This is a genomic window from Streptomyces sp. NPDC055239, from assembly GCF_053606205.1.
In genome coordinates, this window is the sequence record NZ_JBSGRD010000004.1 from 111762 (window position 1) to 225853 (window position 114092).

Here is a 114092-nt window from a genome sequence, read left to right on the forward strand (position 1 = left end):
GACTGTTCAATTCAAGCAACTGTTGTTAACGCATTCACACGCATACGCATTCACACCCACTGGTGCGGCTTCCACACCCATTGATGCGGCTTCGCGCACATTGCAACGGCTTCACGCGCATTGCCGCAGCACAACTTGGGTTCGCCGTTCATCCTTGCAGATCCGACGTACTTGATCAGCCCCGGAGGACCGCGTTCATGTTCTTGTGGCTCAGTGGCCGCATGCCCATGCCGCGGCGGCCGTCGCCTCCGCCGCTTGGGTGCGCAGTGCACGTACCGCAGCCGCCGGGTCTTCAGCGCCGTACACGGCGGAGCCCGCCACGAAGACGTCGGCGCCCGCCTCGGCGCAGCGCTCGATGGTCGCGGCGGAGACCCCGCCGTCGACCTGGAGCCAGAGTTCGAGGCCGTGCTTGCTGATCAGCTCACGGGTGCGGCGAATCTTCGGCAGCATGATGTCGAGGAACGACTGCCCTCCGAAGCCCGGCTCGACCGTCATGATCAACAGCATGTCGAGCTCGGGAAGAAGATCCTCGTACGGCTCGATGGGCGTCGCGGGCTTCAGGGCCATGGAGGCGCGGGCACCCTTGGCGCGGATCTCGCGGGCCAGGCGGACGGGTGCGGCGGCGGCCTCCGCGTGGAAGGTGACCGATCCGGCGCCCGCTTCGACGTACTGCGGAGCCCAGCGATCGACGTCCTCGATCATCAGATGGCAGTCCAGCGGCGTGTCCGTCGCCCGCGCCAGGGACTCTACGACCGGTACCCCCAGGGTGAGGTTCGGGACGAAGTGGTTGTCCATGACGTCGACATGGAGCCAGTCGGCACCTTCGACCGCTGTTGCCTCCTCGGCAAGACGGGCGAAATCCGCGGACAGGATGCTGGGGTTGATCTGCACGGCCATGCCCCAAGACTGCCATGCCCGGCGCCGGTTGCCCTCCGCGGTCCGAAGCGTGAACCCACGGACTCCTCTGACCATGGACCGCGTGCCATGCTGGGCGGTCCACCGGCACCACGTGGGGCAGCGGGGGTAGCCATGCCAGACGAACGGTCGGACGGACAGCGCCAGGCGGGGCGTGGCGTGGCCCGGCTGGTGTGCGGGCGGCGCACCAAGTGGCTCGTGGTGCTCTTCTGGCTGGTGGTGATCGTCGCCGCCGCACCGCTCGCCCAGAAGCTCAACGACGCCCAGGACAACCAGGCGTCGTCCTGGCTGCCCGGTTCCGCGGAGTCCACGCAGGTCCTCAAGATGTCCGACGAGTTCCGGCCCGAACAGATCCCCGCGATCGTCGTGTACGCCCGCGAGAGCGGGCTCACCGTCAAGGACCGGGTGCAGATCGCCAAGGATGTCCGCCAGCTCGAGGAACTGCGCGCCCACGGCATCCGCGGCGCGGAGACGCGCGGCCCCCTCTTCGACACGAAGAAGATCGTGGGCGCCGACAAGGCCAGGGCGGCGCAGGTCTTCGTGCCCATCACCATGGGCACGAAGGGCTGGGAGCGGATCGCGCCCGCCGTCGACTCCATACGAGAGCGTGTGGGCACGACCGGCGAGAACGCCGACGGCCTCGAGGTGCACGTCACCGGGCCGGGCGGTACGTCCGCGGACTTCTCCGAGGCGTTCGACGGCCTCGACTCGACGCTGCTCCTCGCGGCGGGCGGCGTCGTCGTCGTGATCCTCCTGATCACCTACCGCAGTCCGGTACTCCTGATCGTCCCGCTGATCTCGGTGATCGTCTCTCTCTTCACCGCACAGGCCCTGATCTACCTGCTCGCGGAGCACGCGGGCCTGACGGTCAACGGCCAGAGCGCGGGCATCCTGACGGTCCTCGTCTTCGGGGCGGGGACGGACTATGCCCTGCTCCTTGTCGCCCGCTACCGCGAAGAACTGCGCCGCCACGACGACCGGCACGAAGCGATGCAGTTGGCCCTGCACCGGGCGGGCCCCGCGGTCATCGCGTCGGGCGCCACGGTCGTCGTCAGCATGCTGATGCTGCTCGCCGCCGAAATGAACTCGACGCGGGGCCTCGGCCCCGTCGCCGCCATCGGTGTCGCGGTCGCCCTGATCGCGATGCTGTCGCTGTTCCCCGCTCTCCTGGTGGTCTGCGGCCGGTGGCTGTTCTGGCCGCTGATCCCGCACAACGGCTCGGCCGAGCCCACCGAGCGCGGCGTGTGGGCCCGCACGGGCGGCCGCATCGCCCGCCGTCCCCGCCTGACCTGGACCATCACGGCCCTGGCGCTCGGCGCCCTGGCGCTCGGCCTGACGCAGCTGCGGGCCGAGGGGATCAGCAACGCGGACTCGTTCACGGACAAGCCCGACTCGATCGTGGGCCAGGAGGTGCAGGCCGAGTACTTCGACGCGGGCAGCGGTGACCCGCTGGTGATCGTGGCCAACGCCGATCAGGGCGACGAGGTCCGCGCCGTGGTCGCCAGGACGAGCGGGGTGGTCCCGTCGAGCATCGTCGTACCGCCGGGGACGAAACCGGAGTACGAGGGCAGGGTCCTGTTCGAGGCGACGACGACCGACGCCTCCGACAGCGGGGCGGCCAAGCGGACCGTGGAGCGGGTGCGCGACGCGGTGCACGCGGTGCCCGACGCGGACGCGCAGGTGGGCGGCAACACGGCGGCCATCCTCGACATGGACCGCGCCACGACCCACGACAACAAGCTGGTGATCCCGCTCGTCCTCGCGGTCGTCCTGCTGATCCTCGCCCTGCTGCTGCGCGCCCTGGTCGCGCCGCTGCTCCTGATCGCGACGGTCGTCCTCTCCTTCGCCGCCGCGCTCGGGATCAGTGCGCTCGTCTTCCGCCACGTCTTCGACTACGCGGGCGAGTCCACGGACTTCCCGCTCTTCGTCTTCGTGTTCCTGGTGGCGCTCGGCATCGACTACAACATCTTCCTGTCGACCCGCATCCGTGAGGAGGCGGGCCGACAGGGCACCCGTGCGGGCGTCCTGACCGGCCTCGCCGCGACCGGCGCGGTCATCACGTCGGCGGGCCTTGTCCTCGCGGGCACGTTCGCCGCGCTCGGCACGCTCCCGATGGTGGCATTCGCCGAGATCGGCTTCGCGGTCGCGATCGGCGTCCTGCTCGACACCTTCGTCGTACGGTCCGTCCTTGTCACGGCGTTGTTCCTGGACGTGGGGCCGAAGGTGTGGTGGCCGAACGCCTTGAGCAAGGACCCGGCGGTCGTCCGTACTCCGACGGCGACCTCGGGCAGCCCGAACTCGCACAGCCCGAACTCAGGCGGTCCGAACTCGGGCGGTGCCGCGAACTCAGGCAGTGCGCCGGATCAGCGCTAGGTACATCGCGTCCGTGCCGTGCAGGTGCGGCCACAGCTGGAGGTCGGGCCCGTCGCCCAGGGCCGGGACGCCGGGCAGCAGCGGGCGCGCGTCGATCAGTTCGGCGGCGCCCTCGTGCTGCTTGAGCACGTCGTCGACGACGGCCCGCGTCTCCGCGAGATGCGGTGAGCAGGTGGCGTAACCGACGGCGCCCCCGACGCGCACGGACTCCAACGCGGTACGCAGCAGAGCCCGTTGGAGCGGCGCGAAGCTCTCCAGGTCCTCCGGGCGGCGGCGCCAGCGGGCCTCGGGGCGGCGGCGCAGGGCACCGAGCCCCGTACAGGGCACGTCCATCAGGACGCGGTCGAAGGTGCCTGGCTGCCAGGGCGGCCGGGTGCCGTCGGCGGCGATGACCTCGTACGGGCCAGGGTTGCCGCGCAGGGCCTGCGCCACGAGACGGGCCCGGTGCGGCTGCTTCTCGGCGGCGAGCAGGGCCGCGCCGCGCTGGGCGGCCAGACCGGCGAGCATGGCGGCCTTGCCGCCGGGGCCCGCGCATCCGTCGAGCCACCTCTCGTCGCGCCCCTCGACCGGGGCGTTCGCGAGTGCGATCGCGACGAGCTGACTGCCCTCGTCCTGGACCCCGGCACGGCCCTCGCGCACGGCGCCGATCGATCCGGGCTCGCCGCCTTCGCTGAGCCGCACGGCGTACGGCGACCAGCGCCCCGGCAGCGCGTTCTCCTCGCCGACCGCGTCGAGGAGTTCATCGGCGGTGGTACGGCCCGGGCGTGCCACGAGAGTCACCTCGGGCCGCTCGTTGTCGGCTTCCAGAAGATCCTCGATGCCCGCACGGCCGCCGCCGAGCGCGTCCCAGAGCGCGGAGACGACCCAGCGGGGGTGCGAGTGGACGACGGCGAGGTGGTCCTCGGCGTCCTCGTCGTAGGGCGGCGCTACCTTCTCCACCCAGCCTTCGAGATCGTCGGCGGCGACCTTGCGCAGGACCGCGTTGACGAACTTGGCCCGCCCGTCACCGAGCACCACGCGCGCCAGTTCCACGGAGGCGGAGACGGCGGCGTGCGTCGGGATGCGCGTCCCGAGCAACTGGTGCACGCCCATGTTCAGGACGTCGAGGACCGGCGGGTCGACCTCGCGCAGCGGCCGGTCGATGCAGGCGGCCACGATCGCGTCGTACGTTCCCTGCCTGCGCAGCGTCCCGTAGACGAGCTCGGTGGCGAGGGCAGCGTCACGCGCGTCGAAATCGCCCTTGTCACGGGCCTTGCGCAGGAGCGGCGGCAGGACGAGGTTCGCGTACGCGTCGCGCTCGTCCACGGCCCGCAGCGCCTCGAAGGCGAGGAAACGGACGGGGTCCTTCTGGGGACGGCGGTGCGGCTTGCCGGGCTTGCCCTGGTTCTGGGGACGCCGGCCGGGCTGGTCGTTCAAAGGTGCTCCGCTATTGGATGGGTCGAACTGATTCAGCGTACGTCGGTGGGTACGTCGGTGGCGCCGAGGCGCTCGTCCGGGGCGATCCGCACCCCGCGCGCCCAGTCGGCGCCGCGCATCGGCTTCTTGCCCTGGGGCTGGACCCAGAGCAGCTCAATGGCGTGCGAGCCGGTGCCCACGTACACATTGTTCTTGGCCGCGGCGAGCGCACCGGGCGCGAGGTCGGTGCGGTCGGCGACGAGAGCGGCCTGGATGATCTTCAGCCGCTCCCCGCGGAACACGGACCAGGCTCCGGGCGCGGGGGTGCAGCCGCGCACGACGCGGTCGACGCGGAGGGCCGGGGCGGCCCAGTCCACCTGGGCGTCCTCGACGGTGATCTTCGGGGCGAGGGTGATGCCGTCGGCGGGCTGCGCCACGGCCTTCAGGGAGCCGTCCTCGATGCCGTCCATGGTGGCGGCGAGGAGTCCGGAGCCCGCGAAGGCGAGGCGGGTGAGCAGGTCACCGCTGGTGTCGGTGGGTCGGACGACCTCGGTGACGGTGCCGTACACCGGCCCGGAGTCGAGCCCCTGCTCGATCAGGAAGGTGGAGGCACCCGTGATCTCGTCCCCCGCCATCACGGCGTGCTGGACGGGCGCGGCACCGCGCCAGGCGGGCAGCAGCGAGAAGTGCAGGTTGACCCAGCCGCGGGCCGGGACGTCCAGGGCGACCTTGGGCAGCAGCGCGCCGTAGGCGACGACCGGGCAGCAGTCGGGCGCGATCTCGCGCAGCCGCGCCAGGAACTCCTCGTCGCGCGGCTTCGCGGGCTTGAGGACCTCGATGCCGGCTTCCTCCGCGCGCTGGGCGACGGGGCTCGCGATGAGCCTGCGGCCACGGCCCGCGGGGGCGTCGGGCCGGGTGACGACGGCGGCCACCTCGTGCCGGTCGGAGGCGATCAGGGCGTCCAGGGCGGGGACGGCGACCTCGGGGGTGCCTGCGAAGACGAGCTTCATCGGTGGCTGTCGGCCTCTCGGACGGAAACGTGCGGGCAGCGCACCAGTCTATGAGCCGCTCCGCCGGGCCGCTCCCCGCGGGGCCGCCCGGTGCTGGACCGCTCCTCACCGGTGCCGCTCACCTGGGGGCGTACGCGCGTACACGCGCCCCGTGCATATGCGCATACGCCCCTGCACCGTGACCCCACACGAACTAGCGCGTTGGTCAAGAAAGAGTTGACCACAACGGGCCGCTGACGCGGCCCGATCCTTTTCAACGCCGGTTCGAGAGGCTTGTTCATGGCCGACCACGCAACCCACGACGCCCAGGCACGGGCCAGCCTGCATCTCCTGGTTCGGGACATCGAGCGGGTCCGCCGGCAGGTGGACGCATTGCGTACGCTCACCGCCCAGCTCGGCAACGTCTACCGCCCGCGCCGCTCCAGCCCCTCAGCGGGCTTCGTCGTGTACGGGCGCGCCCCCGCCCCGACCGTCCGCCTCGCCCAGGAACTGCGGGACAGCGTCGAGACGCTGGTGACCGCCGCGGTGGACTTCGACCGCTCGCTGGGCTTCTCGTGGGACGCGGTGGGCTCGGCCCTCGGGGTCACCAAGCAGGCGGTGCACCGCCGTTACGGCGCCCGCAGGGCCACGACCCAGGCGGCGGCGGACGCGGAGCGCGCCACGGAGGTGGTGCCCTCTCCCACGACCGCCCGGCCCCCCGTCCCTGTCGGCGCCCCGCTCCCCTCGGTCCCCGCGGCCCGCGCGATGCCGACCCAGCCCACGGCAGGCAGCCCCGCCCTCCGCGAGGACCCCCGCCCCAACGCGTTCCCGGGCCCACGCAACGGCTGACCACACGACCGGCGACGGCTGCCTCCACCGGGTCCCCCACTCGGCGCAGGCAGCCGTCGCCGTTACGGGCCTACGCCACCCAACCCGCAGCTGAAGCCGACCACGTTGTGCCCACCGCCGGGACGACAAGGCCTATCCAATGTCCAGGGGATCCACCCGAATCCGAACGGGCTCAACGGCCCCCCGGGCCATCCGCGCGGCCTGCGCCACCTTCAGCGAAGCGGCAAGCGCGGCCCCGCTCCCCGGCGGCACTCGAATCAGCACCCGCTCCCACTGCTCCCCGACCGGCGCGGAACCGGCCCGCCGCGCGGGCCCGGGCCCCGCGTCCGGCACGGGAACGGGCCCCAACACCACCGCGTCCCCCGGAAGTTCGGCCCCGGCGAGAAACCCAGAGAGCGTCTCCGACGTACCCGCCACCGAGGCCATCCGCGACACGGGCGGAAACCCGAGCTCGGCCCGCTCGGAAAGCTCGCGCACCGCATGCCCCACGGGATCCCACCGCACAAGCGCCTGCACGGGCCGCAGAGTCGGCTCGGCGACGACCACCACGGTCCCGCCGACGCCCTGCGGCCGCACCAGCGAGGCCGCGCCGATCCACCGCCGCAACGCCTCCTCCCCGGCCCGCAGATCGGGCCGCCCCAGCATGGCCCACCCGTCGAGCAGCAGGGCGGCGGCGTACCCGCCCTCGGCGACAGGCTCCGCCCCCGGCGTACTCACCACCAGCGCGGGCGTCCCCGGCACGGTGTCGAGCACCTGCTCGCGCCCCGAGGTCCGCACCGGCACCGCGGGAAACGCCCGCCCCAACTCCTCGGCGGTACGCCGCGCCCCCACCACCTGCGCCCGCAGCCGAAACCCCCCGCACTCCCCGCAGTGCCAGGCGCCTTCCTCGACCCCGCACCAGCCGCACCACAGCCCACCGCCGTCCCGCGCCTCCAAAGGCCCCGCACAGCGCCGGCACCGCGCGGGCTCCCGGCACCTGTCGCACGCGAGCCGGGGCACGTAACCCCGCCGAGGCACCTGCACGAGGACGGGCCCGTGCTTCAGTCCCTCCCGCACCACGTTCCAGGCAAGGGTCGGAAGCCGCGCGGCCCTGGCTGCCTCGTCCCGGGCGAGGTCTCCGTCCCCCACGGTCCGCACGAGCGGCGCCGCCCCCCGCACCTGCTCACGATCGGCGACAAGGGGCGCCGCCCATCCGCTCTCCACAAGCTGCGCGGCCTCCACCGTGCAACTCCAACTCCCCAACAAGAAACCGCACTTGTCCCGCGAGGCCCGCAGCTCAAGCACCTCACGGACATGCGGAAAGGGCGCGTTGTCGTCACTGTGACTGGCATCGCCGTCGTCCCACACGGCGACAAGCCCAAGATTCCGTACGGGGGCGAACATGGCGGCCCGGGTGCCCACCACGGCCCGCACCGCGCCGCGCCGCACGGAGAGCCACTCCCGATACCGCCGCTCCTGCCCCACATCAGCGGTGAGCAGAGCGTGCTGTCCCGCCCCCATCAGCTGGGTCAGCGCCGCATCGACCCTCGCGGCGGGCCGCCCGGCAGGCACCACAACCAGGGCACCCCGCCCCGAGGCAAGAGTCGCCTGCACGGCCCTGGCGATCTCCTCGGCCCACTCCGGCCCGGGAAGCGCGGTCCACACAGCCCGAGGCGCACCCCCCGAGGCAAGCGCCCCGAGGAACTCCGCCCCATGCCCGTACCGCCGCCAGGACCCCACTTCAGGCGCGGCCGGAGGAGCCGGAACCTCCGCAGCCGCCCGCGCCTCAGCCCGCGCATGCCGGGGCGGAACGGCCAGCTGCAGCACATCGGCGAGGCTGCCCGCGTACCGATCGGCCACAGCCCGAGCAAGCCCGAGCAACTCCCCCTCGAGCACGGGCTCGGGCGAAACGACCTGCGCCAGAGCGGCCAGAGGCCCGGAGTAATCCGACTCGGCGACCCTCTCCACGAGGAACCCGTCGATCAACCCCCCACCCTCACGCCGCCCACCCCGCACATTCCGGGCCCCGGCCCCGAACCGCACCCGAACCCGCACCCCGGGCTGCGCCTGCTCGTCCAACTCCTCGGGCACCGCATAGTCGAAGTACCGATCAAGATGCAGCACCCCCTTGTCGACCAGCACCCGAGCCACCGGCAGACTCTTCGCCAACGCGGCTCCCCGCCACGTACGCGGTTTGGCCCGGGGCACCTTGGCCTTGCGGACACTGTCCCGAATCAGCGCAAGCTGCTCAGGCGCTCCGCTCCCGGGCCCTTCGGCGTCACCCGCCCCGTTCTCCCTGCTCACAGCTGCATTCCTACCAGACCCCACTGACACCCGGCCGGTCTCGGGCACGGATGCGGACGGCACGGGCCAGCCATCCCTGTGGCCGATTAAGCCCTCTCGACAGAGATCCAGCCGTCGGGTTGCCTTCCACCCCGGAAGCGGAAGCCCAGGTCAAAGAGGAAACGGGAAACACCACCCACAGCCTTGCTCGTGTCACCGAGTGGCACGACGCTGGCATCGGCCGACACACGCCCACGGCATCGCGAGGCACGGGTCAGAAGGGGGTTCATGTGCAAGAACAGTTAGCGGGGTTCGGACCCGAACTGCGCCGCAGCCGCATCGCAGCCGGTCTCACGCTCACGGAACTGGCCGCGGCGGTTCACTACAGCAAGGGCCACATCAGCAAGGTCGAGACCGGCTGGAAACGGCCCACCCCGGAATTGGCCAGGCTCTGCGACGTTGCCCTGCACGCCCACGGAGCCCTCGCCGCACTCGTCCCGGCACTTCCGCTGCCCCAGGGGGATGTACCGAACGAAGCGAAGAAGGACAGCGTCATGCCTCTGAGCAGGCGTCGCGTCATGGCCACCGGTGCGGCATCCCTCCTGGGCGTCTCGGATGTCTCCGGCCTCTCCAAACAGCCCGACGCACTGGGGTCGAACCTTTTGGAGATCTCCTACGCCTTGTTCGACCAGTACCGCCGTCTGGGCCAGATGTCCCCGGCAAGCAGTGTCCTGCCCACTCTCACCGAGCAGACGCACTCACTGTGCGCACTAGCCACCCGCACAGGCCCGCGCACGGCTCGGAAGTTACGGGGTCTCGCCGCCCGTTACGCGGAGTACGCGGGGTGGATGGCGGAGGAGTCCGGAGACGACGAGGCCGCCCTGCGCTGGACGGACCACGCCGTCGAGCTCGCCGAAGTCGCCGGCGATCACGACCTTGCCTCCTACGCACTCGTACGTCGCGCCTTGATCACGTACTACGAGGGAAACGCCGCGGACACGATCGCCCTCGCCGCGCGAGCACGATCGCAGCGTCTCCCTGACCGGATCCGCGGACTCGCCGCCCAGCGTGAAGCACAGGGCCATGCCCTGGCCGGTGACTACGACGCCTGCATGCGTGCGCTCGACTCCGCCCGCGATCTCCTGTCATCGGGCAAGCGCGACACCGAAGCCCCGGCCCTGGGAACCACCCATCTCGGGGACCCCGCTGCCATGATCACTGGCTGGTGTCTCGTGGACCTCGGCAGGCCACGGGAGGCGGCAGAGCACCTGGACCGGGAATGCGCTCATATTCCCGGGCATGCCCTGCGTACGCAGGCGAGGTACGGCGTTCGGCGCGCCCTCGCACACGCCGTCGCCGGCGAGTTCGACCTCTCCTGCGAGTTGACCGGCCGTCTCCTGCGGACCACGGACTGCGTGGGCTCCGCGACCATCGCCACCGACCTGCGGCGGCTGGCACGCACTCTGGCACGACATCCCCGCCGTCCGGCCTTCCTGGCCATCTCCCCCCAGCTCAACGCCGCGCTCACACCTGCCGGGCACTGAGCGGCACCTTCACCCGCCCACTGAGACACCCACTGAGACACCCGCTGAGACGGAAAGGTCATTTCGCCATGCCCGATGTCTTCGTCAACTACCGCACAGGGGACGGCGACCAGACCGCCACCACCCTCCACAACGCGCTCACCGCGCGGTTCGGCACAGGCCGGATCTTCCGTGCCAACAAGTCCATCCCGCCCGGTGCGTTCTTCGACGAGGAGCTGACGCGCGGCGTGCGCCGCAGTGGCGTTCTCCTGGCCGTCATCGGCCCCGACTGGATCGATCACCCCGCTCTGCGCCGCCAGGAGGACTGGGTGCGCAAGGAACTTCTGGAAGCGTTCCGGTGCGGCATTCCCGTCGTACCCGTCCTTGCCGGACGGCGCACCGAACGCCCCACGAGAAGCCAGTTGCCAAGGCCCCTGGCCCGCCTCGCCGACTGCCAGACGCTGCGCTACGACAACCAGAACGACGCGTACGACATCCAGCGCATCGGTGACGCGCTCATCGACCTGATCCCGGAACTCGCAAGGGCCGAACAGGCCGGGACAGCCAGTACCGCCGGGACGGACACGACGCAGAACAACGTGGGTACGGTGCAAGGCGGCACCGTCGTCCAGGCGGGCACCGTGAACGGCGACGCAGGCACTGTCATCAAGGGAGCCCCGGGGCCGGTCCACACCGGCACCGGCAATCTGTACAGCAACTCGGCCCACGTCACCGGTGACAACGCGATCTCGACGTTTGTCGCTGGCGACAACCACGGCGGCATCCGACAGGACTTCGACGCGTCTCACCGACGGAACAAGGACGACGAACGGTGAGCGGCGACTCCCGTACGGATTTCTCCGGTCCGGCACATGCCGTCAACAGCGGTTCCGGGAACATGAACATCACGTTCACGAACCCGGCGGAAAGTCCAGCGGAGAACCTACTCGAATCCCAGCCCACCGCCCGTCGGCGTGTGGCCGAGAGCCAACTACGGCACCTGCAGCAGCAGTTCTCCCGTCCCGCGCACATCAACTCCGCGTACGACGTCCTGGAGTCCAGGAACATTCTCTTCCTGGACGGGGAGCCGGGCAGCGGCAGGAGCTCCACCGCTCGCGTCCTGCTGTGCGAACTCCCCCGCGGGACAGGGACGTACCACGAACTCACCACCGAGCCCGACGAGGGAAAGGCCCCGCGCCTCTCGGTGGACTTGATCGGCGAGCAGGATCGGATGCTCCTCGACCTCTCCGCCGCGAACGAGCGATTGTGGAACACCGTCCAGGCACAGCTGTGGGATTTCTACCACGTCCTCCAGAGCAAGCACGCCCATCTGGCTGTGGTGCTCCCGAAACTGCGGCCGGACCAACTGGCCCCCGAGTTTCTGACGTTCCGCAGGAGAATCGCGCCACCCGACCAGCTGGATGTCATCGTCCGCCACCTGCGCTGCGGCGGCCTCGACACCAGGATCTGCGACCCGCCTCCCTCGGCTCTGCTCTCCTTCATGGAGACGAAGCCCTCCATGCGGGAACTGGCCCGGCTGGCGGTCCGGATCCTGGAGATGCACGCGGCCGAGCACGAAGCGGGCGCCTTCGGTGCCTGGTGCGAACAGGCCGTCGCAGAGCAGACCGATCGCGGCCCGGAGGTCGCCGAGCTCGTTCCTCATGTGCGCAGAGGACCGCAGCGCGCCCTGCTCCTTTCCTCAGCGCTGCTGCATGGAGCGCGGGCCGAGGCCGTGCACGTGGCTACAGCGGCCCTGCTCTCGGCCACCAAGTCCCCGGTGGAGGTCCGCCCCCTCCTCGAGCATCCCGGACTCGACGAACGTCTGGAGAAGATCGACGCCGTCTCGGACGGTGCCTTCCGAGTCCGTTTCGAGAGGCGCGGCTTCGCCCGAGCCGTCCGGCGACACTTCTGGACCACCAGGCCGGACCTCAGAGAGCCGCTGCGTTCCTGGGTCTGCCAGATGGTCGGCCTGCCGGAACTCACCGACGCCGACCGCGAGCATCTCGTCCGCCGCTTCACCGAACTGTGTCTGTCGACCGAAGACACCGGGGAGTTGATCCACCTCGTCAACGATTGGACCGATGCCCCGGCACGGAACCACTGGTTGCGAGCCGCAGCGCACCTGCTCGAACAGAGCGTCCTCAGCGAAGCTTGCGGCGGGGAATTCCGACACCGGATCTACGAATGGTCCACGCAACGGCAGCTCTCCGCCAGTCTGCGCCACGTACTCGTCGAAGTCTGCGAGAAGGTCATGTCGGTACGCCACCCGGAGGCCGCGCTGGTCCGGTTGCACCACTTGGCCCGTAACGAGCAGTCCCCGGGGATCGCTCGTGAAAGCCTTCTGCGCTACGTCACCAACGACCCTGAGGACCTGCGGCTCCACCTGCGTCTGTTGGACCGCCTCACTGTCCGGTCCTCCGACGCCCACCGGCGGCCGGACACCGATCTGTTCCTCGATCTCACGGCTCCGACAAGGCTCCCGAAGCCCTTCCTTCGCTCCTCGACAACCCGAAGCTGGCTCACGGCGGGGTGGGCCGCCGCCTTCGTTCACGCCGAGCCGGAGCGCTGGACCGCTTGCGCCGCGACATGGATCTCCGCAGCCGACGCCACGAGTGACCACGCCATAGCAAACCGGCTCTTCGATGTCCTGGTGGCTGCGGCAGAGACCCGGTACGCGCTTCTCAGTCGCCTCTACGCGTCGGCCCGGCAGCACGCCCGGCCCGAGCTTTCGGCGCTGCTCCTGCGAAAGATCAACGAGGCCCAGACCCGACGCGTGTCACGAGACTCGACCATGCCGCGACAACAGGAGGCAGCCCCCTCATGAGCACCGGACAGAAGACGGTTTCGACCTTCCTCACCCTCATCTGCGCACTGCTCGTCCTCATCCTCGGTCTCTGCCTCGACTGGCCGTTCTGGGTGTGGCCCACAGCCGTCGCCTTGCTGCTGTCCGCCCTGGCGGTGGCCGCAACGGCCGCAGCACGGGCACGCAGGCGGGACCCGTTCCCACCCGGCACAGTGCCCGAGCGGCCCGTCCCCCCGGTCGAGCGCCGCGAGGTGTACGTGGACCGGATCTCCCTGCCCAGCCGGTTCGCGGACTACGACTTCTTGTTCTCGGCCACCGTCCGTTGGTGCCCGGCGGACGCGTCGGCCGACGTCTCGCTCATCAATGCGGGCGCCCTGGCGATGGACGCCGTCATCGAACGTGCCCGCGCCGTGACCTCGTGCCGCAAGCCCTTCAGAAGCTCCCTCGTCCAGCACGAGCTCAGCGGTGCGCTGGGAGTGATGGAACCGGCCCCCGGCGGACACATTCGTGCCATGGCCCTGGACGTCGTCCTCGTGCTCCCGGACGAGGACCAGCAGCGCCTGGACCGTCTCGCGGCCATTCGGAAGAACGAGGATCTCTGGGAACACGAGCGCAACTACGAGCGCAACAAACGCGAGTACCTCGGCGGTGACGTCCTGCGGGACACCGGCAGCGCGGTCGTGTGGTGGCTCGCGAAGAACGACGACCATGTGGAGAAGGCCGTCAACGACATCGGCATGCTGGCCCGCCTCACCTCCGCCGCCAACAACGAAGAGGTCGCCGAGCCGTTCCGGCATCTCGTGCCGGAGGCATTCCCACCGATCACGCTCCCGGAGCCGGAATCTGACGTCTTCGGGAAGTCCTCTGCGTTCGAAGAGTCCCTCGCTCAGGAGGCCCCCACGGAGCCGAGCGCCGCGGAGGCTTTCACCGACTTCATACGACGGTTGGGACGCACTCCGGGCGACGAGGAATGCCTGATGCTGGCCGAGCAGGTGGCCATGAACATAGAGGACTGGGACGAAGACACCGCCCAGGAGATACGTCGCCGCTTCGCCGCGCAGCCAGCTGCCGCGGCAGCGTCCCCGAACGGATCCGACCCGGCTGCGCCCTCGATCGAATCCTGACCACGCTGCCCCGCCGCCTCAACGGATCGGGGCCCGGCCCTCCCGTAGGAGAGCCGGGCCCCGAAGCCTGGAAGGGCGAGCCTTAAAGCCCCGCAGCCTTCCGCAGAGCATCCACCCGATCCGTCCGCTCCCACGTGAAGTCGGGAATCGCCCGGCCGAAGTGGCCGTACGCGGCGGTCTGCGCGTAGATCGGGCGCAGCAGGTCCAGGTCGCGGATGATCGCGGCCGGGCGCAGGTCGAAGACCTCGGCGATGGCGGCCTCGATCTTGTCGGTGTCGACCGTGGCCGTGCCGAAGGTCTCCACGAACAGGCCCACCGGCTCGGCCTTGCCGATCGCGTAGGCGACCTGGACCTCGCAGCGAGCTGCGAGACCCGCGGCGACCACGTTCTTGGCGACCCAGCGCATCGCGTAGGCGGCGCTGCGGTCGACCTTGGACGGGTCCTTGCCGGAGAAGGCGCCGCCGCCGTGGCGGGCCATGCCGCCGTACGTGTCGATGATGATCTTGCGGCCGGTCAGGCCCGCGTCGCCCATCGGGCCGCCGATCTCGAAGCGGCCTGTCGGGTTGACCAGGAGGCGGTAGCCCTCGGTCTCCAGCTTGATGCCGTCATCGAGGAGCGCCCGCAGCTCGGCCTCGACCACGAACTCCCGGATGTCGGGGGCGAGGAGCGAGTCCAGGTCGATGTCCGACGCGTGCTGCGAGGAGACGACGACCGTGTCGAGGCGGACGGCCTTGTCGCCGTCGTACTCGATGGTGACCTGGGTCTTGCCGTCGGGGCGCAGGTACGGGATGGTCCCGTTCTTGCGGACCTCGGAGAGGCGGCGCGAGAGGCGGTGCGCGAGGTGGATCGGGAGCGGCATCAGCTCCGGCGTCTCGTCGCACGCGTAGCCGAACATCAGGCCCTGGTCGCCCGCGCCCTGCTTGTCGAGCTCGTCCTCGTCGCCCTCGACACGCTTCTCGTACGCCGTGTCGACGCCCTGCGCGATGTCGGGGGACTGCGAGCCGATGGACACCGAGACGCCACAGGAGGCGCCGTCGAAGCCCTTCTTGGAGGAGTCGTAACCGATCTCGAGGATCTTGTCGCGCACCAGCTGCGCGATCGGCGCGTACGCCTTGGTCGTCACCTCACCGGCCACGTGCACCAGGCCGGTGGTGATCAACGTCTCCACGGCGACCCGGGATTTCGGGTCCTCACGCAGAAGGGCGTCGAGAATGGTGTCGCTGATCTGGTCAGCGATCTTGTCGGGGTGACCCTCGGTCACAGACTCCGAGGTGAAGAGACGGCGGGACACATCGCTCCCTGTGGTTGCAGCGGCTGCTGGCTGATCATTGGTGGACGGCCGGGAGCTGCGCCCGGCGTCGTCCGAGACCAGTTTATCGGTCGCACTCGGCCGCCGGAGCACGTGTCTCGCCACTTGGGAGGGCTGTGACCTGCGGCACTGCATTGTGCGGTACGACGATCGTTCTCCACCAGAGGGCCTCACGCCCGAATTTCATGGGTTTGAGGCCCCCAGTGGGGCGATTGTGACACTCGGGCCCAGGTTTTCGTGCCTGTTCCGGTGAGGCTTGGGCAGGCGACTTTTTCTGGCGGCCTCCGGCTTTTTCCGGAGGTCACCTTATTTTTTTCAGGAATTCTTCGGCAGGCGTTCAGCCACCAGATCCCAGACCGTGTCCGCGAGCGCTTCCTTGGGTCCGTACGGCACGGGGGTCTCGCTGCCGTCCGCGCCGAGCACGACCGCCTCGTTCTCCTCGGAGCCGAACGTCTTGCGCTCGCCCACCTCGTTGATGACGAGCAGGTCGCAGCCCTTGCGTTCCAGCTTGGCGCGGCCGTTGGCGAGCACGTCGTCCGTCTCGGCGGCGAAGCCGACGACGACCTGGCCGGGGCGCGGCCTCTCGCCCGCGATCTCGGCGAGGATGTCGGGGTTGCGGACCAGGGCGATGGGCGCCGGTTCCTGGCCGTCCTTCTTCTTGATCTTTCCTGCCGCGTACGTCTGCGGGCGGAAATCGGCCACGGCCGCCGCCATCACCACGGCATCGGCGTCCGCCGCGGCCTTGATGACCGCTTCACGGAGCTGGACTGCGGTGCCTACGGGCAGTATGTCGACGCCCGCGGGCGCGGGGAGGGCCGCGTTCGCCGACACCAGCGTGACCCGGGCGCCGCGTGCCGCCGCGCTGCGGGCGAGGGCGTACCCCTGCTTGCCGGAGGATCGGTTGCCCAGGAAGCGGACCGGGTCGAGCGGCTCGCGCGTGCCGCCCGCGCTGACGACGACATGCCGGCCCGTGAGGTCCTGGGCCAGATCTCCGCGCGCCAGGACACGACGTACGACGTCGAAGAGCTCCACCGGATCCGGGAAACGGCCCTTGCCCGTGTCCACGCCCGTGAGGCGGCCGACGGCGGGCTCGACGACGAGGGCGCCTCGGCGGCGCAGCGTGGCGACGTTCTCCTGCGTGGCCGGGTGTTCCCACATCTCCGTGTGCATGGCGGGCGCGAAGATCACCGGACAGCGGGCGGTGAGGAGCGTGTTCGTCAGGAGGTCGTCGGCGAGGCCGTGGGCCGCCTTCGCCATCATGTCGGCCGTCGCCGGGGCGACGATCACGACGTCCGCGGACTGGCCGATCCGTACGTGCGGCACTTCGTGGACGTCGGACCAGACCTCGGTCGAGACCGGGTTGCCGGACAGGGCCGACCATGTGGCCGCCCCCACGAAGTGCAGTGCCGACTCGGTCGGCACGACGCGTACGTCATGGCCCGACTCGGTCAGCCGCCGCAGCAGCTCACAGGCCTTGTACGCGGCGATACCGCCGCTGACCCCCAGAACGACCTTGGGCTTGCCCACGGTGCCTCCCCGCACTCCTGATCCCCGTAATCGGGAACGTACGACTCCATCACACACCACAGGCCCGGCAGTCGCTCTGCCGGGCCTGTGGTGAATAAAACTGCGAGAAAAGAACTGTGACTACTGCGCCGGGCCCTCGATGGCCTCGGACGTCAGCAGGCCCGCGTTGATCTCACGGAGCGCGATGGAGAGCGGCTTCTCGTGGACGTGGGTGTCCACCAGCGGGCCGACGTACTCCAGCAGGCCCTCACCGAGCTGCGAGTAGTACGCGTTGATCTGGCGCGCGCGCTTGGCGGCGTAGATCACGAGGCTGTACTTCGAGTCGGTCGCTTCGAGGAGCTCATCAATCGGCGGGTTGATGATGCCCTCGGGCGCAGTGATGGAAGAGGACACTCTCTGCCTTCCGATGGGGATTGATCTTCGAATGGAGATGTGGAGATCAATCCGGGATTACTGAGGATGAAGAAGATCAAACAACTTTCATCAAGGCTAGCAGCTCGCGCGCCACGTCCTCGACGGAGGTATTGACCAGGGTGGTGTCGAACTCGGCCTCGGCGGCGAGTTCGATCTTTGCCGCGGCGAGCCTGCGCTCGATCACCACGGGCTCCTCGGTGCCCCGGCCGGTGAGCCGGCGCACCAGCTCCTCCCAGCTCGGTGGGGCGAGGAAGACCAGCTGCGCCTCGGACATCGACTCGCGGACCAGGCGTGCGCCCTGCAGGTCGATCTCCAGGAGGACGGGCTCGCCCGCCTCCAGGCGCTCGAGGACGGCACCCCGGGGGGTGCCGTAGCGGTTGCCCGCGAACTCGGCCCACTCGAGCAGCTCGCTGTTGGCGATCAGTTTGTCCATCTCTTCGTCGGAGACGAAGAAGTAGTGGACACCGTGCTTCTCGCCGGGGCGCGGCTTCCGCGTGGTGGCGGAGACCGAGAGCCAGACCTCGGGGTGTTCTTTGCGCATATGAGCGACGACCGTGCTCTTGCCGACCCCGGAGGGGCCGGAGAGCACGGTCAGCCGCGGACGTACGTCCGGGGGTACGGGGGTCGTCCCCCGGGATGTTGCAGCCATGCAGCGATTATCCAGGTTCTCAGGAGTGCCTGAGAACGTCAGGCAGCGCCACCGCCGAACTCACGCTCCAAGGAGGCGATCTGATTGGAGCCGAGACCGCGCACACGGCGGCTTTCGGAGATGCCAAGACGCTCCATGATCTGCTTGGCGCGGACCTTGCCCACGCCCGGCAGGGACTCCAGGAGAGCGGAGACCTTCATCTTGCCGATGACATCGTTCTCCTGACCCTGCTTGATGACCTCGTGAAGGGAGGCGCCGGAGTGCTTGAGTCGATTCTTGACCTCGGCCCGCTCCCGGCGAGCCGCGGCGGCCTTTTCGAGCGCGGCTGCGCGCTGTTCAGGGGTAAGGGGCGGAAGAGCCACGCCTACGTCACCTCGGATGTCGAACTGTCGGATACGGACCGGTGAGGAACCTAGTCGCCCCACACCTGGTGAGCAACGTGCAACGCGCTTGCCCGTTCGCTCTCGTCGGAGACTAGCGGGCATGGCCGCCAGAGTCAGCGAGAACAGACGAAAAGTCCTGGTCAGCCTCTACCGAGGTGTGCATTTCGGGCATTTCACCCCGGATTTGGCCTGGTGAGCCATCAGCGAGACGTGAGGACGTGGCCGGACACGTCCTTCGAAGGCGGAAAATCACCCTCGGGGCACCCTCACGCCGACGCGACGGCCTCACGGATCTCGTCCGCGAACCGGCTCGCCGCGACCCGAAGGCCCGCGACATCGGGACCCTCGCGCAGGACGCCACGGCTGACGCTCGGCACCACATTGCGTACGACGTCTCCGAAGACGCCCGGCAGATCCGCCGGGGTGGCACCCTGCGCACCGATGCCGGGGGCGAGCAGCGGGCCGTTGACCGCGAGGTCGTACGAGGAGAGGTCCCCCAGCGTCGCCCCGACGACGGCCCCGAAGGACCCCAGGGGCTCCGCGCCCGCGTTCTCGGCCGCCAGGTGCCCGAGCATCGTCGCGCCGATCGTGCGGCCGTCCTCGCGCACCGCGTGCTGCACCTCGGCGCCCTCGGGGTTGGAGGTGAGGGCGAGCACGAAGAGCCCGGTGCCGTTCTCGCGCGCGAGGTCGACGGCCGGCTTCAGCGAGCCGTAGCCGAGGTAGGGCGAGACCGTGAGGGCGTCGCTGAACAGCGGCGAGTCCTTGTGCAGGAAGGTCTCCGCGTACGCGGCCATCGTCGAGCCGATGTCACCACGCTTGGCGTCCATGACCACCAGGGCGCCGGCCGCGCGCAGCTCCTGGACGGCCTTCTCCAGGACGGCGATGCCGCGCGAGCCGAAGCGCTCGAAGAACGCGCTCTGCGGCTTGAAGACCGCGACACTTTCCGCGAGTGCCTCGACGACCGTCGCCGTGAACCGCTCCAGGCCCGCCACGTCGTCGTTCAGGCACCAGGCGGACAGCAGGGACGCGTGCGGGTCGATGCCGACGCAGAGCGGCCCACGCTCGTCCATGGCGGCGCGCAGGCGCGTACCGAAGGGTTCAAGAGCACTCATGCGGGCTTCCTCACGTCGGCGCCGACTGCCTCGGCGAGCGTGGCGTACGGCGAGTTGTTCAGACGGGCGGCGAGGCCCTTGTGGATCGCGCGGCCCCAGAAGGGCCCTTCGTAGATGAACGCGCTGTAGCCCTGCACCAGGGTGGCGCCCGCGAGGATCCGCTGCCAGGCGTCCTCGGCGTTCTCGACGCCGCCGACGCCCACCAGGGTGATGCGGTCGCCCACGCGCGCGTAGAGGCGGCGCAGGACCTCCAGGGAGCGCTCCTTGAGGGGCGCTCCGGACAGTCCGCCGGTCTCTCCGTAGAGCGAAGGGTCGGACCGCAGACCGAGGCTCTCTCGCGCGATGGTCGTGTTCGTGGCGATGATGCCGTCGAGGCCCAGCTCTACGGCCAGGTCGGCGACCGCGTCGATGTCCTCGTCCGCGAGGTCGGGGGCGATCTTCACCAGGAGCGGCACGCGCCGCCCGGTGACGCTGCGGTCGGCCGCCTCGCGTACGGCGGTGAGCAGCGGGCGAAGCGACTCCGTGGCCTGGAGGTTGCGCAGGCCCGGGGTGTTCGGGGACGACACGTTCACCACGAGGTAGTCGGCGTGGGCGGCGAGCCGCTCGGTCGACTTCACGTAGTCGGCGGCGGCCTCCTCCTCGGGCACGACCTTGGTCTTGCCGATGTTGACGCCCACGACCGTCTTGAAGACGGCCCTGCGGGCGTCCAGGCGCTCGGCCACGGCCGCCGAGCCCTCGTTGTTGAAGCCCATGCGGTTGATCAGCGCACGGTCCTGCACGAGGCGGAAGAGACGCTTCTTGGGGTTGCCGGGCTGCGGCTCCCCCGTGACGGTGCCGATCTCGATGTGGTCGAAGCCCAGCATCGACATGCCGTCGATCGCGACGGCGTTCTTGTCGAAGCCCGCCGCGAGGCCGAAGGGCCCGTGCATCCGCAGACCGAAGGCCTCGGTGCGCAGTTCCTTGTGGCGCGGCGCGAGCACGGCCGCGACGAAGGTGCGAAGCACGGGGACGCGGGCCGCGAGCCGGATCCAGCGGAAGGCCATGTGGTGGGCCTGCTCCGGGTCCATGCGCTTGAAGACGAGGTTGAAGAAGAACTTGTACATGGTCGAGTCCTCGGTGTTCTCACCAGAAGGGGGACACCGGATCGGTGTCCCCCTGGTGGGCTGCTAGTCGCGGGCCGCGGTCAGATGCTCCGCGTGTTCCTGGAGTGAACGGACGCCCACGTCCCCGTGGTTGAGCGCGTCGATGCCCTGGACGGCGGCGGCAAGCGCCTGGACCGTCGTCAGGCAGGGCACGGAGCGGGACACGGCCGCCGTACGGATGTCGTAGCCGTCGAGGCGGCCACCCGTGCCGTACGGGGTGTTGATGATGAGGTCGACCGCGCCGTCGTGGATGAGCTGGACGATGGTCTTCTCACCGTTCGGGCCCTCGCCCTCGCTCTGCTTGCGCACGACCGTGGCGTTGATGCCGTTGCGCTTGAGCACCTCGGCCGTGCCGGAGGTGGCGAGCAACTCGAAGCCGTGCGCGACCAGTTCACGCGCCGGGAAGATCATCGAGCGCTTGTCGCGGTTGGCGACGGAGATGAAGGCACGGCCCTTGGTCGGCAGCGGACCGTACGCGCCCGCCTGCGACTTGGCGTACGCCGTGCCGAACACCGAGTCGATGCCCATGACTTCACCGGTGGAGCGCATCTCCGGGCCGAGGATGGTGTCGACGCCACGTCCGTGGATGTCGCGGAAGCGCGACCACGGCATGACGGCCTCCTTCACCGAGATCGGCGCGTCCATCGGCAGCGTGCCGCCGTCACCGGTCGCCGGGAGCATGCCCTCGGCGCGCAGTTCGGCGACGGTCGCGCCGAGCGAGATGCGCGCGGCGGCCTTGGCGAGCGGCACCGCGGTCGCCTTCGAGGTGAAGGGGACGGTGCGCGAGGCACGCGGGTTGGCCTCCAGGACGTAGAGGATGTCCCCGGCCATCGCGAACTGGATGTTGATGAGGCCGCGTACGCCGACGCCCTTGGCGATGCCCTCCGTGGAGGCCCGCAGGCGCTTGATGTCGTGGCCGCCGAGCGTGATGGGGGGCAGTGCGCACGCCGAGTCGCCGGAGTGGATGCCGGCCTCCTCGATGTGCTCCATGACGCCGCCGAGGTAGAGCTCGTGGCCGTCGTAGAGCGCGTCCACGTCGATCTCGATCGCGTCGTCGAGGAAGCGGTCGACGAGGACAGGCCGCGAGGGGCTGATCTCGGTCGACTCCTCGATGTACGCGGAGAGGCGGGTCTCGTCGTACACGATCTCCATGCCGCGGCCGCCGAGCACGTACGACGGGCGGACCAGGACGGGGTAGCCGATCTCGTCGGCGATGGCCTTGGCCTCGTCGAAGGTGGTGGCGGTGCCGTGCTTGGGCGCGGGGAGACCGGCCTCGGCGAGCACCCGGCCGAAGGCGCCGCGGTCCTCGGCGGCGTGGATGGCCTCGGGCGGGGTGCCCACGACCGGGACGCCGTTGTCCTTGAGCGCCTGCGCCAGACCGAGCGGGGTCTGGCCGCCGAGCTGGACGACGACGCCCGCGATCGGCCCCGCCTGCGCCTCGGCGTTGACGATCTCCAGGACGTCCTCGAGCGTCAGCGGCTCGAAGTACAGACGGTCGGAGGTGTCGTAGTCCGTGGAGACGGTCTCCGGGTTGCAGTTGACCATCACGGTCTCGTAGCCCGCGTCGCTCAGCGCGAAGGAGGCGTGGACGCAGGAGTAGTCGAACTCGATGCCCTGGCCGATGCGGTTGGGGCCCGAGCCCAGGATGATGACCGCGGGCTTCTCGCGCTTGGCGACCTCGTTCTCCTCGTCGTACGAGGAGTAGAAGTACGGCGTGTTGGCGGCGAACTCGGCGGCGCAGGTGTCGACCGTCTTGTAGACCGGGCGGACCCCGAGCGCGTGCCGGACCTCGCGGACGACGTCCTCGCGCAGGCCGCGGATCTCGGCGATCTGGGCGTCGGAGAAGCCGTGCCGCTTGGCCTCGGCGAGCAGGTCGGCGTCCAGGCGCTCGGCGGCGGCGAGCTCGTCCGCGATCTCCTTGATCAGGAAGAGCTGGTCGACGAACCAGGGGTCGATCTTGGTGTACTCGAAGACCTCTTCCGGCGTCGCGCCCGCGCGGATGGCCTGCATGACGGAGTTGATGCGCCCGTCGGTCGGCCGGACGGCCTCTTCCAAAAGAAGGGCCTTGTCACCGGGCTCGCCCACGAAGGTGAACTGCGAGCCCTTCTTCTCCAGGGACCGCAGCGCCTTCTGCAGCGCCTCGGTGAAGTTGCGGCCGATCGCCATGGCCTCGCCGACCGACTTCATGGTGGTCGTCAGGGTCGAGTCCGCCGAGGGGAACTTCTCGAAGGCGAAACGCGGGGCCTTGACCACTACGTAGTCGAGCGTCGGCTCGAAGGAGGCCGGGGTCTTCTCGGTGATGTCGTTCGGGATCTCGTCAAGCGTGTACCCGACGGCGAGCTTCGCGGCGATCTTCGCGATCGGGAAGCCGGTGGCCTTCGACGCGAGCGCCGATGACCGCGAGACACGCGGGTTCATCTCGATGACGATGACCCGCCCGTCCGTCGGGTCGATGGCGAACTGGATGTTGCAGCCGCCGGTGTCGACGCCGACCTCGCGGATGATCGCGATGCCGACGTCACGCAGGTCCTGGTACTCGCGGTCGGTCAGCGTCATCGCGGGCGCGACGGTGATCGAGTCGCCGGTGTGCACGCCCATCGGGTCGAAGTTCTCGATGGAGCAGACGACCACTACGTTGTCGTGCTTGTCGCGCATCAGCTCGAGCTCGTACTCCTTCCAGCCGAGGATGGACTCCTCGAGGAGCACCTCGGTGGTCGGCGAGAGCGTGAGGCCCTGTCCGGCGATGCGGCGCAGTTCCTCCTCGTCGTGCGCGAAGCCGGAACCGGCGCCACCCATGGTGAAGGAGGGGCGGACGACGACGGGGTAGCCGCCCAGCTCGTCGACGCCCTTGAGGACGTCGTCCATGGAGTGGCAGATGTACGAGCGGGCGGACTCGCCGAGCCCGATCTTCTTGTTGACCTCTTCGACGACGCCCTTGAAGAGCTCGCGGTCCTCGCCCTTGTTGATCGCCTCGACGTTGGCGCCGATGAGCTCGACGCCGTACTTCTCCAGGACGCCCTGCTCGTGCATGGAGATCGCGGTGTTGAGCGCGGTCTGGCCGCCGAGGGTCGGGAGCAGCGCGTCGGGGCGCTCCTTGGCGATGATCTTCTCGACGAACTCGGGGGTGATCGGCTCGACGTACGTGGCGTCGGCGATCTCCGGGTCGGTCATGATCGTCGCCGGGTTGGAGTTGACCAGGATGACGCGCAGGCCCTCGGCCTTCAGGACGCGGCAGGCCTGGGTGCCGGAGTAGTCGAACTCCGCTGCCTGGCCGATCACGATCGGGCCGGAGCCGATGACCAGGACGGACTGGATATCGGTGCGCTTAGGCACGCTGGGCTCCTTCTGCGGTCATCAAAGATACGAAGCGGTCGAAGAGGTACGCGGCGTCGTGCGGGCCCGCGGCCGCCTCGGGGTGGTACTGGACGCTGAAGGCCGGCTGGTCGAGCAGCTGAAGCCCCTCCACCACCTGGTCGTTGAGGCATACGTGGGAGACCTCGGCCCGCCCGAAGGGGGTGTCCGAGACCTTGTCGAGGGGCGCGTCGACGGCGAAGCCGTGGTTGTGCGCGGTGACCTCGACCTTGCCGGTCGTACGGTCCTGCACCGGCTGGTTGATGCCGCGGTGGCCGTACTTCAGCTTGAAGGTGCCGAAGCCGAGGGCGCGGCCGAGGATCTGGTTGCCGAAGCAGATGCCGAAGAGCGGCGTCCTGCGTTCGAGCACGCCCCGCATGACGGAGACGGGGTGGTCCGCGGTGGCCGGGTCGCCGGGGCCGTTGGAGAAGAACACGCCGTCGGGGTTGACCGCGTACACGTCTTCCACCGTGGCGGTGGCGGGCAGGACGTGCACCTCGATGCCGCGTTCGGCCATGCGCTGCGGGGTCATGCCCTTGATGCCGAGGTCCACGGCGGCGACCGTGAACTTCTTGGTGCCGATCGCGGGGACGACGTACGTCTCCTTGGTGGCGACCTCGGCGGAGAGGTCGGCGCCCTTCATCTGCGGCGATGCCTGCACCTTGGCGAGCAGGGCCTCGTCGCGGACGCCGGTCCAGGCCTCGCCGGAGAAGATGCCGACGCGCATCGCGCCGCGCTCGCGCAGGTGGCGGGTGAGGGCGCGGGTGTCGATGCCGGAGATGCCGACGACGCCCTGGTTGGCGAGCTGCTCGTCGAGCGAGCGCTTGGCGCGCCAGTTCGACGGCACGCGCGCGGGGTCGCGCACGACGTAGCCGGAGACCCAGATGCGGGCGGACTCGTCGTCCTCGTCGTTCACGCCCGTGTTGCCGACGTGCGGGGCCGTCATGACGACGACCTGGCGGTGGTAGGAGGGGTCGGTGAGGGTCTCCTGGTAGCCGGTCATGCCGGTGGAGAACACCGCTTCGCCGAAGGTCTCCCCCACGGCCCCGTAGGCACGGCCGCGGAAGATGCGGCCGTCCTCCAGGACGAGTACGGCGGGAGTCTTGGCGGCTCCCCTTGTGGAGGTCGTCATCGTGCGGTGCCTTCCGTCGTGCTGGTCGTATGGATCATGTTGTTGATGGCCTCGACCCACTCGGCCTGTTCGGCCGCGTGGTCCGAGCGGAAGCCCGAGTCGAGTCGTTTCTCGCCGTGCTCCCAGGTGACGATCAGCAGACCGCCCTCCGCGAGGACCTTTCCGGCGATGCCCTTGTCGAGGCGGGCCTCGCGAAGCTGGGCGGCCGGGACGAAGAAGTCGGCCGCCCCGGGGCGTACGACGTCGAGGCCCGCGTCCGTGAGGGTCAGCTCCACGCGGCTGCGGGTACCGAGGCCGTGCGCCACGATGCGGTCGAGCCACTGCCCAGCCGTGGTCGAGCCGTGGTAGCGGCCGCTCAGCTCAAGTTTCGCCGGGCCCGGCTCGCTCGGCGCGCTGGGCAGCTCCGGCAGGTCGCCCTGGAGCGTGCCTCGCCATTTCCAGCCCTCGCGCATCAGCCAGTAGACGAGTGCGATGAAAAGCAGGAGGCCGACGACCCAGCCCGCGCGGGCGGCCCAGTCCGTCACGTCGGCCGACTTCTTCTCGGCGGCGATTGTGGCGGCGTTTGCGGCGGCATTTCCTGCGGCCGCAGAGATCAGAGATGTCACGCGAGCTTCCCGTCGACGACCGTGGCGCGGCCCCGCAGCCACGTGTGCGTCACGCGGCCCGGCAGCTCACGGCCCTCGTAGGGGGTGTTGCCGCTGCGCGAGGCGAAGCCCGCGGGGTCCACGACTCCACGGTAAGCCGGATCGAGAAGCGTGAGGTTCGCGGGCTCACCTGCCGAGACGGGGCGTCCGTGGCCCTTCGCCCGGCCGATCTCGGCGGGCTTGACGGACATCCGGTCGGCGACCGCGGCCCAGGTCAGCAGGCCCGTCTCGACCATCGTCTGCTGGACCACCGAGAGCGCGGTCTCCAGGCCCACCATGCCCATGGCGGCCGCGGCCCACTCGCAGTCCTTGTCCTCGTGCGGGTGCGGGGCGTGGTCGGTGGCGACGATGTCGATCGTGCCGTCGGCCAGGGCCTCGCGCAGCGCCATGACGTCGCGCTCGGTGCGCAGCGGCGGGTTGACCTTGTAGACAGGGTTGTACGAGCGGACCATCTCGTCCGTCAGGAGCAGGTGGTGCGGGGTGACCTCGGCGGTGACGTCGATGCCGCGCGACTTGGCCCAGCGCACGATCTCGACGGAGCCCGCGGTCGACAGGTGGCAGATGTGCACCCGCGAACCGACGTGCTCGGCGAGCAGCACGTCACGCGCGATGATCGACTCCTCGGCGACGGCGGGCCAGCCGCCGAGGCCGAGCTCGGCGGAGACGATGCCCTCGTTCATCTGGGCGCCCTCGGTGAGGCGCGGCTCCTGCGCGTGCTGGGCGACGACGCCGCCGAAGGCCTTCACGTACTCCAGGGCGCGGCGCATCATCACGGCGTCGTCGACGCACTTGCCGTCGTCGGAGAAGACGGTGACACCGGCCGCGGACTCGTGCATGGCGCCGAGCTCGGCGAGCTTCTTGCCCTCGAGGCCGACGGTGACGGCGCCGATCGGCTGGACGTCCGCGTAGCCGCCCTCCTGGCCGAGGCGGTAGACCTGCTCGACGACTCCGGCGGTGTCGGCGACGGGGAAGGTGTTGGCCATGGCGAACACGGCGGTGTAGCCACCGGACGCGGCGGCGCGCGTACCGGTCAGGACGGTCTCGGAGTCCTCGCGGCCGGGCTCGCGCAGGTGGGTGTGGAGGTCGACGAGGCCGGGCAGCAGGATCTTGCCCTCGGCCTGGACGACGGTCACGTCGTCGCCCGCTTCGATGCCGGTGCCTACCTCGAGGATGGTCTCGCCGTCGATCAGGACGTCCTGGGGCTCGCCGCCAAGGACCTTCGCACCACGGATCAGGGTCTTGCTCATGTTGTTACTTCTCCTCGGAACCGGTGGGGCGGGTGTGGGTGACGGCGGGTTCGTTGCCGCCCAGGAGCAGGTAGAGCACCGCCATGCGGGTGTGGACGCCGTTGGCGACCTGCTCGATGACCGTGCAGCGGTCGGAGTCGGCGACCTCGGCGGTGATCTCCATGCCGCGGACCATCGGGCCGGGGTGCATCACGATGGCGTGCTCGGGCATCTTCGCCATGCGCTCGCCGTCGAGGCCGTAGCGGCGCGAGTACTCGCGCTCGGTCGGGAAGAACGCGGCGTTCATGCGCTCGCGCTGCACGCGCAGCATCATCACGGCGTCGGACTTGGGGAGCACGCGGTCCAGGTCGTACGAGACGTCGCAGGGCCAGGTGTCCACGCCGACCGGCACGAGCGTGGGCGGGGCGACGAGGGTGACCTCGGCGCCCAGGGTGTGCAGGAGGTCCACGTTCGAGCGCGCGACCCGGCTGTGCAGGACGTCGCCGACGAGCGTGATGCGCTTGCCGTTGAGGTCCTTGCCAAGGCCCGCGTCCCTGCCGACGAGGCGGCGTCGCATGGTGAACGCGTCGAGCAGGGCCTGCGTGGGGTGCTGGTGGGTGCCGTCGCCCGCGTTGATCACCGGGGCGTCGATCCAGCCGGAGGTGGCGAGGCGGTAGGGGGCGCCGGACGCGCCGTGCCTGATGACGACGGCGTCGACGCCCATCGCCTCCAGGGTCTGGGCGGTGTCCTTGAGGGACTCGCCCTTGGAGACGCTGGATCCCTTGGCGGCGAAGTTGATGACGTCGGCGGAGAGGCGCTTCTCCGCGGCCTCGAAGGAGATCCGGGTCCGGGTCGAGTCCTCGAAGAACAGGTTGCAGATCGTGCGGCCGCGCAGCGCGGGCAGTTTCTTGATCGGCCGGTCGGCGACCCGGGCCATCTCCTCGGCGGTGTCGAGGATGAGAACGGCGTCGTCGCGGGTGAGGTCGGCGGCCGAGATGAGGTGTCGCATCATCTGGGTGTACTCCGTCATGTGGAGGTGTGCGGGCACGCGGGCGCGCAGGGGTGTGCCCCGGTGCCCCGTGGGGGAAGCCGGGCCTACGCGGAAGCGGGCTTGGCGCCGAGCAGCACGGCGTCGCGGCCGTCCTCCTCGGCGAGCTGGACCTTGACCGTCTCCCGCAGCGACGTGGGGAGGTTCTTGCCGACGTAATCGGCGCGGATCGGCAGTTCGCGGTGGCCGCGGTCGACGAGGACGGCGAGCTGCACGGCGCGCGGACGGCCGATGTCGTTCAGGCCGTCGAGGGCCGCGCGGATGGTGCGGCCGGAGAAGAGCACGTCGTCGACGAGGACGACGAGGCGGCCGTCGATGCCGTCACCGGGGATCTCGGTGCGGGCGAGTGCGCGCGGCGGATGCATGCGCAGATCGTCGCGGTACATCGTGATGTCGAGTGAGCCAACCGGGATCGTGCGTCCGGTGATTTCTTCGAGCTTCTCGGCGAGTCGCCGGGCGAGGAAGACGCCGCGGGTGGGAATGCCGAGCAGCACCACGTCTTCGGCGCCTTTGGCGCGCTCGACGATCTCGTGTGCGATTCGGGTCAACACCCGTGCGATGTCCGGGCCTTCGAGCACGGGCCGGGCGACATCGGGTTCGTTCGTGTCGTGCGAGTCCATATGAAACGGACCTCCTTCTCCGCCTCACGGGACGGACCTTAAAGGACGTCGAAATTGCGCCATCCACGATACCAGCACCGGCAACACCCCCGGTCACCGCCCCCTCGGAGGGGGCGGTACGGACCATTCGGCTTGACGCACCCAAGTAACGCTGCGTAACCTCACAGTGAGTTACCGTTCTTCGTCCGGGGAGCTATATGTCCAGCGAATACGCCAAACAGCTCGGGGCCAAGCTCCGCGCCATCCGTACCCAGCAGGGCCTTTCCCTCCACGGTGTCGAGGAAAAGTCCCAGGGACGCTGGAAGGCGGTCGTGGTCGGTTCGTACGAACGCGGCGACCGCGCCGTGACCGTACAGCGCCTCGCCGAGCTGGCGGACTTCTACGGGGTCCCGGTCCAGGAGCTGCTGCCAGGCACCGCTCCGGGCGGTGCCGCCGAGCCGCCGCCCAAGCTCGTGCTCGACCTCGAGCGCCTGGCGCACGTCCCGGCCGAGAAGGCGGGACCGCTGCAGCGTTACGCGGCCACGATCCAGTCGCAGCGCGGTGACTACAACGGCAAGGTGCTCTCGATCCGCCAGGACGACCTGCGCACTCTCGCCGTGATCTATGACCAGTCGCCCTCGGTTCTCACCGAGCAGCTGATCAGCTGGGGCGTCCTTGACGCGGACGCGCGCCGCGCCGTCGCCCACGACGACGTCTGATCCTTCAAGGGGCAGCTGAGCAGAAACGTAACGCCGGGGTGGCTGGAACCGATCGGGTTCCAGCCACCCCGGCGTTCTACGTGCGCCCCTGAGCCCTCGCAGGGCGCAGAGGCCCCAGGAGTCCCAGAGAACGCCAGAGGGCCCGCAGCGCGTTGCTGCGGGCCCTCTGAGCGGCATAGGAGGCTTGCGCCTCACACGGTCGCGGCCTTACGCCTCGTCGCGGCGCAGGGTCGGCTTCAGGTCCTTGAAGCGGCCGAGCAGTCCGTTCACGAAGGACGGCGAGTCGTCCGTGGAGAACTCCTTGGCGAGCTGCACGGACTCGTCCATGACCACGGCGTCCGGCGTCTCGTCGACCCAGATCAGCTCGTAGGCACCGAGCCGCAGGATGTTGCGGTCGACGACCGGCATCCTGTCCAGGGTCCACCCGACGGCGTACTGCGAGATCAGCTCGTCGATGCGGCGCGTGTGCTCCGCATAGCCCTCGACCAGCTCCATCGTGAACTCGCTCACCGGCGGCTGCCGGGTGTCGGACCGCGAGTGACGCACCCAGTCCGCGAGGACCGTCACCACATCGGCACCACGCTGGTCGGCCTCGAAGAGGATCTGGAAGGCGCGCTTGCGGGCCGTATTACGAGCAGCCACGGTTAGCTGTTCACCCGGCCGAGGTAGCCGCTGTCACGGGTGTCGACCTTGATCTTCTCGCCCGTGGTGATGAAGAGCGGCACGTTGATCTGGTGGCCGGTCTCCAGCGTCGCGGGCTTGGTGCCACCGGTGGAGCGGTCACCCTGGACACCGGGCTCGGTCTCCTGGATGACGAGCTCGACCGCGGCGGGCAGCTCGACGAAGAGGACCGAGCCGTCGTGCTGCGCGACGGAGGCCGTGAAGCCCTCGATCAGGAAGTTGGCGGCGTCACCGACGGACTTGCGGTCGACGTGCAGCTGGTCGTACGTCTCCATGTCCATGAAGACGAAGTAGTCGCCGTCCATGTAGGAGAACTGCATGTCGCGCTTGTCGATCGTCGCCGTGTCGACCTTGACGCCGGCGTTGAAGGTCTTGTCGACGACCTTGCCGGACAGCACGTTCTTGAGCTTGGTGCGCACAAAGGCGGGGCCCTTGCCGGGCTTGACGTGCTGGAACTCGACGACGGACCAGAGCTGGCCCCCGTCGAGCTTGAGCACCAGGCCGTTCTTGAGGTCGTTCGTGGAAGCCACGGTTGCGGAATCTCCTGGACTGACGTGGACGACCGCGGCGCACGCGCACAGCTCGAAAAGCTAGAGCGCGAGCAGCTCCTTGGTCGTGATGGTGAGTAGCTCGGGTCCGCCGTCCGCCTCGGGGCGCACGACGAGCGTGTCATCGATCCGGACACCACCCCGTCCCGGGATGTGAACCCCCGGTTCGACGGTGACCGGCACGCAAGCGTCCAGTTTACCCATGGCCGCGGGCGCCAGCTGCGGGTCCTCGTCGATTTCGAGCCCCACCCCGTGTCCCATCAACGCAGGGAGACCGTCCGCATACCCTGCGGAGTCCAGTACGTGGCGTGCCGCGCGGTCGATGTCACGGTAGGCCGCACCTGGTGAGAGAGCCTCCCTGCCCGCCCGCTGAGCGGCGAAGACGAGGTCGTAGAGCTCGATCTGCCAGTCCGCGGGAGACGTACCGATGACGAACGTACGTCCGATCTCACAACGGTAGCCGCGGTAGCTGGCCCCCAGGCACACGGAGAGGAAATCTCCTTCCTCCACCCGACGGTCCGACGGCCGGTGAGCGCCGCGGCCGGAGTTCGGTCCGGTGCCGACGGAGGTCGGGAAGGCGGGCCCGTCCGCGCCGTGGTCGACGAGGCGGCGCTCCAGTTCCAGGGCGAGATGGCGTTCCGTACGCCCCACGAGAATGGATTCGAGCAGCTCACCGAGTGCCTGGTCGGCGATCTCGGAGCCGATCCGCAGACAGGAGATCTCCTCCTCGTCCTTGACGAGGCGCAGTTGTTCGACCGCTCCCCCGAGGTCCGCGAGCCGCAGCCTGGGCGCGACGGAGCCAAGGGCGCGATGCCGGGCGACCGTGAGGTCGTGCTCCTCGATGGCCAGCGAGTCGGCACCCTGCGCGGCCGCGAGATCGGCCCCCGCGACGGCCGGATCCCCGCTTGACGCGTCGAGCAATTGCACCCGAAGGGCCGCGTCGGGCCGCCCCTCGCCCTGCTCGTCACCGAGCGGACCGCCGCACAGCAGCAGATCCTCGCTGCTGCCCAGCAGGAGCACGGAGCCGTGCGGCGCCGCTCCCGCGAGATACCGCACGTTGGCGGGACGGGACACCAACGCCGACGCGCTGCCACCCGCGGCACAGCGCTCTCTCAGCCGCTCTCGGCGGGCCGCGTACACCTCTGACATGGGACGAGCCTATGAGCGGCGGCGCGGGACGGCCGGTTCAGCGCGTCCGACCGAGGCATACGGAGGCGGAAGGGCCTACCACTGCGGCGGGCTCGCGATGGAGCGGGCCAGGACGTCGTCAAGGACCCGGGCCGTGGCGGGCACGTCCAGCTGGGAATTGTCGATGATGGGCAGGCCAGAGCCGTACCAACCGGCCATACGGCCGTGGATGCGGGCCACTTCCTCGTCCGTGAGGCGGCGATTGCCGCTGCGCTCGGCGTTGCGCTCCAGGACGATCTCCAGGCCGGGCAGCAGGACCACCGGCAGCAGCCCCGGGCCCACGTGACGCTTCCAACCGCCGAGGCCGACGACAGGGCGGTCGGGGAAGACCGCGTCGTCGAGGATGCACGAGATGCCGTTGGCCAGGAAGTTCCGTGCGGCGAAACCGCAGGTCCGGCGGGCCAGGCGGTACTGCGCCTCGGAGTGGTCGTTCCAGCCGGACTGGGGGTCGGCGAACCCCGAGCGGACCCATTCGCGTACGTCGTCGAGGCTGATGTGGGAGGTCGGCACCCGGCGGTGCTCCGCCCAGTACTTGGCGACGCTCGTCTTGCCCGCGCCCGCGGGGCCGATCAGGAGGACGGCGAGAGTGGTGGCGCCGCTGTCGGCCTGGGCGGTGCCGGGCGGAGGGCTCGGCATGGCGACGGGGCCGCCGGGCGGCAGCTGGATGTGGCCGGTCGTGTCCGGGGTCGGGGGCACGGGGACGCCGCCCGGCATGTGGTTGTGCTGCGGGGCTCCCGGCACCGGGGCGTGCGGGTGCGCGGCCGGTCCCTGCGGATGGGGGCCAGGTCCCTGCGGATGAGGGGCCGTGCCCGGTGGGTGCGGGGCGCCGGCGAAGCCCGGCGCGGGAGGCGGTGGGCCGCCCGGCGCGGCACCCGGCGGCGGACCGCTCGGGTGATGTGCGGCCGGGGACCAGCCGGTGGCTGGTCCGTGCCCCGGCTGATGGGGCGGCGGCAGCGGAGACCCCACTGCGTGCTGCATCCGGTGCCACTCCGTCTCGTGCGACTGACGCTGGTCGGGCGGCGGCCGGGGCCACCCGTTACCGAACGGTACCGCCCCCGGCCGACGTTGTGTGAACGGCCGGGGAGGCCGCAGGGTGCCCGTGGCTTGTTCCGATGGGCCGATTCGGCGCTACTGGAGCGCTACTTCGCCACTTCCCCGTACGCGGCGAGCAGCACCGCGGGGTCGGGTCCCTCCAGGACGGTCGGCTTGCCGAGGCCGTCGAGGACGATGAAACGCAGCAGGTCACCGCGGGACTTCTTGTCGACCTTCATGGTCTCCAGGAGCTTGGGCCACTGGTCGTAGCGGTAGCTCAGGGGCAGGCCGACCGACTCCAGGACGGCGCGGTGCCGGTCGGCGGTCGCGTCGTCAAGACGCCCGGCGAGGCGGCCGAGTTCGGCCGCGAAGGCCATGCCCACGGAGACGGCGGCGCCGTGCCGCCACTTGTAGCGCTCGTTCTTCTCGATGGCGTGCGCGAGCGTGTGGCCGTAGTTGAGGATCTCGCGCAGGCCCGACTCCTTGAGGTCGCCGGAGACGACCTCGGCCTTGACCTTGATGGAGCGCTCGATCAGCTCGGCGGTGTGCGGGCCCTGCGGGCTGCGCGCCGCCTGCGGGTCCTCCTCGATCAGTTCGAGGATCGTGGGGTCGGCGATGAAACCGGCCTTGATGATCTCCGCGAGGCCCGACACGAAGTCGTTGACCGGCAGCGAGTCGAGCGCGGCGAGGTCACACAGCACACCCGTGGGCGGGTGGAAGGAGCCCACCAGGTTCTTGCCCTCGGCGGTGTTGATGCCGGTCTTGCCGCCGACCGCCGCGTCCACCATGCCGAGCACGGTGGTCGGAACGGCGATCCAGCGGACCCCGCGCAGCCAGGTCGCGGCCACGAACCCGGCGAGGTCCGTGGTGGCTCCGCCGCCGACGCCGATGATGATGTCGCTGCGGGTGAAGCCGGACTGGCCAAGGGCCTTCCAGCAGTACGCGGCGACCTCGGCGGTCTTGGCCTCCTCCGCGTTCGGCACCTGGATGGCGACGACCTCGAACCCTTGTCCTGCGAGGTCGTCGCGGAGTGCTTCACCGGTCTCGGCGAGCGCCTCCGGGTGGATGATCGCGACGCGCTTGGTCCGCTCGCCGATCAGGGCGGGCAGCTCACCGAGGAGCTGCCGTCCGACGAGCACCTCGTACGGCTCGGTGCCCGCGGTGCCGCCGACCTGGATGCGGGTGGGCGCCTGCCCCGAAATCTCCGTCATGCTTCCTTCAACTCCAGTGCGTCGAGGACCGCTTGGGTGACCTCTTCGGGGGTGCGGTCGTCGGTGGCGACGACGGCGCGGGCGACTTCGGCGTAGAACTGGCGGCGAGCGTCCATCAGTTCGCGCCACTGCTTGCGCGGGTTGACCGCGAGCAGCGGGCGCGCGACGTTCAGGCCGGTGCGCTTGACCGCCTCCTCGACGTCCATCGAGAGATAGACGACGGGGTGCGGCGCGAGGAGCGCGCGGGTCGCATCGTCGAGGATCGCGCCCCCGCCGAGAGCGAGGATCCCCTCGTGCTCGCTGAGCGCCGTGCGCACGGCCTCCCGCTCCAAGTCACGGAAGTGCGACTCACCCTCGTCCAGGAAGATGTCCGAGATCTCCCGGCCCTGTACGAGGACGATGTCGGCGTCGGTGTCGCGGTAGACGGAGCCGAGGCGCTCGGCGAGCAGTGCGCCCACCGTCGACTTGCCCACGCCCATCGGCCCGACCAGGACGATCTGCGGGCCGGTCACCGGATCTGCAGGTTGTCGAGGTACGAGGCCACGTTCCGCCGGGTCTCGGGCACGCTGTCGCCGCCGAACTTCTCGGCGACGGCGTCGGCCAGGGTCAGCGCGACCATCGCCTCGGCGACGATGCCCGCGGCCGGGACCGCACACACGTCGGAGCGCTGATGATGCGCCTTGGTGGCCTCGCCGGTGGCGACGTCGATCGTGGCGAGCGCGCGCGGCACGGTCGCGATGGGCTTCATCGCGGCGCGCACACGGAGCAGTTCACCGGTGGTCAGGCCGCCCTCGGTGCCGCCGGAGCGCCCAGAGGTGCGCCGGATGCCGTCATCCGTGGAGACGATCTCGTCGTGCGCCTTGGAGCCCGGCACCCGCGCGAGGTCGAAGCCGTCGCCGACCTCGACGCCCTTGATGGCCTGGATGCCCATGAGCGCGGCGGCGAGCCGCGCGTCAAGGCGCCGGTCCCAGTGCACGTGCGAGCCGAGCCCGACGGGCACGCCGTACGCGAGAACCTCGACGACACCGCCCAGGGTGTCGCCGTCCTTGTGGGCCTGGTCGATCTCGGCGACCATCGCCTTGCTCGCGTCCGCGTCGAGGCAGCGCACCGGGTCGGCGTCGAGCTTCTCGACGTCCGCGGGGGTCGGGTAGACGCCGTAGGGCGCCTTGGCCGCCGCCAGTTCCGTGACGTGGCTGACGATCTCGATCCCGGCCGTCTCCTTGAGGTACGAGCGGGCGACCGCGCCGAGCGCGACGCGGGCCGCGGTCTCACGGGCCGAGGCACGCTCCAGGATCGGCCGTGCCTCGTCGAAGCCGTACTTCTGCATGCCGGCGAGGTCGGCGTGGCCGGGCCGGGGCCGGGTCAGCGGGGCGTTGCGGGCCAGGTCGGCGAGGATCTCCGGGTCGACCGGGTCGGCCGCCATGACCTGCTCCCACTTGGGCCACTCGGTGTTGCCCACCATGATCGCGATCGGCGAGCCCATGCTCAGGCCGTGCCGGACGCCGCCCAGGAAGGTGATCTCGTCGCGCTCGAACTTCATGCGCGCACCGCGCCCATAGCCGAGCCGCCGCCGGGCCAGGTGGTCCGCCACCATCTCCGTGGTGATCGGCACGCCGGCGGGAAGACCCTCCAGCGTCGCGACAAGTGCGGGTCCGTGGGACTCTCCCGCGGTCAGCCAACGCAACCTGCTCAACGGTGCTCCTCATGCTCGCGCCTGGAACTGCGTGGCGCGACCGGGTGCGCGGCCCTGGCCCGCCACCCTGATCCTCCCACGTCGGGGGGCGGGACCCGGCCTCCGGTCCAGAAAGCGGACGGCTCAGGGTCAGTCCTGGCGCGCGGCCAGCGCGTGCTCCCCCGCCTTGCGCATCGCGGCAAGCGGCGCCGACACGTGCCCGGTCATCTGCTCGACCTGCAGCACGGCCTGGTGCACGAGGAGGTCGAGCCCGCTGACGACGGCCCCGCCGTACATCGACCAGCGGGCCGCCAGAGCGGTGGGCCACGGGTCGTACAGGACATCGAAGAGGGTCGCGGGGCGCTCGGGCACTGCGGCCGACAGCGCGTCGGTCGCGCCCGCAGGCGTCGTGGCGATCACCAGCGGCGCGCTCATCGCGCGCTCGGCGTGCGCCCAGTCCTCCGTCCGCACCTCCACGTCGAGCCGCTCGCCCCACTGCCGCATCTCGGCGGCGCGCGCCTCGCTGCGTACGTACGCGACGACCTCGCCCGTGCAGATCCGCGCCAGCGCGGCGAGCGCGGACGACGCGGTGGCGCCCGCGCCGAGGATCGCGGCCGAATCGACCTGCTCGATGCCGCGTTCCCCCAGGGCAGCGACGATGCCGGGGATGTCGGTGTTGTCGCCGACGCGGCGGCCGTCGTCCGTGAAGACGACGGTGTTGACCGCCTCGACGGAGGCGGCCGTCTCGCTGATCTCGTCGAGCAGCGGGATCACCGCGCGCTTGAGCGGCATGGTCAGCGAGAGCCCGGCCCACTCGGGACCGAGGTCCTTCAGGAAGCCGGGCAGAGCCTCCTCGTCGACGTCGAACAGGTCATACGTCCATTCGGCCAGGCCAAGATCCCCGTATGCGGCGCGGTGCAGCACCGGGGAGAGGGAGTGGGCGATGGGTGAGCCGAGGACTGCGGCTCGGCGGCCTCGTTCAGTCGCCATTCTTCTGCCGATCGTTGAATTCCCGCACCAGCTTGTCGTGCTCGGCCAGCGTATTGGTGAACTGGGTTTTCTTTCCATCGACGGAGACGAAGAACATCCAGTCGCCACCGTCCGGAGCCAGTGTCGCCGCCAGCGCCTCGTCACCCGGGTTTCCGATCGGCCCCGGCGGGAGGCCCTTGTGGAAGTAGGTGTTGTACGGGTCAGAATCGCCCCGGATCTTAGAGATCGGGATATTGATCTCGCTCTGACCCTTGAGGTAGTTGTACGTCGAGTCGAACTCGAGCTTCTGATTGGTCACGGTGTTGGACGACTTGAGACGGTTGTAGACAACGGCCGCCATCTTCTTGAAGTCGTCGTGCGTCATGCCTTCGGCCTGGACGAGGCTGGCCACCGTGAGAACCTGCAGCGGGTTCTCCAGCTGCAGCTCGGCTGCCTTCGATTTGAGACCCAACTCGTCGTACTTCTCGGTGGCACGGGAGACCATGTTCTTGAGGATGGTCTCAGGCTTCTGGCCCTTTGCGACCCCATAGCTGGAGGGGTAGAGGAATCCCTCGAGCGGATCCTTGATGTCCTTGTTCGTGTTCGCCCAGTCAGGAAGGCCGAACGTCTTCCATTCCTTCTTGGCGATGCCCTCGGTCGTACCCTTTTTGAGCTTGAGGCGCGTATCGATCTGCTTGTAGACCCACGCGTTCCGCCTGCCCTCGGGAATGATGAGGTTGTTGCGGCTCTTCGGGCTCAGCATCAGTTCTACGGCACTCTTGGCCGACATCTGTTTCTTGAGGGTGTAGACGCCGGCCTGAATGGTGTTTCCGTCGGAGTTCTGAGCCTGCGCGGAGACAAAAGCGTCCACGCTCTTGACGACTCCGGCTTCCTTCAGTTTCTGGCCGATCACATAGCCGCCGGAATCCTTGGGGATGTCCACGGTGGCAGTTCCGGTGCCTTCGCCCGCGAAATCAGGCGCCGTACCGAATCGGTCCTGGTAGAACTGATAGCCGAAATAGCCGACTCCGCCGAGACCGCCGCCGAAGACCAGCGTCACGACCAGGCACGCGCAGCCGCTCCTGCGCTTCTTCGGTTTCTTGCCGCCCCGTCCGCCTCGACGGTCCCCGCGCCCACCACGGCGCCCCGGCGGATCGTCGTCCTCGTCCTCGTCGTCATCGGCGCCTGAGAAGAAGGCGTGTTCGCCCTGGTCCGGGCCCGGATCCCAGTCCTGCTGCGGCTCGGGGTCGGGACGGCGGCGGGACGGCGGCTCCGGAGGGGGGTACGCGTCGGGGGTGCCGTAGTAGTCGGGGCTCTCGGGGCCGTAGCCGCCGGGCTGGTTGCCGTAGGGGTCCGACGGGTCGGCGCCGTACGGGACCTGGCCCTGGTGGCCGTTGTCCCAGCCGCCGTTGTACTGCTGCTCGTGGCCGCCGTTGTACGGCTGCTCCGGACCCCCGCCGTACTGCTGCCCCGGACCTCCGCCGTACTGCTGTTCGGGGTTGCCGTTGTACTGCTGCTCCGGATTGCCGCCGTACTGCTGTTCCGGGCCCCCGCCGTACTGCTGCTCCGGATTGCCGTTGTACTGCTGCTGACCGGCAGGGCCGCCGTACTGCTGCTGGCCGTAAGCCTGCTGCCCGCCCGCGCTCCAGTCGTCGTACTGCGCCTGCTGCTGAGGGTGCTGCGGCTGCTGAGGGTAGTACTGCCCCTGGCCGCCGTAGGAGGACGGGCCGGCGGGGGCCTGCTGTCCTCCCCATCCGCCGTCCCCGTACAACGGGTCCTCGGGATGCCACGGTTCGGAGCCTGGGCCCCGGCCATACTCAGTCATCGATCCCCTACACGCCGCGAGGCGGGGTCGCCGTCTGAGTGATCGGGCAACCGTTCCGCCTCTTGCTGCTGTGCGGCAGCTGTTCGAACACCGCCGCATCGCGCGGAACGTTACCGTATCGCGATCAGATGACCACTTCGACGCCCTCGCCCGGAGCACTGCCTGACGCCCGTTCGGACTCAAGGGCCTGCTGCAGGATGATGACGGCCGCCGCCTGATCGATGACAGACCTGCCCTTTTTGGACTTCACGCCTGAGGCGCGCAGCCCCTGACTGGCCGTCACTGTGGTCATCCTCTCGTCCACGAGCCTCACCGAAATGGGGGCCACCGAGCGGGCGAGCTCCTGGACGAACGCGCGGACCTTGACGGCCGCCGGGCCCTCGCCGCCGTTGAGGGAGCGAGGGAGGCCGACGACGATCTCGATCGGTTCGTACTCGTCGACGAGCTGCTTCAGACGGCGGTGCGCGGCCGGGACATCGCGTCCCGGCACCGTCTCCACCGGCGTGGCGAGGATCCCGTCGGGGTCGCACGAGGCGACCCCGATCCGGGCGTCGCCGACGTCGATGGCCAGACGCCGGCCCCTGCGCATGCCGCCCTCGGAGTCGGGCATCAGGCCGTCTCTGCCACGAGGCGTTCGACGGCGGCCATGGCGTCGCCGATGGCCGCGGCGTTCTGTCCGCCGCCCTGAGCGACGTCCGGCTTGCCGCCGCCACCGCCGCCGAGGGTCTTGGCGGCCGTACGGACGAGGTCACCGGCCTTGAGGCCGCGCTCGCGGGCGGCCTCGTTCGTGGCGATGACCGTCAGGGGGCGGCCGTTGGCCGTGGTGAAGAGGGCCACCACCGTCGGGCGGTCGCCGGGGAAGCGGTGGCGTACGTCGAGGACCAGCTTGCGCAGGTCGTCGGCGCCCGTGCCGTCCGGCACCTGACCGGTGACGAGAGCAACACCTCGAACGTCCTTGGCCTGGTCGACGAGACCGGCGGCGGCCGCAAGGACCTTCTCCGCGCGGAACTTCTCGATCTCCTTCTCGGCGTCCTTCAGCTTGCCGAGCATGGCGGAGACCTTCTCGGGCAGCTCCTCGGAACGGCCCTTGACCAGCTCCTGGAGCTGGGCGACGACCGTGTGCTCCTTGGCCAGGAAGTTGTACGCGTCGACGCCGACCAGGGCCTCGATGCGGCGCACGCCCGAACCGATGGACGATTCGCCCAGCAGCTTCACCAGGCCGAGCTGGGCGGTGTTGCGCACGTGCGTGCCGCCGCACAGCTCCTTGGAGAAGTCGCCGATGGTGACCACGCGCACCCGCTCGCCGTACTTCTCGCCGAACTCGGCGATGGCGCCCTGCTTCTTGGCGTCGTCGATCGACATGACCTCGGCCTGCACGTCGAGTTCGTGCGCGAGCACTTCGTTGATCTTCTGCTCGACGTCCGTCATGACGGCCGTGGGCACGGCCGACGGGGAGCCGAAGTCGAAGCGGAAGCGGCCAGGCTGGTTCTCGGAACCGGCCTGGGCGGCCGTCGGGCCGAGCGCGTCGCGCAGCGCCTGGTGCGTGAGGTGCGTGGCGGAGTGGGCGCGGGCGATGGCACGACGGCGGTGCACGTCGATCGAGGCCCAGACCTGGTCGCCGACGGTGATCTCGCCGACCTGGACGACACCCTTGTGGACGTGCACGCCGGGGACCGGCTTCTGCACGTCACGGATCTCGACGACGGCGCCGTTGTCGAGGCGGATCCGGCCGGAGTCGGCGATCTGGCCGCCGCCCTCGGCATAGAAGGGGGTGCGGTCGAGGACGACCTCGACCTCGTCGCCCTCGCGGGCCGCGGGGGACGAGGCGCCGTTGACCAGGAGGCCGACGATCACGGCCTCGTTCTCGGTGAGGGTGTAGCCGGTGAAGTCCGTGGCGCCGGAGTTGTCGGCGATCTCGCGGTAGGCGTGCAGATCGGCGTGGCCGGTCTTCTTGGCCTGGGCGTCGGCCTTGGCCCGCTCCCGCTGCTCCTTCATCAGGCGCCGGAAGCCGTCCTCGTCCACGGAGAGGCCCTGTTCGGCGGCCATCTCCAGGGTGAGGTCGATCGGGAAGCCCCACGTGTCGTGCAGCAGGAACGCCTTGTCGCCGGAGAGGACCTTGCCACCGGCGGTCTTGGTCTCGGTGACGGCGGTGTCGAGGATGTTCGTGCCGCCCTTGAGGGCCTTGAGGAAGGCGGCCTCTTCGGCGAGGGCGACGGTCTCGATGCGCTTGCGGTCGGTCCGGAGCTCGGGGTACTGCTCGCCCATCGACTTGATGACCGTGTCGACGAGTTCGAGGGCGACCGGGCCCGTGGCACCCATCAGGCGCATGTTGCGGATGGCGCGGCGCATGATGCGGCGCAGCACATAGCCACGGCCCTCGTTGCCCGGCGTGACGCCGTCGCCGATGAGCATCACGGACGTGCGCATGTGGTCGGCGACCACACGCAGGGAGACGTCCGAGCCGTGCTCGGCGCCGTACCGCACGCCGGTCAGCTCGGTGGCCGTGTCCATGATCACGCGCAGGGTGTCGGTCTCGTACATGTTCTGTACGCCCTGGAGGATCATGGCGAGGCGCTCGAGACCGAGGCCGGTGTCGATGTTCTGGCTGGGCAGATCGCCGAGGATCTCGAAGTCGTCCTTCGAGGTGCCCTCGCCGCGCTCGTACTGCATGAAGACCAGGTTCCAGATCTCCACGTAGCGCTCGTCGTTGACGGCAGGGCCGCCCTCGACGCCGAACTCGGGGCCGCGGTCGTAGTTGATCTCGGAGCAGGGGCCGCAGGGTCCGGGGACGCCCATGGACCAGTAGTTGTCCTTCTTGCCCAGGCGCTGGATGCGCTCGGCGGGGACCCCCACCTTCTCGCGCCAGATGGTCTCGGCCTCGTCGTCGTCGAGGTAGACCGTCACCCAGAGGCGCTCGGGGTCGAGGCCGAAGCCACCGTCCGCCACGGAGCTGGTGAGCAGCTCCCAGGCGTACGTGATGGCGCCTTCCTTGAAGTAGTCGCCGAAGGAGAAGTTGCCGCACATCTGGAAGAACGTGCCGTGGCGCGTGGTCTTGCCGACCTCTTCGATGTCGGGCGTACGCACGCACTTCTGCACGCTCGTGGCGCGCGAGAACGGCGGCTTGACCTCACCCAGGAAGTAGGGCTTGAAGGGCACCATGCCGGCGGGGACGAGGAGCAGAGTCGGGTCGTCCGCGATGAGCGACGCCGAAGGGACGACGGTGTGCCCGCGCTCCTCGAAGAAGCTCAGCCAGCGGCGGCGAATCTCGGCCGACTCCATCAGTGGTCCTCATTCCGGTTGTACGAGTACTTCGCATTCGAGAGGTACTTGCCCTGCTTGTTCTTGTCGGTCTTGCTGGTCTTGCCGTTCTCGATGGCCACGACCACATGGCGCTGCCCGGGGAGTTCGTGGTCGACCGGGGCGTCGAGGCCGAGGGCCTCGCCCAGTTCGGCCTCGCGCTGGGCCATGCCGTCGCGGACGTCGAGAGCGAAGTCCTTGAGCTTGTGACCCGCCTCGACCGCCTTGTTCGCGGCCTGCGCCGCGAGGCTTTCGGGGGTCAGTTGCTTGATCTTGCGGTTGACCTTGGTGGTGGCCCACACACCGGCAGCGGCGCCCGCGGTGAACCAGAACGTACGGCGGAACATCGCTGCGTCAGTCCTTCTTCCGCTTGCCCCGCCGCCGCGCTGAGGGGAGAGAACGCCCCACGATCACGGTACGTCGGGCGGGCGCCGGGGGCACATTGTTTGATTCGGGTCCTGCCTTGCGGCCCAGGGCCCTGCGCACCCCGTAACCGAACGCCGCGACCTTGACGAGGGGCCCGCCGAAGGTGGAGGCCACCGTCGAGGAGAGCGCGGACGCGTTCGACGTGACTTCCTGTACGTCGGAGGCGATGGCGTCGACCCGGTCGATCTGGGTCTGCGCGGAGCGCACCGCACTGGAAGCGTCGGCGAGAAGCGGGACGGCCTGCTCGGTCACATCCGCGACGAGCTTGGTGGTCGCCTTGAGCGTCTGCGCCAGTCTCACCAGCGCCACGGCCAGGAAGGAGACCAGGATCGCCCAGAAGACGGCCACCAGGATCCCGGCCACCTCTCCACCCGACACTGTGCACCGCTCCCTGAATATCGGCCCTGAACATCGAAAAGTCGTCACCCGACCCTATCGCGCCGGGGCCAGGGCTCCGCACCGCATTACCGCGTCGGACCAAGGGAGTTACCTCTATTGATTGTACGGAGTGCTTATGCATGGGTACGCTCCGTAGATCATGCGACGCGATCAGCGCACGGGCGACCACCGGCACAGCTCCTCCGCACAGCCGCCGAAACCCGGCAATCTTCCTCTCGAACTCAACACCTTCGTCGGACGCATCGACGAACTGGCCTCTCTCGCCTCCGCTTTGGAGGCCGGGCGCCTGGTCACGGTGACCGGTGTCGGCGGCGTCGGGAAGACGCGCATCGCGGTGCGGGCCGCCTGTGACGCCGCGCCGCGGGACGGCGCCTGGCTGGTGGAGCTCGCGGCGGTCCGGGACCCGGACCTCGTCGAACACGCGGTCGCCGACGCGCTGCGCCTGACGGATCACACGCACCGCACACCGCGCAAGATGCTCATCGAGCATCTCGCGGAGCGGGAAGTCCTCCTCGTCGTCGACGGGTTCGAACATTTGGTGGAGGCGTGCGCCTCGCTCGTGGGGGATCTGCTGCTCCGCTCCCCCGGGCTCCGTGTGCTCGCGGTGGGGCGCCGGCCCCTCGACACCGGGGGCGAGCGGATCTTCCCGCTCGCGCCGCTGCCCACGCCGGACGCGACCGCGCTCTTCGCCGACCGCGCGGCCGCGGGGCTTTCGGGGTTCGCCCTGGACGAGGGGAACGAAGCCGACGTGGCGGAGCTGTGCCGCCGCCTCGACGGGATCCCGCTGGCCGTCGAGCTGGCGGCGGGGCGGCTGCGTGCGCTCTCGCCCGCGCAGCTGCTCTCCCGGCTCGACGACCGCTTCACGCTGCTCACCGGGACCCGGCGCGATGTGCCGCCGCGGCATCAGACCCTGCGTACGGCCATCGGCTGGAGCCATGAGCTGTGCACGGCGGGCGAGCGCCTGCTGTGGTCGCGCCTCTCCGTGTTCTGCGGCCCCTTCGACCTGGAGGCGGCCGAGTACATCTGCAGTGGGGACGGCCTGCACGCCGACGACATCCTCGACGTGCTCGACGAGCTGCTCGCCCAGTCCGTCGTGACCCGCGAGGAAGGACCGACGGGTGTCCGCTACCGCATGCTCGACACGGTCCGGGCGTACGGCGCCGACTGGCTGGAGGCGACCGGCGACTCCGCGCGGATGCGGCGTCGGCACCGCGACTGGTACATGGGGCTCGCCACCTGGTGCGAGCTGGACTGGTTCTCGCCGCGCCAGGCGCGGGTCGCCGAACTCGTCGACCTGGAACTGCCCAATCTGCGGGGCGCCCTCGAGTACTGCCTGACCGAGCCGGACGAGACGCATCTGGGCCAGTATCTGGCGGGCAGCCTGTGGTTCTACTGGGTCGGCTGCGGGCGACTCGCGGAAGGACGGCACTGGCTCGACCGCGCACTCGAACTGGACGGCGACCACGACGACTCGCGCCTCAAGGCGCTGTGGGTGCTCGGATACGTCGCGGTCCTGCAAGGTGACACGGTCGCCGCGCTCGCCGCGCTGCAGGAGTGCAAGGACGAGGCGGAGCGCACGGGCAGCGCCATCGCGACCGCGTACGCCGTGCACCGCATCGGCTGCCTCGCGCTCCTTGCCGACGACATGCCGCGCGCCGAGACCCTGCTGCGCTCGGCCCTCGACCAGTACCACGAGATCGGCGAGCTCAACAGCAACGTCCTGATGGGCCAGGTCGAGCTGGCCATGGCCCTCGCCTTCCGCGGCGAGCTCGCCGACGCGGTCGTGCTCTGCGAGGACGTACGCCAGGTCTGCGAGGACCACGGCGAGCGCTGGACCCTCGCGTACGCCCTCTATGTCCTGGGCTTCGCGGCCTGGACGCGCGGTGAGACCGCGACCGCCCGTGAGCTGGTCATGCGGTGCCTTGCTCTGGACCACGCCTTCAACGATCTGCTGGGCACAGTGCTCGCGATCGAGCTGCTCGCCCTGTTCACCGCGGTGGAGGGCGATCCGGCCGAGGCCGCGGTCCTACAGGGCGCCGCGTCCCGCATCTGGCCTTCGGTGGGTCTTCCGCTGTTCGGCTCCGGCTACTTCGGCGGGCCGCACGAGCTGTGCGCGACACAGGCACGCGAGCAGTTGGGCGACGCCCGTTACGAGGAGTGCGTCGCCGCCGGGACCCGGCTGACCGCGGACGCGGCCGTGTCGCGGGCCCTGGGAGCGGGCCCCAAGGACAACGCAAAAACCCGCCGCCTGCCCCACCAGGAAGGCAGGGCGGGCGACGGGCTGAAGCAGGGAGAGCTACATCCGGGTCAGCGGGCGTAGTACTCGACGACGAGCTGCTCGTCGCAGATCACGGGGATCTCCTTGCGGTTCGGGTCACGGTCCAGACGGAAGGCCAGGGCCTTCAGGTTCACCTGGAGGTAACGCGGGATCTCGCCGTCGGGGGCGAAGCCACCCTCACGCGAGACCACGAACAGCGGCTTCTCACGGCTGCGCTCGCGGACCATCACGACGTCGTCGGGACGGACGCGGAACGACGGCTTGTCGACCTTGCCGCCGTTGACCTCGATGTGGCCGTGGCTGACCATCTGACGGGCCTGGTAGATCGTGCGGGCGATGCCCGAACGAAGGATCAGGGCGTCGAGACGGCGCTCGAGCTCGATGACCAGAGCCTCGCCGGTCTTGCCTTCGGCCTTCTTGGCGCGGTCGTAGGCACGAGCCATCTGCTTCTCGCTGATGTCGTACTGCGCGCGCAGACGCTGCTTCTCGAGCAGACGGACCTTGTAGTCCGAGTTCTGCTTGCGGCCACGGCCGTGCTCGCCCGGCGGGTAGGGGCGGGCCTCGAAGTACTTGACGGCCTTCGGGGTCAGCGCGATGCCGAGGGCACGCGACTTCTTGACCTTGGGGCGGGACTGGTTCGTCATGAACCAACCTCTCTGTTCCATGTGAATACGGCTTCACCAGGGTTAGGGGAGGTCGCATCCGCAGCCTGGGAAACCCATCGGATCCGGTGGTTCTGGATCCGGCGGGCAGCCGCTCCCTGGTCTGGGCACTATGTGCAGCACGCGAGTGGCCCACCGACCGCTTCCCGGAGTGCGGGATGGTGGTGGGCTGCCCGCGACACCTTCGACGGTGCGCGACGCTCCTGGAGATTCCTGGACGGTGAGGTCCGGGGCTCCGGCTGGATGTCCCGTTCTGGTGGTGCCGGTACAAGACCGGACACGGGACGCAGCACTTCGGGCAAGTGTACCGGGTGACGGGGGGTGCATCCGACGCGGGCCGCGAGGACCCGCGACGGGGTGCGGCTACTCGCCCTTGAGGCGCTCGCGCACCCGCTCGACCACGTCCGCGTACCTCGCCTCGGCGCCGTAGCGAGTGGGTTGGTAGTAACGCTTGGCGGCGACGGTGTCCGGTGCGTACTGCTGGGCGGCGATCGCGCCCGGTACGTCGTGCGGATACACATAGCCCTGGGCGTGGCCGAGCTTGGCCGCTCCCTTGTAGTGACCGTCGCGCAGGTGGGGCGGGACGGGGCCAGCGAGCCCCGCGCGGACGTCGGCCTGGGCGGACTGGATGGCGATCGTCGCGGCGTTCGACTTCGGGGCCAGGGCGAGGGCGATCGTCGCGTGGCTGAGGGTGAGCGCGGCCTCCGGGAAGCCGATCATGGCGACGGCCTGGGCGGCGGCGACCGCCGTGGGCAGTGCCGTGGGGTCGGCGAGGCCGATGTCCTCGCTCGCGGAGATCATCAGGCGCCGTGCGATGAAGCGGGGGTCCTCGCCCGCCTCGATCATCCGGGCCAGATAGTGCAGGGCCGCGTCCACGTCCGAGCCGCGGATGGACTTGATGAGGGCGCTCGCGACGTCGTAGTGCTGGTCGCCGTCGCGGTCGTACGTCACGGCCGCGCGGTCGACCGACTCCTCCAGGGTCTGGAGAGTGATCTCCTTCTCGCCCTTGGCGATGGCCGAGCCCGCGCCCGCCTCCAGGGCTGTGAGCGCGCGCCGGGCGTCGCCGCCCGAGATCCGGAGCAGGTGCTCCTCGGTGTCCTCGGGCAGCTCCACCGCGCCGCCGAGGCCCCGCTCCTCGGTGAGCGCCCGGCGCAGCAGGCCGCGCAGGTCGTCGTCCGTGAGCGGTTCGAGTGTGAGGAGCAGGGAGCGGGACAGGAGCGGGGAGATGATCGAGAAGTACGGGTTCTCGGTCGTCGCCGCGATCAGTGTCACCCAGCGGTTCTCGACGGCGGGCAGCAGCGAGTCCTGCTGGGCCTTGCTGAAGCGGTGGATCTCGTCCAGGAAGAGGACGGTCTCCTTGCCGTGGCCGCCAAGGGCCCTGCGGGCCCCCTCGATGACCGCGCGGACTTCCTTCACGCCCGCGGTGATCGCGGAGAGCTCCACGAAGCGCTTGTTCGTGGCCTTGGAGACCACGTACGCGAGGGTCGTCTTGCCGATGCCCGGCGGACCCCACAGGAACACCGACGACGGTCCCGCCGGTCCGCCCCCACCCTCGCCCACCAGCCTGCGCAGGGGCGAGCCCCGCTTCAGCAGATGCTGCTGGCCGACGACTTCTTCGAGGGTGCGCGGGCGCATCCGGACGGCCAGGGGACTTGTCGAAGGGTCCTTCTCCTGGCGGTCCTCGGCAGCTGCGGTGAACAGATCGGGCTCCACGCTTCGAACCCTACGTCAGCCCACTGACAACGCCGTCGGCGCTGTCAGCTGGTCCAGAAGTCCCACCAGCGCGTGAGGATCAGCATCCCGATGATGCCGATGTGCAGCACCGGAAGCACCCAGGTGAACTCGCTGAAGAACGTGCGCAGCCAGGAGGGCGCGGGCAGCAGGCCGTTACGGACGTTGAACGAGGTCACGTACCAGAACATGATGATCGTGGCGACCCAGGCCAGGCAGCACCACAGGCACAGCGAGTTGATCTCGTAGAGCGACTGATACATCAGCCAGGCGCAGAAGCCGACCCCGAAGAGCGTGCCCGCGTTCAGCGTCAGCCAGTACCAGCGCGGGAAGCGCGCACGGCCGAGCAGACTCATGCCGACACAGATCACGACCGCGTACGCGGCGATGCCCAGCATCGGGTTCGGGAACCCGAAGACCGACGCCTGCTCGCTCTTCATGATGTTGCCGCAGGACACCACCGGATTGAGGCTGCAGCCCGGCGTGAAATTCGGGTCCTCGAGCAGCTTGAACTTGTCCAGCGTGATCACCCACGCCGCGAGCAGCCCCGCCGCACCCGTGATCACCAGGAGCAGCGCGAACGCACGGCTCCCGCCGACACTGCCTGGCGCGTCCGCGTCCGCCCCGCCCCGCTCGCGATCGTGGTCGGAGGGGCGGCTCTCGCTTGCCGGGGTCGTCTTGCTCATCACGCCGTTCCGTCGCTTGTGGGGGCCTTCGGGCAGGGACATTGTGCCGCACGCGCGCGTGTGTCCACCGTTCGATGGACATAAGGAGGTACGCACGAAGGGCCCCGGGCGTTCGGTCCGCCGGGGCCCTGCGTGCTCGTTCTTTCGCGTTCTTTCGCGTGCGGCTAGGCCAGCTTGCCCTTCAGGACGTCCACGATGGAGTCCACCGCGACGGCGTCCTGCTCGCCGGATTCCATGTCCTTGAGCTGCACGACGCCCTCGGCGAGGTCCCGCTCACCGGCGACGATCGTGAAGCGCGCGCCACTGCGGTTGGCGTTCTTCATGGCTCCCTTGAGCCCCTTGCCGCCGTACGAGAAGTCGGCCGCGACGCCCGCCCTGCGCAGCTCGGTCACCTTGGAGAACAGGACCCGCCTTGCCTCGTCGCCGAGCGGCACCGCGAACACGCTGGTCGCCGAGGGCAGTTCGAGCTCCACGCCCTCGGCCTCCAGGGCCAGGACCGTGCGGTCCACGCCGAGTGCCCAGCCGACCGACGGCAGCGAGGGGCCGCCGATCATCTCGGACAGGCCGTCGTAACGGCCGCCGCCGCCCACCGCGGACTGCGAGCCGAGGCCGTCGTGGACGAACTCGAAGGTCGTACGGGTGTAGTAGTCAAGGCCGCGGACCAGCTTCGGGTCGTCCTCGTACGCGACGCCCTCCGATGTCAGGAGCTCACGCACCTGCTCGTGGTACGCCTTGCACGCGTCGCACAGGTAGTCGCGCAGCATCGGGGCGCCGACCAGCTGCTTCTGGACGTCGTCGCGCTTGTCGTCGAGGACCCGCAGCGGGTTGATGTCGATACGTCGACGTGTCTCCTCGTCCAGGTCGAGCGCGCGCAGGAAGTCCTGCAGCGCGGCGCGGTAGACCGGGCGGCACTCCTTGTCGCCGAGCGAGTTCAGCAGGATGCGGAACTGCTTCAGCCCCAGGGCGCGGTACGCCTGGTCCGCGAGGATGATCAACTCGGCGTCCAGGGCCGGGTCCTCCGCGCCGATCGCCTCCGCGCCGACCTGCGAGAAGTGGCGGTAGCGGCCCTTCTGCGGGCGCTCGTAGCGGTAGTACGAGCCGGAGTACCAGAGCTTGACCGGGAGGTTGCCCGCCTTGTGCAGGTTGGCCTCCAGAGCCGCGCGCAGCACGGACGCGGTGCCCTCGGGGCGCAGAGCGAGCTGGTCACCGCCCTTGGTCTCGAAGGCGTACATCTCCTTGGAGACGATGTCGGTGGACTCGCCCACGCCGCGCGAGAACAGCTCGACGTTCTCGAAGCCGGGCGTCTCGACATAGCCGTACCCGGAGTTCCGCAGCGGCGTGGCGATGGCCTCGCGCACCGCCAGGTACTTCGCTGAGTCCGGCGGAAGCAGGTCGTAAGTGCCCTTGGGGGCCTTGAAGGTGCTCACGGGTCTTCTCGTCACATTCCTCGTCGGGGAGCGTCGGCTCCCTGGCCGGCGGCCACCTGGCGCAGATACGGGTTGGTGGCGCGCTCACGGCCGATCGTCGTGTGCTCGTTGTGACCCGGCAGGACCACGGTCGAGTCGTCGAGCGGCAGGCACACGCGCGCCAGCGACTCGAGCATCTCGTCCTGCGATCCGCCGGGCAGGTCGGTGCGTCCGATGGAGCCGGCGAAGAGCAGGTCGCCCGAGAAGAACACCGAGGGGACCTCGGCGGACTCGGGCAACTGGAAGGTCACCGACCCCTTCGTATGCCCCGGCGCGTGCGCGACGGAGAAGTCGAGACCGGCGAGCTTCAGACGCGCGCCGTCAGTCAGTTCCTTGACGTCGGAGGGCTCCCCCACGGTCAGTTCACCGAGGAGCTGCGCGCCGAAGGAACGGCCTATGCCCTTCTCCGGGTCGCTCATCATGTACCGGTCGTCGGGGTGGATCCACGCGGGCACGTCATGCGCCCCGCAGACCGGGACGACCGAGGCGACATGGTCGATGTGGCCGTGGGTCAGGACGACCGCGACGGGCTTGAGCCGATGCTTCTTGAGTGCGTCCTCGACTCCCTCGGTGGCCTGATGGCCCGGGTCGATGATCACGCACTCCTCGCCTGCGGCGGGGGCGACCAAGTAGCAGTTGGTGCCCCAGGCCCCGGCGGGAAACCCGGCAATGAGCACGATCGTCCTTCGTTCGTCGTCCGGCGGAGGTGGCCGCGCAGGATCGCGGCAGATCAGAGCCTACCGGCGCTCCCGATTCCACAGCTAACCCATATACGGTACGGGGCACACAGAAGCGGTCATCCACGCAGAGGAGAGATCACCCGGTGGTCAGCAACGATCAGCGGCGGCGTCAGCTCGCCCGGGAGAAGTTCTTGCGGCAGCAGCAGCGCCGGGAGTCGGCGCGGCGCAAGGCGCGGATGCGCAACGCGGTGATCGCCTCGGCGCTCGCGGTGGTCCTTGCCGGTGGCGCGGTGTCGTACGCGGCAGGCGCCTTCGACGACGACGGCAAGCCGAACGACGAGGCAGCAGCGAACCCCACCACCAAGGCGGATCCCTGCGAGCAGCCCGCGGGCGGCAAGGTGAAGCCGCTCAGCTTCAAGAAGGAACCGGCGCTCTCCATCGACAAGTCGGCGGACTACGCGATGAAGCTGAGCACCACCTGCGGCGACATCGGCCTCGGCCTCTCGGCGGCGAAGGCCCCGCACACGGTCAACTCCTTCAACTTCCTGGTGAACAAGGGCTATCTCGACCACACCAAGTGCCACCGGCTCACCACGGGCGGCATCTACGTCCTGCAGTGCGGCGACCCGAAGGGCACCGGCGAGGGCGGCCCCGGCTACTCGATCCCCGACGAGAACCTCAAGGACAAGAAGCTCAAGGGGAACGTGTATCCGGCGGGCACGGTGGCGATGGCCAACCAGTACAACGCCCAGGAGAAGAAGGGCCGCGACAGCGGCGGCAGCCAGTTCTTCCTGGTCTACCAGGACAGTCAGCTCCCGCCCGACTACACACCGTTCGGGACCATTTCCGATTCCGGTATGAAGGTGCTCAAGAAGATTGCCGACGCCGGCGAGAGCACCGGGCAGGGCGACGGCGCCCCGAACGCGACGGTCGTCATCAACAAGGCGACCGTGTCGAAATCCTGACCGCTGCCAGGCAAACTTCCAATGTGCGGGATGCGGACAGCCGCCCCGCCGGTCGCCTATGTTGGCGGTGACGAAACTGTGGACGATGCCGGGGGCTCAAGGCCCAGCACAGGCATCATGTGGAGGAGGCGCTGTGAGCAGCGACCCGTGGGGCCGCGTCGACGAGACGGGGACCGTGTACGTGCGCAAGGCCGACGGCACTGAGCGCGAAGTCGGTTCGTGGAAAGCGGGATCTCCTGACGAGGCCCTTGCCTACTTCGAGCGCAAGTACGACGGTCTGGTCGTCGAGATCGGACTTCTCGAGCGCCGGGTGAAGACGACCGACCTGTCGGCCAAGGACGCCATGACCGCCATCGACCACCTGCGCACGCAGGTGGACGAGGCACACGCGGTCGGCGATCTGGAGGCCTTGAGCAAGCGCCTGGACAAGCTCGTCGAGACCGTCGACGCGCGCCGGGAAGAGCGCAAGGTCCAAAAGGCCAAGCAGTCGGACGAGGCCAGGCACTCCAAGGAGGCGCTGGTCGTCGAGGCCGAGGAGCTCGCCCAGAGCGAGCAGTGGCGGGCCGCGGGCGAGCGTCTTCGCGCCCTGGTGGACACCTGGAAGGGTCTGCCGCGCCTCGACCGCAAGTCGGACGACGAGCTGTGGCACCGCTTCTCGCACGCCCGCTCGGCGTTCTCCAAGCGTCGCAAGGCCCACTTCGCCTCGCTGGACGCCCAGCGCGAAGAGGCCCGCAAGACCAAGGAGAAGCTGGTCGGCGAGGCAGAGGCCCTCTCCGGTTCGACCGACTGGGGTCCCACGGCCGCGCGGTACCGCGACCTGATGACCGAGTGGAAGTCCGCGGGCCGCGCCCAGCGCGAGCACGAGGACGATCTGTGGAACCGCTTCCGCGGCGCCCAGGACGTGTTCTTCGCGGCGCGCAGCTCGGTCTTCGCGGAGCGGGACGCCGAGCAGACGGAGAACCTGAAGCTGAAGGAGGAGCTGGCCGAGGAGGCCGAGAAGCTCGTCCCGGTGAAGGACCTCAAGTCGGCGCGCGCCGCCTTCCGCGCGCTCAACGAGCGCTGGGAGGCCATCGGCCACGTCCCGCGTGACGCGCGCCCGAAGGTCGAGGGCCGGATGCACGCGGTGGAGCGGGCCATGCAGGACTCCGAGGAGGCCGAGTGGCGCCGTACAAACCCTGAGGCACGTGCGCGTGCCGCGGGTCTGACCGGTCAGCTGCAGGCCGCTGTCGACAAGCTGGTGGACCAGATCGAGAAGGCGCGCACGGCGGGCAACGACAGCAAGGCCGACAAGCTCCAGAGGGAGCTTGACGGCCGTCAGGCGCTGCTCGACCAGGCGCTGAAGGGTCTGCACGAGTTCGGCGGCTGAGTTCGGCCGCTGAGTTTTTCGCGCTCTACGTAGAGGGGCTCCCGTACATGATGTACGGGAGCCCCTCTACGTAGTGGACCGGTTTACGGCCTGCGTGCAGACGTCACCCTGTACACGTCGTACACACCCTCGACTCCCCTGACGGCCTTGAGCACATGGCCCAGGTGCTTGGGGTCGCCCATCTCGAACGTGAAGCGCGAGGTGGCGACCCGGTCGCGGGAGGTCTGGACGGCCGCGGACAGGATGTTCACGTGCTGGTCCGAGAGGATGCGCGTGACGTCCGAGAGCAGGCGCGAGCGGTCGAGTGCCTCGACCTGGATGGCGACCAGGAAGACCGAGGACTGGGTGGGCGCCCACTCGACCTCGAGGATGCGCTCGGGCTCGCGGGAGAGCGAGTCGATGTTCACGCAGTCGTTGCGGTGCACCGATACGCCGCTGCCGCGCGTGACGAAGCCGATGATCGGGTCGCCGGGGACGGGCGTACAGCAGCGGGCCAGCTTGATCCACACGTCATCGACGCCCTTGACGACGACACCGGGGTCGGCGTTGGCGCGGCGCTTGCTCCGGCCGTGCGAGGGCGGCGCGCTCTCGGCGATGTCCTCGTTGGCGGCCTCTTCGCCGCCGAGCGCCTGGACGAGCTTCTGCACGACGGACTGCGCGGTGACGTGGCTTTCGCCGATCGCCGCGTAGAGCGACGAGATGTCGGGATAGCGCATCTCGTGCGCGAGGGTGACCAGGGAGTCGCCCGTGAGGATGCGCTGGATCGGCAGGTTCTGCTTGCGCATGGCCCGCGCGATGGCGTCCTTGCCCTGCTCGATGGCCTCATCGCGGCGCTCCTTGGAGAACCACGCGCGGATCTTGTTGCGCGCCCGTGGCGACTTGACGAAGCCGAGCCAGTCGCGGGAGGGGCCCGCGCCGGCCGCCTTGGAGGTGAAGACCTCCACCAGGTCGCCGTTGTCCAGGGTCGATTCGAGCGGCACGAGCCGTCCGTTGACCCGCGCCCCTATGGTGCGGTGGCCGACCTCGGTGTGCACCGCGTACGAGAAGTCGACCGGGGTCGCGCCCGCCGGGAGCGCTATGACGTCGCCCTTCGGCGTGAAGACGAAGACTTCGTTGCGCGAAAGGTCGAAACGGAGCGATTCGAGGAACTCGCTCGGGTCCTCGGTCTCCTTCTGCCAGTCCAGGAGCTGGCGCAGCCACGCCATGTCGTTGAGGTGGTCGTCCTTGCCACCGGCCTTCTTGGGCACGTCGGTGCGCACCTTGGAGGCGCCGGCGGACGGCTCCTGCTTGTACTTCCAGTGCGCGGCGATGCCGTACTCGGCGCGGCGGTGCATGTCGAACGTACGGATCTGGAGCTCGACGGGCTTGCCGCTGGGGCCGATCACCGTGGTGTGCAGCGACTGGTACATGTTGAACTTCGGCATCGCGATGTAGTCCTTGAACCGGCCGGGGACCGGATTCCATCGCGCGTGGACCGTGCCGAGGGCGGCATAGCAGTCGCGGACCGTGTCGACGAGGACGCGGATGCCCACCAGGTCGTAGATCTCGGCGAAGTCGCGGCCTCGGACGATCATCTTCTGGTAGACGCTGTAGTAGTGCTTCGGGCGCCCGGTGACGGTGGCCTTGATGCGGGCGGCGCGCAGGTCGGCCTGGACCTCGTCGGTCACTATGGCGAGGTACTCGTCGCGCTTGGGGGCGCGCTCGGCGACCAGACGCACGATCTCGTCGTACATCTTGGGGTAGAGGATCGCGAAGGCGAGGTCCTCCAGCTCCCACTTGATGGTGTTCATGCCCAGGCGGTGGGCCAGGGGCGCGTAGATCTCAAGGGTCTCGCGGGCCTTCTTCTCCTGCTTCTCCCGCTTGAGATAGCGCATCGTGCGCATGTTGTGCAGGCGGTCGGCGAGCTTGATGACCAGGACACGGGGGTCCTTGGCCATGGCGACGACCATCTTGCGCACGGTCTCGGCCTGCGCGGCCTCGCCGAACTTGACCTTGTCCAGCTTGGTGACGCCGTCGACGAGCAGGGCCACCTGGTCGCCGAAGTCGCGCTTGAGGGTGTCGAGGCCGTACTCGGTGTCCTCGACGGTGTCGTGCAGGAGGCCCGCCATCAGGGTGGCCGGGTCCATGCCGAGCTCGGCGAGGATCGTCGTCACGGCGAGGGGGTGCGTGATGTACGGGTCGCCGCTCTTGCGCTTCTGGCCGCGGTGCCAGCGCTCGGCGACCTGGTAGGCCTTCTCGATCTGGCGCAGCGTCGCCGTCTCGATCTTGGGGTCGTTGCTGCGCACTATCCGCAGCAGCGGCTCAAGGACCGGGTTGTACGGGTTGGAACGCTGGACGCCGAGGCGGGCGAGGCGGGCCCGTACGCGGTTGGAGGAGCCGGAGCGCTCGTTCCTGGCCGCGGTGGGCCGTGGCGCGGGGGTCGTGCTTCCGGCGCGGGCCTCGGTGGGGGGCCCCGGCCGCGACGGATCGGCGGCCGGCTTGTCGCGCTTGGCGGCGTCGCCCGGCGCGGCGCTGGACGTGCCCGGTGCGGGCTTGGTGCTGGGAGGCGTGCTGGGCGTGCTCTCCTGCTTCGCCGGTGTGGCGCCCTTGACGGGCGTCGCGGGCGTCGCGGGCGTCGCACCCTTGGCAGGCGTGGCGCCCTTCGCGGACGCAGGAGAGGCCCCCGCCGCGCGCTTGGCCTGCTCTGCGGCCTTGGCGGCGGTGAGTGCCTTGGACTCGTCTGGCAAGAGGCGCTCCCTGTGCGTGCGCGATCCGGGTCCTTGGGTCAGGCCCCGAAGAGCCCATGGTATCGATCCTGGACCTTTGGCTCGTCCTCAGCCCGTGAGACTGCTCACTACCGAAGAAACACCTGAGGTTTCCACACGGCGAACCCGAGCTCTCTACAGAAGAAACACCCGAGGCGGGCACCGGATTCCTCCGGTGCCCGCCTCGGGGTGTGCGTGGTGCCTGCTCAGACGGTGAGGAGGGCCTCCAGCGGGGCGCCCTCCAGGGCCGTCTCCAGCTTGGCGCGGCCCCCGAGGAAGCCGAGCTCCATCAGGACCGCCACACCGGCGACCTGAGCGCCCGCACGGCGGATGAGCCGCAGGGACGCCTCGGCGGTGCCGCCGGTCGCCAGGACGTCGTCGATGACCATGACGCGGTCGTCGGCGGCGAGGTCCTCGGCGTGCACCTCGATCTCGGCACTGCCGTACTCCAGGTCGTACGACTGGCTGAGCGTCGCTCCGGGGAGCTTGCCCGCCTTCCGTACGGGAATGAAGCCGAGCCCGGCGCGCAGCGCCACCGGGGCGCCCAGGATGAAGCCGCGGGCCTCCAGGCCGACGATCTTCGTGGCGCCGTACCGCACGGCGAGGTCGGCGAGGGCCTCGGTCAGTGCGGCGAACGCCTCCGGGTCCGCGAGGAGCGGGGTGATGTCCTTGAACATCACCCCGGGCTCGGGGTAATCGGGAACGTCTCGGATGCGGCTGAGCAGCAACTCCGTCGTTCCGGCGAGCTCGGTCATCGGCGCTTCCCCGAAGGACGGCCACGGCCGCGGCCCCGCGAGGCCGGCTGGGTGCGCGGGCCTACGACGCCTGCGGGGGTCGCCCCCGCGGGCTCGTCGTCCTGCGGCTCGTCGTCATCGTCCTGATCGTCCTGCGCGGCGCTGCTCTCGACGGACTCGCCCTTGGCCGCGGCAGCGGCACGCTTGGCGAGGACGCGCTTCTTGAGCGCCTTCATCTGCGGCTCGGTCTCCTTGAGGTCGGCGACGAGCGGCGTGGCGATGAAGATCGACGAGTACGCACCGGCCGCGAGGCCGACGAACAGCGACAGCGAGATGTCGTTGAGCATGCCCGCGCCCAGGAAGCCGCCGCCGATGAAGAGCAGTCCCGCGACCGGCAGGAGCGCGACGACCGTGGTGTTGATCGAGCGCACCAGGGTGCTGTTGATGCTGCGGTTGGCGACTTCGCTGTAGGTCCACCGCGTCTGCTTGGCGAGGTCCTTCGACTGCTCCTTCAAGCTGTCGAAGACCACCACGGTGTCGTACAGCGAATAACCAAGGATCGTGAGCAGACCGATGATCGTGCCCTGGGTGACCTCGAAGCCCACCAGTGCGTACACACCGACGGTGATCGTGAGGTCGTGGATCAGGGCGATCAGCGCGGCGGCCGCCATGCGCCACTCGAAGGCGATCGCCAGATAGATCACCACGAGGACCATGAAGATGATCAGGCCCGTCCAGGCCTTCTTGCTGATCTGCTCACCCCAACTGGGGCCCACGAGGTCGGCGTTGATGGACTCGGGCTTGAGGTCCATGTTCTTCGCCAGATCGGCCTTGATCTGGTCGGACTTGGCGGTGTCGACACCTGCGACCTGAATGCGCAGACCGCCGGAGCCGAGCTCCTGGACGACCGCGTCGTGGCCGGAGGCGTCCTCGCCGTACTTCTCCGCCTGCGCTACCGAGACGCTGGTCTTCGGGGTGGTGAAGACGGCACCGCCCTCGAACTCGATGCCCATGTTCAGGCCGCGCACCGCAAGGCCGACGATGGCCGTGATGGTGATCAGGATCGAGACGCCGTACCAGATCTTGCGCTTGCCGACGAAGTCGTAGCCGACCTCACCGCGGTAGAGCCTGGCGCCGAGATTGCCGAGCTTCGACATCTCACGCCTCCTTCGGGTCGACAGGGCCAGCGGACGAACCAGTGGCGCGGCGGGTACGGCGCAGCGGGGGCTTGGCACCGAGCCGCTTGGGGTCGAGGCCGGACCACTTGTGACCGTTCGCGAAGAACGGCTTGCGCGCCATGAGGGTCATCAGCGGCTTGGTGAAGAAGAACACCACCACGACGTCGAGCAGCGTGGTCAGGCCGAGCGTGAACGCGAAGCCCTGGACCTTGCCGACCGTGACGACGAAGAGCACCGCGGCGGCGAGGAACGACACGAAGTCGGAGACGAGGATGGTGCGCCGGGCACGCGGCCAGGCGCGCTCGACGGCGGGCCGCAGTGTGCGCCCCTCTCTGACCTCGTCCCTGACACGTTCGAAGAACACGATGAACGAGTCCGCGGTGATACCGATCGCAACGATCGCACCACACACCGCGGGGAGGTTCAGGGTGAAGGAGATGGCCGGGCCGAGCAGCGTCATCAGGGTGTACGTCAGAGCGGCCGAGACCAGGAGGCTCGCGATGGCGATCAGCGAGAGCCCGCGGTAGTAGACCACCAGGTAGATGATGACGAGCGCGAGGCCGATGGCGCCGGCGATCAGGCCGGCGTGCAGCTGCTCGCCGCCGAGTGCCGGGCTGACGGTGGTGACGCTCTGCTCGTGGAAGGTGAGCGGCAGCGCGCCGTACGACAGGATGTTGGCGAGGTCCTGTGCCGACTCCTGGGTGAAGCTGCCGGAGATCTCGGCGTTCGAGTTCAGCGTCGTGTTGACGCTGGGGGCCGAGGCCACCTCGCCGTCGAGGACGATGGCGAACTGGTTCATCGGCGGCTGCTGCTGCGAAAGCTTGCTGGTCGTCTTCGCGAACTTCTTCGAGCCGCCGCCCGTGAACTCCATGTTGACGACCCAGGCGCCGCTCTGCTGGTTGATCGTCGCCTTGGCGTCGTCGACGTCCTTGCCGTTGAGCTCGGCCGGACCGAGGACGTACTTCTCCCACTGCCCCGCGTTGTTCTTGCCACAGGCGATGGTCTGCTCGGACGCCTTGACGCCGTCACCGACCTTGCCGCGCTGCGCCTTGTCGGTGCAGTCGAGCGCGGTGAACTTCTTCTGCAGCGCCGCGGTGGCCGGGTCGGCGGACGGGGTGGGGGTCGGCGCCCCCTTGTCGCTGCCCTTGTCCGAGGCCTTGGGGGTCGGCGTCGCGTCGGCCTTCAGGCCGTCGGTGACGGCACGGCCCTGGGGGCTGGGCGAGCCGGTCGCCTTCGGCGTGTCCTTGCTCTTGTCCTTTTCCTTGCCGGACGAGCTTGCGGACGGCTCGGGGGTGGGCTCACCGGCGGCCACCGTCAGGACGGGACGGAAGTAGAGCTGAGCGGTCGTACCGACCTGCTCGCGCGCCTGCTTCTCGTTCGTGCCCTTGGGGATGTTGACGATGATGTTGTCTTCGCCCTGGGTCTGCACCTCGGCCTCGGACACACCCAGACCATTGACGCGGTTGTTGATGATGCTGACCGCGGTGTTCATGTTGGTCGGGTTGATCGCGTTCTTCTGGCCCGGCTCGTTCTTCGCCTGGAGCGTGATGCTCGTGCCGCCGGCGAGGTCGATGCCGAGGCGAGGCGTCGAGTTCCCCGAGAGGAACATCCCTCCGGTGAGCGCCACGAGGGCGATCAGGATGAAGACCAAAGAGCGGCCCGGCTTGCCCGGGGCGCTCTGCCTTCGGCCCTTCTTAGGTGCTGCCACCTTCTCGTTCTCCCTGTCCAACCGCCTGGCGTCCGGTGCACTGCCCCAGCGCTGAGCGGGGAGTTCCCAGGTTGGGCGGCCATGAAATGGTGTCGAGACCCGTCACGAAACCCACGCACTGAGGGGGCCGTGGCAGCGCGAGCGGCGCGCCCCACGGGCCCCGGTCGTGGCTACTTCGCGTCGGACTCGCCGTCGGTCTTCTTCGGCTTCGGCTCGGCGTCGTCGGCCTCGGGGGCGCTGTCCGCGTCCTTCTTGCCGAGGTCGATGGGCGAGTCGTCGGAAGCGCCGGCGGCGGGCTCGTCGGTCTCGGTGAGGGAGGAGGCGTCGTCCGGGACCACGGGGTCGTCCGACTTCAGGTCGACGCTCGTGCCGTGGACGATGCGGTTGTACTCATCGTCCTCGAGGACGGCGCCGATGGAGTTCTTCGCGTAGAACGCGTGCACGCCCGGAGCCACCTCGAGGAGGACGGCGTCGTCGTGAACCTCCTTGACGGTGGCGTACATGCCCCCGATCGTGCGGATGCCGGTGCCGGGCTGCATCTCGTTACGCATCGCCGCGGCCGCCTGCTGCTTCTTCTTGGCGGAGCGGGTCATCAGGAACATGGCCCCGATGAGCACGACGAACGGGAGGAGGGTCACGATATTCACGGGACGGAGTTTCCTTCGCATGACCGCGCAGGTAAGCGGCCTGATGGACGGGGGTGGGCACGCCGCCCGCAAAGGCGGCATCGGCGGAGTCTAAGCGAGTCCGCACCTAACGAACAACGCTCAGCATGGCACCGCAGTTCCTGACCGTGCGACTACGCGCGCCGTCACGCCCCGAACAGGTCCCCTTGTCCGATTCCGCCCGCCTGCCGCGGGGGGACGAGCCCGAGATGCGCCCATGCCGCGGGGGTTCCGACCCGGCCGCGCGGGGTGCGCGCGAGCAGTCCCTCCCGCACCAGGAAGGGCTCGGCCACCTCTTCGACCGTCTCGCGCTCCTCCCCCACGGCGACGGCGAGCGTCGAGAGGCCGACGGGTCCGCCGCCGAAGAGCTTGAGCAGTGCCTCCAGGACGGCGCGGTCGAGGCGGTCGAGGCCCCGGTCGTCCACTTCGTAGACCTTGAGGGCCGCGCCAGCGATGTCCTTGTCGATCTCTCCGTCGGCCTTGACCTGTGCGTAGTCCCGCACGCGGCGCAGCAGGCGGTTGGCGATACGGGGCGTGCCGCGCGAGCGTCCCGCGATCTCGGCGGCGCCGTCCGCGTCGATCGCCACGTCGAGCAGCTGCGCGGAGCGGTGGATCACGCGCTCCAGCTCGGCAGGTTCGTAGAACTCCATGTGCGCGGTGAAGCCGAAGCGGTCGCGCAGCGGCGGCGGAAGCAGGCCCGCGCGCGTGGTGGCGCCGACCAGGGTGAAGGGCGGCAGTTCCAGCGGGATGGCGGTGGCGCCGGGGCCCTTGCCGACGATGACGTCGACGCGGAAGTCCTCCATCGCCATGTAGAGCATCTCTTCGGCGGGCCGGGACATCCGGTGGATCTCGTCGAGGAAGAGGACCTCGCCCTCCTGGAGGGAGGAGAGGATCGCGGCGAGGTCGCCCGCGTGCTGGATGGCGGGACCGCTGGTGATGCGGATCGGGGCGCCCATCTCGGCCGCGATGATCATCGAGAGGGTGGTCTTGCCGAGTCCGGGAGCGCCGGAGAGCAGGACGTGGTCGGCGGTGGCGCCTCGCGCGCGGGCGGCGCGCAGGACGAGGTCGAGCTGTTCACGGACCTTCTCCTGGCCGATGAACTCGTCCAGGTCCTTGGGGCGCAGGGCGGCCTCGACCGCCTGGTCCTCGCCGTCGGCGGACGCACCGACGAGCCGCTCGGCCGCCGCGTCGGGTGCGGCGGTCGCGTCGTCGGTCGTCTCGTCCCAGTTCATGAGCTCGCCTCGCGATGTGGTTCTGGTTGGTCAGGGGCCGGCGGGTGCCGGCGGGTGCTAGCGGGTGCGGTTCAGCGTCTGGAGGGCGGCCTTGAGGAGCTGGCCCACCTGCGGCTTCTCGGACGCCTCGGCCTGCGGGGTAACGGCGGCGACGGCTTCGTCGGCCTCACGCGTGGCGTACCCGAGGCCGATGAGCGCCGCGTGCAGCTGGTCGCTCCAGCCGGAGGTGACGGGGGTGCCGATCGCGGGGCCGCCCTTGCCGAGGGGCTCGCCGAGGCGGTCCTTGTACTCCAGGAGCAGCTTCTGGGCGCCCTTCTTGCCGATGCCGGGGACCGCGGTGAGCGCCTTCTCGTCGGCGGTGGCGACGGCGCGGCGCAGTGCGTCCGGGCTGTGCACGGCGAGCATGGCCTGTGCGAGGCGTGGTCCGACGCCGCTCGCGGTCTGCAGGAGCTCGAAGGTCTGGCGCTCGTCGTCGTCCGCGAAGCCGTACAGGGTGAGGGAGTCCTCCCGGACGACGAGGGAGGTGGCCAGCTTGGCCGGCTGGCCGATGCGCAGGGTGGAGAGCGTGTTCGGCGTGCACTGGATGGCCATGCCGACACCGCCGACCTCGACCACCGCGGCATCGGGGGCGAGGGCGGCGACGGGGCCGCTGACGAAGGCGATCATGCGGTACGGCCTTTCTTGGCTGTCTGGGCCTGGGCTGTCCGGGCTGTGGACGTTCGCGATGCGTGCAAGGCCGCTGCCTGCTGGAGACGGTTCTGGGCGACTGCCTGCTGGAGCCGGTTCTGGGCGGGGGCGCGCCAGATGTGACAGATGGCGAGGGCGAGGGCGTCCGCCGCGTCGGCGGGCTTGGGCGGTGCGTCGAGCCGCAGGAGGCGGGTGACCATCGCCCCGACCTGCGCCTTGTCGGCACGGCCGCTGCCGGTGACGGCGGCCTTGACCTCGCTGGGCGTGTGCAGGGCGACGGGGATGCCGCGGCGCGAGGCGCAGAGCATGGCCACGGCGCTGGCCTGGGCCGTGCCCATCACCGTACGCACGTTGTGCTGGCTGAACACCCGCTCCACCGCGAGGACTTCGGGGTCGTGTGCGTCGAGCCACTGCTCGATGCCCTGCTCGATGGCGACCAGGCGGAGGCCGAGCTCGGCGTCGGCGGGCGTGCGGACGACGCCGACCGCGCGCATGGTCAGGGGGCGTCCGGCGACTCCGTCGACGACCCCCACACCGCACCGGGTCAGGCCCGGGTCCACACCCAGCACGCGCACGAGTACCCCCACTTCTTCGCTCACCTGTTTGTGCAGGCTATCGGCTCGCACTGACAACGCGACGGGCCGACAGGGGGTGTGTCCCCTGTCGGCCCGTCAGCGAAAGCCGTGGCACGGCCGGTCCGAGGCCCGACTCAGGCGTCGACCTTCTCCATGACCTCGTCGCTCACATCGAAGTTGGCGAAGACGTTCTGCACGTCGTCGCTGTCCTCGAGCGCGTCGATGAGCTTGAAGATCTTCCGCGCGCCGTCCTCGTCCAGCTCGACCTGCATGGTCGGGACGAAGTTGGCGTCGGCCGAGTCGTAGTCGATGCCGGCCTCCTGGAGGGCGGTGCGGACCGCGACCAGGTCGGTGGCCTCGCTGAGCACCTCGAAGGACTCACCGAGGTCGTTGACCTCTTCGGCGCCCGCGTCCAGGACCGCGCCGAGAACGTCGTCCTCGGACAGTTCGCCCTCGCCCTTGGAGACGACGATGACGCCCTTGCGGTTGAAGAGGTACGAGACGGAGCCCGGGTCGGCCATGGAGCCGCCGTTGCGGGTCATCGCGACGCGCACGTCCGATGCCGCGCGGTTGCGGTTGTCCGTGAGGCACTCGATGAGCACCGCGACGCCGTTCGGGCCGTAGCCCTCGTACATGATCGTCTCGTACTCGGCGCCACCGGCTTCGAGACCGGCGCCGCGCTTGACCGCGGAGTCGATGTTCTTGTTCGGGACCGAGCTCTTCTTGGCCTTCTGGATGGCGTCGAAGAGGGTCGGGTTCCCGGACACGTCGGCGCCGCCCGTGCGGGCCGCGACCTCGATGTTCTTGATCATCTTCGCGAAGAGCTTGCCGCGCTTGGCGTCAATCACGGCCTTCTTGTGCTTCGTCGTAGCCCATTTAGAGTGGCCGGACATCTGCCTGTCTCCTTCGCGTTACCCAACTGTACGAACGCAGAGATCCTACTAGGATCCCGCCGCCGCGTGCCCCCGCACCATCCCGACGAACAGCTCGTGCACGCGATGGTCGCCCGTCAGCTCGGGGTGGAACGACGTGGCGAGCGCGTTGCCCTGACGGACGGCGACGATGTGCCCCTCGTGCTCGGCGAGCACCTCGACGCGCGCGCCGACCGACTCGACCCAGGGGGCGCGGATGAAGACGCCCTCAACAGGGTCGCCGTCGATGCCCGCGATGTCGACGGCCGCCTCGAAGGACTCGTTCTGCCGCCCGAAGGCGTTGCGGCGCACGATCATGTCGATGCCGCCGAAGGTCTCCTGCTCCGAGCGCGGATCGAGGATCTTGTCGGCGAGCATGATCATGCCGGCGCAGCTGCCGTAGACCGGCATACCGTCCCGCACGCGCGCGCGAAGGGGCTCCATCAGGCCGAAGAGGGCAGCCAGTTTGGAGATGGTGGTGGACTCGCCGCCCGGGATGACCAGGCCGTCCACGTCGGCCAGCTCTTCGGGGCGCCTGACCGGCCTGGCCACGGCGTCCGCCGAGGCCAGGGCGATCAAGTGTTCCCGTACGTCGCCCTGGAGTGCCAGGACGCCTACTACAGGCATGTCATTCATCTACGGAGTGCCTTACCAGCCACGGTTCGCGTAGCGCTCGGCCTCGGGGAGGGTGTCGCAGTTGATGCCGACCATGGCCTCGCCGAGGTTGCGGGACGCGTCCGCGATGATCTTGGGGTCGTCGTAGAAGGTGGTGGCCTTCACGATGGCGGCGGCGCGCGCGGCCGGGTCGCCCGACTTGAAGATGCCGGAGCCGACGAAGACACCCTCGGCGCCGAGCTGGCGCATCAGGGCGGCGTCGGCGGGGGTGGCGACGCCACCGGCCGAGAAGAGGACCACCGGCAGCTTGCCGAGCTCGGAGACCTCCTTGACCAGCTCGTACGGGGCGCGGAGGTCCTTGGCCGCGGCGTACAGCTCGTTGTTGTCGAAGCCGCGCAGCTTGGCGATCTCGTTCTTGATCTGGCGCAGGTGACGCACGGCCTCGACGACGTTGCCGGTACCGGCCTCGCCCTTCGAGCGGATCATGGCCGCGCCCTCGGCGATGCGGCGCAGGGCCTCGCCCAGGTTGGTGGCGCCGCACACGAACGGGGTCGTGAAGGCGAACTTGTCGCTGTGGTTGACCTCGTCGGCCGGGGTCAGGACCTCGGACTCGTCGATGTAGTCGACGCCGAGCGACTGGAGCACCTGGGCCTCGACGAAGTGGCCGATGCGGGACTTGGCCATGACCGGGATGGAGACGGCCTCGATGATCTCTTCGATCATGTTCGGGTCGGACATCCGGGCCACGCCGCCGTCCTTGCGGATGTCGGCCGGGACCCGCTCCAGGGCCATGACGGCGACGGCGCCGGCGTCCTCGGCGATCTTCGCCTGCTCGGCGTTGACCACGTCCATGATGACGCCGCCCTTGAGCTGCTCGGCCATGCCGCGCTTGACGCGCGCGGTGCCGGTCTCGGGCGACTGGTTGCTGCTGGAGAGGGTGCTGGACACGGAGTTGACCTCGCTCGCTGAAGACGGGTTCCTGCGTCTACGAGGAAACTCCCGGCGACCAGTCCACAGCAAGGGCCAATGGGTGACCGGTGGCTCATTTTTCCCCAACGTCCCTGGTCAGCGGGGACGCCGTGGCTCTGAGGGGTACTCGCCGGGGCAGCTCTACGCGGTCGCGCGGTCGACCAGCGCGACCGGCGGTTCGTCGTCCATCTCGAAGGCCATGGGGAACGGCGCGTGGCCCGCGAGGCGGAACCAGCGGACCTTGCGGTGCCTGCGCAGGGCGCGGGCCGCGCGTACGGCGTCGTTGTGGAAGCGCCTGGCCATCGGCACCCGGCGCACGGCCGCCGCCAGCTCGGTCGCCGCCTCGTCGCCGCCCGGAGCCTCGCGGATCACCTCGAGCTGCTGCGCCTCGCCGAAGATCGCGCGCAGCGCCTGGCTGAGCTCGCTCTCGGCGACCTCGCGGTGCTCCTCCTCCGCCTGCCGGGCCGCGTGCGCCGCTTCGTAGAGCACGATGGAGGCCGCCGGGTCGAGCACCCCCGAGGTGGCCAGCTCCTGGGCGACCGAGGCGCGGCGCAGCAGCTGGGCGTCGAGAGCGGCGCGGGCCGCGTCGATGCGCGCGTGCAGCCGGTCGAGCCGGCCCGCGGTCCAGCTCAGGTAGAGGCCGATCGCGAAGAGGGCCACCGCGATCCAGATCAGTGTCGAGGTCACCGGCCCGAGGCTAGTCCAGGCGGCCCGTCCGCATGACCGCCGGGCTCCCCGGACCGGCGGCGATCAGTCCCGTGCGAGCCCGAAGCGCGCCCGGAGACCCGGGCGTTCATCGGCGGCCACCGCCGCCGCTCCGTCCGTGACCGTCTCGTACACCGAGAGGATGTCGGCACCCACCGTCGACCAGTCGAAGCGGCGCACGTGCCTGCTGCCGCGCTCCCGCAGCTCCTCGCGGCGCTCGGGGTCGCCGAGGAGGCGCAGGGCCGCCGCGGCCAGCGAGTCCGCGTCCTCGTTGGTGAACAGGTCGCCCGCGGCACCCTGGTCGAGGACCTGCGCGAAGGCGTCCAGATCGCTGGCGAGTACGGGTGCGCCCGCCGACATCGCCTCGACCAGGATGATCCCGAAGCTCTCGCCCCCGGTGTTGGGAGCGACGTACACATCCACGCTGCGCAGCAGCCGCGCCTTGTCCTCGTCACTGACCATGCCGAGGAACTCCACGCGCTCGCGCATCTCGACGGGCAGCGAGGAGACAGCCTCGTGCTCGTCACCGCGTCCCGCGACGAGCAGCCGGGTGTCCGGACGCTCCGCGAGGATCTTCGGCAGCGCCTTCATAAGGACCGGAAGGCCCTTGCGCGGCTCGTCGATGCGCCCTATGAAGCCGATCGTGCCGCCCTGCCACTCCACCTTGGGCTCGACCTTCGTAAAGAAGTCGACGTCCACGCCGTTCGGGATGACGACCGCGTCGCCGCCCAGGTGCTCGACGAGCGTGCGGCGCGCGTACTCGCTGACCGCGATGCGCGCGCTGATCTTCTCCAGGGCGGGCTGCAGGATCGGATACGCGGCGACCATCGCCCGCGAGCGCGGGTTGGACGTGTGGAAAGTGGCGACGATCGGTCCCTGCGCCGTCCAGCACGCGAGAAGGCCGAGCGACGGCGCGGTCGGCTCGTGGATGTGGATGACGTCGAACGTGCCGTCGTGCAGCCATCGCCGTACCCGCGCGGCCGAGAGGAAGCCGAAGTTGAGCCGGGCCACCGAGCCGTTGTACGGCACCGGAACGGCTCGGCCCGCCGACACGACGTACGGCGGAAGGGGGGTCTCGTCGTCCGCGGGAGCCAGTACGGAGACCTGGTGTCCGAGGCGGATCAGGTGCTCCGCGAGGTCACGGATGTGGAACTGGACGCCGCCCGGCACGTCCCAGGAGTAAGGGCAGACGATGCCGATCCTCACGGCGTGGTCCCCTCGGCGAGGTGCCCGGAACCGTCGGCGGGCCCCTTCGCGGGGTCGAGATCAGCGAGCCACAAGCGCTGCAGCATGTGCCAGTCCTCCGGATGATCGGCGATACCCGTGGCGAAGGCGTCTGCCAGCGCCTGCGTCATGACAGACGTCTTCTCCGTACGGGTACCTGTCTCGGGGACATCGATGGGGGCGTGAACACGCCCTTTCATGATGGGCGTCTCGTCGTACCAGAGGGTCACGGGAAGCAACAGCGCCCCCGTCTGCTGCGCGAGGATCGCGGGCCCCGCGGGCATCCGCGCGGTGTCCCCGAAGAACTTCACCTCGACGCCGGACTCCGAGAGGTCCCGGTCGGCGACGAGGCAGACGAGGCCGCCCGCGCGAAGGCGCCGCGCCAGCGTGCCGAAGGCCGAGCCGCCCTCGTGCGGCAGGACCTCCATGCCCAGGCCCTCGCGGTAGGCGACGAAACGGTCGTACAGCGTCTCGGGCTTGAGCCGCTCGGCGACCGTCGTGAACGGCGTCTGAAGTTTCGTGGTGACCCAAGCGCCGGCGAGGTCCCAGTTGCCCAGGTGCGGAAGGGCCAGAATCACTCCCCTGTCGGAGGCGATGCCGTCCGTCAGGTAGTGCATGTCCGTGCCGTCGAAGCCTTCCTCGACGCGCTCCCGGCTCCACGACGGCAGCCGGAACGACTCCATCCAGTAGCGCAGGTAAGAACGCATGCCCGCCCTGGACAGCTCGGCGAGGCGCTGGGGGCTCGCGTCGGGCACCACGCGCGCGTAGTTGGCCTCAAGACGCAGGACACCCTTGCCGCGCCGCTTCCACACGGCGTCGGCGATGGTCCGGCCCAGGCGCACCGCCACCGGTTCGGGGAGCTTCTTGACCGAGCTCCAGGCGGCTCCGTAGAGCGCGTCGGTCAGCCGGTCCTTCACGGCGTGGCCTCACTGCCCTGTGCGGCCCCCGTGGCCGCGTCCGCCTCCGCCGACTCCCTGCGCACCGTCACGACACGCTGGACGAGGGTGACGAGGCTGCCGACGGCGACGACCCACAGGGCGATGGGCAGCAGGATGTCGATGCCGGGCACCCCGAACTTGTGCAGCCCCGCGAGGCCCGCCGCGACCAGCGCGATCACCAGACGCTCGGCGCGCTCCACCAGGCCGTTGACCGCGACGGGCAGGCCGATCGCCTCGCCGCGCGCCTTCGTGTACGAGACCACCTGGCCGCTGGCCAGGCAGAAGATGGAGACGGCGCACAGGACGTTGTTGTCTCCGGAGCCCGCGTACCAGAGCGCGAGGCCGCCGAAGATCGCGCTGTCGGCGACCCGGTCGAGCGTCGAGTCGAGGAAGGCTCCCCAACGGCTCGAGCGTCCCAGCTGCCGCGCCATGTTCCCGTCGACGAGGTCGGAGAACACGAAGAGCGTGATGACGATCGTGCCCCAGAACAGCTCTCCGCGGGGGAAGAAGACCAGCGCGCCCGCCACCACACCGGCGGTACCGATGAACGTGACCGCGTCGGGGCTCACGCCGCGACGGATGAGAAACGCGGCGAACGGTGTGAGAACACGCGTGAAGAATGCACGCGCGTACTTGTTCAGCATGGCCTTCCCGAGGGGTCGGTGAGCCGCGCGGCCCTGTTGGCCACCGGCTGGCCCATCGTAGTCACGCCCTTGACGGACCGGCTCGCCCCCTCACGATCGCGTACGACGTATGGACGCACAGTGACCCGAGTGGAAAGCTCGAAAGCACCGCGGGCGTCGCCGGAGCCGACCCGCACACGGCCCCCGCGTGTCCGCGAGCAGCCAGCATCCCCGAGGGGGCGGTGCCTCCTCACCGTGCACGTAACCGGGAGGCCAAGGCATGGGCGACAAGGCGAACGGACACCCCGGAGCCGCCGGCAGGGCTACAGCGGCCGACCACCCCGCGTCCGTACGGAATGTGGTGCTGGTCGGCCACAGCGGATCGGGCAAGACGACTCTGGTGGAGGCCCTCGCGCTGACCGCGGGGGCGGTGAACCGGGCGGGCCGTGTGGAGGACGGAACGGCCGTCTCCGACTACGACGACATAGAGCACCGCCAGCAGCGTTCGGTACAGCTGTCCCTGGTCCCCGTCGACTGGGACGGCTACAAGATCAATCTCCTGGACACCCCTGGGTACGCCGATTTCGTCGGCGAGTTACGGGCCGGTCTGCGTGCGGCGGACGCGGCCCTTTTCATCGTCTCGGCGGCGGACGGCGTGGACGGCGCGACCCGCATGGTCTGGGAGGAGTGCGCGGCCGTCGGCATGCCGCGGGCCATCGTGGTGACCCACCTGGAGGCGGCCCGCGCCGACTTCAGCCAGATGACGCGGACCTGCGCCGAGGCGTTCGGCGCCGACGACCCCGACGCCGTACTGCCGCTGTACCTGCCCCTGCACGGCGCCAAGGGCCCTGACGGGCACGCGCCGGTGACCGGCCTGGTCGGGCTGCTCTCGCAGCGGATCTTCGACTACGCGTCCGGCGAACGCAAAGAGTCAGAACCCGGCGATGACCAGCTCCCGCTCATCGAGGACGCGCGCAACAAACTGATCGAGGGGATCATCGCCGAGAGCGAGGACGAGTCCCTCATGGACCGCTATCTCGGCGGTGAGGACATCGATTTCAAGACGCTCGTGGAGGATCTGGAACGGGCCGTGGCACGCGGCACCTTCCACCCCGTCCTCGCGGCGGCGCCCGCGGCCGAAGGCGCCCGGCAGGGCATCGGCACGGTGGAGCTCCTGGAACTGATCACGGGCGGCTTCCCCACCCCTCTCGAGCACCCGGCGCCCGCCGTCACCACACCGGGCGGCCAGGCACGGCCCGCGCTGACCTGCGACCCCCGGGGGCCGCTCGTCGCCGAGGTGGTGAAGACCGCGTCCGACCCCTACGTCGGGCGTGTCTCGCTCGTACGCGTCTTCTCCGGCACCCTGCGTCCCGACGAGACCGTGCACGTCTCCGGGCACGGCCTGGCCGACCGGGGTCACGAGGACCACGACGTCGACGAGCGCATCGGCGCCCTCTCCTCCCCCTTCGGCAAGCAGCAGCGCACGCTCACCAGCTGCATCGCGGGCGATCTGGCCTGCGTCGCCAAACTGAACCGCGCCGAGACGGGCGACACCCTCTCGGCCAAGGACGACCCGCTCCTGATGGAGCCCTGGGAGATGCCCGACCCGCTCCTGCCGCTCGCCATCCAGGCACACAGCAAGGCGGACGAGGACAAGCTCTCCCAGGGGCTCTCCCGCCTGGTCGCCGAGGACCCGACGATGCGCCTCGAACAGAACCAGGACACCCACCAGGTGGTGCTGTGGTGCCTGGGCGAGGCGCACGCCGATGTCGCCCTGGAACGGCTGCGCAGCCGGTACGGCGTACAGGTCGACGTCGTGAGCCACAAGGTCTCCCTTCGGGAGACGTTCGCGGGCAAGTCGCAGGGACGCGGCCGCCATGTGAAGCAGTCCGGCGGCCACGGCCAGTACGCGATCTGCGAGATCGGGGTCGAACCGCTGCCGGGCGGCAGCGGCATCGAGTTCGTCGACAAGGTCGTGGGCGGCGCCGTGCCCCGGCAGTTCATCCCGTCCGTCGAGAAGGGCGTGCGCGCACAGGCCGCGCGGGGTGTGGCCGCCGGTTACCCCCTGATCGACGTGCGCATCACGCTGCTCGACGGCAAGGCGCATTCGGTGGACTCCTCCGACGCCGCGTTCCAGACGGCGGGCGCGCTCGCCCTGCGCGAGGCGGCGGCCGACGCGAGGATCCACCTCCTGGAGCCGGTGGCCGAGGTGCGGGTCCTGGTCGGCGACGACCACGTGGGCGCGGTGATGAGCGACTTCTCGGGGCGCCGAGGCCGGGTGATCGGAACCGAACAGGCGCCCGGCGGACGCACCCTCGTACGGGCCGAGGTGCCCGAGATCGAGATCGGGCGCTACGCCGTGGACCTGAGGTCCCTCTCCCAGGGCACCGCGCGTTTCAGCCGCTCGTACGCGCGCCACGAACCCATGCCGCCACAGCTCTCCGAGAGGATCCGTGAACAGGCCCAGGACGTTTCCTAGTTGAGGAATTTTGGGGGACGACCCACCGGATGCCGCCAGTTGCGCCCAGCGCGCGCGGACGGCATCCGGATGTCCCCTGCCGGATGTCGGTGCGCACAGATACGCTGATGACCTGATCAACAGGTGTGCCAGGCAGGGAAGTCGGGAAGAGCCGCAGCAGCGAAGTATTGCGGCGATGGGGGCGGCAGTGGCGGACGACGTATTCGACTTCAGGCCCGGGGCCCAGGTCCCGCTGTCCGGGGCCGCGGGACAGACGGCGGCGACCCACGCCCTGGCGTCGGCCGCCTACCGCGACGACAAGGCCGCGAAGATCCTCGACGCCAACAACGAATGGCACAAATCCGAGGTGAAGGACGGCCTCTTCAAGCTCTTCGCGCCGAATCTGGGCGAGGCGTTCTCGCGGGCCGTTCAGATGCGGATGCTCGGCGGCGCCCGAAAGCCGCTGATCCAGTCCTTCGGCATGGAACCGCAGTCGATCGTCGAGCACTGCCTCGCGGCGAGCAACATCCGCAAGCAGCGCGACCGCTGGCTCACCGTCGTGATGGTGCTGTGCGGGCTGCTCTTCCTGCCCGGACTCCTCGTCTGGCTGCTGCTCTTCAGCATCAAGCAAGCGGTCGTCAAGCGGGACAACAAGCGGGCGAGCGCCATCGCCACGGCCGCCCTGGTGGCCGTGGGCGTCCTCGCCGTGATCTTTCTCATCAAGCTGCCGATCCACGGCATCCTCGGCTGGTACATACGCGCGGCGATCGTCATCCCCGTGGTGGGCTGGTTCTGGGCCAAGCTGATCGCCGAGCGCACCGCCAGAGGCCTGCGCGAGCGCTGGTCGAGCCTGCTCTCAGGCGGTGGCATCGGCGCCAAGATCCCCGAGGCGGTGCCCGGCAGCCCGGGCGAGACGGCCGCCGAGCAGCTCCGCCAGGGCCTGGCCCGCCTCTCGGCCGAGCAGCAGAGCAACTCGGTCTTCTACGCGGGCCCCAAGGGAATACTGGGCATGGGCACGCGCTGGGGAAGCTGGCAGCTCGCCGAGGAGCTGGTCTCCGTCAAGGAAGGCACGGACATCCACCCGTTCCGCAGCTGGGACATCATCCGGGCGGTGCACGACCAACTGCGCCTGCTCGAACGCGGCCCCCTGCACTCGGGCGGCTTCCCGACCCCGTCGATAAAGCACTGGATCGTCTCCCCCATCGGGGAGAACGCGAAGGCGGTGTCGCGCCCCAGCGGCACGGAGGTCGACGCCTTCCAGGTGCGGGGCCACGAGATACAGCGGATCTGCAACGAGCAGCAGTTCGGCGGCGGCGACCGGCACTATCTGGGCTGCCAGTTCACGCTCTGGGACGGTCAGCTGGTCATCACGATGCTGATCACGGTGACCGTCCTGCACGAGACCCTGCGCATCGAGGTCACAGGGCACGCCCTCGGCCCGGTCCACTCCCTGTTCACCAGCAAGCCCGACCCCAAGGTCAAGAAGGTCGCCAAGCCCATCAAGTTCTGGGAGACCACGGACCGCAAGCTGCCGCTCGTCAACGCGGACGAGGTCGTACGCCTCGCGCTCCGCGCCCCCTTCACCTGGTACCCGCCGGTCCTTGACCACCTCGGCGGCAAGCTGGTCCTGCCCGAGCCCTTCGGCCTGCGGCACGCATGGGCCGACAAGCCGTGGCGGCACCGCTTCATGGCCGACGACGCGCTGCGCGCGGCCACACCGGTGCTCCGCGTGGTGCACTCGGCGGCCATCAAGGTCCTCGAGGAGAACGGCGTGGACACCCAGAAGTTCGGCAACCGCTCCGGCCTCCTCAGCGGCATGATCCAGGACCCGATGCCGAGGAAGGCGGACGTGTACGACGCGTGAGTCGCCCTAGCGGGCGGCGGGCCAGGCGTCGGCCAGCATCTTGCGGGTGTCCGCGAGCAGCTGCGGAAGGATCTTCGTGTGCCCGACGACCGGCATGAAGTTCGTGTCCCCGCCCCAGCGCGGCACGATGTGCTGGTGCAGATGCGCGGCGATGCCGGCGCCCGCCACCGTGCCCTGGTTCATGCCGATGTTGAAGCCGTGCGCACCGGACGCGGCCCGCAGCGCCGTCATGGCCTGCTTGGTGAGCTCACCGAGCTCGGCCGTCTCCGGGGTGGTCAGCTCCGTGTAGTCGGCGACGTGGCGGTAGGGCACGACCATCAAGTGGCCGCCGTTGTACGGGTAGAGGTTGAGCACCGCGTACACCTGCTCGCCACGGGCGATGACCAGGCCGTCCTCGTCGGATTTGGCCGGGATGGAGCAGAAGGGACAGCCGTCGTCGGCGCCCGGACCGCTCGGCTTGTTCTCGCCCTGGATGTACGCCATCCGGTGGGGCGTCCACAGGCGCTGGAACGCGTCTTGCGTCCCCACTCCGATCTGCTGCTCCGGCTCACTCGTCATGCAGTGAAGCATATGACTTAGCCCGATCGAAGCGTGTCGGCGGGGCGCCCGCAGGGCGCAGCACCGCGAAGCTGGGTCGATGACCGATGACACCCGTCAGGCACGCTGGGAGAAACGCGCGGAGGCGCTCCTCGCGGTGGCCTCGCTCCTCTACCTGACCTCGTACGCGGTACTGGTCCTGGCCTCGGGCCTGCCCGGGGTGTGGCGCGGCGTCTTCCTCACGGTGCTCTTCGCGGCCTGGGCCGCGTTCGCCGTGGACTACGCGGTGCGGTGGCGGCTGAGCGGCCAGGGCCTCGGCTTCGTACGCACCCACTGGCTGGACGCCCTCGTCCTCGTCCTGCCCCTGCTTCGGCCGCTGCGCGTCGTGCACATCTACGAGACCGTCCAGCACAGGCACGGACGGCCGCGTCTCCCGCTGCACGCGCGCGTGGTGGCGTACTCCGGTCTTTCGGCGCTGCTTCTCGGCTTCGCCGCCTCCCTTGCCGTCTACCAGTACGAGCACGCGGCGCAGGGCGCGACGATCCGTACCTTCGGGGACTCCGTGTGGTGGGCGTCGGCCACGCTCGCGACCGTGGGCTACGGCGACGTGACACCCGTGACGCCGCCGGGGCGTGTGGTCGCGGTGGGCCTGATGTTCTGCGGCCTTGCGCTGCTCGGCGCGGTGACGGGGGCGTTCTCGTCGTGGCTGCTCCAGGTGTTCGCGCGGGAGGACGACGAGAGGCCCCCGGGACGCTGAGCGTCCCGGGGGCCTCTTTCCCGCCTGGGCGGGGACGGATCACACCTGCTCGCGGCTCTCCACCACGTCGAGGAGCTTGGCGAGCGCCTGCTCGCGCGGAATGCCGTTCTCCTGCGAGCCGTCGCGGTAGCGGAAGGAGATCGTGCCCGCGTTCATGTCGTCATCACCGACGATGATCATGAAGGGGACCTTCAGCTTCTGCTGCGTCCTGATCTTCTTCTGCATGCGGTCCGACGAGGCGTCGACCTCGACCCGCAGGCCCTTCTTCTTGGCGTCGGCCGCGAACTCCTGGAGGTAGGGGATGTGCGCGTCCCCGACCGGGATGCCCACCGCCTGCACCGGGGCGAGCCACGGCGGCATCGCGCCCGCGTAGTGCTCCAGAAGCACCGCGAAGAACCGCTCGATCGACCCGAAGAGCGCGCGGTGGATCATCACCGGCCGCTGCTTGGTGCCGTCCGGCGAGGTGTACTCCAGGTTGAAGCGCTCCGGCAGGTTGAAGTCGAGCTGCACGGTCGACATCTGCCAGGTGCGGCCGATGGCGTCCTTGCACTGCACGGAGATCTTCGGGCCGTAGAAGGCGGCGCCGCCCGGGTCGGGGACCAGCGGAAGGCCCTGCTTCTCGGCGACCTTGCGCAGGGTCTCGGTGGCCTCTTCCCAGGCTTCGTCCGAGCCGACGAACTTCTCCGGGTCCTTGGTGGACAGCTCGAGGTAGAAGTCGGTCAGGCCGTAGTCGCGCAGCAGGTTCAGGACGAAGGTGAGCGTCGTGTCGAGCTCGTCCGCCATCTGCTCCTTGGTGCAGTAGATGTGCGCGTCGTCCTGGGTGAAGCCGCGGGCACGGGTCAGACCGTGCACGACGCCGGACTTCTCGTACCGGTACACGGTGCCGAACTCGAAGAGGCGCAACGGCAGTTCACGGTAGGAACGCCCGCGTGCGTCGAAGATCAGGTTGTGCATCGGGCAGTTCATGGGCTTGAGGTAGTAGTCCACGCCCTCGTCGAGCTGCATGGGCGGGTACATGCCGTCGGCGTACCAGTCCAGGTGGCCCGAGGTCTCGAAGAGCTTCCCCTTGGTGGCGTGCGGGGTGTAGACGAACTCGTACCCCTCCTCCTCGTGGCGGCGCCGCGAGTAGTCCTCCATGACCCGGCGGATGATGCCGCCCTTGGGGTGGAAGACCGCGAGGCCCGAGCCGATCTGCTCCGGGATGGAGAAGAGGTCCAGCTCGCTGCCGAGCTTGCGGTGGTCGCGCTTCTCGGCCTCGGCGAGGAACTCCAGGTGGGCCTTGAGCTCGTCCTTGGTGGGCCAGGCGGTGCCGTAGATGCGCTGGAGCATCGGGTTCTTCTCGCTGCCGCGCCAGTAGGCGGCGGCGTTGCGCATGAGCTTGAACGCGGGGATGTTGCGGGTGGTGGGCAGGTGGGGACCGCGGCAGAGGTCCTTCCAGCACAGGTCGCCCGACTTCGGGTCGAGGTTGTCGTAGATGGTCAGCTCGCCGCCGCCCACCTCGACGTCCGCACCGTCGTCGGTGGATGCGGAGCCCTTGATGCCGATGAGCTCCAGCTTGTACGGCTCGTCGGCGAGCTCCTCGCGGGCGGCCTCATCGGTGACGACGCGGCGCGAGAAGCGCTGGCCGCGCTTCTGGATCTCCTGCATCTTCTTCTCGACGGCCTTGAGGTCCTCGGGAGTGAAGGGCTTCTCGACGTCGAAGTCGTAGTAGAAGCCGTCCTTGACCGGCGGGCCGATGCCCAGCTTGGCGTCCGGGAAGAGCTCCTGCACGGCCTGCGCCATCACGTGCGCGGTGGAGTGGCGCAGGATGTTGAGGCCGTCCTCGGAGGAGATCTCGACCGGCTCGATCTCCTCGCCGTCCTGTACGGCGTACGCGAGGTCCTTCAGTTCGCCGGCCACGCGGGCGGCGACGATGGTGCGCTCACCGGGGAAGAGTTCGGCGGCCGTAGTGCCCGTCGTCACCACGCGCTCTTCCCGCTCGGAATCGCGTTGGATGATCACACGGACGTCTGACACCGGTCTTCTCCTACCTGAAGGGGGTCGCGGCAGATCTGCTCCTGCGCGCGATACGAATCGTACCGAGCCGGGGGCGCCCATCGCGAAACGGTTATCCCCCGGGCATCGGCCGTGCCCCGCCTCAGTCCCCGCCGCACGCCTCTTCGAAGAAGTCGAGATGCTCCTGGAGCGACTTCATCAAACGGTCCTTCTCCGCCTCGTCCACCTGCACAGGCACCACTCCCGACGCCCCGGTGAGCCGCCGGAAGCCGCCCCGGCTCTCCAGGCGTCCGTGCACCCGGATCGGCAGCCCCACCAGGTGGGCATGGCCCGCGATGCGATACGACTCCTCGTCGAGGGTCATGCGTACGTGGGGGACGTCCACGCCGGCGAGCACCCGGACCCGCACCGTGCCCTCGCCCCGCGGCCCCGAACGCCGCATCCGCACCACGGCCCCCGTGATCCGCACCGGCATCGCGGGCTCGTCCCGCAGATAGCGGGCGCCCGCCTCCCGGAGCACCGGCAGGTCACCGGGCGAGAACTCGACGGGCTCGGCGTCCACGGCGCACCCGTCGGGCACCCCGGCGGCGGGCGCCCACTCCACGGCGACCCGCGCCCCTTCCGTGCCCCGCACCAGGGCCACCACGGCCTCCGTCAGCTCATGGCTGACGCCCGCCTCGACGGCGCCGTCGAAGGCGTCCATGCCGCCGGTGGCGCGCTGGTAGTCGACGGCCTCGCGGACCGCGTACAGCGCCTGGTGCAGCCGCACCGCGAGGAGACGTCCGGTCAGGACGGGCACGAACGCGGTGAGCTGCCGCCCGCCGGGAGCGGGCCCCACCAGGACGTTCTCCAGGGACGCGGCGGCGGGCCCGCGGTGCCGCGCCCCGTAGTACCCGGCACGGCCGCGCGCCGCGAGGGCGCCCGCGAGCAGCATCTGGCGCGCCGCCGCCCGCAGTTGCTCCTCCGCCGGCCACGTCGCGGCGCCCGCGGGCCCCGCCGGGACATCGCGCCACCAGCGGATCTCGTCGCTGGGCACGGTGAGCCCGACGAGGACGTCACGCGCGGACGGTGACGCGCTGCGCGACAGGGCGGTGAGCGCCTCGCCGAGCAGGTCGTCGCAGTCGGGGAAGGCTCTGCTCTCCGGCACGAGCAGACTCGTGCCGGAGGCGCCGGGTCCCGGCGGGCTCCAGCGGGCGTAGCGTCCTGCCGCTCCCCCGCGCCGGTTCCAGCCGTGCCTCTCGAGCAGCGCGCCGAGCACGGCGGGGTCGACCTGCGAAGGGTCGGGAGGACCCAGGGAGCTCCGGGGATCGGGCCAGGCGCCCGCGGCTTCCACGGGGTGCGGGCGAGCGGGGCGTAGCGGCTCTTCGATCGGGCGGTGCATCAGGGTCTCCCTCCCGTCCCGACCCGCGTCATGATCTCGCAGAGGGCCTTGTCGTCGAAGATCCGCGAGGTCGGGACGCGCACGGTGGTCCTGCGCCGGCCGGTCACCTGGTGTCCGGCGAGGTTGGTCCAGTAGCAGCAGTGCCGCAGGTCGAGCCGGTCGTGACTCGCGCGCAGCCAGTCGTCCTGCGACCGGGGCACGAGCATCACGACCAGGATCTTGTGCACCGCGACCGGGGTGCGGGCGAGCTTCTCCAGGTGCGGGTTGTCGAGCGTGAAGGAGAAGGTGGCGCCCGGTGGGTGCGGCGGTATTTGGTACGTGCACTTGAGCTGCACCTTGATGGTGACTTCGTCGTCGACCGTGTGCCCGGGGGCGCTGTGGCTGACGTGCCAGTCGATTCCGTTGTCCGGGAAGGGCTGCGAGAGGGAGCACCCCGCCGCGGCGGCGACGGCGTGCAGATAACCGACCTGAAGGGTCTCCATACAGGCGGTGGTGGCGAGTGTGCCGCGCGGCGGTGCGATCCGCTCGGGCAGCAGCCCACCCTGTTCGGGCTGCGCGAGCGCCATGTTCAACGTGCCTTCCGAACCAGTGAATCCCCGCTTCGGGCCGGTCAACTTCCAAACCCTGTACCTCTGTTGTCTCCGGGCCGCGTACAGCGCAAACGGCCCGGGTATCACCAGCGTGGGCAGGGAGGAAAGCCATCTGCCGGACATGAACGAGGAGTTGCGTCACTATGACGTGCTGGTACGAGGGGCCCTTGGCCGCATTCGACACCGAGACCACGGGCGTCGACGTCGAGACCGACCGCATTGTGTCGGCCGCCGTCGTCGTCCAGCAAGGCGTGGGCACTCGCCCGCGCATCACCCGCTGGCTGGTGAACCCGGGCGTTCCGGTGCCCGAGGGTGCCACCGCGATACACGGCCTGACGGAGGAACACCTGCAGCACAACGGCCGGTGGCCCGCGCCGGTGATGGAGGAGATAGCGAGGGAACTCGCGGAACAGGGCGCGGCGGGCCGCCCCATCGTCGTCATGAACGCCCCCTTCGATCTGACGATGCTCGACCGGGAGTTGCGCAGGCACCGGGCGTCGTCGCTCGACCATTACATGGCGGGCTCGCCGCTGTGCGTCCTGGATCCGCGGGTCCTCGACAAGCAGCTCGACCGGTATCGCAAGGGCCGTCGCACGCTGACGGATCTGTGCGCGCACTACGCGGTGGAGCTTGACGAGGCGCACGACGCGGCGGCCGACGCGCAGGCCGCGCTGGATGTCGTACGCGCCGTGGGGCAGCGTTTCGCCTCGCGGCTCGAACGGCTCTCGCCTGCCGAGCTGCACGCGCTGCAGGCGGTGTGGCACGCGGCGCAGGCGCGCGGTCTGCAGGCCTGGTTCGCGCGCAGCGGTACGCCGGAGACGGTGGATCCCGCATGGCCGCTGCGCCCCGAAATGCCGGCGGCCGCCTGAGGGTTGCTACCTGTGAGGGTTGCTCCCTGCGGGCATGAAAAAACCGGTCCGTCGGTGACGGACCGGCATTCTCCGGGTGGGCGATACTGGGTTCGAACCAGTGACCTCTTCGGTGTGAACGAAGCGCTCTCCCACTGAGCTAATCGCCCGGGAACGGACTGAACAATACAGGTCTTCGCGGGTTTCCTTCAAACCGCTCCGAAACCGGCTCCGAACCGCTTCCGCGAGAGCCGTCAGCCTCGCCTGAGGTGCGCCTTCAGGCCACGCTCGCCCGCGCGCATCATCACCGCGTGGTTGAGGAGGAAGACGGGTCTCCCGGGAACGGCAAGGCGTCGCATCAGCGGTTTGCGCACCACTACTTCCTGGTCGTAGACCGCACGCGTCCCGCCGGGCACCGTCGTGACGGTCCAGCGCGCCCAGCCTTCCAGATCTCCGGTCATCGCGATCTCCAGGATCCCTGCCGCCGGGTCGCGGCGCCGTTCCTCGCCGGTGACGAGCAGGTCGTACGGCAGGAAGGAGCGGAAGCGCGCGGTGCCGGTGTGCTCGTCCACGGGCGCCACCTCGCGCACCTGCGGCCACCACGCCGGATAGTTCTCGGCGCGTTCGAGGACGGCGTACACGTCGGCGGTCGGCGCGGGTACGTTCCAGACGCTGCGGAAGCGGTAGTGGCTCCAGTCCATGGAACGAGTCTGCCGGTAGGGCGCCCGATCTGAGTACGTAGTGAGTATCCGAACCGATGCCCGCCGAAGTGTCCTGGGCCACACTCCACCGACATGACGAACATTCCGCCTCCGGCCGAGGAGCTCCGCGTCCTCGATCTGGAGCTGCGTCGACTCGACGCGCGCAGGACGCAGTTGCTGCAGCGCCGCGCCTGGCTGCTCGGCGCCCTTCAGGTGGCGGCCGGGCCCGCTCCCGCTCCTCCGCGGCCGGTCCGCGCCCCCGAGGCCACTGCGCCGAACGTGCAGAACGTGCTGCTCACGCTGGGCGGCATCCTGCTGACGATCGCGGCGATCGCCTTCACCCTGGTGAGCTGGGGGCACCTGGGCATCGGCGGGCGCAGCGCCGTCCTCGCGGCCGTGACGCTGACGGCGCTGGGCGTGCCCGCGGTGCTGCTGCGCCGGAAGCTGCGTTCGACGGCGGAGACGGTGGGCGCGCTCGGCCTCGCCCTGACCGTCCTTGACGCGTACGCCGTCCATGCCGTCGCCCTGCCTCAGGCCGACGGCATCGGCTATACGGCGGCGGCGTCCGCCGTGCTCGCCGCGCTGTGGGTGGCGTACGGCCTGGCGTTCCGCGAACTGCGGCTGCCTCTGCCACTGGCCGTGGCGACCGCGCAGCTCCCCTTGGTTCTCTGGGCGCGAGCCACGGACGCGGGCGACCACGCGACGGTGGCGGCCCTCCTGGTGACGGCGGCGTTCGATGTCGCCGTCGCGCTGCGGGTCGGCGACGCGGGCGTACGGGTCATCGCGACCGTCGGCGCCTGCGCCGCGGGCCTGTGGGGTGCGGTGGGCGCCGGCTACTTGTCCTGGGCGGCCGCGGATCTGCCCGACGCGGCGCGGGCTGGCGGGCTCCTGATCCTTGCGGCGGCGATCGCACTGGTGGCGGCATGGCTGATCACGCAGCCTCCGCACGCGACGGGTGCGGCGTTCGCGGGCGGCCTGCTGGTGGCGGCCGGGATCGGTGGCGTGCTGCGCGAGACACTGCCTGCCGCGTGGACGGTGCCCGCCTATCTGGCGTGCGCCATCGCACTCCTGACGGTCGTACGCACCGCCTTGCCGCGCCCCGTCCTGCGCGGGATCGCCGGGTCGGCACTTCTGGTACAAGCGCTCGCGGCACTGTGGACGCTGCCCGCGCTCGTCTCCGCCCTTGCCGGTTCGGTGAGTTGGGCCGGGAAGGTGTGGTCGGGCGCTCCGCACGGCATGGGCGACGCAACCGCTGTGCCCGGCCTACCCGTGGAGCACCCCGCCATGGCCTCGCTGGTGCTCACGGTCATCGCCGGGGTCCTGGTCGCGGCGCCCCGGCTTCTGCCGACGGCCACTGGGTGGCAACTGGGCGACCTGACACACAGCCAGGCAGCCCCCGCCCCGACCACACCGCCGCCCACCGCACCGCACTTCACCAACCCCGACATCCCCCGCTCCGGCGCCCTGGCCCTCACCTGGGCCGCTCTCCTCATCCTTCCGTCCGCGCTCCAACTCCCCTATGCGGCCGGGCTGGCGGCGTACATCACGCTCACCGCCGCCCTGCTCGCCATCGCGTCGCGCGCAGGGTCGAAGGCGATCGCCCTCACCGCCCTGAGCCTGGCGGTTGCCTCCTCGGTGAGTGTCGCGTTCCTGGCGCTGGCCACCACTCAGGCGACGCTCGGCACCCTCAGCGCTCTGACGGCACTGTCGCTGGCGGCTGCCGTGCTCGCCGCCGGCCGGCCGGAGGCCACTGCGGGCGTGGCGGCCACCGCCGCCTGCGCCACGATCGCGTACGCCACCGCGCTCGCCTGCGCCTCAGGGGTCGCCCTGGACCTCCGTGTGGACCACACGGGGCTTCTGATGCTCGTCGTCCCGGCGCTCAGCGCCCTCGTCGCGGCCCGGCTCGGTCGGCATCCGCTGATCATCCAGCCGGTCGAGATCGCCGGGGCGCTCGCGGGTGGACTCGCGCTCGCCCTCACCGGGGAGCATGCGACGACCCTCGCCCTGGCCCTCGCGCTCTGTGGTGTCATCGCCGCGGGCACCGCGCTCCGCACGGACCGCCGCCCTGTCGGGTACGCGGCCGGGGCGCTGTTCCTCCTGGCGACCTGGGTACGCCTGGCCGCCTGGGACGTGGACATTCCGGAGGCCTACACCTTGCCGGTCACCGTCCCGGCGCTCCTGATCGGCGCGCTACGGCTCCGCCGCGTACCGGACACGTCCTCCTGGACGGCCTACGGACCGGGCCTCGCGGCGACGCTCCTGCCGAGCCTCATCGCCGCCTGGGGCGACTTGTACTGGCAGCGTCCGCTGCTGCTCGGCGCGGCGGCCCTGCTGATCACTCTGGTGGGTGCCCGGCATCGGCTGCAGGCTCCGCTTGTGCTCGGCGGCACGGTCCTCACTCTGGTCGCGCTGCACGAACTCGCGCCCTACATCGTCCAAGTGGTGGACGCCCTGCCGCGCTGGCTGCCGCCCGCGCTCGCCGGACTCCTGCTTCTCGCCATCGGCGCCACGTACGAACAGCGTATGCGCGACGCACGCCGGGTTCGAGACGTTCTCGGCAGAATGCACTGACGCCGCTTTTCCCTTACCGAAGCCGACGGGGCATCAATTTCCTTGCGGCGTAAGGGAAAACAAGCCAATACACGACTGCGGCCCGGAGGCTGAAAGCCTCCGGGCCGCAGTTCCGGGGTGGGCGATACTGGGTTCGAACCAGTGACCTCTTCGGTGTGAACGAAGCGCTCTCCCACTGAGCTAATCGCCCCGGGCGCACGGAGAACATTACCGCATGTCAGCGGGTGCCCCCGACCGCCGTGGAGTCACCCGGAGGTCACTCCTTGATCTTCCATGGCATCTCGAAGCCGAACTTCCAGACATAGATCCCGACGAGCACGGCGATGATCACCAGACCGACGGTCGTCAGGATGATGTTCCGGCGGCGCACCTTGGGGTCGAGCGCACGCTGCGCCGCCTCGGTGACCTTCCGCTTCGTCCAGCGAAGGACCAGCTGAGCCCAGACGAACTCGGTCGCCCAGATCGCCATTCCACCGAAGATCACGAGCCAGCCCGGTCCGGGCAGCGGCAGCATGATGATGCCCGCGACCACCACGGCCAGGCCGACGATGAACACACCGACCTGCCAGCTGAGGTGCAGCGCCCTGCGGGCCTGGACGTACTCCGGCGCACGCGATCCGAGCGGCTGTTCTTCCTTCGTGCCGGTGATTGTTTCGGCAACTCCCGGCTCGTCACTCCCCGTATTCATACGGCCAAACCCTACCGGACGGAAACCCGTCACTGGAATGGCTGTACGCACCGAACAAACAACCCGCCGAACGAGCTACCTAAAGACACCCAAAACCCTCAGAGGGGTTTACAACGGCACCGTAGGTGGCATGTCGATTTCGCCGACGTGCGAATCCCCGAGCGCACACTGAGCGAAAGGCCCTGGCGCTTATGAACACCACGGTCAGCTGCGAGCTGCACCTGCGCCTCGTTGTGTCGAGCGAGTCCTCACTGCCTGTCCCCGCAGGACTGCGGTATGACACGGCCGATCCCTACGCCGTGCACGCCACCTTCCACACCGGAGCCGAGGAAACAGTCGAATGGGTGTTCGCCCGCGACCTCCTCGCCGAGGGCCTGCACCGGCCCACCGGTACCGGCGACGTCCGAGTCTGGCCGTCCCGGAGCCACGGTCAGGGCGTTGTCTGCATCGCCCTGAGCTCTCCTGAAGGTGAGGCTCTGCTCGAGGCCCCGGCGCGGGCTCTTGAATCGTTCCTGAAGCGAACCGATGCGGCCGTGCCTCCCGGCACGGAACACCGCCACTTCGATCTGGATACGGAGCTCTCGCACATCCTGGCCGAAAGCTAGCCAAGGCCGCGCGAGAGCGCCCGGCGCCGTCCGACTCGGGGCGACGGCGCCGGTGTGCCGTGTCGTGAAGCCGCTAGCATCGGCCTGCATCGGCGGGGACCCTTCCAAGCTCTCAATGAGCCGGGGAGACCCCACTACCCCCAGGCCAGGGAGCAAATCGTGCTGATCACCCACGACACCCGGTGCGCACTCGACGCGGTGGTCGATCTGGTGAACACCGCACCGGACACCGAGGACGCCGCGAACGCGGAGACGGACGGTCTCGCGGACGTGACAGCCCTCACCGAATTCGTACGAAGCCACGACATAAGTGACGTAGGCGTGCTCTCGGAGCGTGACCTCGCGGGCGTCCGGCACATCCGCAGCCGCTTCCACGAAGTCTTCGCGGCGCCGGAGCCACAGGCCGCGGCGACGGTGATCAACGAACTGGTCGCGGAGGCGGGCACCACCCCCCGGCTCACCGACCACGACGGCTACGACTGGCACGTGCACTACTTCGCGCCCGGGGCCTCCATCGCCGACCACCTCGCGGCGGACTGCGGGATGGCGCTCGCGTTCTTCGTGGTCGCCGGTGAGCAGGAGCGGCTGCGGCGCTGCGAGGCGCCGGACTGCCGGCACGCCTTCGTCGACCTCTCCCGCAACCGCTCGCGCCGCTACTGCGACAGCCGCACCTGCGGAAACCGGCTGCACGTCGCCGCCTACCGGGCCCGGCGCAAGGAAGCGGCGGGCTGAGCCCGCGAGCCCGTAGCCGCAGCGGCCCCTAGGGCCCGAGCAGATCGTGCAACGACCCCATCAGGATCAGGACACCGATCACCGCCAGGAAGATCATCAGGGGTGGCTGGGAGAGCGCGAACAGACAACCCTTGGGCTCTTCTGTCGCGGCTCGCTCATCGTTCGGCGGGGCGGCATCGCCCTGTGCGGTGTCCTGCATCTCGCCGCGATGATGACGCAGTCCCGGGGGTGCCGCTTACCAACACGTCAGGAAAGCGCGGGAGTTCGCCGCATTCCGCGACCTGCACAAGTCCGAATACCGCATGTCCCGTTCATGGCTCGTCAGCGACGCACCTCGTCGCACTCGGCGCCACCACCGTCCACACGAACGAGGGACTCTCACGCCCGTCGGACGCGGACGGTTGTTGACGTCAGATGCCGTGCTTCTTCAGGATCGCCTCGATGTCGCTGAAGTCCTCCTTGGGCGCGGCCGCCGCCTTCGGCCGGTCCACGGCCTGGGCGGCCGGGCGGGCACCCTGGCCGAGGGACGGCGCGGACGCCGCGGGGGCCACCGCCTCGCGCTGGGCGGCCTTCGCGGCCTTGCGCTCCTTGCGGGTACCGCCGGATCGGCGCTCCACGGCACGGGTGGTCATGAAGAGCAGCCAGGCGACGCCGAGGACGCCGAAGCCCACCCAGGCCTTCATGCTGAAGGCGGTGTCGGCCAGCCATCCGACGACGCCGGTCATCACCAGGCCGACCGGCACCAGGGAATAGGCGGCGAGGCGCGTCGCCGCGAGGAAACGCTTGCGGTAGGCCGTGATCGCGGCAATGCCGAGGCCGGCCGCGGATACGGCGGAACAGACGGTCTCGGCAATCATCCGGATCCTCCAGGCGTGCGGCGTGCGGGCGCAGACGGTGTCGTGAGCACTGTCTTCCCCTCCATCCTGCACCGGGAGGGCCCTCACAGGCCACGCCCCGAGCGGACTTCAGGGACATATCAGGGTCACGCCTCCTCCGCAGGTTCCGGTCGCCGCCGCGGCCCCGGTTGGGAGGGCGCTCTCGGGCTGGAAGACTGTGCCCCATGAGCGACTCTGTCCCCGCTGCCCCCACCAGCCCCACCGGTCCCCTCGTCATCGACATCTGGTGCGAGCTGCAGTGCCCGGACTGCCGGACTGCCCTCGACGACGTACGCGCGCTCCGTGAGCACTACGGCGACCGCGTCGACCTGCGCCTGCGGCACTTCCCCCTTGAAAAGCACAAGCACGCCTTCGCCGCCGCCCAGGCCGCCGAGGAGGCCTTCGAGCAGGGGCAGGGCTGGCCGTACGTCGAGGCCGTGCTCGGCAACGTCGAGGAACTCGACCGCAAGGGCGAGCCCTTCCTCATCGAGACCGCACGCGCGCTCGGCCTGGACGCCGAGGAGTTCGACACCGCCCTCGTCGACGGCCGGCACATCCTGATCGTCGACGCCGACCAGGCCGAGGGCAAGGCGATCGGCGTCACCGGGACACCGACGTACGTCATCGGTGGCGAGCGCCTCGACGGCGGCAAGAGCCAGGACGGCCTGCGCGAACGCGTCGAGGAGATCACGGACCTCCTGCTCGCGGCTTCCGGGCAGGACGGCTCCTAGCACCTCCTGAAGCCTCTTCGGCCCTCCCGGAGTCGTCTAGAGCAGCTGCTTGTAGACGTAGTACATGACCGGTTCGTAGCCGAGGGACTCGTACAGGCGCAGGGCCGGGGTGTTGCCCGCGAAGACGTTGAGGCCGATGCGGCGCAGGCCCACCGCGCGGGCCTGCGTCTCCGCAAGGAGCATCAGGGAGCGGCCGTGGCCGCGTCCGCGGTACTCCTCGTCGACCTCGACGTCGAAGACGAACGCGTCGCCGTCGCGCAGCGCGAGCCAGAGGGTGCCGACCTTCGTGCCCTCGTGGGTGAGCACGCTGAGGCTGGTGCCGGGGGTGGCAAGGCCTTGGGGCAGATGGTCGGCGTGGTCGGCGTCGGACTTGGCCCGCGCCTCCGCCTCCGGGACCCCGCGCTCGATCCAGGTCTGCGCGTAGTCCTCCTTCTCGCGGGCCAGCCAGACCTCGTACTCGCCCTCGGTCATCTCCCGCCCCTCGACACCCGCGGGCAGCGCGGGCGGCTCGGCGGTCAGGGGCTTGACCATCTGGCGGTTTCGCTCCACATAGCCGAGCGAGACGGCGAGGCGGTGGGCCGCCGCGGCCTCGGCGGGCACGGCCACTTCGATCCGCTTGCAGCCCCAGCCGCGCACCACCTCCTCGGCGGCGAGCACGGCGACGGTGGCACGCCCGCGCCTGCGGTCGGGCTCCTTGATGCTCAGATCCCGCATCTCGGCGACGGCCGGTCCGAACACGGCGTGCGTGGCGAGTTCTATCCCGCCGACAGGACGGCTGTTCACGCGCACTTCGTACGTGCGTGACTTGGCGCCGTCAGCGCTCTGCTGAAGCGGCCCGGTCGGCCGCAGGGTCGTGGTCATCAGTGGTGTTCTACCCGTCCTGCGGCTCGAGCGTCATCAGGATTACGTGCACTTGCGGTCTGTCACCCAACCGGTCACGGGTCGAGGTCGTCCGCCGCACGCTCGTCGAAGATCCGCATCGCCTTGGCGGTCACCGGGCCCGGTGCGCCCGGCAGTTCCCGCCCGTCGACGCGCTGAACGGCCTGGACGTCACGGAGCGTCGAGGTCAGGAACACCTCGTCGGCGCGGTCGAGGACGTCGAACGGCAGATCCGTCTCGCGCGCGTTCGTCCAGTCGACGGCTAGCGCGCGCGTGATGCCCGCCAGGCACCCGGAAGCGACCGGCGGCGTGTGGATCTCGCCGTCGAGCACGACGAAGACGTTCGATCCCGTGCCTTCGCACAGCTGCCCCACCGTGTTGGCGAACAGCGCCTCCGAAGCGCTCCGTTCGTGGGCGCGCGCAAGGGCGACGACGTTCTCGGCGTACGACGTGGTCTTCAGGCCGGTCAGGGCGCCACGTTCGTTGCGGGTCCACGGCACCGTGATCACGGCGGTCGTGTCGGGCCGCCGTTGGGCGTCGCCGATGGCGACGACCAGGGTCTGCCCCTGGTCACCCCGGTCGGAGCCGAGCGGCGAGAGGCCTCCGGTGTACGTGATGCGCAGGCGCCCCAGCGGCATCGGGTTGGCGTCGAGAACCGCGGCGCAGGCCGCGCGCACCTCGTCGAGGTCCGGCTCGGGCAGGCCGAGGCCGCGTGCCGAACGGGCGAGCCGGTCCAGGTGCCGGGTCAGCGCGAAGGGCCGCCCCTCGACCGACTTCACCGTCTCGAAGATTCCGTCGCCGACCGTGAGGCCGTGGTCGAGCACGGAGACGCGGGCGGTCTCGAGGTCCTGCAGGCCGCCATTGAGCCAGATCTTCACCATGGGGTCCCTCCGTTCACTTCGTACGCTCCTGACGCTACCGCCAACAGCCGCTCCGCCTTCAGCTCGGTCTCCCGCCACTCCCCCTCGGGGTCCGAACCCCAGGTGATCCCCGCCCCGGTGCCGAACCGCAGCACGCCCTGCGCGCGGTCGATCCAGAAGGTGCGAATGCCCACGGCCAGTTCGCCGGTGCCCCGGTCGGCGTCGACCCAGCCGATGCCGCCGCAGTACGGGCCGCGGGGCGCGGTCTCCAGGGCGTCGATGATGCGCAGGGCGCTGGACTTGGGGGCGCCTGTGACGGACCCGGGCGGGAAGGTGGCGTCGAGGAGTTCGGGCCAGCCGGTGCCGGGGCGCAGCTCCCCCTGAACGGTGGAGACGAGATGGACGAGACCGGGATGCTTCTCGACCACGCACAGGTCGGGGACGCTCACGGAGCCGGTCGCACAGATCCGCCCGAGGTCGTTGCGGACGAGGTCCACGATCATGACGTTCTCGGCGTAGTCCTTTTCGAGGAGATCCGCCTCGGTCCGGCCCGTGCCCTTGATCGGCCCAGACTCGACGACACGCCCCTCGCGCCGCAGGAACAGCTCGGGCGACGCCGTGGCTATCTCGACGCCGTGCCCGGGCAGCCGGATCGTTCCGGCATACGGAGCGGGGTTCCCGCGCGCGAGGAGCGCCGTCAGAGCATCGACGTCAGCGCCCTGGGCAACCGGCGCGGACAGCACGCGGCAGAGGTTCGCCTGATAGACGTCGCCCGCCGCGATGTGTTCGCGCACACGTCGTACGCCGTCCACGTACGCGGTGCGGTCGAGCGACGACGTCCAGTCACCGGCGGCCGGGCCACGCCACGCCCCGGGCACCGGAGCGGGCACCGGCTCCTCGCGTACGTCGTCGAAGCGGGCACAGACCAGTTCGCCCTCGAAACTCGCACTGACCGCCCAGAAGCCGCGGGAGTCAAGGGCCGAGGGATCGCTGGTCACGTCCCTGAGGCCGGTCGCGAGCAGGCCGCCGAAGCGCGCCATGGGCAGGGGCGCCCCGGAGGGCGGCCGGGAGGACATCTGAGGGGCGCTGTGCACGTCTGCGAGTCTATGACCGGCGTCCTGGTGGCGCCCCGGGCCGGTGACAGCGCAGCACGCTGCGCAAACGCGTTTTTGTACTGGCCCAGGAATCCGCTAGAGTTCAACACGTCGCCGGGACGCGTGAGCGGGCCGGGAAAGACAAGCGGACGTAGCTCAGTTGGTAGAGCGCAACCTTGCCAAGGTTGAGGTCGCCAGTTCGAACCTGGTCGTCCGCTCGCAGGAAGTGGGGGATCTTCCCGACCCCCCGCACTCCTGGTGGAGTGGCCGAGAGGCGAGGCAACGGCCTGCAAAGCCGTCTACACGGGTTCAAATCCCGTCTCCACCTCCAAGCGCGATTAGCTCAGCGGGAGAGCGCTTCCCTGACACGGAAGAGGTCACTGGTTCAATCCCAGTATCGCGCACGCAGAACAACTGGCAGCACAACTGAAGTCCTGGTCCGCAAGGATCCCCGCGCGATTAGCTCAGCGGGAGAGCGCTTCCCTGACACGGAAGAGGTCACTGGTTCAATCCCAGTATCGCGCACGCAGTAGGCATCACATGCAGTACGCACCACACGCAGCACACGTAGGTTGACCCGCGCGATTAGCTCAGCGGGAGAGCGCTTCCCTGACACGGAAGAGGTCACTGGTTCAATCCCAGTATCGCGCACCATCCGCATGAAGCCCCCGGCCGTTCCCACGGCCGGGGGCTTCGTCGTTCCTCTGATCGGTCAGGATCAGGAGGAGAAGAGCATGTGTCCGAAGCTCTTGTGGCGCTGGTTGTGGCCGTAGTGCCCACCGTGTCCACCGTGGCCGCCGTGGTGACCGCCGTGCTGCGGAGCGCCCCACGCCGGGGCGGGAGCGGCCGGGTACCCCTGCGGGCCTGGCGGTGGGGGCGGGGCCTGCTGGCCGCCCCACTGACTCTCGACGCGGCTCAGGGCCTCGAGCTCGCCGTAGTCGAGGAATATCCCGCGGCAACCGCTGCACTGCTCGATCTGGACGCCATTGCGGTTGTACGTGTGCATCGGTGCATGGCACTTGGGACACTGCATGGGCGGCTCAACTCCTCGCCGGTCGTGACTGTTTCGCCGGAAGACTGCCCGGCTTCGGTGCGTTGCACCCTACTTCGTGGAGGTGGGCGCCAACTCCGGCGGGAGGGCGGACATTCGATCACAGGCGTCGACCAACGCCTGCTCGACCTCGTCCAGGGACCTGCGCTCCCTGACGGACTTGGCGACGGCCAGGGCGGCGGTCTGCGCGGTGAGGGCGCGGGCCGGTATGTCGAGTGCGGGCCAGGGGTCCGCGCCGTCCGCCGGTACCGCCGGTCCGCATGCCGCGCGGTAGGCCGTGAGGAAGCGGGTCCACTCGTCCGCGGGCAGGAGGCCGCAGGCGTACCAGGCCGCCGGGCGGGCCAGGTCCCACGCCGGGTCGCCCAGGCCCAGGTCGTCGACGTCGATGAGCAGCCAGCGCCCCGCTGACGTGCGGACCAGCTGGCCCAGGTGCAGGTCGCCGTGGCACAGGAGCCCCGGGAGCGGTGCGGGGGCCTCGGCGCGGGCCCAGCCGGGGAGCGTGGCCCAGGCGCGCTCGACGGGGACGGCCGCGGGGTGCGGTCCCGCGTCCCGCATCCGCGTCATCGCCAGGGCGGCCTTCGTGGGGCCGCGCATGTCCGGCAGCGCGTGCGGGAGTTCGGCCGCGGGTGTGGCGTGCAGGCGGGCGAGGAGGGTCGCGGCGGCTTCCCAGGGAGCGGCGTCGGGGTCGTCGCGGTCCACCGGGGTACCGGCCTCCCAGAGAGTGACCAGACGGCCGTGGAGCGGGATCGCCGTCTCGTCGAGCGGAGGCAGGAGGGTGCCGGTCAGGGCGGCGGCGACCTTCAGGCGGGCCGCGAGCTCTGCGGGGTCGGTGCCGGGGGCGTGAGCCTTGGCGACGCTGTCCCCGTGCCGGACGACGGTGGCGTCGCCCCGGTCCGCCAGGACTTGGTCGGGGGCGCAAGCGCAGGTACGCGGGGTGCGGTGGGCTGTGTGACGGACCTTGGCGGTCAGCGCGGACAGCAAGGCGGTCATGGGTCCCCCGGGGTACATCGATCGGTGCTCCCGTGAGCGTACGCGCGCTGGAATTCAAGCCCGTCCGGCGTTTGAGGACGAACTCGGCGGAGCCGGTGATCGACGGCGCCCAAGGACCCCGGCGGAGCCCCGCGCAAAGAAAGGCCCGCGCAGCTCCCCAGCTGCGCGGGCATTTCTCGTGCCGTCCGCCGCACCCCCGTCCCCACGGGGTTTCCTGGCCGGATGTCCCCGCCCGGACCGCTCATCCGGGCCTGGGGCGCCGCTCAGCGCCCCAGCATCACGCCCACGGACGACGCCTGTGTGACCACTGCTTCCCAGCCGCCGAAGACGACTACCAGCAGGGCCGCCAGAGGAAGAACCATGGCCGTCGCCACCAAGGGGTGACGCGTGCCGGACGGGCGGACGCCGAACGTGGCGAAGGCCTTCCGTCCTTGCGTGCGGATCATTGCCCGCGGTGCCGTGTCCGCCATGGTTCCTCTCCTGACCGAGTCTGTATGAACTTCTGTAGGAACTGTGTGAGCTGTGCCGCGGCGGGTGCCTGACCTCGGGGGACGAGTGCTGCACCCGCCGCTTGACTTCAAATCTAGGTGCGGCGAAGACCCGGGGCGTCATGCCCTCGTACCGATTGCCGGGCCTCCCGGAGGATGACCGATCGTCGCTCGTGTACTCCCATGGGTGGAGACGGGGTCCTAGGTCTCGGGGTCTTCCCGGAGGGGACGGACTGCCTGCTCGGATGTGTCCTCTCTGGGCACGGGTTGCTCGACCAGAGCCAGGACACGGGTCGACATGAACCGTGCCGTCCGCACGACGGAGCCTCCCCCACTGCCTGAAGGGCGTGGGGGGACCCCCAGCGGGTGACTTCGCTCACTTCGACCACCCCTCTGCGGACCGCTGTCTCCACCCGGCGGCCCGCCCGGCTCGCCACCACCTCGTACGTACGTGTCGTGTCACCGGCGTCCACGACTATCTCCACACGATCACCCTTCACGGGATCAATCCCCCTTCAGTGATGGATGGTTGGGAACGGCGACCCGCACAACAGCCGCCCGCCCCCGTACCCCTGACCACTCTTCAAGTTTCCCACCCGGCACTGACAATCGGTCGGGCCGTGAGGGCGCGGCCTCTGCACCTGCCCGGCCGTGGAAACGTAAGCTGTGGCACGACAACGGACCGGGCAGCAGGGATGGACATGGCGATGATGCGGCTCCGGCGCGAGGACCCGCGTGTCGTCGGCTCGTTCAGACTGCACAGGCGGCTGGGCGCCGGCGGCATGGGTGTCGTCTACCTGGGGTCGGACCGGCGGGGGCAGCGCGTCGCCCTGAAGGTGATCCGGCCCGATCTGGCGGAGGACGAGGAGTTCCGCTCGCGCTTCGCGCGGGAGGTCTCCGCGGCCCGCCGGATTCGTGGCGGCTGCACGGCGCGGCTCGTCGCCGCCGATCTCGACGCCGACCGGCCGTGGTTCGCCACGCAGTACGTTCCCGGGCCGTCGCTGCACGACAAGGTCGCCGCCGAGGGGCCGCTCTCCGCGGCCGACGTGGCGGTCGTCGGTTCGGCGCTCGCCGAAGGCCTCGTCGCCGTGCACGAAGCCGGTGTCGTACACCGTGACCTGAAGCCGTCGAACATCCTGCTGTCCCCGAAGGGGCCGCGGATCATCGACTTCGGCATCGCCTGGGCGACCGGCGCCTCGACGCTGACCCACGTGGGCACCGCCGTCGGATCACCCGGCTTCCTCGCGCCCGAGCAGGTGCGTGGCGCCGCCGTCACGCCCGCCACGGACGTGTTCGCCCTCGGCGCCACCCTCGCGTACGCGGGGATGGCGGACTCACCCTTCGGGCACGGCAGTTCAGAGGTCATGCTCTACCGCGTCGTCCATGAGGAGGCGCAGCTCGGCGGGGTTCCGGACGCGCTCGCCCCGCTGATCAGGGCCTGCCTCGCCAAGGACCCCGAGGAGCGTCCCAGCACGCTCCAACTGTCGCTCAGGCTCAAGGAGATCGCGGCCCGCGAGGCACAGGGCCTGGGCGACCCCCGGCCGCCCGCGCCCCGCCAGAACCAGGACCGGCCCACGGGACGCATGGCCGAGGAGTACGCGGACCAGCAGACCCAGCGGCGTCATCCGCAGGGCACTCCCCCGCCGCGGCCGGCTTCGTCACGGCCGGGTTCCTCGCGCACCGGCTCATCGCGGACAGGCTCATCACGGAACAGTTCGTCGCGCACCGGATCCTCGCGGCCGAATTCCTCGCGGCCCGGATCCAGTTCCTCGCGGTCCACCCCGCGTCCCTCGCAGCCCCGCAACACGACACGCTCGGGCGCGCGGCGGCCGGCCAATCCGCGTCTGCTGCGCCAGCGGCTCTTCGTGTTCGTGGTCGTGACGCTGCTCGTGGCCCTGGCCATCGCGGCGGCCCAGGGCTGCCAGGGGCCCGCTCGCGGCCTAGGTGGCAGCGGCGCACACGATGTGCACGCCGTACAGCAGAACCCGCGGCAGGACCCGGGGCCCGGCCCTCAGAGCTGAGGGCGGCCCGTCGCCACCGCGTAGAACGCGACCGCGGCCGCCGCTCCCACGTTCAGGGAGTCGACGCCGTGCGCCATCGGGATGCGGACCCACTCGTCCGCCGCGACCAGGGCCTGAGTGGAGAGGCCGTCGCCCTCCGCGCCGAGCATCAGCGCGACCCGGTCCATCCGGTGGGGCGCCGCCTCGTCCAGGGTCTTCGCCTTCTCGTCCGGGGTGAGCGCGAGGAGGTTGAAGCCCGCTTCGCGTACGCTCTCCAGGCCCTTGGGCCAGGATTCGAGGCGGGCGTAGGGGACGGAGAAGACCGCGCCCATGGAGACCTTCACCGAGCGGCGGTAGAGGGGGTCCGCGCAGTCCGGTGAGAGCAGGACCGCGTCCATGCCGAGGGCGGCGGCGCTGCGGAAGATCGCGCCGATGTTGGTGTGGTCGTTGACCGACTCCATGACGACGACGCGGCGCGCCCTGGTCAGGAGTTCGTCCGACGTCGGCAGCGGCTTGCGCTGCATCGAGGCGAGGGCGCCCCGGTGCACGTGGTAGCCGGTGACCTGCTCGGCCAGGTCGGGGTTGACCGCGTAGACGGGGGCCGGGACCTCGTCGATGACGTCCCGCATGACGTCGACCCACTTCGCGGAGAGCAGCATCGAGCGCATCTCGTAGCCCGCCTGCTTGGCACGTCTGATCACCTTCTCGCCCTCGGCGATGAAGAGACCCTCGGCGGGCTCCCGCTTGCGGCGCAGTTCGACGTCGGTCAGGCCCGTGTAGTCGCTCAGGCGCGGGTCGGCGGGGTCGTCAACGGTGATGAGATCAGCCACAGGGTGATACTGCCTTGTCCTGGGTGTGGTGCCAACGCCTTGGGGCGGGTTGGGTTACCGGTGGTTACGTGGGGCTGGGGGTGGGGGCGGGGGTGGCCAGGGGTCGTACGGGGCCCGTGATGGCCGAGGGTTACGCGGGGCCGCCCGGACCCACGTTCACCACCTCGCCGATGACGATCACCGCCGGGGGCTTCACCTCGTGGGCGGCGACCTCGGCGGCGACCGTCGCGAGGGTGGCGTCCACGCGGCGCTGGGCCGCGGTGGTGCCCTCCTGGATCAGGGCGACGGGGGTCTCGGGCGACCGGCCGTGCGCGGTGAGCGCCTCGGCGATCTTGCCGATCTTGTCCACGCCCATCAGGATCACGAGGGTGCCGCGCAGCCTGGCCAGGGACGGCCAGTCGACCAGGGAGCGCTCGTCGTCCGGGGCCACATGCCCGCTGACCACCGTGAACTCGTGGGCGACCCCGCGGTGCGTGACGGGGATGCCCGCCGCGCCCGGCACGGAGATCGAGCTGGAGATGCCGGGGACCACCGTGCAGGAGATGCCCGCCTCGGCGAGCGCCTGGGCCTCCTCCATGCCACGCCCGAAGACGAAGGGGTCGCCGCCCTTGAGGCGGACGACCGACTTGCCCTGCTTCGCGTGCTCGATGAGGGCGTTGTTGATGGCCTCCTGCGCCATGAAGCGGCCGTACGGGATCTTCGCCGCGTCGATCACCTCGACGTGCGGCGGGAGTTCGTCGAGCAGGTCGCGGGGGCCGAGCCGGTCGGCGATGACCACGTCCGCCTCGGCGAGGAGACGACGGCCGCGGACCGTGATGAGGTCCGGGTCGCCGGGGCCGCCGCCGACGAGAGCGACGCCGGGGGTGCGGCTGCGCTGCTGCGGCGCCACGAGGGTGCCGTCGCGCAGTCCCTCGACGACCGCGTCGCGGATGGCGGCCGTACGGCGGGGGTCACGGCCGTCGATGTCCGTGGTGAGGATGGCGACGGTGACGCCTTCGGAGCGGCCGGTCGCCGGAGTGAGGGCGGTGGCCTCCTCGGCGTCGTCGGAGCGGACGCACCAGACGCGCTCCGCCTCCGCTTCGGCGGAGGCCGCCGTGTTGGCCTCGTGGTCGCTGGTGGCGATGAGCGCGTACCAGGCGTCCTTCAGGTCGCCGCTCTCGTAGCGACGGCGCTCCCAGCGGATCTCACCCGCGTCCGCCATGGCCTCCACGGAGGGGGTCGCCGACGGCGACACGAGGAGGATGTCGGCGCCCGCACCGATGAGGGCGGGGAGGCGACGCTGGGCCACCTGGCCGCCGCCGAGCACGACCGTGCGGCGGGCGGTGAGGCGGAGACCTACGGGGTAGGCGGGGTTTTCGGCCATGGCGGGTGGCTCCTCGTGCGGGGCGCGGGGCTGTGCGGGTGCCGCTGCGACGGTGGGGCGGCTGCGTTGCGGTGCTGCTTTGACGTGCGGGTTCAGTATGGCTGGGGCGGGGCGGGGGCTCTCCCCCAGCCCCGCCCCTTACCGAAACCGGGGCGACGCCCCGGACCCCTGCCCACAGACGTGGGCTACTTCTCCGTGACGCCCGCCGAGTCGAACGTGGCCACCTCGTGCATCGCGCGGGCCGCGCTCTGGACCACCGGGAGGGCCAGGAGGGCGCCTGTGCCCTCGCCCAGGCGGAGGTCGAGGTCGATCAGGGGGCGCAGGCCCAGCTTGTTGAGGGCCGCCACGTGGCCCGGCTCCGCGCTGCGGTGGCCCGCGATGCAGGCCGCGAGGACCTCGGGGGCGATGGCGCGGGCGACCAGGGCCGCAGCTCCCGCGCTCACGCCGTCCAGGATCACGGCGGTACGCAGGGAGGCGCCGCCGAGCAGCAGGCCCACCATCGCCGCGTGCTCCAGGCCGCCGATCGCCGCGAGGACGCCGATCGGGTCGGCCGGGTCGGGCTGGTGCAGTTCGAGGGCGCGGCGCACGACGTCGACCTTGCGGCTGTGCATCTCGTCGTTGATACCGGTGCCGCGGCCGGTCACCTCGCCCGGGTCGGTGTCCGTGTAGACGGAGATGAGGGCCGCGGACGCCGTGGTGTTCGCGATGCCCATCTCGCCGGTGAGCAGGGCCTTGTTGCCCGCGGCCACCAGGTCGCGGGCGGTCTCGATGCCGACCTCGATGGCCGCCTTGACCTCCTCGCGGCTCAGCGCGGGACCGGTCGTCATGTCGGCGGTGCCCGCACGGATCTTGCGGGGCAACAGGCCGGGCGTCGCCGGGAGTTCACTGGCCACGCCCACGTCGATGACGCAGACCTCGGCGCCCACCTGGTTGGCGAAGGCGTTGCAGACCGCGCCGCCGCCGAGGAAGTTGGCGACCATCTGCGCGGTCACCTCCTGGGGCCAGGCGGTGACGCCCTGGGCGTGCACGCCGTGGTCGCCCGCGAAGATCGCGACGGCCGCGGGCTCCGGGATCGGCGGCGGGCACTGCCGGGAGAGACCGGAAAGCTGGGCGGAGATGATCTCCAGCATGCCGAGCGCGCCCGGCGGCTTCGTCATGCGCTTCTGCCGCTCCCACGCCTCGCCGAGCGCCTTGGCGTCCAGCGGGCGGATGTTGGAGACGGTCTCGGCGAGCAGGTCGTGCGGGTCCTCGCCGGGCAGGGCGCGACGGCCGTACGTCTCCTCGTGGACCACCCAGGAGAGCGGGCGGCGCTTGGACCAGCCCGCCTGCATCAGCTCGGGCTCCTCGGGGAACTCGTCGACGTATCCGACACAGAGGTAGGCCACCACTTCGAGGTGCTCGGGCAGGCCGAGGGTCCTGACCATCTCGCGTTCGTCGAAGAAGCTGACCCAGCCGACGCCGAGGCCCTCGGCGCGCGCCGCGAGCCAGAGGTTCTCGACGGCGAGGGCCGAGGAGTACGGAGCCATCTGCGGCTGCGTGTGACGGCCCAGGGTGTGGCGGCCGCCACGGGTCGGGTCGGCGGTGACGACGATGTTCACCGGGGTGTCGAGGATCGCCTCGATCTTCAGTTCCTTGAACTGCTTCGCGCGGCCCTTGGGGAGCGACTTCGCGTACGCGTCCTTCTGGCGCATGGCCAGCTCGTGCATCGTGCGCCGGGTGTCGGCCGAGCGGATGACGACGAAGTCCCAGGGCTGGGAGTGGCCCACGGAGGGCGCGGTGTGGGCCGCCTCGAGGACGCGGAGCAGGACCTCGTGCGGAATGGCGTCGCTGCGGAAGCCGTTGCGGATGTCGCGGCGTTCGCGCATGACGCGCAGGACGGCTTCGCGCTCGGCGTCGTCGTAGGCGGGGGCGGCGGGCGTCTCCGGCCGCTGAACCGCTTCCGGCTCCGGCTCCTGGACCGGCTCCGGGGCGGGCTCAGGGGCGGGCTCAGGGGCGGGAGCCGCCTCGTCCGTGGCTTCCGGGGCCTCGACGGGCGGCGCGGCTTCGGCGACGGCGACGGGCTCGGGCTCGGGGGCCTCTGCCGCTGCCTCCGCTTCGGCGAGTGCTTCGGCGGGTGCTTCGCTCACGGCGAGAGGCATGGCTTCGGCGGCTGCGGTGTCCGTCGGGTCGGGCGCATGCGCCACGGGCTCTTCCGCCGCTTCGGGTACGGGGGTATCCGCCGCGGGCTCTCCTCCGTCACGCGGCGCGGGCACGGTGGCCACGGGCTGCGGTGACGCGGGCTCGAGGGTCTCTGCGGCTTCCACGGACTCAGTGACCTCGGCGACCTCAGTGGCCTCAGTGGCCTCTGCGGCTTCGGGGAGAGCCGCGGGCTCTTGGGGCTCGGGGGTCTCCGGGAACTCTGCCGCCGGTACGGCTTCCGGCGCGACGGCGACGGGCTCCGGCTGTGCCTCGGGGGCGTCGGGCTGCGGGGCCTCGAAGTGCTCCGGGGGCACGGACAGGGCGTGCGGCGGCGTCGGGGCCAGGTGGGGCGTCGTCGGCACCGAGCCCTCGACCGGCACGAACTGGCCGAGGGGCGCGGGCGCCTGGGCCACGGCGGCGTCCGCGTGCTGGGGGGCCTGCGGGATGTGCGGGCCCTGTGCCGTGTGCCCGGCGGCCGCGAGCGGCGCGTCCGACCAGGGCTGCGCTCCGGCCATGGCGAACTGCGGCTGCCCGGAGCCGGACGCGTGCGCGGTCTGACCGACGGCGGCCATCTGCTCGGCGTCGGCGGCGGGCGGGAGCTCCTGGCTCGCCTCCGGGGCGGGCGCGGACGCGGACGGGTCCACGGCCGGTACGGCCGACGGCTGCTCTGCTTCAGCGACGGCGTCCGCGAACTGGCCGTCGGCCTCGGCGGCGTCCGCGGCCTGCGGGAAGGCTGCTGCGGGCGTCTCCGCGACGGGGGCGGCAGGCGCGGCGGAGGGCATCACCTCGGGCTGCGGGGCCTCGGCGACGAGTGAGTCCGGCGCGCCCTGTGCACCCTGTGCGTCCTGAGTGCCCTGTGCGTCCTCTGTGACGGGTGTGGCGTCCGGGACGACCGTTTCTGCTGGTACGACGGCCTGCGGAGGCCGGGGGGACTGCGAAGGCTGCGGCTGAGGCGTCCACGGCGTGGCACCCTGCGGCGCGATCTCGCCGAGCTGCGGTCCCGGCATCCCTTCGTCGTCACGCGGCATGTCGAGGTACTCGGGCCCCACGGTCGGCGGACCCGCGTGCCGCATGGGCACGGCGTGCTGCGGGGCACCGGCCGGGCCGCGGTCGGCGAGCGAACGTACGGGACTCCCCGTGCCGTCGGGCACGACGGGGCCGGAAGGACCCCGGTGCAGCGGACGGCGGGAAGGGCCGGGGTGCGAGGCGGGCGCCGGCGTGGGCGCGCCGGGCAGCTGGACGCCGTTCAGGTCGACCGAGCCACTGTCGCGTCCTGCCGTCTCGTGCGGGCCCGGCTGGTGCATGGCCTGCGGCTGCCCGAGCGACTGCTGCCCGCCCAGCGAATGACCGGCCGAGTGCCGCCCACCGACGGACTGGCCATTGAGGGACTGGTCCCCCATGGACGGCTCGGCCACCGGCTGACCGGCCGCGTACTGATCTGCGAGAGACGGGTCACCCGCGTGCTGCCCCACGCCCTGCTGCTGACCGGCGGCCTGCGCGACAGACGCGTGCTGGACACCCACAGGAGCACTGACAGAAGCACCCACCGGAGCACCCACAGGCTGCGCACCCACCGGCTGAGCGACGCCGTGCTGCGCGGTCCCGTTCTGGGCCACCCCGTACTGGTCGGCGGCCGGCTGCGGCTCGCTCCAGGCGCCCTGGGCACCCGGCATCAACAGAAGGTCGTCATCGTCGGCGGGGGCGACGCTCTCGGCGGGATTCTCGGAGGGGTCCAGGTAGGTGTACGCACCCGGGGCGGGGACGCCCGGCTGCTCCACCATGCCTGCGTTCTCCGGCAGTCCCTCGCCCGGGACCTGGCCGGTGTCGGTCATGCGTAACCCCTCGCCCATCGGTTAGTGCTTCTTCGACCGCCCCTCAGCCTTTGGCCGGGGAAGCCCCATTGCCCGGAGCGGCGCACCAACCGCCCGTCATCCTCAACGAGCGTGCACGCCGCGCGGCACGAACCGCGTACGGACAACAGGCATTGTCCCGGTCGGCCCGCCACCACGGCGGCTTGATCCGCAACGGCCCGCTGTGGGCTGCGCCACGTTGCGCGCCCTCCGGTCCTGCCGTACCACACACCCCCCAAAACGGGCGAGCTTTCCGGACATTGGACAACTATTCGCCGGGCACTCGGTGCGGTACAACGATCGGCCAGCCTACCCCGCACCGTGCGGCAACAGGGTCACGGGGCGCGATCGGGCAACTGTCCACAGAGCAGGAAGACCACGGTCCGCTCACGCTCCGTCCACGCGCGTGTGTCCAGCTCGACGGACTGGAGCAGCGCGCATTCCACCGCGTATCCGTGCTCCGTCAGGCCCCTGCCGATGAGTTCGGCCGCGTCTCGGGTCGACGCGTGCGTCACGATGCGCGCCGGGCGGCGGTCGGCGACGGCGGAGACGACCTCGGCTCCTCCGCCCCCGACCCGTACGACGTCGGGCTCGGGCAGGTCTTCGAGGATGTGCGGCGCCGTGCCGTGGACGACCTGCGGCTGGACGCCGAAGTGGCGGGCGACCGCCACGGTGCGTGCGCAGGCGTCGGGGTCGGCGTCGACGGCGATGACGGCGGCACCGAAGCGGGCGGTCTCCGCGGAGAACGCGCCGCTGCCGCAGCCGATGTCCCAGACCAGGTCGCCCACGCGCGGGCCGATGCGGGCGAGTTGGGCGGCCCGCAGGCGGTCGCTCTCGCCCTCGCCGAGCTGGGCCTCGCCCCCGTAGGCGGGGGCGGGCAGCGCCCAGCCGCGCGGGGTGCCCGGGTCGCGTCCCGCGATCCAGCCGGTGTCCGAGGCGGGGACCGTACCGCCGATGACGATGACGACGTTCGGGTCGCGCCAGGTGTGGTCGGCGGCCTTGTCCGAGGTGAGGACGGTGACCTGTTCGCGCTCGGTGCCGAGCTCCTCGCAGATCACGAAGGTGCGGTGCACGCCCGCCAGGAGCAGGCCGAGCTCGGCCGGGCCCGCCCCCGGCGAGGTGAGGACGGCGACCTTGGTGTGTGCGCGGCAGACGTTCACCGCGCGGCGCAGGGTGCGCGGGTGGGCGACCACGACCTCGGCGTCGTCCCAGGGCATTCCGGCGCGGGCGAAGGCCTGGGCGACGGAGGAGACGGCGGGCACCACTTCGACCTCGAGGCCGAATTCGGGGACGCGCAGGGTGCGTACGACGCCGAAGAAGCCGGGGTCGCCGTCGGCGAGGACCACGGCGGTGCCGCGGTGGGCGGCGATGCGGCGGGCGGCCAGGCTCACGCTGCCCAGGCGGATCCGTTCGGCGCCCTGTGGTACTTCGGTGAGTGCCAGGTGGTGGGCGGCGCCCGCGACGAGGGTGGCGGCGCCGAGCGCCGAGCGAGCGGCGGCGGTCAGCGGCGAACCGTCCCAGCCGATCACCGTGACGCGGTCGGCCATCGTCGTCTGTCTCCTGGGTCGGTTCTCGCGTGGTGTCCGTGGTGGCCGGGCTTCGCGTGTAGGGGGCAACCGCGTGCGACCAGGGGCGAGCGTACCTGGTGGGGGCCTCAGGTGTTCAAGCGGTCAGTTCCATTCGGAGAACGCGCTGAACCCGCTGTCCGCGAGCTGGTCGCCGACTCCTTCGAGATCCTCGGGGAGCAGGCTCCACACGATGAGGTCGGTGCGGACCTCGATCCAGCCGCCGAACGGATCCCCGCCGTTCCTCGTACGCGCTATCCAGGCGCCCCGCAGGACTCCCTCGCTGATGCAGCCGATCTTCTGCGCGACCTGCTGGCCCGCCGTGTTGTCGGCGGCGGTGCGCAGCTCGATGCGCTCGAAGCGCTGGTCGTTGAAGAGCCACTGGGCGATGGCGAGCGCCGCCTCCGACGCGTAGCCCTCGCCGCGGGCCCAGGGGGCGACGACGTAGTTGAGTTCGCAGGAGCGCACGCGCCAGCTGGTGTCGCGCAGTTGCACCGTGCCGACCAGGCGCTGGGTGAGGAACTCCGTGACGGCGAGGGCGATTCCGTGGCCCTCGGTGCGCTCGGCGGGCGCGAGCCGGGTGATCCAGTCGCGGGCGTCGTCCTCGGTGTAGGGCTGGGGCGCGGAGGTCCAGGCGGTGACCATCTCGTCGTTCATCATCTCCGCGTACGCACAGACGTCGGCGTCTTCGAACGGGCGCAGCACCAACCGCTCCGTGCTGATGGAGATGTCGGGGAAGGTAGTCATGCGCTGCTCCGTAACCTGGAACCCTCGGGCCTGCTGAAGAGCCCAGCATGCAGCATGTCGGCGCGCAAACCCACCACGGGGTCCGCTCCCGTGGCGGGAGCGGACCCCGTGGTGAGTGCGGAAACGGACTGTGCGTCAGCTCGTTTCGACGGGCAGGACGGAGCCCTTGTACTTGTCCTCGATGAACTGCTTCACCTGGGGTGAAGTGAGCAGTTTGGCCAGCTTCTTCACCCGGGGATCGTCCTGGTCGCCCTTCTTGACGGCGAGGACGTTGTTGTACGGATTGTCCTTGGGTGACTCCAGAAGGATGGCGTCCTTCTTGGGGTCGAGCCCGGCATCGAGGGCGTAGTTGTTGTTGATGGCCGCGGCGTCGACGTCCTGAAGGGCACGCGGCAGCTGGGCGGGTTCCAGCGGCTTGATGGTGAGCTTCTTCGGGTTGGACGTGATGTCCTCGGGGGTCGCGGTCGAACCGGCCCCCTTCTTGAGCCCGATGAGGCCCTTGGAGGCGAGGAGTTGGAGCGCCCTGCCTTCGTTGGTGGTGTCGTTCGGAACGGCGACGGTCGCACCGGCGGGCAGCTCGGTGATGTCCTTCGCCTTCTTCGAGTACACCCCGAGCGCGGGCAGGTAGACCTCGGTCACCGGCACGAGACTCGTCCCCTTGGACTTGTTGAAGTCCTCCAGGTACGGGGTGTGCTGGTAGAGGTTGGCGTCGAGGGAGCCTTCCTGGAGCGCGGTGTTCGGCGTGACGTAGTCCGTGAACTCCGTGATCCGAAGGTCGAGCCCCTCCTTCTTCGCGAGGTTCTCCTTGATGTACGTGAGGACTTCGCCGGCCGGGGTCGGGGTGGCGGCGACGGTGAGCTTGTCACCGTCGGCGCTTCCCGAGCCCGATGCCGATTCGCTGCCGCAGGCGCTCAGGCCCAGCGTGAGGGCGAGTGCTCCGGCGACCGCCGCCATGACGCGCGTACGCATGATCAGAACGCCGCGACGACGGCACCGTCGTACTTGTCGTCGATGAACTTCTTGACCTCGGGCGAGGTGAGGAGCTTGGCGAGCTTCTTCACGCGCGGGTCGTTCTCGTCGCCCTTCTTCACGGCGAGGAAGTTGCCGTAGGGGTTGTCCTTGGCGGGCTCGGCGACGAGGGCGTCCTTGGCCGGGCTGAGCTTGGCCTCGAGCGCGTAGTTGCCGTTGATCACGGCGGCGTCGACGTCACCGAGGGAGCGGGGCACCTGGGCCGCCTCGAGCTCCTTGAACTTGATGTTCTTCGGGTTCTTCGCGACGTCCTTGGGCGTGGCGTCGTAGCCGACGCCCTTCTTGAGCTCGATCAGGCCGTTGTCGGCCAGGAGCTTGAGCGCGCGGGCCTCGTTGGTGGTGTCGTTCGGCAGGGCGACCGTGGCGCCCTTCTTGAGGTCGTCGAGCTTCTTGACGCTCTTGGAGTAGACGCCGAGCGGCTCCAGGTGCACCGTCGCGTTCGGGACGGGCACGATGTCGGTGCCGTTCTTCTTGTTGAAGTCGTCGAGGTACGGCTTGTGCTGGAAGTAGTTCGCGAAGACCTCGCCCTGCTGGACGGCGGTGTTCGGGGTGACGTAGTCGGTGAACTCCTTGACCTCGAGGTCGAGGCCGGCCTTCTTGGCGAGGTTCTTCTGGACGTAGTCGAGGATCTCGCCCTGCGGCGTGGGAGTCGCGGCGACGATGAGCTTGCCGTCCTTGTCGCCCGCGGAGCCCTTGTCGGAGCCGCACGCGGAGAGCCCGAGGGTGAGGGCTGAGGCAGCGAGGACAGCGGTGGTGATCTTGGCGGTGTTACGCACGAAAAGTGCCTTTCTCCATGGGTGGTACGCCCCGCGATGGGGTGTGCGGGGTGAGTTCGGACCGGCCGGGTGGATTCAGACCGAGGGGGTCGGGGGCGGCGGGGACGACGCCTTGAGCTTGAGCAGGCGCAGCTTGGGAGCGGCGCCCGAGTGGCCGCCGCGCCGGTGCAGCCTGCGGGCCGCGTAGTCGCCCGCGAACTGGATGATCGAGATGACCACGGCGAGGACGCCGACGGTGATCCACATCAGTTCGGTCTCGAAGCGCTGGTATCCGTAGCGGATCGCGATGTCACCGAGGCCGCCCGCGCCGACGGCGCCGGTGATGGCCGAGTAGCCGATGATCGTGACGATCGTCGTGGTGGTGCTGGAGATCAGCGAGGGCAGCGACTCCGGTACGAGGACCTTGCGCACGATGGTCCAGGTGTTGCCGCCCATCGACTGCACGGCCTCGACGAGGCCGCCGTCGACCTCGCGCACGGCGGTCTCCACGAGGCGCGCGAAGAACGGCGTGGCACCGATCGCGAGCGGCACGATGGCGGCCTCGCGGCCGATCGTCGTACCCGTGATCCAGCGCGTGAAGCCCATGAGCGCGACCATGAGGATGATGAAGGGCATCGAGCGCGCGATGTTCACGATCTGCCCGATGAGCTTGTTCAGGACCGTGTTCTGCAGCAGCCCGCCCCGGTCGGTGAGGACAAGCAGGATGCCGAGCGGCAGTCCGGCGACGACGGCTATCAGCGTCGACCAGCCCACCATGTAGAGGGTGTCCCAACAGGCCTGCTCCAGCAGGGGCTGCATCTCCGACCAGGTCACTTGGCACCTTCCTTGACCAGCGGCGTGCTGTCCTTCGGGGTGGTCGCGGGGTCTTCGCCCGCGATGTCCACCTGCAGTCCCTGCTCGCGCAGGAAGCCGATCGGCACGACGTTCTCCTCGAAGCGGCCCGGCAGCTCGATGCGCATGCGGCCGACCTGCTTGCCCGCGACGGTGTCCATCGCGGCGCCGAGGATCGAGATGTCGATGTTGTACGTGCGCGACAGCTGGGAGATGACCGGCTGGGTCGCGGCCTCGCCGTGGAAGGTCACGTCGACGACCGTGCGATCGTCGCCCGTCGCCTCGCCGCTGACCGGGAAGAGCGCGGCGGCCAGCTCGGATCCGGGCGTCGCGAGGAGCTCGGTGACGGTGCCGGACTCGACGATCTGGCCGTTCTCCATGAGCGCCGCGGAGTCGCAGACGCTCTTGACGACGTCCATCTCGTGCGTGATCAGCAGGACGGTCAGACCGAGCTGCTGGTTGAGGTCGCGCAGGAGCTTGAGGATGGAGCGGGTGGTCTCCGGGTCCAGGGCGCTCGTCGCCTCGTCGGAGAGCAGCACCTTCGGGTCGCCCGCGAGGGCGCGGGCGATGCCGACGCGCTGCTTCTGGCCGCCGGAGAGCTGCGCCGGGTAGGACTTCGCCTTGTCGGCGAGGCCGACGAGGTCGAGCAGTTCGAGCGCCTTGCGGGAGCGCTCGGCGCCGCTGAGCCCGAGGATCTCCAGGGGCAGCTCGACGTTGTCCTGCACGGTGCGCGAGGACAGCAGGTTGAAGTGCTGGAAGACCATGCCGATGCGGCTGCGCGCCCGGCGCAGGTCCTTGCTCGCGCGGCTGCCGCGCCCCGCGAGGGCGGTGAGGTCCTGTCCCGCGACGGTCACGGTGCCGGCGGTGGGGCGCTCCAGGAGGTTCACGCAGCGGATCAGGGAGGATTTGCCGGCGCCGGACTGGCCGATGACGCCGTACACCTCGCCTTCGCGGACATGCAGATCGACGCCGTCGAGGGCAGTTACTTCACGACCGCGTGAGCGGTAGACCTTGGTGAGGCCGGAAGTGGTGATCACAGGGGTTTCCGTCACTGTCGAGTGCGCGGCGCGGTTGTCGCCGGGCACGGGGCATTCGTGGGGAACGCGGCACGGTTTCTCGCGGTGGCGAAAAGAACCGGAGGACGTGTGCGCGGGGCAGGCCGCTTCCTACGTCATGTACGGGGGGCGTACGTCGCATAGGGGCGCGGCACAGCGGCTTCGCTTCGGGGCGCGATGCTCAGGGGTGGTGCGGGGGCCCTCAGAAGGCGCACATTCGACACATGCAACGAGCACCGGGCGTCGTGATCGCCTCGGTCGCAAGGGTGCGGCTGCTCGTCGTGGTCATGTGGACCAGTAAAACACGCGTGTGTCCGCGACCTGTCACCCTCGTCCGCTATACGGACAATCGGTGGACAGGTGCGGACGACGGACGGTGGGTGCTCAGTCCCCGGCGGTGATCTCCACGCCACCCTCGGTGGCCAGTGCGGACACGGCCGAGAGGTCCTTCACCACGACGTCGGCGGAGAGCTCGCCCGCGGTGTGCGTTGTGGCCAACGCCACGGTGGTCATCCCGGCCGCGCGTCCCGCCGTCAGACCCGCGGGGGCGTCCTCGAAGACCACGCAGCGCGCCGGGTCGACGCCCAGTTTCTCCGCCGCGAGCAGGAAGGGCTCCGGGTCGGGCTTGCCGCGCGTGATGTCGTCGGCGGCGATCAGCATCGCGGGGTCGATGCCGACCTCGGCGAGCCGGGCCTCCGCCAGGCGCCGCCCGGCGGAGGTGACGACGGCCCAGCGCTCGGGGGGCAGGGATTCAAGGAGCTCACGCGTGCCGGGAAGCAGGACGACACCGCCCTCGACGTCCGAGACCTCAAGCTCCTCGATACGGGCCACGGCCTCGGCGACACGCTCGGCGGGGAGCATGTCGGCGATGATCTCGGCGGCGGGGCGGCCGTGCAGCTCGACCCGCTCGAATTCCTCCGCGGTGATCCCGTACTCCTGCGCCAGGCGGCTCCAGCAGCGGTACACCGACTCCATGGAGGAGATGAGGGTGCCGTCGTTGTCGAACAGGAGCGCTTCAGCGTGGATCTTCATGGTGTCCGAGCGTACGGGGCACCCCAGGGGTGCGCGCATCGGGTCATAGGGCCCGTAATAAAGTCACCGCATGCTTGTTGCCCTGACGATCGCGACCGCCGTGGCCGCGCTCGCGCTCGCCGCGTGGTGCGGTTTCGCCGCCTACCGGGACCAGCCGACCAAGGACTGGCATTTCATCGGCATGGCCGTGGTGACGTTCCTGGCCACGGTCCAGCTGATCGTCGGCATCGTGCAGCTGGCGCGGGGCGAGAAGCCCGAGCAGGGCACGACGATCTTCGTGTCGTATCTGATCGGCGCCTTCGCCTGCATCCCGGCGGCGGGCTTCATGTCCCTCGCCGAGCGCACCCGTTGGGGCTCCATCACGGTCGCCGCGGGCGGCGTGGTCCTCGCCGTGCTCCAAGTGCGGCTCTACGACATCTGGGGAGGCTGAGGTGACGGTGACAGAGCCCGACAAGCACTCTGAGGAGACCGCCCCCACCCGGCAGAGGCTGATCGGCGGGCCCGGCATCCTTCTGGTGTGGCTGTACGGGGTGATGGTGGTCGGCGCCGTGTCGCGCTCCGCCGTGCAGATCTCGACGGACTTCCACAAGGCGCCGCTGGCGTACACGCTGTCCGCGCTCGCCGGGCTCGTCTACGGCTTCATCACGTACTCGCTCGTGCGCGGCGGCGACAAGGCCCGCAAGGCGGCGCTGGTGTGCTGCGCCGCCGAGCTGGTGGGCGTCCTGGCGGTGGGGACCTGGACGCTCGTCGAGCCGTCCGCGTTCCCCGACGCCACGGTGTGGTCGGACTTCGGGATGGGCTATCTCTTCATCCCGGTGATCCTTCCGGTGACGGCGATCTTCTGGCTGAACAAGGCGCGGAGGGCGTCCGCCGGTTGAGCCGTACGCTGCGGGCCGCATGTGGCTGGTCGCGCAGTTCCCCGCGCCCCTTCGGGGCGCTAGGCCCTGACCATGTTCGCCCCCTCGTTCGCCTCCTTGGCGAGCGTCACCAGCGTGAGCCGTTCGTTCACGGGCTGGGTCTTCACCGCCGCGTACCCATGTTTGCGGTAGAGCTGGAGGTTCTGCTCGCTGCGATGGCCGCTGGAGAGCTGGAAACACTTGGCGGTGCCGCCCGCGCCGAGCCGCCGCTCTATCGCGTCCAGGAGACGGCCGCCCAGACCGTGCCGCTGCATCCTGGGATGGACGATCAGTTTGTCGATACGCGCCGTGCCGTCGGGGTCGACCGTGCCGCGCACCGACGCGACGACCTCGTCGCCGAGCCGGGCCACCAGCACGCTGCCCGTGGTCAGTTCGGCCTTGATGGAGTCGAGGGACTGCGTGAGCGGCTCGATGGAATAGTCGCCGTACAGCTCGGCCTCGCTCTGGTAGCACAGGTACTGCAGTTTGAGGATCTTCTCGGCGTCCTGTCCGCCCGCCTCCGAGATGGTCACGCTCATGCCCATGTGTGCATGCCTCCCGCTCACCTGCTCCGCCGGTTGTCTATCGCTCCATTCCCCGCGGCTCGGGAACTGCAACCTCCGCCGCGAGCATTCTGCGAAGGCACCCCAGACAACGCGAGCGTTCAGGCCCCAGGCTGCCCTGTGACATTCCCAACTCGCCCGCGATCTCCCGGTAGGTGAGGTCCTTGGGGGACAGCAGCGCCGCCATGAGACCGGGGCAGCGGCCGGGCAGTCTGCGTACCGCCGCGTACAGGGTGCGGTAGCGGTCGGCCCGCAGGGCGCGCTGCTCGGGGCCGCACTCCGTGTCGTCGGCGGGCTCGGTCGCGTACGCCACTTCGCGCTCTGCCGTACGCCGGGTGCTGCGGGCCTCGGAGGCGACGGCGGCCCGCAGCCAGGTGGCCGGGTCGGCGGGTGGGTCGGCGGCGTCCATGCGTTCGAGGAGGCGCAGCCAGACGGCCTGTTCGAGGTCGCCGGGGTCGGTGCCGGAGCCGTGTGCCGCGGCGGAGGCCTCGGCGGCGAGCAGTGGACGGAGCGCGGGGATGAGCGGGTGAGTCATGCAGGGCGGGACGCGGCCGCCCCGGCAGGAGGTTGCCGGAGCGGCCGTCTGTCACCCCAACCGGGGCCTGGCGCTCTGCTGTTGACGCAGCTCACACGGCGAACGCCCGCACGTGTCAGCCTCTGAGGAAGTCCTCGCGGGCGAGCAGCGCGGTGTCGCAGTTGTCGGAGAAGAGACCGTCGATGCCCGTCTCCAGATATGCCTTGAAAGCTCCGAAGGCGTCGCCGTAGGCGTTCGGGTCGGTGCCCTTCTTGAAGTTCGTGGGCAGGAAGGTGTTCTCGTTGCGCATCGTGTACGGGTGCAGGATCAGGCCCGCCCTGTGCGCGTCCTTGACCAGGGTGGACGGGGTGCCCAGGCTGCCGTCCGACTTCTTCGGGATGATCAGGTCGAGCGTGGGGCCGATGCCCTGCGCGAACGACGCCATCCACTCCAGGCCCTCGGGCTTGATGAGGTCGGCGACGGTGCGCGGGTCGCCCGCCTCGACGAAGTCCCAGGGGCGGGAGTTCGCGGTGGACAGGAGCACCACGCGCGGCGGGCCGACCAGCTTGCCCAGGCGCTGGAGGCTGCTCGGCTCGAAGGACTGCAGGAAGTTCGGCGAGTTCTTCTTGTGCCGTCCGTACTTGCGGAGCAGCTTGGCGAGCGGCTCCTCCAGACCCAGGCCCAGCTTGCGGAAGTACGTGGGGTGCTTGGTCTCGATGTGCAGCCAGATCCGCCTGCCGTGCGCCCGGCCCTGCTTCTCGGCCCACTGGAAGACCTCTTCCAGGGTGGGCACCTCCCAGCGGCCGTCGTAGAGGGTGTTGCGCTGGCGCGTGCCGGGGATGCGCTCCTTGGCGCGCAGCGTCTTCAGCTCGGCGAGCGTGAAGTCCTCGGTGAACCAGCCGGTGAGCGAGACGCCGTCCACGGACTTGGTGGTCTTGCGGGACGCGAATTCGGAGTGCGCCGAGACGTCCGTCGTCGCGGTGATGTCGTTCTCGTGACGGCATACGAGATGGCCGTCCTTGGTGGGCACGACGTCCTGCTCGATGACGTGCGCGCCCATGTCGAGCGCGAGCTGGTACGAACCGAGCGTGTGCTCGGGCCGGTAGCCGCTGGTGCCGCGGTGCGCGACGATCGTGGGCTTCGGCAGGTCCTTGTATCCCCCGTGCCCGTGCCCGTGCTTCGCGTCGGCTCGCGCCACGCCGGGCAGTCCTACGACGGCCGTGCTCGCCCCGAGTACGGCCGCTCCCAGCAGTGCGCGCCGCCCCGGGCGCCGCTCCCCCGACCCCGACTGCCTGGACTTCTGCGTAGCCATTGAGCGCTCCTCCCGATGTGCTGCCTTGCACCTGACAAAGCGGCACGATCGTAGGTGGCCGCACGTGACGCAAGGGAGACCCTGGACCGAACGGAAGGGTGACGCCGGATGGCGACTGGTGTGCGGGGCGGAGTCCGTTCGGTGGGATCCGGTCCGGCGCGGCCCGTCTCGAGGCCGACGGCCGACAGCCTCCGAACACGGTGGCAGCGCGTGACCGCGGGGCGTGACAAGGGCCACTAGGGCGCGCCACACGCGGCACACAGGGATAACGTCGTCACAGGGAGGGTGGTTCGAGCGTTACACCACGCACTCGCACGTCAACTCTGCGTATCAAGTGCGTGAACCCGATGTGCGGTGAGCGGGGACCCGCGAGTATCGTCCTCACCTGCACATACTCGTCGTCAACCCGTTGACACCGGAGGGCCCGTTGTCCCGTCTCGCGCTCATCAAGGCTGTGCTCGGACCGATCTTGCGTCTGATGTTCCGCCCTCGGGTGGAAGGCGCCGAGAACATTCCGGGCACCGGTCCGGTCATCATGGCCGGGAACCACCTCACGTTCATCGACTCGATGATCATGCCCCTCGTCTGCCCGCGTCCGGTGTTCTTCATCGGCAAGGACGAGTACGTCACGGGCAAGGGGCTCAAGGGCCGCCTGATGGCCTGGTTCTTCACCGGCTCCGGCATGATCCCCGTGGACCGCGACGGCGGCCACGGCGGTGTCGCCGCCCTGATGACCGGGCGGCGCGTCCTGGAGGAGGGCAAGCTCTTCGGCATCTACCCCGAAGGCACCCGCTCCCCCGACGGCCGCCTGTACCGCGGCCGTACGGGTATCGCCCGCCTTACCCTGATGACCGGCGCGCCCGTCGTCCCCTTCGCGATGATCGGCACGGACAAGCTCCAGCCCGGCGGCAAGGGCCTCCCGCGCCCGGGCCGGGTCACGGTGCGCTTCGGTGAGCCGATGGAGTTCTCGCGCTACGAGGGCATGGACCGCGACCGCTACGTCCTGCGGGCGGTGACGGACTCCGTCATGACGGAGGTCATGCAGCTGTCCGGTCAGGAGTACGTGGACATGTACGCCACTAAGGCGAAAGCGGCGTAGCCGCCGGGAACTGGTCTTAACGTGCGCCCGGCGCGGTGCGGAGGTTTCCCCCTCCGCACCGCGCCGGGCGTTTCGTGTTTCCTGCGGCCGTTCGTGGCTGGTCGCGCAGTTCCCCGCGCCCCTTCGGGGCGCTCCTCTCAGTGCTCGACGCCGTCCTCCAGCTTCGAGCCCTTCAGGAGGAACCACGCAGCCACCGCGGTAGCGAGAAGTACCCCCGCCCCCACGCCCGCGGCCAGGCGCAGGCCGTCGACGAAGGCGTCCTGGGCCGAGGCGAGGAGGGCCTGGGACTCGTGGGCGGGGAGGCCCGCCGTCGACTCCACGGCGCCGCCGAGCGATTCGTGCGCGGCCGATGCCACGTCCGGCGGGGTGCTCGCCGGGGCGGTGAAGCCGCGGTAGACGCCGGTCACGATGGAGCCGAGCAGGGCGATGCCGAGTGCCGCGCCCAGTTCGTACGCCGTCTCGGAGACCGCGGACGCGGCGCCCGCCTGCTCCTTGGGCACGCTGGAGAGGATGACGTCGGCGGTCACCGTGAACGAGAAGCCCGCGCCGATGCCGACGACCAGGAGCGAGGCCCCTAGGAGCGGGTAGCCGGTGCTCTGGCTCAGCGTGGTGAGCGCCGCGAGGGCGAGCCCCACCGCCGCGAGTCCACCGGCGACCACCGCGCGCACGGAGAACCGCCGCGCGACCACGCCCGCGATCAGACCGGCCGCCACAGCGCCCACCGCGGCGGGAAGTTCGGCCAGGCCCGCCTCGAACGGTCGCCGCCCCTGGACCAGTTGCAGGAACTGGGAGAGGAAGAAGACGAGGCCCGAGAGCCCGAGCACCGTGAGGAGATCGGCGAGCACCGCCCCGGAGAACCCCCGGTTGCGGAAGAGCCGCATGTCCAGGAGGGGCGCTGTCAGGGTGAGCTGGCGCCGTACGAACCAGGTCAGGGCCGCCACGCCGAGCACGCCCGCCGCTCCGACGTCCCAGCGGATGCCGTGCGCCGCCGCCTCCTTGATGGCGTACACGACGGCGATCATGCCGATGAGCGAGAGCACGACGCTGATCATGTCCCAGGGACCCGGCGCCGGGTTCTTCGACTCGGGCAGGAACTTGATGCCGACGACGACCAGGACCGCCATCACCGGCAGGTTGATCAGGAAGACCGAGCCCCACCAGAAGTGCTCGAGCAGGAATCCGCCGACGACAGGACCGACGGCGGCGCCCGCGGACGCCATCGCGCCCCAGATGCCGACCGCGAGGCTGCGCTCGCGCGGGTCGTGGAAGATGTTCCGGATCAGCGCGAGCGTGGACGGCATCAGCGTCGCACCCGCGACACCGAGCAGCGCCCGGGCCAGCATGAGGAGCTCGGGGGTGGTCGCGTAGGCGTTGAGCACCGAGACTCCGCCGAAGGCGACGGCACCTATCAGCAGGAGCTTCTTGCGGCCGATGCGGTCACCGAGACTGCCCATGGAGACGAGCAGACCGGCGATGACGAACGAGTACACGTCGCCGATCCACAGCAGCTGTGTGCCGGTCGGCTTGAGGTCCTCGCTGATGTACGGCGTGGCAAGGCCGAGCACCGTCGCGTCCACGGCGACGAGCAGCACGGCAAGGACCAGCACGGCGAGCGCGAGCCAGCGGCCTGGGCTGCGCTCGACCTCCGTCGACGCGGTCCGCTGTTCGATGCTGGTCATGGTTCCACTCTCCGTCGTGCTCCGCCGATCAGCAGCTCGGCGATCATGTGTGTGAAGTCCTTGGCGGCCACGCGGCCGTCGAGGACGGCCCAGGCGCCCGCGCCGATGAGCCCGTACAGCGCCTCTGTGAGCCAGACGGCGCTCAGGTCGATGCGGAACTCGCCGCTCTCCTGGCCGCGCCGGAAGAGTGCGCCCATGCCGTCGTCGATCCGGGTCCAGCCCTCGTGCTGCGCGCCGTCCTCGAAGAGCTGGTTCTCGGTGACGAGGAACGCGAGAAGGCCCGCGGCAGGCTGGAGCTCCTTCACCAGGCGGCGCAGCGCCTCCTCGGCGCTGTCGTCGCCGAGCCGGGCCGCCTCCAGGGCGGCCTCGCACTCCTGGATGCCGAGCTGTTCCAGGGCCCGTACGAGAGCGTCGCGCCCCGCGAAATGGCGGTGCAGGGTGGCACGGCTGATCCCCGCCGCGCGCGCCACCTCGTCCATCGTGGCGGACCCTTTACGGGTGAGGAGCGCCGCGGCGCTGCGCAGCACCTGGTCTCGATCGACTGACATGAGACAACTATAGACCTCGTGAGACATATTTGTCTCACGAGATACGTACAGCTCTCACGTGCAGCTCTCACTAAGAGGCCGTCGGCCCAAGGGTTGCTTCAGTGCCAGGGCAGCTGCCCGCGCCGCTCCCAGTACGCGACCGGCTCCTCGGCGAGCCCCGCGAGGCGCTCCAGGTGCTCCCCTTCGAGGTCGACGGCCGCCGCGTGCAGGTTCGACACGAGCTGGACCGAGGTCGCGGCGCCGGAGAGGACCACGCCCGCCCACGGCTGGCGCAGGACGAGGGCGAGGGCGATCGCGTCGCTGCCGAACCCGGTCGCCCCGGCGATCTCGCGCAGGGCGGCGGGGGCGTGCGGGTCGGCGAGGCGGCCGTTGGCCATGGCCTCCTTGACAAGGACGGTGAGTCCGGCGTCATGGGCCTCGGCGAGGGCGGGGCCCGCCGAGGTCTCCAGGGCGTTGTACGTGGCCTGGACGGTACGGAAGAGCGGCTCGCCGTCGACCGTCACGGCGAGGGCGGCGCGGATCGTGTCCGCCTGCTGCGGGCCGCTGACGGAGAGCCCGACGCTCACGCCTTCGGAAGACAACTCGGCGAGCTTGGCGTGCAGTTCCTTGTCGGTGAGGGCGGGGCTCTGCGGCGTCACCGAGTGGATCTGGTAGAGGTCGAGCCGCTCGCCGAGCAGTTCGGCGCTCTCCTCGCGCTGACGGACGTACGCGGCGAGGCTGTGGTCCTTGACCTCGTGCGGGGGCGCGGCGTCGGCGTTCCAGGCGGCCGTGTACGTATAGCCCCACTTGCTGCCGATCACGACGTCACGGATGTCGGGCCTCGCGTGCAGCCAGTCGGCGAGGAACTCCTCCGAGCGGCCGTAGGAGCGCGCCACGTCGATGTACCGCACGCCGAGGGCGTAGGCGGCGTCGAGGAGTTCGAGGGTGCGCTCGCGCAGGGCCTCGACACTGCGCGAGGACGGCAGGTCGGCGTCACGGCCGAGCGTGATGTAGCCGGGCCTGCCGACGGCGGCGAGGCCGAAACCGATGTGGGCGGTGGGGGTGGTCGCTGCGGCCAGGCGCGAGAAGGGCATCGCGGGCTCCGTTCGGTCGGCTCCTTCGGCTTCTTGCGGAAGAACGACCAACGTAACCCGCGATGCCCACGTCAACGCGGCACGCGCTGTCCCGGCGTCACTTACGCGCCGCGGCCCACTCCTGCTGGACCGTCAGATCGGCCTTGACCTCGGCGAGCTGGGTGGCGACGGCCGAGGGTGCGGTGCCGCCGCGGCCATTGCGGGACGCCAGGGCGCCGGGGACGTTCAGGACGGTCCTGACCTCCGGGGTGAGATGCTCGGAGATCTTGGCGAACTGCTCGTCCGTGAGCTCGTCGAGCTCGATGCCGTGTGCCTCGCACTCCTTGACGCAACCGCCCGCGACCTCGTGTGCGACACGGAACGGTACGCCCTGCTTGAC

Annotated in this window: 102 protein-coding genes, 7 tRNA genes and 2 pseudogenes (1 of these 111 only partly in view); 27 read left to right on the plus strand and 84 right to left on the minus strand. The window is 70.1% G+C overall.

Translation table 11 applies throughout. From position 1 onward, the window contains the following. Positions 1-210: 210 nt before the first annotated feature. Complete coding sequence (gene rpe / locus ACWFRJ_RS15915; protein WP_453529987.1) at positions 211-897, minus strand: ribulose-phosphate 3-epimerase; 687 nt, start codon at positions 895-897, stop codon at positions 211-213. A 132-nt stretch (positions 898-1029) separates the two neighbouring features. Between rpe and ACWFRJ_RS15920 the strand changes: the two genes are divergently transcribed. Then, positions 1030-3288 (plus strand): MMPL family transporter, encoded by a 2259-nt coding sequence (locus tag ACWFRJ_RS15920; protein ID WP_453529990.1) that lies wholly within the window; start codon positions 1030-1032, stop codon positions 3286-3288. Here the strand turns inward: ACWFRJ_RS15920 and ACWFRJ_RS15925 are convergent. Together ACWFRJ_RS15925 and fmt are read right to left on the minus strand one after the other, a co-directional pair. Continuing rightward, entirely contained in the window at positions 3262-4704 is a 1443-nt protein-coding gene (locus ACWFRJ_RS15925) for an RsmB/NOP family class I SAM-dependent RNA methyltransferase (protein ID WP_453529993.1), read from the minus strand. The genes ACWFRJ_RS15920 and ACWFRJ_RS15925 overlap by 27 nt on opposite strands. 32 nt (positions 4705-4736) lie before the next feature. Beyond that, positions 4737-5693 carry a methionyl-tRNA formyltransferase gene (fmt, locus tag ACWFRJ_RS15930; RefSeq protein WP_453529996.1) on the minus strand — a complete coding sequence of 319 codons (957 nt, stop codon included), beginning with the start codon at positions 5691-5693 and terminating at the stop codon, positions 4737-4739. Between the two features lie 279 nt (positions 5694-5972). Here fmt and ACWFRJ_RS15935 point away from each other — a divergent pair, with 279 nt between their 5' ends. Next, complete coding sequence (locus tag ACWFRJ_RS15935; protein WP_453529999.1) at positions 5973-6521, plus strand: hypothetical protein; 549 nt, start codon at positions 5973-5975, stop codon at positions 6519-6521. 132 nt (positions 6522-6653) lie between these two features. On the opposite strand, the gene ACWFRJ_RS15940 is transcribed toward ACWFRJ_RS15935, so the two are convergent. After that, positions 6654-8804 carry a primosomal protein N' gene (locus ACWFRJ_RS15940; protein WP_453530002.1) on the minus strand — a complete coding sequence of 717 codons (2151 nt, stop codon included), beginning with the start codon at positions 8802-8804 and terminating at the stop codon, positions 6654-6656. Positions 8805-9073: 269 nt separating this feature from the next. On the opposite strand from ACWFRJ_RS15940, the gene ACWFRJ_RS15945 reads away from it, so the two are divergent. From ACWFRJ_RS15945 to ACWFRJ_RS15960, 4 genes are all read left to right on the plus strand, one after another. Beyond that, positions 9074-10327 (plus strand): helix-turn-helix domain-containing protein, encoded by a 1254-nt coding sequence (locus ACWFRJ_RS15945; RefSeq protein WP_453530005.1) that lies wholly within the window; start codon positions 9074-9076, stop codon positions 10325-10327. A gap of 68 nt (positions 10328-10395) precedes the next feature. Beyond that, a complete protein-coding gene (locus ACWFRJ_RS15950) occupies positions 10396-11142 on the plus strand; it encodes a toll/interleukin-1 receptor domain-containing protein (RefSeq protein WP_453530008.1) in 747 nt (248 codons plus the stop codon). Then, positions 11139-13130 carry a hypothetical protein gene (locus ACWFRJ_RS15955; protein WP_453530011.1) on the plus strand — a complete coding sequence of 664 codons (1992 nt, stop codon included), beginning with the start codon at positions 11139-11141 and terminating at the stop codon, positions 13128-13130. The genes ACWFRJ_RS15950 and ACWFRJ_RS15955 overlap by 4 nt, the downstream gene beginning before the upstream one ends. Beyond that, the gene (locus ACWFRJ_RS15960) at positions 13127-14233 is read left to right on the plus strand and encodes a hypothetical protein (protein WP_453530014.1); all 1107 of its coding nucleotides are present in this window, start codon (positions 13127-13129) and stop codon (positions 14231-14233) included. The genes ACWFRJ_RS15955 and ACWFRJ_RS15960 overlap by 4 nt, the downstream gene beginning before the upstream one ends. Before the next feature lie 82 nt (positions 14234-14315). Here ACWFRJ_RS15960 and metK read toward each other — a convergent pair whose 3' ends face one another. From metK to pyrR, 13 genes are all read right to left on the minus strand, one after another. Further along, positions 14316-15524 (minus strand): methionine adenosyltransferase, encoded by a 1209-nt coding sequence (metK, locus tag ACWFRJ_RS15965; RefSeq protein ID WP_453530017.1) that lies wholly within the window; start codon positions 15522-15524, stop codon positions 14316-14318. A 333-nt stretch (positions 15525-15857) separates the two neighbouring features. Beyond that, positions 15858-17069, minus strand: coding sequence for a bifunctional phosphopantothenoylcysteine decarboxylase/phosphopantothenate--cysteine ligase CoaBC (gene coaBC, locus ACWFRJ_RS15970; RefSeq protein ID WP_453530020.1), 1212 nt, complete (start codon positions 17067-17069; stop codon positions 15858-15860). Between the two features lie 120 nt (positions 17070-17189). Further along, entirely contained in the window at positions 17190-17462 is a 273-nt protein-coding gene (gene rpoZ / locus ACWFRJ_RS15975) for a DNA-directed RNA polymerase subunit omega (protein WP_005319902.1), read from the minus strand. Positions 17463-17538: 76 nt separating this feature from the next. Continuing rightward, positions 17539-18132: a guanylate kinase gene (gene gmk / locus ACWFRJ_RS15980; RefSeq protein ID WP_389914760.1), complete on the minus strand. Its 594-nt coding sequence runs from the start codon at positions 18130-18132 to the stop codon at positions 17539-17541. 38 nt (positions 18133-18170) lie between these two features. Continuing rightward, a complete protein-coding gene (locus ACWFRJ_RS15985) occupies positions 18171-18494 on the minus strand; it encodes an integration host factor (RefSeq protein WP_005319887.1) in 324 nt (107 codons plus the stop codon). Between the two features lie 287 nt (positions 18495-18781). After that, the gene (gene pyrF, locus ACWFRJ_RS15990) at positions 18782-19627 is read right to left on the minus strand and encodes an orotidine-5'-phosphate decarboxylase (RefSeq protein WP_453530024.1); all 846 of its coding nucleotides are present in this window, start codon (positions 19625-19627) and stop codon (positions 18782-18784) included. After that, positions 19624-20730, minus strand: a complete 1107-nt coding sequence (locus tag ACWFRJ_RS15995; RefSeq protein WP_453530027.1) for a quinone-dependent dihydroorotate dehydrogenase — start codon at positions 20728-20730, stop codon at positions 19624-19626. Before ACWFRJ_RS15995 ends, pyrF begins: the two co-directional genes overlap by 4 nt. 63 nt (positions 20731-20793) lie before the next feature. Then, positions 20794-24102 carry a carbamoyl-phosphate synthase large subunit gene (gene carB, locus ACWFRJ_RS16000; RefSeq protein WP_453530030.1) on the minus strand — a complete coding sequence of 1103 codons (3309 nt, stop codon included), beginning with the start codon at positions 24100-24102 and terminating at the stop codon, positions 20794-20796. After that, positions 24095-25252 carry a glutamine-hydrolyzing carbamoyl-phosphate synthase small subunit gene (carA, locus tag ACWFRJ_RS16005; protein ID WP_453530033.1) on the minus strand — a complete coding sequence of 386 codons (1158 nt, stop codon included), beginning with the start codon at positions 25250-25252 and terminating at the stop codon, positions 24095-24097. The genes carB and carA overlap by 8 nt, the downstream gene beginning before the upstream one ends. Beyond that, complete coding sequence (locus ACWFRJ_RS16010; RefSeq protein WP_453530036.1) at positions 25249-25857, minus strand: PH-like domain-containing protein; 609 nt, start codon at positions 25855-25857, stop codon at positions 25249-25251. The genes carA and ACWFRJ_RS16010 overlap by 4 nt, the downstream gene beginning before the upstream one ends. Continuing rightward, the gene (locus ACWFRJ_RS16015) at positions 25854-27143 is read right to left on the minus strand and encodes a dihydroorotase (RefSeq protein ID WP_453530039.1); all 1290 of its coding nucleotides are present in this window, start codon (positions 27141-27143) and stop codon (positions 25854-25856) included. Before ACWFRJ_RS16015 ends, ACWFRJ_RS16010 begins: the two co-directional genes overlap by 4 nt. 4 nt (positions 27144-27147) lie before the next feature. Further along, complete coding sequence (locus tag ACWFRJ_RS16020; RefSeq protein WP_453531144.1) at positions 27148-28134, minus strand: aspartate carbamoyltransferase catalytic subunit; 987 nt, start codon at positions 28132-28134, stop codon at positions 27148-27150. A gap of 83 nt (positions 28135-28217) precedes the next feature. After that, positions 28218-28790, minus strand: coding sequence for a bifunctional pyr operon transcriptional regulator/uracil phosphoribosyltransferase PyrR (pyrR, locus tag ACWFRJ_RS16025; RefSeq protein ID WP_383271943.1), 573 nt, complete (start codon positions 28788-28790; stop codon positions 28218-28220). A gap of 197 nt (positions 28791-28987) precedes the next feature. On the opposite strand from pyrR, the gene bldD reads away from it, so the two are divergent. Beyond that, complete coding sequence (gene bldD / locus ACWFRJ_RS16030) at positions 28988-29488, plus strand: transcriptional regulator BldD (RefSeq protein ID WP_135330908.1); 501 nt, start codon at positions 28988-28990, stop codon at positions 29486-29488. 207 nt (positions 29489-29695) lie between these two features. Here the strand turns inward: bldD and nusB are convergent, their stop codons facing one another. The 13 genes from nusB to ACWFRJ_RS16095 all read right to left on the minus strand — a co-directional run bounded on the left by nusB (position 29696) and on the right by ACWFRJ_RS16095 (position 42715). Further along, positions 29696-30130: a transcription antitermination factor NusB gene (gene nusB / locus ACWFRJ_RS16035; RefSeq protein ID WP_453530043.1), complete on the minus strand. Its 435-nt coding sequence runs from the start codon at positions 30128-30130 to the stop codon at positions 29696-29698. A gap of 2 nt (positions 30131-30132) precedes the next feature. Further along, a complete protein-coding gene (gene efp / locus ACWFRJ_RS16040; protein WP_453530046.1) occupies positions 30133-30699 on the minus strand; it encodes an elongation factor P in 567 nt (188 codons plus the stop codon). Positions 30700-30759: 60 nt separating this feature from the next. Next, entirely contained in the window at positions 30760-31866 is a 1107-nt protein-coding gene (locus ACWFRJ_RS16045; protein WP_453530049.1) for a M24 family metallopeptidase, read from the minus strand. Positions 31867-31941: 75 nt separating this feature from the next. Further along, positions 31942-32883: a Pro-rich N-terminal domain-containing protein gene (locus ACWFRJ_RS16050; RefSeq protein WP_453530051.1), complete on the minus strand. Its 942-nt coding sequence runs from the start codon at positions 32881-32883 to the stop codon at positions 31942-31944. Positions 32884-33044: 161 nt separating this feature from the next. Beyond that, entirely contained in the window at positions 33045-34139 is a 1095-nt protein-coding gene (gene aroB, locus ACWFRJ_RS16055; protein ID WP_453531146.1) for a 3-dehydroquinate synthase, read from the minus strand. Between the two features lie 5 nt (positions 34140-34144). Beyond that, positions 34145-34660: a shikimate kinase gene (locus tag ACWFRJ_RS16060; RefSeq protein WP_453530054.1), complete on the minus strand. Its 516-nt coding sequence runs from the start codon at positions 34658-34660 to the stop codon at positions 34145-34147. Then, entirely contained in the window at positions 34657-35841 is a 1185-nt protein-coding gene (aroC, locus tag ACWFRJ_RS16065; RefSeq protein WP_389914797.1) for a chorismate synthase, read from the minus strand. The genes ACWFRJ_RS16060 and aroC overlap by 4 nt, the downstream gene beginning before the upstream one ends. 129 nt (positions 35842-35970) lie before the next feature. Further along, on the minus strand, positions 35971-36810 hold the full coding sequence (locus ACWFRJ_RS16070) for a shikimate dehydrogenase (RefSeq protein ID WP_453530058.1): 840 nt from the start codon (positions 36808-36810) through the stop codon (positions 35971-35973). Continuing rightward, entirely contained in the window at positions 36800-38614 is a 1815-nt protein-coding gene (mltG, locus tag ACWFRJ_RS16075; protein WP_453530061.1) for an endolytic transglycosylase MltG, read from the minus strand. The genes ACWFRJ_RS16070 and mltG overlap by 11 nt, the downstream gene beginning before the upstream one ends. A gap of 124 nt (positions 38615-38738) precedes the next feature. Next, entirely contained in the window at positions 38739-39203 is a 465-nt protein-coding gene (gene ruvX / locus ACWFRJ_RS16080; protein WP_383273323.1) for a Holliday junction resolvase RuvX, read from the minus strand. Positions 39204-39223: 20 nt separating this feature from the next. Then, positions 39224-41893 (minus strand): alanine--tRNA ligase, encoded by a 2670-nt coding sequence (alaS, locus tag ACWFRJ_RS16085; protein WP_453530064.1) that lies wholly within the window; start codon positions 41891-41893, stop codon positions 39224-39226. Then, positions 41893-42258 (minus strand): DUF6167 family protein, encoded by a 366-nt coding sequence (locus tag ACWFRJ_RS16090; protein ID WP_453530067.1) that lies wholly within the window; start codon positions 42256-42258, stop codon positions 41893-41895. The genes alaS and ACWFRJ_RS16090 overlap by 1 nt, the downstream gene beginning before the upstream one ends. A 7-nt stretch (positions 42259-42265) precedes the next feature. After that, complete coding sequence (locus ACWFRJ_RS16095; protein WP_453530070.1) at positions 42266-42715, minus strand: DUF948 domain-containing protein; 450 nt, start codon at positions 42713-42715, stop codon at positions 42266-42268. 160 nt (positions 42716-42875) lie between these two features. Here ACWFRJ_RS16095 and ACWFRJ_RS16100 point away from each other — a divergent pair. Continuing rightward, positions 42876-45021 (plus strand): annotated as a pseudogene (locus tag ACWFRJ_RS16100) (ATP-binding protein). Between the two features lie 22 nt (positions 45022-45043). On the opposite strand, the gene rpsD reads toward ACWFRJ_RS16100, so the two are convergent. From rpsD to ACWFRJ_RS16125, 5 genes are all read right to left on the minus strand, one after another. Then, the gene (gene rpsD / locus ACWFRJ_RS16105; RefSeq protein ID WP_361834513.1) at positions 45044-45658 is read right to left on the minus strand and encodes a 30S ribosomal protein S4; all 615 of its coding nucleotides are present in this window, start codon (positions 45656-45658) and stop codon (positions 45044-45046) included. Between the two features lie 381 nt (positions 45659-46039). Beyond that, a complete protein-coding gene (locus ACWFRJ_RS16110; RefSeq protein ID WP_453530073.1) occupies positions 46040-47389 on the minus strand; it encodes a replication-associated recombination protein A in 1350 nt (449 codons plus the stop codon). 44 nt (positions 47390-47433) lie between these two features. Then, positions 47434-48093, minus strand: coding sequence for a vitamin K epoxide reductase family protein (locus ACWFRJ_RS16115; RefSeq protein ID WP_453530076.1), 660 nt, complete (start codon positions 48091-48093; stop codon positions 47434-47436). 164 nt (positions 48094-48257) lie between these two features. After that, complete coding sequence (gene hisS, locus ACWFRJ_RS16120) at positions 48258-49520, minus strand: histidine--tRNA ligase (RefSeq protein WP_453530079.1); 1263 nt, start codon at positions 49518-49520, stop codon at positions 48258-48260. Between the two features lie 11 nt (positions 49521-49531). Further along, on the minus strand, positions 49532-50236 hold the full coding sequence (locus ACWFRJ_RS16125) for an MBL fold metallo-hydrolase (RefSeq protein ID WP_453530082.1): 705 nt from the start codon (positions 50234-50236) through the stop codon (positions 49532-49534). A gap of 146 nt (positions 50237-50382) precedes the next feature. On the opposite strand from ACWFRJ_RS16125, the gene ACWFRJ_RS16130 reads away from it, so the two are divergent. Continuing rightward, entirely contained in the window at positions 50383-51204 is an 822-nt protein-coding gene (locus ACWFRJ_RS16130) for a peptidylprolyl isomerase (protein WP_453530085.1), read from the plus strand. A gap of 133 nt (positions 51205-51337) precedes the next feature. Further along, on the plus strand, positions 51338-52570 hold the full coding sequence (locus tag ACWFRJ_RS16135; RefSeq protein ID WP_453530088.1) for a DUF349 domain-containing protein: 1233 nt from the start codon (positions 51338-51340) through the stop codon (positions 52568-52570). A gap of 83 nt (positions 52571-52653) precedes the next feature. On the opposite strand, the gene ACWFRJ_RS16140 is transcribed toward ACWFRJ_RS16135, so the two are convergent. From ACWFRJ_RS16140 to pgsA, 15 genes are all read right to left on the minus strand, one after another. After that, on the minus strand, positions 52654-55296 hold the full coding sequence (locus ACWFRJ_RS16140) for a RelA/SpoT family protein (protein ID WP_453530091.1): 2643 nt from the start codon (positions 55294-55296) through the stop codon (positions 52654-52656). A gap of 224 nt (positions 55297-55520) precedes the next feature. After that, entirely contained in the window at positions 55521-56069 is a 549-nt protein-coding gene (locus ACWFRJ_RS16145) for an adenine phosphoribosyltransferase (RefSeq protein WP_453530094.1), read from the minus strand. Then, on the minus strand, positions 56066-57205 hold the full coding sequence (secF, locus tag ACWFRJ_RS16150; protein ID WP_453530097.1) for a protein translocase subunit SecF: 1140 nt from the start codon (positions 57203-57205) through the stop codon (positions 56066-56068). The genes ACWFRJ_RS16145 and secF overlap by 4 nt, the downstream gene beginning before the upstream one ends. Before the next feature lies 1 nt (position 57206). After that, a complete protein-coding gene (gene secD, locus ACWFRJ_RS16155; protein WP_453530100.1) occupies positions 57207-58934 on the minus strand; it encodes a protein translocase subunit SecD in 1728 nt (575 codons plus the stop codon). A 170-nt stretch (positions 58935-59104) separates the two neighbouring features. Continuing rightward, positions 59105-59581, minus strand: a complete 477-nt coding sequence (gene yajC, locus ACWFRJ_RS16160; RefSeq protein ID WP_453530103.1) for a preprotein translocase subunit YajC — start codon at positions 59579-59581, stop codon at positions 59105-59107. A gap of 164 nt (positions 59582-59745) precedes the next feature. After that, positions 59746-60831, minus strand: coding sequence for a Holliday junction branch migration DNA helicase RuvB (gene ruvB / locus ACWFRJ_RS16165; RefSeq protein ID WP_453530106.1), 1086 nt, complete (start codon positions 60829-60831; stop codon positions 59746-59748). A 57-nt stretch (positions 60832-60888) separates the two neighbouring features. After that, positions 60889-61497 (minus strand): Holliday junction branch migration protein RuvA, encoded by a 609-nt coding sequence (ruvA, locus tag ACWFRJ_RS16170; protein ID WP_453530108.1) that lies wholly within the window; start codon positions 61495-61497, stop codon positions 60889-60891. Next, positions 61494-62093, minus strand: a complete 600-nt coding sequence (ruvC, locus tag ACWFRJ_RS16175) for a crossover junction endodeoxyribonuclease RuvC (RefSeq protein WP_453531150.1) — start codon at positions 62091-62093, stop codon at positions 61494-61496. Before ruvC ends, ruvA begins: the two co-directional genes overlap by 4 nt. Positions 62094-62227: 134 nt before the next feature. After that, complete coding sequence (locus ACWFRJ_RS16180; RefSeq protein WP_453530111.1) at positions 62228-62986, minus strand: YebC/PmpR family DNA-binding transcriptional regulator; 759 nt, start codon at positions 62984-62986, stop codon at positions 62228-62230. Positions 62987-63034: 48 nt separating this feature from the next. Beyond that, a complete protein-coding gene (pdxT, locus tag ACWFRJ_RS16185; protein WP_453530114.1) occupies positions 63035-63640 on the minus strand; it encodes a pyridoxal 5'-phosphate synthase glutaminase subunit PdxT in 606 nt (201 codons plus the stop codon). A gap of 12 nt (positions 63641-63652) precedes the next feature. After that, on the minus strand, positions 63653-64567 hold the full coding sequence (gene pdxS / locus ACWFRJ_RS16190; protein WP_351164842.1) for a pyridoxal 5'-phosphate synthase lyase subunit PdxS: 915 nt from the start codon (positions 64565-64567) through the stop codon (positions 63653-63655). A 162-nt stretch (positions 64568-64729) separates the two neighbouring features. Beyond that, positions 64730-65275, minus strand: coding sequence for a hypothetical protein (locus ACWFRJ_RS16195; RefSeq protein ID WP_453530117.1), 546 nt, complete (start codon positions 65273-65275; stop codon positions 64730-64732). A 63-nt stretch (positions 65276-65338) separates the two neighbouring features. Then, the gene (locus ACWFRJ_RS16200; RefSeq protein ID WP_453530120.1) at positions 65339-66499 is read right to left on the minus strand and encodes a glycosyltransferase family 4 protein; all 1161 of its coding nucleotides are present in this window, start codon (positions 66497-66499) and stop codon (positions 65339-65341) included. After that, entirely contained in the window at positions 66496-67434 is a 939-nt protein-coding gene (locus tag ACWFRJ_RS16205; protein WP_453530123.1) for a phosphatidylinositol mannoside acyltransferase, read from the minus strand. The genes ACWFRJ_RS16200 and ACWFRJ_RS16205 overlap by 4 nt, the downstream gene beginning before the upstream one ends. After that, a complete protein-coding gene (gene pgsA / locus ACWFRJ_RS16210; RefSeq protein WP_453530126.1) occupies positions 67431-68099 on the minus strand; it encodes a phosphatidylinositol phosphate synthase in 669 nt (222 codons plus the stop codon). The genes ACWFRJ_RS16205 and pgsA overlap by 4 nt, the downstream gene beginning before the upstream one ends. Before the next feature lie 259 nt (positions 68100-68358). On the opposite strand from pgsA, the gene ACWFRJ_RS16215 reads away from it, so the two are divergent. Together ACWFRJ_RS16215 and ACWFRJ_RS16220 are read left to right on the plus strand one after the other, a co-directional pair. Then, positions 68359-70557, plus strand: a complete 2199-nt coding sequence (locus tag ACWFRJ_RS16215) for an elongation factor G-like protein EF-G2 (protein WP_453530129.1) — start codon at positions 68359-68361, stop codon at positions 70555-70557. A gap of 175 nt (positions 70558-70732) precedes the next feature. Further along, the gene (locus ACWFRJ_RS16220; RefSeq protein ID WP_453530132.1) at positions 70733-72400 is read left to right on the plus strand and encodes a hypothetical protein; all 1668 of its coding nucleotides are present in this window, start codon (positions 70733-70735) and stop codon (positions 72398-72400) included. 6 nt (positions 72401-72406) lie between these two features. Here the strand turns inward: ACWFRJ_RS16220 and ACWFRJ_RS16225 are convergent, their stop codons facing one another. After that, entirely contained in the window at positions 72407-72970 is a 564-nt protein-coding gene (locus ACWFRJ_RS16225; RefSeq protein ID WP_453530135.1) for an HIT family protein, read from the minus strand. Positions 72971-73037: 67 nt separating this feature from the next. On the opposite strand from ACWFRJ_RS16225, the gene ACWFRJ_RS16230 reads away from it, so the two are divergent. After that, positions 73038-73694 carry a potassium channel family protein gene (locus ACWFRJ_RS16230; RefSeq protein WP_453530138.1) on the plus strand — a complete coding sequence of 219 codons (657 nt, stop codon included), beginning with the start codon at positions 73038-73040 and terminating at the stop codon, positions 73692-73694. 39 nt (positions 73695-73733) lie between these two features. Here ACWFRJ_RS16230 and thrS read toward each other — a convergent pair whose 3' ends face one another. The 3 genes from thrS to ACWFRJ_RS16245 all read right to left on the minus strand — a co-directional run bounded on the left by thrS (position 73734) and on the right by ACWFRJ_RS16245 (position 77636). Further along, positions 73734-75710: a threonine--tRNA ligase gene (thrS, locus tag ACWFRJ_RS16235; protein ID WP_453530141.1), complete on the minus strand. Its 1977-nt coding sequence runs from the start codon at positions 75708-75710 to the stop codon at positions 73734-73736. Between the two features lie 121 nt (positions 75711-75831). Further along, entirely contained in the window at positions 75832-77073 is a 1242-nt protein-coding gene (locus ACWFRJ_RS16240) for a hypothetical protein (RefSeq protein WP_453531153.1), read from the minus strand. Next, positions 77070-77636 carry a DUF4365 domain-containing protein gene (locus tag ACWFRJ_RS16245; RefSeq protein ID WP_453531156.1) on the minus strand — a complete coding sequence of 189 codons (567 nt, stop codon included), beginning with the start codon at positions 77634-77636 and terminating at the stop codon, positions 77070-77072. The genes ACWFRJ_RS16240 and ACWFRJ_RS16245 overlap by 4 nt, the downstream gene beginning before the upstream one ends. 167 nt (positions 77637-77803) lie before the next feature. Between ACWFRJ_RS16245 and ACWFRJ_RS16250 the strand changes: the two genes are divergently transcribed. Continuing rightward, entirely contained in the window at positions 77804-78529 is a 726-nt protein-coding gene (locus ACWFRJ_RS16250) for an exonuclease domain-containing protein (protein WP_453530144.1), read from the plus strand. A 77-nt stretch (positions 78530-78606) separates the two neighbouring features. Here ACWFRJ_RS16250 and ACWFRJ_RS16255 read toward each other — a convergent pair. Together ACWFRJ_RS16255 and ACWFRJ_RS16260 are read right to left on the minus strand one after the other, a co-directional pair. Further along, positions 78607-78678 (minus strand) — tRNA-Val (locus ACWFRJ_RS16255). Positions 78679-78762: 84 nt separating this feature from the next. Continuing rightward, on the minus strand, positions 78763-79209 hold the full coding sequence (locus tag ACWFRJ_RS16260) for an SRPBCC family protein (RefSeq protein WP_453530147.1): 447 nt from the start codon (positions 79207-79209) through the stop codon (positions 78763-78765). A 93-nt stretch (positions 79210-79302) separates the two neighbouring features. On the opposite strand from ACWFRJ_RS16260, the gene ACWFRJ_RS16265 reads away from it, so the two are divergent. Further along, positions 79303-81780, plus strand: a complete 2478-nt coding sequence (locus ACWFRJ_RS16265) for an SCO7613 C-terminal domain-containing membrane protein (protein ID WP_453530150.1) — start codon at positions 79303-79305, stop codon at positions 81778-81780. 118 nt (positions 81781-81898) lie between these two features. Here ACWFRJ_RS16265 and ACWFRJ_RS16270 read toward each other — a convergent pair. Together ACWFRJ_RS16270 and ACWFRJ_RS16275 are read right to left on the minus strand one after the other, a co-directional pair. Then, positions 81899-81970, minus strand: a tRNA-Val gene (locus ACWFRJ_RS16270). A gap of 66 nt (positions 81971-82036) precedes the next feature. After that, on the minus strand, positions 82037-82468 hold the full coding sequence (locus ACWFRJ_RS16275) for a TIGR02611 family protein (RefSeq protein WP_453530153.1): 432 nt from the start codon (positions 82466-82468) through the stop codon (positions 82037-82039). A gap of 191 nt (positions 82469-82659) precedes the next feature. Between ACWFRJ_RS16275 and ACWFRJ_RS16280 the strand changes: the two genes are divergently transcribed. Both ACWFRJ_RS16280 and ACWFRJ_RS16285 read left to right on the plus strand, forming a co-directional pair. Beyond that, positions 82660-83073, plus strand: a complete 414-nt coding sequence (locus tag ACWFRJ_RS16280; protein ID WP_003959770.1) for an SsgA family sporulation/cell division regulator — start codon at positions 82660-82662, stop codon at positions 83071-83073. A gap of 159 nt (positions 83074-83232) precedes the next feature. Beyond that, positions 83233-83805, plus strand: a complete 573-nt coding sequence (locus tag ACWFRJ_RS16285; RefSeq protein ID WP_453530156.1) for a CGNR zinc finger domain-containing protein — start codon at positions 83233-83235, stop codon at positions 83803-83805. Between the two features lie 28 nt (positions 83806-83833). Here the strand turns inward: ACWFRJ_RS16285 and ACWFRJ_RS16290 are convergent, their stop codons facing one another. Both ACWFRJ_RS16290 and ACWFRJ_RS16295 read right to left on the minus strand, forming a co-directional pair. Further along, positions 83834-84004, minus strand: a complete 171-nt coding sequence (locus ACWFRJ_RS16290; RefSeq protein WP_453530159.1) for a hypothetical protein — start codon at positions 84002-84004, stop codon at positions 83834-83836. Between the two features lie 211 nt (positions 84005-84215). Then, complete coding sequence (locus tag ACWFRJ_RS16295) at positions 84216-84662, minus strand: hypothetical protein (protein ID WP_453530162.1); 447 nt, start codon at positions 84660-84662, stop codon at positions 84216-84218. Between the two features lie 203 nt (positions 84663-84865). On the opposite strand from ACWFRJ_RS16295, the gene ACWFRJ_RS16300 reads away from it, so the two are divergent. After that, entirely contained in the window at positions 84866-85411 is a 546-nt protein-coding gene (locus ACWFRJ_RS16300) for a DsbA family protein (protein ID WP_453530165.1), read from the plus strand. Positions 85412-85447: 36 nt separating this feature from the next. Here ACWFRJ_RS16300 and ACWFRJ_RS16305 read toward each other — a convergent pair whose 3' ends face one another. From ACWFRJ_RS16305 to ACWFRJ_RS16315, 3 genes are all read right to left on the minus strand, one after another. Next, positions 85448-86272, minus strand: coding sequence for a GNAT family N-acetyltransferase (locus ACWFRJ_RS16305; protein WP_453530168.1), 825 nt, complete (start codon positions 86270-86272; stop codon positions 85448-85450). 74 nt (positions 86273-86346) lie between these two features. After that, a complete protein-coding gene (locus ACWFRJ_RS16310) occupies positions 86347-87168 on the minus strand; it encodes an aminotransferase class IV (RefSeq protein WP_453531159.1) in 822 nt (273 codons plus the stop codon). Next, positions 87165-88226 (minus strand): chorismate-binding protein, encoded by a 1062-nt coding sequence (locus tag ACWFRJ_RS16315; protein ID WP_453531162.1) that lies wholly within the window; start codon positions 88224-88226, stop codon positions 87165-87167. The genes ACWFRJ_RS16310 and ACWFRJ_RS16315 overlap by 4 nt, the downstream gene beginning before the upstream one ends. 163 nt (positions 88227-88389) lie before the next feature. Between ACWFRJ_RS16315 and ACWFRJ_RS16320 the strand changes: the two genes are divergently transcribed. From ACWFRJ_RS16320 to ACWFRJ_RS16340, 5 genes are all read left to right on the plus strand, one after another. Next, positions 88390-88462, plus strand: a tRNA-Gly gene (locus ACWFRJ_RS16320). A gap of 39 nt (positions 88463-88501) precedes the next feature. Continuing rightward, positions 88502-88575: transfer RNA gene (locus ACWFRJ_RS16325), tRNA-Cys, on the plus strand. Between the two features lies 1 nt (position 88576). After that, a tRNA-Val gene (locus ACWFRJ_RS16330) sits at positions 88577-88648 on the plus strand. Positions 88649-88697: 49 nt separating this feature from the next. Further along, a tRNA-Val gene (locus ACWFRJ_RS16335) sits at positions 88698-88769 on the plus strand. A gap of 54 nt (positions 88770-88823) precedes the next feature. Then, positions 88824-88898 (plus strand) — tRNA-Val (locus tag ACWFRJ_RS16340). 64 nt (positions 88899-88962) lie between these two features. On the opposite strand, the gene ACWFRJ_RS16345 is transcribed toward ACWFRJ_RS16340, so the two are convergent. From ACWFRJ_RS16345 to ACWFRJ_RS16360, 4 genes and pseudogenes are all read right to left on the minus strand, one after another. Further along, positions 88963-89277 (minus strand): TFIIB-type zinc ribbon-containing protein, encoded by a 315-nt coding sequence (locus ACWFRJ_RS16345; protein WP_453530171.1) that lies wholly within the window; start codon positions 89275-89277, stop codon positions 88963-88965. 69 nt (positions 89278-89346) lie between these two features. Further along, a complete protein-coding gene (locus ACWFRJ_RS16350) occupies positions 89347-90285 on the minus strand; it encodes an aminoglycoside phosphotransferase family protein (RefSeq protein ID WP_453530174.1) in 939 nt (312 codons plus the stop codon). Positions 90286-90548: 263 nt separating this feature from the next. Beyond that, positions 90549-90755: a hypothetical protein gene (locus tag ACWFRJ_RS16355; RefSeq protein WP_160503827.1), complete on the minus strand. Its 207-nt coding sequence runs from the start codon at positions 90753-90755 to the stop codon at positions 90549-90551. Positions 90756-90974: 219 nt separating this feature from the next. After that, positions 90975-91273 (minus strand): annotated as a pseudogene (locus ACWFRJ_RS16360) (hypothetical protein). Positions 91274-91468: 195 nt separating this feature from the next. Here ACWFRJ_RS16360 and ACWFRJ_RS16365 point away from each other — a divergent pair. Beyond that, on the plus strand, positions 91469-92794 hold the full coding sequence (locus ACWFRJ_RS16365) for a serine/threonine-protein kinase (RefSeq protein ID WP_453530177.1): 1326 nt from the start codon (positions 91469-91471) through the stop codon (positions 92792-92794). Here the strand turns inward: ACWFRJ_RS16365 and ACWFRJ_RS16370 are convergent. From ACWFRJ_RS16370 to ACWFRJ_RS16415, 10 genes are all read right to left on the minus strand, one after another. Beyond that, positions 92785-93603, minus strand: coding sequence for a TrmH family RNA methyltransferase (locus ACWFRJ_RS16370; protein ID WP_453530180.1), 819 nt, complete (start codon positions 93601-93603; stop codon positions 92785-92787). The genes ACWFRJ_RS16365 and ACWFRJ_RS16370 overlap by 10 nt on opposite strands. A 130-nt stretch (positions 93604-93733) precedes the next feature. After that, positions 93734-94966: a uroporphyrinogen-III C-methyltransferase gene (gene cobA, locus ACWFRJ_RS16375; RefSeq protein WP_453530182.1), complete on the minus strand. Its 1233-nt coding sequence runs from the start codon at positions 94964-94966 to the stop codon at positions 93734-93736. A 185-nt stretch (positions 94967-95151) separates the two neighbouring features. Continuing rightward, positions 95152-98976 carry a nicotinate-nucleotide--dimethylbenzimidazole phosphoribosyltransferase gene (cobT, locus tag ACWFRJ_RS16380; protein ID WP_453530185.1) on the minus strand — a complete coding sequence of 1275 codons (3825 nt, stop codon included), beginning with the start codon at positions 98974-98976 and terminating at the stop codon, positions 95152-95154. Positions 98977-99329: 353 nt separating this feature from the next. Beyond that, positions 99330-100541, minus strand: a complete 1212-nt coding sequence (cbiE, locus tag ACWFRJ_RS16385) for a precorrin-6y C5,15-methyltransferase (decarboxylating) subunit CbiE (RefSeq protein WP_453530188.1) — start codon at positions 100539-100541, stop codon at positions 99330-99332. Between the two features lie 123 nt (positions 100542-100664). Beyond that, positions 100665-101306 carry a GNAT family N-acetyltransferase gene (locus tag ACWFRJ_RS16390; RefSeq protein WP_453530191.1) on the minus strand — a complete coding sequence of 214 codons (642 nt, stop codon included), beginning with the start codon at positions 101304-101306 and terminating at the stop codon, positions 100665-100667. A 135-nt stretch (positions 101307-101441) separates the two neighbouring features. Beyond that, positions 101442-102275 (minus strand): MetQ/NlpA family ABC transporter substrate-binding protein, encoded by an 834-nt coding sequence (locus tag ACWFRJ_RS16395; RefSeq protein ID WP_453530194.1) that lies wholly within the window; start codon positions 102273-102275, stop codon positions 101442-101444. Between the two features lie 2 nt (positions 102276-102277). After that, positions 102278-103111, minus strand: coding sequence for a MetQ/NlpA family ABC transporter substrate-binding protein (locus ACWFRJ_RS16400; RefSeq protein ID WP_453530197.1), 834 nt, complete (start codon positions 103109-103111; stop codon positions 102278-102280). A 75-nt stretch (positions 103112-103186) separates the two neighbouring features. Further along, entirely contained in the window at positions 103187-103924 is a 738-nt protein-coding gene (locus tag ACWFRJ_RS16405) for a methionine ABC transporter permease (RefSeq protein ID WP_453530200.1), read from the minus strand. Next, complete coding sequence (locus ACWFRJ_RS16410) at positions 103921-104979, minus strand: methionine ABC transporter ATP-binding protein (RefSeq protein WP_453530203.1); 1059 nt, start codon at positions 104977-104979, stop codon at positions 103921-103923. Before ACWFRJ_RS16410 ends, ACWFRJ_RS16405 begins: the two co-directional genes overlap by 4 nt. 402 nt (positions 104980-105381) lie before the next feature. Then, positions 105382-106029, minus strand: a complete 648-nt coding sequence (locus ACWFRJ_RS16415; RefSeq protein ID WP_453530206.1) for an HAD family hydrolase — start codon at positions 106027-106029, stop codon at positions 105382-105384. A gap of 70 nt (positions 106030-106099) precedes the next feature. On the opposite strand from ACWFRJ_RS16415, the gene ACWFRJ_RS16420 reads away from it, so the two are divergent. After that, the gene (locus ACWFRJ_RS16420) at positions 106100-106459 is read left to right on the plus strand and encodes a hypothetical protein (RefSeq protein WP_383280494.1); all 360 of its coding nucleotides are present in this window, start codon (positions 106100-106102) and stop codon (positions 106457-106459) included. Position 106460: 1 nt separating this feature from the next. Further along, positions 106461-106907 carry a hypothetical protein gene (locus tag ACWFRJ_RS16425; RefSeq protein ID WP_453530209.1) on the plus strand — a complete coding sequence of 149 codons (447 nt, stop codon included), beginning with the start codon at positions 106461-106463 and terminating at the stop codon, positions 106905-106907. Between the two features lie 59 nt (positions 106908-106966). Here the strand turns inward: ACWFRJ_RS16425 and ACWFRJ_RS16430 are convergent, their stop codons facing one another. The 3 genes from ACWFRJ_RS16430 to ACWFRJ_RS16440 all read right to left on the minus strand — a co-directional run bounded on the left by ACWFRJ_RS16430 (position 106967) and on the right by ACWFRJ_RS16440 (position 109314). Beyond that, positions 106967-107470, minus strand: a complete 504-nt coding sequence (locus ACWFRJ_RS16430) for a GNAT family N-acetyltransferase (RefSeq protein WP_453530212.1) — start codon at positions 107468-107470, stop codon at positions 106967-106969. A 37-nt stretch (positions 107471-107507) separates the two neighbouring features. Then, positions 107508-108023, minus strand: coding sequence for an RNA polymerase sigma factor (locus ACWFRJ_RS16435; RefSeq protein WP_453530215.1), 516 nt, complete (start codon positions 108021-108023; stop codon positions 107508-107510). A 115-nt stretch (positions 108024-108138) separates the two neighbouring features. Then, entirely contained in the window at positions 108139-109314 is a 1176-nt protein-coding gene (locus ACWFRJ_RS16440; RefSeq protein WP_453530218.1) for a glycerophosphodiester phosphodiesterase, read from the minus strand. Positions 109315-109792: 478 nt separating this feature from the next. Here ACWFRJ_RS16440 and ACWFRJ_RS16445 point away from each other — a divergent pair, with 478 nt between their 5' ends. Then, on the plus strand, positions 109793-110413 hold the full coding sequence (locus ACWFRJ_RS16445; RefSeq protein WP_237330157.1) for a lysophospholipid acyltransferase family protein: 621 nt from the start codon (positions 109793-109795) through the stop codon (positions 110411-110413). A 137-nt stretch (positions 110414-110550) separates the two neighbouring features. Here the strand turns inward: ACWFRJ_RS16445 and ACWFRJ_RS16450 are convergent, their stop codons facing one another. The 4 genes from ACWFRJ_RS16450 to argH all read right to left on the minus strand — a co-directional run. Then, the gene (locus tag ACWFRJ_RS16450; protein WP_453530221.1) at positions 110551-112092 is read right to left on the minus strand and encodes an MFS transporter; all 1542 of its coding nucleotides are present in this window, start codon (positions 112090-112092) and stop codon (positions 110551-110553) included. After that, the gene (locus ACWFRJ_RS16455; protein ID WP_453530224.1) at positions 112089-112640 is read right to left on the minus strand and encodes a TetR/AcrR family transcriptional regulator; all 552 of its coding nucleotides are present in this window, start codon (positions 112638-112640) and stop codon (positions 112089-112091) included. The genes ACWFRJ_RS16450 and ACWFRJ_RS16455 overlap by 4 nt, the downstream gene beginning before the upstream one ends. Before the next feature lie 98 nt (positions 112641-112738). Next, on the minus strand, positions 112739-113713 hold the full coding sequence (locus ACWFRJ_RS16460) for an aldo/keto reductase (RefSeq protein ID WP_453530227.1): 975 nt from the start codon (positions 113711-113713) through the stop codon (positions 112739-112741). A 97-nt stretch (positions 113714-113810) separates the two neighbouring features. Further along, on the minus strand, positions 113811-114092 hold the end of the coding sequence (argH, locus tag ACWFRJ_RS16465; protein ID WP_453530230.1) for an argininosuccinate lyase. Its footprint extends 1149 nt past the window's final position; only the last 282 of its 1431 coding nucleotides appear in the window; its start codon lies beyond the right edge, outside the window — the gene reads right to left on this strand; the stop codon is at positions 113811-113813.

Coding starts and splice junctions, on each gene's coding strand:
- rpe (WP_453529987.1), bottom strand. CDS start 897: ATGGCCGTGCAGATCAACCCCAGCATCCTGTCCGCGGATTTCGCCCGT.
- ACWFRJ_RS15920 (WP_453529990.1), top strand. CDS start 1,030: ATGCCAGACGAACGGTCGGACGGACAGCGCCAGGCGGGGCGTGGCGTG.
- fmt (WP_453529996.1), bottom strand. CDS start 5,693: ATGAAGCTCGTCTTCGCAGGCACCCCCGAGGTCGCCGTCCCCGCCCTG.
- ACWFRJ_RS15935 (WP_453529999.1), top strand. CDS start 5,973: ATGGCCGACCACGCAACCCACGACGCCCAGGCACGGGCCAGCCTGCAT.
- ACWFRJ_RS15950 (WP_453530008.1), top strand. CDS start 10,396: ATGCCCGATGTCTTCGTCAACTACCGCACAGGGGACGGCGACCAGACC.
- ACWFRJ_RS15960 (WP_453530014.1), top strand. CDS start 13,127: ATGAGCACCGGACAGAAGACGGTTTCGACCTTCCTCACCCTCATCTGC.
- gmk (WP_389914760.1), bottom strand. CDS start 18,132: ATGGCTGCAACATCCCGGGGGACGACCCCCGTACCCCCGGACGTACGT.
- pyrF (WP_453530024.1), bottom strand. CDS start 19,627: ATGAGTGCTCTTGAACCCTTCGGTACGCGCCTGCGCGCCGCCATGGAC.
- ACWFRJ_RS15995 (WP_453530027.1), bottom strand. CDS start 20,730: ATGTACAAGTTCTTCTTCAACCTCGTCTTCAAGCGCATGGACCCGGAG.
- carA (WP_453530033.1), bottom strand. CDS start 25,252: ATGACGACCTCCACAAGGGGAGCCGCCAAGACTCCCGCCGTACTCGTC.
- ACWFRJ_RS16015 (WP_453530039.1), bottom strand. CDS start 27,143: ATGAGCAAGACCCTGATCCGTGGTGCGAAGGTCCTTGGCGGCGAGCCC.
- ACWFRJ_RS16020 (WP_453531144.1), bottom strand. CDS start 28,134: ATGATGCGACACCTCATCTCGGCCGCCGACCTCACCCGCGACGACGCC.
- pyrR (WP_383271943.1), bottom strand. CDS start 28,790: ATGGACTCGCACGACACGAACGAACCCGATGTCGCCCGGCCCGTGCTC.
- bldD (WP_135330908.1), top strand. CDS start 28,988: ATGTCCAGCGAATACGCCAAACAGCTCGGGGCCAAGCTCCGCGCCATC.
- ACWFRJ_RS16045 (WP_453530049.1), bottom strand. CDS start 31,866: ATGTCAGAGGTGTACGCGGCCCGCCGAGAGCGGCTGAGAGAGCGCTGT.
- ACWFRJ_RS16050 (WP_453530051.1), bottom strand. CDS start 32,883: ATGCAGCACGCAGTGGGGTCTCCGCTGCCGCCGCCCCATCAGCCGGGG.
- ACWFRJ_RS16070 (WP_453530058.1), bottom strand. CDS start 36,810: ATGGCGACTGAACGAGGCCGCCGAGCCGCAGTCCTCGGCTCACCCATC.
- mltG (WP_453530061.1), bottom strand. CDS start 38,614: ATGACTGAGTATGGCCGGGGCCCAGGCTCCGAACCGTGGCATCCCGAG.
- ruvX (WP_383273323.1), bottom strand. CDS start 39,203: ATGCGCAGGGGCCGGCGTCTGGCCATCGACGTCGGCGACGCCCGGATC.
- alaS (WP_453530064.1), bottom strand. CDS start 41,893: ATGGAGTCGGCCGAGATTCGCCGCCGCTGGCTGAGCTTCTTCGAGGAG.
- ACWFRJ_RS16090 (WP_453530067.1), bottom strand. CDS start 42,258: ATGTTCCGCCGTACGTTCTGGTTCACCGCGGGCGCCGCTGCCGGTGTG.
- rpsD (WP_361834513.1), bottom strand. CDS start 45,658: ATGACGAACCAGTCCCGCCCCAAGGTCAAGAAGTCGCGTGCCCTCGGC.
- ACWFRJ_RS16115 (WP_453530076.1), bottom strand. CDS start 48,093: ATGAGCAAGACGACCCCGGCAAGCGAGAGCCGCCCCTCCGACCACGAT.
- ACWFRJ_RS16145 (WP_453530094.1), bottom strand. CDS start 56,069: ATGACCGAGCTCGCCGGAACGACGGAGTTGCTGCTCAGCCGCATCCGA.
- secF (WP_453530097.1), bottom strand. CDS start 57,205: ATGTCGAAGCTCGGCAATCTCGGCGCCAGGCTCTACCGCGGTGAGGTC.
- ruvB (WP_453530106.1), bottom strand. CDS start 60,831: ATGAACTGGGACGAGACGACCGACGACGCGACCGCCGCACCCGACGCG.
- ruvA (WP_453530108.1), bottom strand. CDS start 61,497: ATGATCGCCTTCGTCAGCGGCCCCGTCGCCGCCCTCGCCCCCGATGCC.
- ACWFRJ_RS16180 (WP_453530111.1), bottom strand. CDS start 62,986: ATGTCCGGCCACTCTAAATGGGCTACGACGAAGCACAAGAAGGCCGTG.
- pdxT (WP_453530114.1), bottom strand. CDS start 63,640: ATGAATGACATGCCTGTAGTAGGCGTCCTGGCACTCCAGGGCGACGTA.
- pgsA (WP_453530126.1), bottom strand. CDS start 68,099: ATGCTGAACAAGTACGCGCGTGCATTCTTCACGCGTGTTCTCACACCG.
- ACWFRJ_RS16215 (WP_453530129.1), top strand. CDS start 68,359: ATGGGCGACAAGGCGAACGGACACCCCGGAGCCGCCGGCAGGGCTACA.
- ACWFRJ_RS16220 (WP_453530132.1), top strand. CDS start 70,733: ATGGGGGCGGCAGTGGCGGACGACGTATTCGACTTCAGGCCCGGGGCC.
- ACWFRJ_RS16225 (WP_453530135.1), bottom strand. CDS start 72,970: ATGCTTCACTGCATGACGAGTGAGCCGGAGCAGCAGATCGGAGTGGGG.
- ACWFRJ_RS16230 (WP_453530138.1), top strand. CDS start 73,038: ATGACCGATGACACCCGTCAGGCACGCTGGGAGAAACGCGCGGAGGCG.
- ACWFRJ_RS16245 (WP_453531156.1), bottom strand. CDS start 77,636: ATGGCGCTCGCGCAGCCCGAACAGGGTGGGCTGCTGCCCGAGCGGATC.
- ACWFRJ_RS16250 (WP_453530144.1), top strand. CDS start 77,804: ATGACGTGCTGGTACGAGGGGCCCTTGGCCGCATTCGACACCGAGACC.
- ACWFRJ_RS16260 (WP_453530147.1), bottom strand. CDS start 79,209: ATGGACTGGAGCCACTACCGCTTCCGCAGCGTCTGGAACGTACCCGCG.
- ACWFRJ_RS16265 (WP_453530150.1), top strand. CDS start 79,303: ATGACGAACATTCCGCCTCCGGCCGAGGAGCTCCGCGTCCTCGATCTG.
- ACWFRJ_RS16275 (WP_453530153.1), bottom strand. CDS start 82,468: ATGAATACGGGGAGTGACGAGCCGGGAGTTGCCGAAACAATCACCGGC.
- ACWFRJ_RS16280 (WP_003959770.1), top strand. CDS start 82,660: ATGAACACCACGGTCAGCTGCGAGCTGCACCTGCGCCTCGTTGTGTCG.
- ACWFRJ_RS16290 (WP_453530159.1), bottom strand. CDS start 84,004: ATGCAGGACACCGCACAGGGCGATGCCGCCCCGCCGAACGATGAGCGA.
- ACWFRJ_RS16295 (WP_453530162.1), bottom strand. CDS start 84,662: ATGATTGCCGAGACCGTCTGTTCCGCCGTATCCGCGGCCGGCCTCGGC.
- ACWFRJ_RS16300 (WP_453530165.1), top strand. CDS start 84,866: ATGAGCGACTCTGTCCCCGCTGCCCCCACCAGCCCCACCGGTCCCCTC.
- ACWFRJ_RS16305 (WP_453530168.1), bottom strand. CDS start 86,272: ATGACCACGACCCTGCGGCCGACCGGGCCGCTTCAGCAGAGCGCTGAC.
- ACWFRJ_RS16315 (WP_453531162.1), bottom strand. CDS start 88,226: ATGTCCTCCCGGCCGCCCTCCGGGGCGCCCCTGCCCATGGCGCGCTTC.
- ACWFRJ_RS16345 (WP_453530171.1), bottom strand. CDS start 89,277: ATGCAGTGTCCCAAGTGCCATGCACCGATGCACACGTACAACCGCAAT.
- ACWFRJ_RS16350 (WP_453530174.1), bottom strand. CDS start 90,285: ATGACCGCCTTGCTGTCCGCGCTGACCGCCAAGGTCCGTCACACAGCC.
- ACWFRJ_RS16355 (WP_160503827.1), bottom strand. CDS start 90,755: ATGGCGGACACGGCACCGCGGGCAATGATCCGCACGCAAGGACGGAAG.
- ACWFRJ_RS16365 (WP_453530177.1), top strand. CDS start 91,469: ATGGACATGGCGATGATGCGGCTCCGGCGCGAGGACCCGCGTGTCGTC.
- cobA (WP_453530182.1), bottom strand. CDS start 94,966: ATGGCCGAAAACCCCGCCTACCCCGTAGGTCTCCGCCTCACCGCCCGC.
- cobT (WP_453530185.1), bottom strand. CDS start 98,976: ATGACCGACACCGGCCAGGTCCCGGGCGAGGGACTGCCGGAGAACGCA.
- cbiE (WP_453530188.1), bottom strand. CDS start 100,541: ATGGCCGACCGCGTCACGGTGATCGGCTGGGACGGTTCGCCGCTGACC.
- ACWFRJ_RS16390 (WP_453530191.1), bottom strand. CDS start 101,306: ATGACTACCTTCCCCGACATCTCCATCAGCACGGAGCGGTTGGTGCTG.
- ACWFRJ_RS16395 (WP_453530194.1), bottom strand. CDS start 102,275: ATGCGTACGCGCGTCATGGCGGCGGTCGCCGGAGCACTCGCCCTCACG.
- ACWFRJ_RS16415 (WP_453530206.1), bottom strand. CDS start 106,029: ATGAAGATCCACGCTGAAGCGCTCCTGTTCGACAACGACGGCACCCTC.
- ACWFRJ_RS16420 (WP_383280494.1), top strand. CDS start 106,100: ATGCTTGTTGCCCTGACGATCGCGACCGCCGTGGCCGCGCTCGCGCTC.
- ACWFRJ_RS16430 (WP_453530212.1), bottom strand. CDS start 107,470: ATGGGCATGAGCGTGACCATCTCGGAGGCGGGCGGACAGGACGCCGAG.
- ACWFRJ_RS16435 (WP_453530215.1), bottom strand. CDS start 108,023: ATGACTCACCCGCTCATCCCCGCGCTCCGTCCACTGCTCGCCGCCGAG.
- ACWFRJ_RS16440 (WP_453530218.1), bottom strand. CDS start 109,314: ATGGCTACGCAGAAGTCCAGGCAGTCGGGGTCGGGGGAGCGGCGCCCG.
- ACWFRJ_RS16445 (WP_237330157.1), top strand. CDS start 109,793: ATGTTCCGCCCTCGGGTGGAAGGCGCCGAGAACATTCCGGGCACCGGT.
- ACWFRJ_RS16450 (WP_453530221.1), bottom strand. CDS start 112,092: ATGACCAGCATCGAACAGCGGACCGCGTCGACGGAGGTCGAGCGCAGC.
- ACWFRJ_RS16455 (WP_453530224.1), bottom strand. CDS start 112,640: ATGTCAGTCGATCGAGACCAGGTGCTGCGCAGCGCCGCGGCGCTCCTC.
- ACWFRJ_RS16460 (WP_453530227.1), bottom strand. CDS start 113,713: ATGCCCTTCTCGCGCCTGGCCGCAGCGACCACCCCCACCGCCCACATC.